This window comes from Micromonospora sp. NPDC049359, assembly GCF_044466585.1.
Classification (GTDB): Bacteria; Actinomycetota; Actinomycetes; order Mycobacteriales; family Micromonosporaceae; genus Micromonospora.
In genome coordinates this window covers 1-114867 of record NZ_JBITMW010000011.1, presented here as the reverse complement: position 1 = coordinate 114867, position 114867 = coordinate 1, and the positions used below count along the sequence as shown (strand labels likewise).

At 71.1% G+C, this 114867-nt stretch carries 101 protein-coding genes, 2 tRNA genes and 2 pseudogenes (1 of these 105 only partly in view); 39 read left to right on the top strand and 66 right to left on the bottom strand.

All coding sequences use genetic code 11. From position 1 onward, the window contains the following. On the bottom strand, window positions 1-150 hold the 5' end (the start) of the coding sequence (locus ACIBTX_RS24190) for an NAD-glutamate dehydrogenase (RefSeq protein ID WP_396833050.1). Its footprint begins 4932 nt before the window's first position; 150 of the gene's 5082 nt are visible here — the first part of the coding sequence; the start codon lies at window positions 148-150; the stop codon falls past the left edge of the window. A gap of 286 nt (window positions 151-436) precedes the next feature. Here ACIBTX_RS24190 and ACIBTX_RS24185 point away from each other — a divergent pair, with 286 nt between their 5' ends. Next, entirely contained in the window at window positions 437-2401 is a 1965-nt protein-coding gene (locus ACIBTX_RS24185; protein WP_357134207.1) for a penicillin-binding transpeptidase domain-containing protein, read from the top strand. A 518-nt stretch (window positions 2402-2919) separates the two neighbouring features. Here ACIBTX_RS24185 and ACIBTX_RS24180 read toward each other — a convergent pair. The 6 genes and pseudogenes from ACIBTX_RS24180 to ACIBTX_RS24155 all read right to left on the bottom strand — a co-directional run. Further along, a pseudogene (locus ACIBTX_RS24180) lies at window positions 2920-4089 on the bottom strand (arginase family protein); the annotation flags it as partial. 83 nt (window positions 4090-4172) lie between these two features. Then, window positions 4173-5093: a tetratricopeptide repeat protein gene (locus ACIBTX_RS24175; protein WP_357134205.1), complete on the bottom strand. Its 921-nt coding sequence runs from the start codon at window positions 5091-5093 to the stop codon at window positions 4173-4175. A 202-nt stretch (window positions 5094-5295) separates the two neighbouring features. Next, window positions 5296-6984: a methylmalonyl-CoA mutase family protein gene (locus ACIBTX_RS24170; protein ID WP_357134203.1), complete on the bottom strand. Its 1689-nt coding sequence runs from the start codon at window positions 6982-6984 to the stop codon at window positions 5296-5298. Between the two features lie 106 nt (window positions 6985-7090). Beyond that, window positions 7091-7504, bottom strand: a complete 414-nt coding sequence (locus ACIBTX_RS24165; protein ID WP_357134201.1) for an Asp23/Gls24 family envelope stress response protein — start codon at window positions 7502-7504, stop codon at window positions 7091-7093. A gap of 146 nt (window positions 7505-7650) precedes the next feature. Beyond that, on the bottom strand, window positions 7651-8655 hold the full coding sequence (meaB, locus tag ACIBTX_RS24160) for a methylmalonyl Co-A mutase-associated GTPase MeaB (RefSeq protein WP_357134200.1): 1005 nt from the start codon (window positions 8653-8655) through the stop codon (window positions 7651-7653). Further along, on the bottom strand, window positions 8652-9836 hold the full coding sequence (locus ACIBTX_RS24155) for an acetyl-CoA C-acetyltransferase (protein ID WP_357134198.1): 1185 nt from the start codon (window positions 9834-9836) through the stop codon (window positions 8652-8654). The genes meaB and ACIBTX_RS24155 overlap by 4 nt, the downstream gene beginning before the upstream one ends. A 63-nt stretch (window positions 9837-9899) precedes the next feature. Between ACIBTX_RS24155 and mce the strand changes: the two genes are divergently transcribed. The 5 genes from mce (at window position 9900) to ACIBTX_RS24130 (ending at window position 17544) form a co-directional block, all read left to right on the top strand. Continuing rightward, on the top strand, window positions 9900-10373 hold the full coding sequence (gene mce / locus ACIBTX_RS24150) for a methylmalonyl-CoA epimerase (RefSeq protein WP_357134195.1): 474 nt from the start codon (window positions 9900-9902) through the stop codon (window positions 10371-10373). Window positions 10374-10681: 308 nt separating this feature from the next. Then, entirely contained in the window at window positions 10682-12037 is a 1356-nt protein-coding gene (gene ccrA / locus ACIBTX_RS24145; protein WP_357134257.1) for a crotonyl-CoA carboxylase/reductase, read from the top strand. 310 nt (window positions 12038-12347) lie between these two features. Then, on the top strand, window positions 12348-13613 hold the full coding sequence (locus ACIBTX_RS24140) for a cell division protein DivIVA (RefSeq protein WP_357134193.1): 1266 nt from the start codon (window positions 12348-12350) through the stop codon (window positions 13611-13613). A 177-nt stretch (window positions 13614-13790) separates the two neighbouring features. Continuing rightward, window positions 13791-15971, top strand: a complete 2181-nt coding sequence (locus tag ACIBTX_RS24135; protein ID WP_396833049.1) for a hypothetical protein — start codon at window positions 13791-13793, stop codon at window positions 15969-15971. 325 nt (window positions 15972-16296) lie between these two features. Then, window positions 16297-17544 (top strand): AI-2E family transporter, encoded by a 1248-nt coding sequence (locus ACIBTX_RS24130; protein WP_396833074.1) that lies wholly within the window; start codon window positions 16297-16299, stop codon window positions 17542-17544. A gap of 95 nt (window positions 17545-17639) precedes the next feature. On the opposite strand, the gene ACIBTX_RS24125 is transcribed toward ACIBTX_RS24130, so the two are convergent. The 7 genes from ACIBTX_RS24125 to ACIBTX_RS24095 all read right to left on the bottom strand — a co-directional run bounded on the left by ACIBTX_RS24125 (window position 17640) and on the right by ACIBTX_RS24095 (window position 24073). Continuing rightward, entirely contained in the window at window positions 17640-18437 is a 798-nt protein-coding gene (locus ACIBTX_RS24125) for an alpha/beta hydrolase (protein ID WP_357134187.1), read from the bottom strand. A gap of 66 nt (window positions 18438-18503) precedes the next feature. Continuing rightward, window positions 18504-18827, bottom strand: coding sequence for a hypothetical protein (locus ACIBTX_RS24120; protein ID WP_237747203.1), 324 nt, complete (start codon window positions 18825-18827; stop codon window positions 18504-18506). 16 nt (window positions 18828-18843) lie between these two features. Next, window positions 18844-19995 carry a hypothetical protein gene (locus tag ACIBTX_RS24115; protein ID WP_396833048.1) on the bottom strand — a complete coding sequence of 384 codons (1152 nt, stop codon included), beginning with the start codon at window positions 19993-19995 and terminating at the stop codon, window positions 18844-18846. Further along, window positions 19992-20486 (bottom strand): SigE family RNA polymerase sigma factor, encoded by a 495-nt coding sequence (locus tag ACIBTX_RS24110; RefSeq protein WP_357134182.1) that lies wholly within the window; start codon window positions 20484-20486, stop codon window positions 19992-19994. The genes ACIBTX_RS24115 and ACIBTX_RS24110 overlap by 4 nt, the downstream gene beginning before the upstream one ends. Before the next feature lie 40 nt (window positions 20487-20526). Beyond that, entirely contained in the window at window positions 20527-22317 is a 1791-nt protein-coding gene (locus ACIBTX_RS24105) for a 3-hydroxybutyryl-CoA dehydrogenase (RefSeq protein ID WP_357134179.1), read from the bottom strand. Between the two features lie 119 nt (window positions 22318-22436). Beyond that, complete coding sequence (locus ACIBTX_RS24100; protein ID WP_396833047.1) at window positions 22437-23612, bottom strand: alpha/beta fold hydrolase; 1176 nt, start codon at window positions 23610-23612, stop codon at window positions 22437-22439. 95 nt (window positions 23613-23707) lie between these two features. Beyond that, entirely contained in the window at window positions 23708-24073 is a 366-nt protein-coding gene (locus ACIBTX_RS24095; RefSeq protein ID WP_357134175.1) for an FHA domain-containing protein, read from the bottom strand. A gap of 307 nt (window positions 24074-24380) precedes the next feature. Between ACIBTX_RS24095 and ACIBTX_RS24090 the strand changes: the two genes are divergently transcribed. Both ACIBTX_RS24090 and ACIBTX_RS24085 read left to right on the top strand, forming a co-directional pair. Further along, window positions 24381-25877, top strand: a complete 1497-nt coding sequence (locus ACIBTX_RS24090) for an aldehyde dehydrogenase family protein (RefSeq protein ID WP_357394049.1) — start codon at window positions 24381-24383, stop codon at window positions 25875-25877. Between the two features lie 79 nt (window positions 25878-25956). Further along, window positions 25957-26616 carry a class I SAM-dependent methyltransferase gene (locus ACIBTX_RS24085; protein ID WP_357134171.1) on the top strand — a complete coding sequence of 220 codons (660 nt, stop codon included), beginning with the start codon at window positions 25957-25959 and terminating at the stop codon, window positions 26614-26616. 6 nt (window positions 26617-26622) lie between these two features. On the opposite strand, the gene nucS is transcribed toward ACIBTX_RS24085, so the two are convergent. Then, a complete protein-coding gene (gene nucS, locus ACIBTX_RS24080; protein WP_357134169.1) occupies window positions 26623-27282 on the bottom strand; it encodes an endonuclease NucS in 660 nt (219 codons plus the stop codon). A gap of 71 nt (window positions 27283-27353) precedes the next feature. Here nucS and ACIBTX_RS24075 point away from each other — a divergent pair, with 71 nt between their 5' ends. Beyond that, a complete protein-coding gene (locus tag ACIBTX_RS24075) occupies window positions 27354-27971 on the top strand; it encodes a DUF4126 domain-containing protein (RefSeq protein ID WP_357134167.1) in 618 nt (205 codons plus the stop codon). 64 nt (window positions 27972-28035) lie between these two features. Here the strand turns inward: ACIBTX_RS24075 and ACIBTX_RS24070 are convergent, their stop codons facing one another. Continuing rightward, a complete protein-coding gene (locus tag ACIBTX_RS24070; RefSeq protein ID WP_357174605.1) occupies window positions 28036-28596 on the bottom strand; it encodes a hypothetical protein in 561 nt (186 codons plus the stop codon). 937 nt (window positions 28597-29533) lie between these two features. On the opposite strand from ACIBTX_RS24070, the gene ACIBTX_RS24065 reads away from it, so the two are divergent. Next, window positions 29534-29830: a DUF1540 domain-containing protein gene (locus ACIBTX_RS24065; protein WP_355052875.1), complete on the top strand. Its 297-nt coding sequence runs from the start codon at window positions 29534-29536 to the stop codon at window positions 29828-29830. A gap of 16 nt (window positions 29831-29846) precedes the next feature. Here ACIBTX_RS24065 and ACIBTX_RS24060 read toward each other — a convergent pair whose 3' ends face one another. Further along, window positions 29847-31847 carry a protein meaA gene (locus ACIBTX_RS24060; protein ID WP_357174602.1) on the bottom strand — a complete coding sequence of 667 codons (2001 nt, stop codon included), beginning with the start codon at window positions 31845-31847 and terminating at the stop codon, window positions 29847-29849. A gap of 150 nt (window positions 31848-31997) precedes the next feature. Between ACIBTX_RS24060 and ACIBTX_RS24055 the strand changes: the two genes are divergently transcribed. Both ACIBTX_RS24055 and ACIBTX_RS24050 read left to right on the top strand, forming a co-directional pair. Then, window positions 31998-32849, top strand: coding sequence for an ABC transporter ATP-binding protein (locus tag ACIBTX_RS24055; protein ID WP_357174599.1), 852 nt, complete (start codon window positions 31998-32000; stop codon window positions 32847-32849). Then, window positions 32846-33691: an ABC transporter permease gene (locus ACIBTX_RS24050; RefSeq protein WP_357134019.1), complete on the top strand. Its 846-nt coding sequence runs from the start codon at window positions 32846-32848 to the stop codon at window positions 33689-33691. The genes ACIBTX_RS24055 and ACIBTX_RS24050 overlap by 4 nt, the downstream gene beginning before the upstream one ends. A gap of 44 nt (window positions 33692-33735) precedes the next feature. Here the strand turns inward: ACIBTX_RS24050 and ACIBTX_RS24045 are convergent, their stop codons facing one another. After that, window positions 33736-34584, bottom strand: coding sequence for a 3-hydroxyacyl-CoA dehydrogenase family protein (locus tag ACIBTX_RS24045; RefSeq protein WP_357134017.1), 849 nt, complete (start codon window positions 34582-34584; stop codon window positions 33736-33738). A gap of 165 nt (window positions 34585-34749) precedes the next feature. On the opposite strand from ACIBTX_RS24045, the gene ACIBTX_RS24040 reads away from it, so the two are divergent. Continuing rightward, window positions 34750-35394: a hypothetical protein gene (locus ACIBTX_RS24040; protein WP_357174595.1), complete on the top strand. Its 645-nt coding sequence runs from the start codon at window positions 34750-34752 to the stop codon at window positions 35392-35394. On the opposite strand, the gene ACIBTX_RS24035 is transcribed toward ACIBTX_RS24040, so the two are convergent. Next, window positions 35385-36830: a serine/threonine-protein kinase gene (locus ACIBTX_RS24035; protein ID WP_396833046.1), complete on the bottom strand. Its 1446-nt coding sequence runs from the start codon at window positions 36828-36830 to the stop codon at window positions 35385-35387. The two genes, ACIBTX_RS24040 and ACIBTX_RS24035, sit on opposite strands and share 10 nt — an antisense overlap. A gap of 44 nt (window positions 36831-36874) precedes the next feature. Here ACIBTX_RS24035 and ACIBTX_RS24030 point away from each other — a divergent pair, with 44 nt between their 5' ends. Continuing rightward, window positions 36875-37423 (top strand): RNA polymerase sigma factor, encoded by a 549-nt coding sequence (locus ACIBTX_RS24030; protein ID WP_357174589.1) that lies wholly within the window; start codon window positions 36875-36877, stop codon window positions 37421-37423. Between the two features lie 24 nt (window positions 37424-37447). Here the strand turns inward: ACIBTX_RS24030 and murA are convergent, their stop codons facing one another. Next, window positions 37448-38890 carry a UDP-N-acetylglucosamine 1-carboxyvinyltransferase gene (gene murA, locus ACIBTX_RS24025; protein ID WP_357134005.1) on the bottom strand — a complete coding sequence of 481 codons (1443 nt, stop codon included), beginning with the start codon at window positions 38888-38890 and terminating at the stop codon, window positions 37448-37450. Here murA and ACIBTX_RS24020 point away from each other — a divergent pair. Both ACIBTX_RS24020 and ACIBTX_RS24015 read left to right on the top strand, forming a co-directional pair. After that, on the top strand, window positions 38889-39461 hold the full coding sequence (locus ACIBTX_RS24020; protein WP_357133999.1) for a cob(I)yrinic acid a,c-diamide adenosyltransferase: 573 nt from the start codon (window positions 38889-38891) through the stop codon (window positions 39459-39461). The genes murA and ACIBTX_RS24020 overlap by 2 nt on opposite strands. Before the next feature lie 341 nt (window positions 39462-39802). Then, window positions 39803-40147 (top strand): peptidase inhibitor family I36 protein, encoded by a 345-nt coding sequence (locus tag ACIBTX_RS24015; protein ID WP_357133996.1) that lies wholly within the window; start codon window positions 39803-39805, stop codon window positions 40145-40147. A gap of 89 nt (window positions 40148-40236) precedes the next feature. Here ACIBTX_RS24015 and ACIBTX_RS24010 read toward each other — a convergent pair whose 3' ends face one another. From ACIBTX_RS24010 to glyA, 13 genes are all read right to left on the bottom strand, one after another. Next, window positions 40237-40692 carry a DUF2550 domain-containing protein gene (locus tag ACIBTX_RS24010; protein ID WP_357133993.1) on the bottom strand — a complete coding sequence of 152 codons (456 nt, stop codon included), beginning with the start codon at window positions 40690-40692 and terminating at the stop codon, window positions 40237-40239. A gap of 12 nt (window positions 40693-40704) precedes the next feature. After that, window positions 40705-40986 (bottom strand): F0F1 ATP synthase subunit epsilon, encoded by a 282-nt coding sequence (locus tag ACIBTX_RS24005; protein ID WP_355052864.1) that lies wholly within the window; start codon window positions 40984-40986, stop codon window positions 40705-40707. An 89-nt stretch (window positions 40987-41075) separates the two neighbouring features. Continuing rightward, window positions 41076-42218 (bottom strand): LCP family protein, encoded by a 1143-nt coding sequence (locus ACIBTX_RS24000; protein WP_357133989.1) that lies wholly within the window; start codon window positions 42216-42218, stop codon window positions 41076-41078. A gap of 223 nt (window positions 42219-42441) precedes the next feature. Continuing rightward, the gene (gene atpD, locus ACIBTX_RS23995) at window positions 42442-43878 is read right to left on the bottom strand and encodes a F0F1 ATP synthase subunit beta (RefSeq protein ID WP_357133986.1); all 1437 of its coding nucleotides are present in this window, start codon (window positions 43876-43878) and stop codon (window positions 42442-42444) included. Beyond that, the gene (locus ACIBTX_RS23990) at window positions 43878-44807 is read right to left on the bottom strand and encodes a F0F1 ATP synthase subunit gamma (RefSeq protein WP_357133983.1); all 930 of its coding nucleotides are present in this window, start codon (window positions 44805-44807) and stop codon (window positions 43878-43880) included. The genes atpD and ACIBTX_RS23990 overlap by 1 nt, the downstream gene beginning before the upstream one ends. 4 nt (window positions 44808-44811) lie before the next feature. Further along, entirely contained in the window at window positions 44812-46464 is a 1653-nt protein-coding gene (gene atpA, locus ACIBTX_RS23985) for a F0F1 ATP synthase subunit alpha (RefSeq protein ID WP_357133980.1), read from the bottom strand. Window positions 46465-46605: 141 nt separating this feature from the next. Next, window positions 46606-47427: a F0F1 ATP synthase subunit delta gene (locus tag ACIBTX_RS23980; protein WP_357133977.1), complete on the bottom strand. Its 822-nt coding sequence runs from the start codon at window positions 47425-47427 to the stop codon at window positions 46606-46608. Next, complete coding sequence (locus tag ACIBTX_RS23975; RefSeq protein WP_112584053.1) at window positions 47427-47966, bottom strand: F0F1 ATP synthase subunit B; 540 nt, start codon at window positions 47964-47966, stop codon at window positions 47427-47429. Before ACIBTX_RS23975 ends, ACIBTX_RS23980 begins: the two co-directional genes overlap by 1 nt. Before the next feature lie 33 nt (window positions 47967-47999). After that, window positions 48000-48233 (bottom strand): ATP synthase F0 subunit C, encoded by a 234-nt coding sequence (locus tag ACIBTX_RS23970; protein ID WP_357133974.1) that lies wholly within the window; start codon window positions 48231-48233, stop codon window positions 48000-48002. A gap of 65 nt (window positions 48234-48298) precedes the next feature. Continuing rightward, a complete protein-coding gene (atpB, locus tag ACIBTX_RS23965) occupies window positions 48299-49096 on the bottom strand; it encodes a F0F1 ATP synthase subunit A (protein ID WP_357133971.1) in 798 nt (265 codons plus the stop codon). A gap of 11 nt (window positions 49097-49107) precedes the next feature. Continuing rightward, window positions 49108-49344, bottom strand: coding sequence for a hypothetical protein (locus ACIBTX_RS23960; RefSeq protein WP_355052858.1), 237 nt, complete (start codon window positions 49342-49344; stop codon window positions 49108-49110). A gap of 190 nt (window positions 49345-49534) precedes the next feature. Then, window positions 49535-49957: a hypothetical protein gene (locus tag ACIBTX_RS23955; RefSeq protein WP_357133967.1), complete on the bottom strand. Its 423-nt coding sequence runs from the start codon at window positions 49955-49957 to the stop codon at window positions 49535-49537. Then, complete coding sequence (gene glyA / locus ACIBTX_RS23950) at window positions 49950-51239, bottom strand: serine hydroxymethyltransferase (protein WP_357133964.1); 1290 nt, start codon at window positions 51237-51239, stop codon at window positions 49950-49952. The genes ACIBTX_RS23955 and glyA overlap by 8 nt, the downstream gene beginning before the upstream one ends. 84 nt (window positions 51240-51323) lie before the next feature. Between glyA and ACIBTX_RS23945 the strand changes: the two genes are divergently transcribed. Beyond that, window positions 51324-52787 (top strand): SDR family oxidoreductase, encoded by a 1464-nt coding sequence (locus tag ACIBTX_RS23945; protein ID WP_357174580.1) that lies wholly within the window; start codon window positions 51324-51326, stop codon window positions 52785-52787. Window positions 52788-52936: 149 nt separating this feature from the next. Here the strand turns inward: ACIBTX_RS23945 and ACIBTX_RS23940 are convergent, their stop codons facing one another. The 4 genes from ACIBTX_RS23940 to prmC form a co-directional block, all read right to left on the bottom strand. After that, window positions 52937-55051, bottom strand: coding sequence for a transglycosylase domain-containing protein (locus ACIBTX_RS23940; RefSeq protein ID WP_357398105.1), 2115 nt, complete (start codon window positions 55049-55051; stop codon window positions 52937-52939). A 145-nt stretch (window positions 55052-55196) separates the two neighbouring features. Next, window positions 55197-55808 (bottom strand): phosphotyrosine protein phosphatase, encoded by a 612-nt coding sequence (locus tag ACIBTX_RS23935; RefSeq protein WP_357133954.1) that lies wholly within the window; start codon window positions 55806-55808, stop codon window positions 55197-55199. After that, window positions 55809-56459 (bottom strand): L-threonylcarbamoyladenylate synthase, encoded by a 651-nt coding sequence (locus ACIBTX_RS23930; protein WP_355052883.1) that lies wholly within the window; start codon window positions 56457-56459, stop codon window positions 55809-55811. Continuing rightward, window positions 56459-57406, bottom strand: a complete 948-nt coding sequence (gene prmC, locus ACIBTX_RS23925; RefSeq protein ID WP_357174577.1) for a peptide chain release factor N(5)-glutamine methyltransferase — start codon at window positions 57404-57406, stop codon at window positions 56459-56461. The genes ACIBTX_RS23930 and prmC overlap by 1 nt, the downstream gene beginning before the upstream one ends. A 73-nt stretch (window positions 57407-57479) precedes the next feature. Between prmC and ACIBTX_RS23920 the strand changes: the two genes are divergently transcribed. Then, entirely contained in the window at window positions 57480-59027 is a 1548-nt protein-coding gene (locus ACIBTX_RS23920; RefSeq protein WP_357133948.1) for a GGDEF domain-containing protein, read from the top strand. Between the two features lie 140 nt (window positions 59028-59167). On the opposite strand, the gene prfA is transcribed toward ACIBTX_RS23920, so the two are convergent. The 11 genes from prfA to argS all read right to left on the bottom strand — a co-directional run bounded on the left by prfA (window position 59168) and on the right by argS (window position 75596). Further along, complete coding sequence (gene prfA / locus ACIBTX_RS23915) at window positions 59168-60256, bottom strand: peptide chain release factor 1 (protein WP_357133945.1); 1089 nt, start codon at window positions 60254-60256, stop codon at window positions 59168-59170. A 114-nt stretch (window positions 60257-60370) separates the two neighbouring features. Next, window positions 60371-60595 carry a 50S ribosomal protein L31 gene (gene rpmE / locus ACIBTX_RS23910; RefSeq protein WP_088987870.1) on the bottom strand — a complete coding sequence of 75 codons (225 nt, stop codon included), beginning with the start codon at window positions 60593-60595 and terminating at the stop codon, window positions 60371-60373. Between the two features lie 322 nt (window positions 60596-60917). Then, complete coding sequence (gene rho / locus ACIBTX_RS23905) at window positions 60918-63053, bottom strand: transcription termination factor Rho (protein WP_363661531.1); 2136 nt, start codon at window positions 63051-63053, stop codon at window positions 60918-60920. 295 nt (window positions 63054-63348) lie between these two features. Continuing rightward, window positions 63349-64293 (bottom strand): homoserine kinase, encoded by a 945-nt coding sequence (gene thrB / locus ACIBTX_RS23900; RefSeq protein WP_396833045.1) that lies wholly within the window; start codon window positions 64291-64293, stop codon window positions 63349-63351. Window positions 64294-64359: 66 nt separating this feature from the next. Beyond that, window positions 64360-65604, bottom strand: a complete 1245-nt coding sequence (locus tag ACIBTX_RS23895; protein WP_357133934.1) for an MFS transporter — start codon at window positions 65602-65604, stop codon at window positions 64360-64362. An 11-nt stretch (window positions 65605-65615) separates the two neighbouring features. Next, a complete protein-coding gene (locus tag ACIBTX_RS23890; protein ID WP_357133931.1) occupies window positions 65616-66431 on the bottom strand; it encodes a polysaccharide deacetylase family protein in 816 nt (271 codons plus the stop codon). Window positions 66432-66582: 151 nt separating this feature from the next. After that, complete coding sequence (locus ACIBTX_RS23885) at window positions 66583-69861, bottom strand: efflux RND transporter permease subunit (protein ID WP_363661535.1); 3279 nt, start codon at window positions 69859-69861, stop codon at window positions 66583-66585. A gap of 118 nt (window positions 69862-69979) precedes the next feature. Beyond that, window positions 69980-71029, bottom strand: coding sequence for a threonine synthase (gene thrC, locus ACIBTX_RS23880; RefSeq protein ID WP_357398825.1), 1050 nt, complete (start codon window positions 71027-71029; stop codon window positions 69980-69982). A gap of 134 nt (window positions 71030-71163) precedes the next feature. After that, window positions 71164-72474: a homoserine dehydrogenase gene (locus ACIBTX_RS23875; protein ID WP_396833073.1), complete on the bottom strand. Its 1311-nt coding sequence runs from the start codon at window positions 72472-72474 to the stop codon at window positions 71164-71166. Between the two features lie 8 nt (window positions 72475-72482). Further along, window positions 72483-73868, bottom strand: coding sequence for a diaminopimelate decarboxylase (gene lysA, locus ACIBTX_RS23870; RefSeq protein ID WP_357174565.1), 1386 nt, complete (start codon window positions 73866-73868; stop codon window positions 72483-72485). Window positions 73869-73928: 60 nt separating this feature from the next. Beyond that, on the bottom strand, window positions 73929-75596 hold the full coding sequence (gene argS / locus ACIBTX_RS23865) for an arginine--tRNA ligase (protein WP_396833044.1): 1668 nt from the start codon (window positions 75594-75596) through the stop codon (window positions 73929-73931). 98 nt (window positions 75597-75694) lie between these two features. On the opposite strand from argS, the gene ACIBTX_RS23860 reads away from it, so the two are divergent. The 5 genes and pseudogenes from ACIBTX_RS23860 to ACIBTX_RS23840 form a co-directional block, all read left to right on the top strand. After that, complete coding sequence (locus ACIBTX_RS23860) at window positions 75695-76495, top strand: DUF3105 domain-containing protein (protein WP_357174562.1); 801 nt, start codon at window positions 75695-75697, stop codon at window positions 76493-76495. A gap of 8 nt (window positions 76496-76503) precedes the next feature. Beyond that, window positions 76504-77172: a DUF305 domain-containing protein gene (locus tag ACIBTX_RS23855; RefSeq protein ID WP_357174559.1), complete on the top strand. Its 669-nt coding sequence runs from the start codon at window positions 76504-76506 to the stop codon at window positions 77170-77172. Window positions 77173-77696: 524 nt separating this feature from the next. Then, window positions 77697-78389 carry a winged helix-turn-helix domain-containing protein gene (locus ACIBTX_RS23850; RefSeq protein ID WP_355052838.1) on the top strand — a complete coding sequence of 231 codons (693 nt, stop codon included), beginning with the start codon at window positions 77697-77699 and terminating at the stop codon, window positions 78387-78389. A gap of 92 nt (window positions 78390-78481) precedes the next feature. Beyond that, window positions 78482-78553: transfer RNA gene (locus ACIBTX_RS23845), tRNA-Arg, on the top strand. Between the two features lie 218 nt (window positions 78554-78771). Further along, window positions 78772-79227 (top strand): annotated as a pseudogene (locus ACIBTX_RS23840) (HAD family hydrolase); the annotation flags it as partial. Between the two features lie 58 nt (window positions 79228-79285). Here ACIBTX_RS23840 and ACIBTX_RS23835 read toward each other — a convergent pair. Then, entirely contained in the window at window positions 79286-79804 is a 519-nt protein-coding gene (locus tag ACIBTX_RS23835) for a HEPN domain-containing protein (protein WP_396833043.1), read from the bottom strand. Then, on the bottom strand, window positions 79801-80943 hold the full coding sequence (locus ACIBTX_RS23830; protein WP_396833042.1) for a DUF262 domain-containing protein: 1143 nt from the start codon (window positions 80941-80943) through the stop codon (window positions 79801-79803). The genes ACIBTX_RS23835 and ACIBTX_RS23830 overlap by 4 nt, the downstream gene beginning before the upstream one ends. Before the next feature lie 234 nt (window positions 80944-81177). On the opposite strand from ACIBTX_RS23830, the gene ACIBTX_RS23825 reads away from it, so the two are divergent. Further along, a tRNA-Gln gene (locus ACIBTX_RS23825) sits at window positions 81178-81233 on the top strand. Between the two features lie 237 nt (window positions 81234-81470). On the opposite strand, the gene ACIBTX_RS23820 is transcribed toward ACIBTX_RS23825, so the two are convergent. The 4 genes from ACIBTX_RS23820 to ACIBTX_RS23805 all read right to left on the bottom strand — a co-directional run bounded on the left by ACIBTX_RS23820 (window position 81471) and on the right by ACIBTX_RS23805 (window position 86924). After that, on the bottom strand, window positions 81471-83852 hold the full coding sequence (locus ACIBTX_RS23820; protein WP_396833041.1) for an ATP-binding cassette domain-containing protein: 2382 nt from the start codon (window positions 83850-83852) through the stop codon (window positions 81471-81473). A gap of 34 nt (window positions 83853-83886) precedes the next feature. Next, window positions 83887-84336 (bottom strand): helix-turn-helix transcriptional regulator, encoded by a 450-nt coding sequence (locus tag ACIBTX_RS23815; RefSeq protein WP_357133907.1) that lies wholly within the window; start codon window positions 84334-84336, stop codon window positions 83887-83889. A gap of 103 nt (window positions 84337-84439) precedes the next feature. Then, complete coding sequence (locus ACIBTX_RS23810) at window positions 84440-85399, bottom strand: ATP-dependent DNA ligase (protein WP_357398312.1); 960 nt, start codon at window positions 85397-85399, stop codon at window positions 84440-84442. Between the two features lie 31 nt (window positions 85400-85430). Continuing rightward, window positions 85431-86924, bottom strand: coding sequence for an MFS transporter (locus ACIBTX_RS23805; protein WP_363661443.1), 1494 nt, complete (start codon window positions 86922-86924; stop codon window positions 85431-85433). Between the two features lie 122 nt (window positions 86925-87046). Here ACIBTX_RS23805 and ACIBTX_RS23800 point away from each other — a divergent pair, with 122 nt between their 5' ends. The 3 genes from ACIBTX_RS23800 (at window position 87047) to ACIBTX_RS23790 (ending at window position 90325) form a co-directional block, all read left to right on the top strand. After that, window positions 87047-87433, top strand: coding sequence for a helix-turn-helix domain-containing protein (locus ACIBTX_RS23800; protein WP_355052881.1), 387 nt, complete (start codon window positions 87047-87049; stop codon window positions 87431-87433). Window positions 87434-87533: 100 nt separating this feature from the next. Next, complete coding sequence (locus ACIBTX_RS23795; protein WP_357174547.1) at window positions 87534-88121, top strand: helix-turn-helix domain-containing protein; 588 nt, start codon at window positions 87534-87536, stop codon at window positions 88119-88121. Continuing rightward, the gene (locus tag ACIBTX_RS23790; protein WP_357174544.1) at window positions 88121-90325 is read left to right on the top strand and encodes an MMPL family transporter; all 2205 of its coding nucleotides are present in this window, start codon (window positions 88121-88123) and stop codon (window positions 90323-90325) included. The genes ACIBTX_RS23795 and ACIBTX_RS23790 overlap by 1 nt, the downstream gene beginning before the upstream one ends. Window positions 90326-90421: 96 nt before the next feature. Here the strand turns inward: ACIBTX_RS23790 and ACIBTX_RS23785 are convergent, their stop codons facing one another. Next, complete coding sequence (locus ACIBTX_RS23785) at window positions 90422-91678, bottom strand: erythromycin esterase family protein (protein ID WP_357133892.1); 1257 nt, start codon at window positions 91676-91678, stop codon at window positions 90422-90424. A 100-nt stretch (window positions 91679-91778) separates the two neighbouring features. Here ACIBTX_RS23785 and ACIBTX_RS23780 point away from each other — a divergent pair, with 100 nt between their 5' ends. Next, on the top strand, window positions 91779-91970 hold the full coding sequence (locus ACIBTX_RS23780; protein WP_357133889.1) for a DUF2795 domain-containing protein: 192 nt from the start codon (window positions 91779-91781) through the stop codon (window positions 91968-91970). A 50-nt stretch (window positions 91971-92020) separates the two neighbouring features. On the opposite strand, the gene ACIBTX_RS23775 is transcribed toward ACIBTX_RS23780, so the two are convergent. Continuing rightward, a complete protein-coding gene (locus ACIBTX_RS23775) occupies window positions 92021-92923 on the bottom strand; it encodes a Gfo/Idh/MocA family oxidoreductase (RefSeq protein ID WP_363661444.1) in 903 nt (300 codons plus the stop codon). 487 nt (window positions 92924-93410) lie between these two features. Between ACIBTX_RS23775 and ACIBTX_RS23770 the strand changes: the two genes are divergently transcribed. Together ACIBTX_RS23770 and ACIBTX_RS23765 are read left to right on the top strand one after the other, a co-directional pair. Continuing rightward, window positions 93411-93803, top strand: a complete 393-nt coding sequence (locus ACIBTX_RS23770) for a hypothetical protein (RefSeq protein WP_396833040.1) — start codon at window positions 93411-93413, stop codon at window positions 93801-93803. After that, entirely contained in the window at window positions 93796-94212 is a 417-nt protein-coding gene (locus ACIBTX_RS23765) for a hypothetical protein (protein WP_363661445.1), read from the top strand. Before ACIBTX_RS23770 ends, ACIBTX_RS23765 begins: the two co-directional genes overlap by 8 nt. 32 nt (window positions 94213-94244) lie before the next feature. Here ACIBTX_RS23765 and fabG read toward each other — a convergent pair whose 3' ends face one another. After that, window positions 94245-95003, bottom strand: coding sequence for a 3-oxoacyl-ACP reductase FabG (fabG, locus tag ACIBTX_RS23760; RefSeq protein ID WP_357133882.1), 759 nt, complete (start codon window positions 95001-95003; stop codon window positions 94245-94247). Window positions 95004-95046: 43 nt separating this feature from the next. Then, window positions 95047-96699, bottom strand: coding sequence for an alpha-amylase family protein (locus tag ACIBTX_RS23755; RefSeq protein WP_357133879.1), 1653 nt, complete (start codon window positions 96697-96699; stop codon window positions 95047-95049). Window positions 96700-96770: 71 nt separating this feature from the next. Here ACIBTX_RS23755 and ACIBTX_RS23750 point away from each other — a divergent pair, with 71 nt between their 5' ends. Together ACIBTX_RS23750 and ACIBTX_RS23745 are read left to right on the top strand one after the other, a co-directional pair. Continuing rightward, window positions 96771-97385: a DUF1349 domain-containing protein gene (locus ACIBTX_RS23750; protein ID WP_363661446.1), complete on the top strand. Its 615-nt coding sequence runs from the start codon at window positions 96771-96773 to the stop codon at window positions 97383-97385. Between the two features lie 93 nt (window positions 97386-97478). After that, window positions 97479-98150 carry a DedA family protein gene (locus ACIBTX_RS23745; protein WP_357133873.1) on the top strand — a complete coding sequence of 224 codons (672 nt, stop codon included), beginning with the start codon at window positions 97479-97481 and terminating at the stop codon, window positions 98148-98150. Between the two features lie 18 nt (window positions 98151-98168). Here ACIBTX_RS23745 and ACIBTX_RS23740 read toward each other — a convergent pair whose 3' ends face one another. Together ACIBTX_RS23740 and ACIBTX_RS23735 are read right to left on the bottom strand one after the other, a co-directional pair. After that, window positions 98169-98927 carry a YidC/Oxa1 family membrane protein insertase gene (locus tag ACIBTX_RS23740; RefSeq protein ID WP_396833039.1) on the bottom strand — a complete coding sequence of 253 codons (759 nt, stop codon included), beginning with the start codon at window positions 98925-98927 and terminating at the stop codon, window positions 98169-98171. Between the two features lie 96 nt (window positions 98928-99023). Beyond that, entirely contained in the window at window positions 99024-99317 is a 294-nt protein-coding gene (locus ACIBTX_RS23735) for a DUF6412 domain-containing protein (RefSeq protein ID WP_396833038.1), read from the bottom strand. A gap of 171 nt (window positions 99318-99488) precedes the next feature. Between ACIBTX_RS23735 and ACIBTX_RS23730 the strand changes: the two genes are divergently transcribed. The 3 genes from ACIBTX_RS23730 to ACIBTX_RS23720 all read left to right on the top strand — a co-directional run bounded on the left by ACIBTX_RS23730 (window position 99489) and on the right by ACIBTX_RS23720 (window position 103067). Continuing rightward, window positions 99489-100622: a glutamate--cysteine ligase gene (locus tag ACIBTX_RS23730; protein ID WP_357133864.1), complete on the top strand. Its 1134-nt coding sequence runs from the start codon at window positions 99489-99491 to the stop codon at window positions 100620-100622. A gap of 24 nt (window positions 100623-100646) precedes the next feature. Continuing rightward, the gene (locus ACIBTX_RS23725; RefSeq protein WP_396833037.1) at window positions 100647-102026 is read left to right on the top strand and encodes an FAD-dependent oxidoreductase; all 1380 of its coding nucleotides are present in this window, start codon (window positions 100647-100649) and stop codon (window positions 102024-102026) included. 72 nt (window positions 102027-102098) lie between these two features. Then, complete coding sequence (locus ACIBTX_RS23720; RefSeq protein WP_357134028.1) at window positions 102099-103067, top strand: LacI family DNA-binding transcriptional regulator; 969 nt, start codon at window positions 102099-102101, stop codon at window positions 103065-103067. Window positions 103068-103332: 265 nt separating this feature from the next. On the opposite strand, the gene ACIBTX_RS23715 is transcribed toward ACIBTX_RS23720, so the two are convergent. The 5 genes from ACIBTX_RS23715 to ACIBTX_RS23695 form a co-directional block, all read right to left on the bottom strand. Then, the gene (locus tag ACIBTX_RS23715; RefSeq protein ID WP_396833036.1) at window positions 103333-104874 is read right to left on the bottom strand and encodes a hypothetical protein; all 1542 of its coding nucleotides are present in this window, start codon (window positions 104872-104874) and stop codon (window positions 103333-103335) included. A 672-nt stretch (window positions 104875-105546) separates the two neighbouring features. Next, window positions 105547-106500 (bottom strand): carbohydrate kinase, encoded by a 954-nt coding sequence (locus tag ACIBTX_RS23710; RefSeq protein ID WP_357399354.1) that lies wholly within the window; start codon window positions 106498-106500, stop codon window positions 105547-105549. Further along, the gene (locus ACIBTX_RS23705) at window positions 106497-107762 is read right to left on the bottom strand and encodes an AGE family epimerase/isomerase (protein ID WP_357399356.1); all 1266 of its coding nucleotides are present in this window, start codon (window positions 107760-107762) and stop codon (window positions 106497-106499) included. The genes ACIBTX_RS23710 and ACIBTX_RS23705 overlap by 4 nt, the downstream gene beginning before the upstream one ends. Before the next feature lie 389 nt (window positions 107763-108151). Next, window positions 108152-108577 carry a nucleoside deaminase gene (locus ACIBTX_RS23700; protein WP_357174529.1) on the bottom strand — a complete coding sequence of 142 codons (426 nt, stop codon included), beginning with the start codon at window positions 108575-108577 and terminating at the stop codon, window positions 108152-108154. A 12-nt stretch (window positions 108578-108589) separates the two neighbouring features. After that, window positions 108590-109426 carry a fructosamine kinase family protein gene (locus ACIBTX_RS23695; protein ID WP_396833035.1) on the bottom strand — a complete coding sequence of 279 codons (837 nt, stop codon included), beginning with the start codon at window positions 109424-109426 and terminating at the stop codon, window positions 108590-108592. Between the two features lie 120 nt (window positions 109427-109546). Between ACIBTX_RS23695 and ACIBTX_RS23690 the strand changes: the two genes are divergently transcribed. Next, window positions 109547-110413, top strand: coding sequence for an aminoglycoside phosphotransferase family protein (locus ACIBTX_RS23690; RefSeq protein WP_357399324.1), 867 nt, complete (start codon window positions 109547-109549; stop codon window positions 110411-110413). A 9-nt stretch (window positions 110414-110422) separates the two neighbouring features. Here ACIBTX_RS23690 and ACIBTX_RS23685 read toward each other — a convergent pair whose 3' ends face one another. After that, window positions 110423-111232: an Fpg/Nei family DNA glycosylase gene (locus ACIBTX_RS23685; protein WP_396833034.1), complete on the bottom strand. Its 810-nt coding sequence runs from the start codon at window positions 111230-111232 to the stop codon at window positions 110423-110425. A gap of 200 nt (window positions 111233-111432) precedes the next feature. On the opposite strand from ACIBTX_RS23685, the gene ACIBTX_RS23680 reads away from it, so the two are divergent. The 3 genes from ACIBTX_RS23680 (at window position 111433) to rocD (ending at window position 114718) form a co-directional block, all read left to right on the top strand. Next, complete coding sequence (locus ACIBTX_RS23680) at window positions 111433-112257, top strand: thrombospondin (RefSeq protein WP_396833033.1); 825 nt, start codon at window positions 111433-111435, stop codon at window positions 112255-112257. A gap of 431 nt (window positions 112258-112688) precedes the next feature. Further along, window positions 112689-113504, top strand: coding sequence for a dimethylargininase (gene ddaH / locus ACIBTX_RS23675; RefSeq protein ID WP_357134883.1), 816 nt, complete (start codon window positions 112689-112691; stop codon window positions 113502-113504). Further along, window positions 113504-114718, top strand: coding sequence for an ornithine--oxo-acid transaminase (rocD, locus tag ACIBTX_RS23670; protein WP_396833072.1), 1215 nt, complete (start codon window positions 113504-113506; stop codon window positions 114716-114718). The genes ddaH and rocD overlap by 1 nt, the downstream gene beginning before the upstream one ends. The last annotated feature ends 149 nt before the right edge of the window (window positions 114719-114867 follow it).

The following is a 114867-nucleotide window of genomic DNA, read 5'->3' as shown; positions in this document are numbered from 1 at the left end:
GTCGATGCTCGACCCGGTCAGCCCTGTGACGCCGGTGTCGAGCCGGCCGTAGCCGTCCCCGTCGGTCGCCGAATCGAAGCTGTCCTCGTCCCGCCCGGAGTTATCCGGTCGGAGGTCGGGTTCCGGTTTGATCGCCGGACGCCGGTCCATCGGTGCCACTCCCCTCGACCCACCGCGTTGTGGGTCACTCTGCCGCCCAGCCTAGGCCTGCCGTTTGCCGCCTTCGTCGGCGGACCACTGGCAGGGCGTCCGGATCGGGACTTCGTCCTTTCACCCGTTGCGGGTCCGAGGTTGGCCGGTTGCGGGATACCCCGCCGCGCGATGTTCATCACACCGGCTCGGTCCGTCTTTCCGCACGTCGAGGACTTCCCGGGGCGTTGGGGACAGCGTTCGCGTACTACCGTGCAGAGCAGCACGAGATCGGAAGGACCGCTTCATGACCTTGTCCTACCCCCGCCCAAACCGGTCGAACCGCGCGCGCCGAGTGGCCGCGCTCACCGCGTCCCTGCTCACCGCCGGTGTGCTGGCGGCGTGCTCCGGAGACGACGGGCCGGAGCGCAGCGCCGACGCCTTCCTCGCCGGTTGGCGCAGCGGCGACCTGCAGGCAGTCGCCATGGTCGACTCGACCGGCGCGAAGACGCCGGCGGCCGAGGTGAGCAAGGAGATCAAGGAGCTGTCCGGCGAGCTGGCCAGCACCCCGCCCACGCTGACCCGGCAGGGCGATCCGAAGATCACGAAGAACATCGCGACTACCACCATCCGGGTGGACTGGACGCTGCCGGGCCAGACCCACTGGACGTACGACCGGGAGCTGCGGCTCATCCAGGGCGACGACGACCAGTGGCGGGTGATGTGGGAGCCGCGGGTCCTCCACGAGCAGCTCACCAGGGGCGACCGGCTGGCGCTGCGCCGCGACGCCGGCCCGCGTGCCGGCGTGCTGGACGCGGCGGGCACGCCGATCGTGTCACCGCGCCCGATCGTGCGGGTGGGCGTGCAGCCCAACCAGGTCACCGACATCAAGAAGCTGGTCAAGGATCTCGACGCCGCCTTCAAGGCGATCCGTCCGGCTCTGGTCCCCGGCGTCGACCTGGCCGACCTTCCCAAGCGGGTCGCCGAGGCCGATCCGGGTGCGTTCGTCGAGGTGGTGACCCTGCGCGAGGACGCGTACAAGCAGATCAAACCTCGCATCTACGACCTGCCCGGCACCAAGTTCATCTCCGACAAGCTCGACCTCGCACCCACCCGCGAGTTCGCCCGCGCGCTACTCGGCAGTGTCGACCAGGCGCAGGCCGACGACCTCACTGCCCACCCCGACAGGTACGTCGCCGGCGACCTCGTCGGACACGGTGGCCTGCAGGGCCGCTACGACGAGCGGTTGCGCGGCGCCCCCGGGCTGACCGTCCTGGTCGAACGGCCCACCGAGGACGGCAAGCTCGCGCCCACCGGCACCGAGCTGTTCCGCCGCGATCCCCAGCCGGGCCAGGCGCTGAAGACCACCCTGGACGTGGCCACCCAGAACGCGGCCGACGGGGCACTGCGCGCGGAGCCGCTCCGCTCCGCCCTGGTCGCGGTACGGGTCAGCGACGGCGCGGTACTCGCCGCCGCCAACGGTCCCGGCCCGGCCGGCGAGAACCTGGCGTTCAGCGCACAGGTACCGCCGGGCTCCACCTTCAAGATGGTGAGCGCGCTGGGCCTGCTGGACCGGGGCGCGGTCACTCTGGACGGCCCGGTGGAGTGCAAGAAGACCTTCACCGTCGACGGCCGGTCCTTCAAGAACTCGGACAACTTCGAGTTGGGCTCGGTGCCGTTCCGCACCGACTTCGCGAAGTCCTGCAACACGGCCTTCGCTTCGCTGGCGCCGAAGCTCGGCGGCGACGGGCTGGCCGCCGCCGGCCGGTCCCTGGGGCTGGAGGGGCAGTGGGACCTCGGCGTGGATGTCTTCACCGGCAAGGTCTCCACCGGCGGCAGCCCCGCCGAGCAGGCCGCCGCGTCGTTCGGCCAGGGCACCACGCTGGTCAGCCCCCTGGCCATGGCCGGTGCCACGGCGGCCGTCGCCCGGGGCCGCTTCGAGCAGCCGAAACTGCTGGTCGACCCGGCGCCGGCCAAGCCGGCCCCGCCCGGTGGGCAGCTCAAGCCGGAGTCCGTCACGGCGCTGCGCACGATGATGCGCGAGGTGGTCACCGCCGGCACCGCCAGCGCGCTCAAGGACGTCCCGGGCGGCGAGGTGTACGGCAAGACCGGCACCGCCGAGTTCGACGACAACCCGGCCCACACGCACGCCTGGTTCGTGGGCTGGCGGGGTGACGTCGCATTCGCCGTGTTCGTGGAGAAGGGCGGCGCCAGCACCGCCTCGGCCGTCCCGATCGCCGAACGCTTCCTCCGCGCCCTGCCTACCCCCTGACCCACCCGACCCTTGATCCACTCGGTTTCACTGAAACCGGGGCGTCCAAGCCGTCCGGACACCCCGGTTTCGCTGATACCGAGTGGATCACGAGTCGGGTGGCCGCGAGCGGGTCAGGCGGTGTCGGTCTGGGGCCGTTCGGGTGCGTTCTGGGCCGGCGGGGAGGGCCGCCGCAGCAGACCCGGGCCGGCCGACGCGGGCGGACCGACCGGTTCGCGCTCGACCGTGGCCGCGATCTGCGCCGCGAGCCCCGACGGCTCGACCGTCGCCGCGAGCCCCGACGGCTCGACCGTCGCCGCGAGGCCCGACGGCTCGACCGTCGCCGCGAGGCCCGACGGCTCGACCGTGGCCGCGATCTGCGCCGCGAGCCCCGACGGCTCGACCGTGGCCGCGATCTGCGCCGCGAGGCCGGAAGGCTCGGACGGGGACCGGTCGCGGATCACGGATGGCTCGGCCTCCGCCGCGACCTCGTCGGCCGCCTCACTCCTCGACACCGGGAGGCGGGAGGAGCCGAGGCCGGGAGAGGCTGCGCCGGACGTGTCGTCCTCGTCGAGGCCCTCGCCGTCGAACTCATCGAACCGGGCAGCGTCGGCGACGGTGCCCGCACCGCGATCAGGGCTGGCAGAGCCCGGCACCCCCGCGGCACGAGCAAGCCCGGCGGGCCCGCCGTGGCGCTCGGCGCGGTCGGACCGGCCGGCGGCCGTCGTCCGTTCGGTGGCACGTCTCGCGGCGGTCGTGGGCCGGGGCGACAGCAGCCGCGGCGGCATCGCCTCCGGGGCACTGACGGGAGCCAGACCGGCGACCACGGTGTTGACGATCTCGGCGGCGTACGAGCCGTCCGGGTCGTAGTCGGGGTCGAAGACGGTCAGTTCAACGCCGAGGCAGTGTGGCGTGTCGACCAGGCCGGCGAGCAGGATCTCCAGCTCGGCGAAGGCGATGCCGCCCGGGTCGGGGGCGTCGACGGCCGGCATCACCGCCGGGTCGAGGACGTCGACGTCGATGTGCACCCAGTAGCCCGCGCAGTCGGCGAGCTGCTCGTGTGCCCACTGGGCGGTCCGGGCGGCGCCCTCGGCGCGCAGCGCGGGGACCGGGCGGGTGGTGATGCCGGCGGCCTGGAGGTCGAGGCGGTACTCGTCCTGCGCACGGATGCCGAGCACCACCACGTCGATGTCGCGGAAGTAGGGCCGGCGACCCTCCAGGGCGGCCAGGTCGGCCTGCCCGCGCCCGGTGACCAGGGCCAGGTCCTCCCCGGCGGCCGCGCCGACGTAGGAGGCGTTGCCGGGGTGCCGGAAGTCGGAGTGCCCGTCGACGAAGACCAGTCCGATCCGCCCGCCGACCGCCTCACCGAGGCGGTGCATGGCGAGCGCGGAACCGAGCAGCACGGAACAGTCGCCACCCAGCACCACCGGGAACTCACCCCGGTCGATGATCGAGCCGATCCGCTCGGCGAGCGCGAGCGAGTAGTCGGCGATCTCCCGGGCGTGGCACACGCCGTCCCCGGGCCGCCAGTCACCGGGGTCGTACCGGGGTGGGGTGAGGCACCCGGCGTCGCGGGCCCGCAGCCGGGCCAGCAGGTCGTGGTCGCGCAGCGCGCCGGGCGCCTTGGCGCAGCCCGGCACGGAGGTGGACGTCGGCGGTCGCAGGCCGAGGTTTGTCGGCGCGTCGAGGACGGCGATCCGGCGCATCATGAGCTCCCGTCCCCGGTGGTCGGGCGGGCCGGCGAACGCCGGCCCGCGCTGGCGTACTACGCACTCACAGTCGTGCTGCGGACTCAGAACAGGGCGCTGGCCAGTGCCCTACGGGCCGAGGCGACCGCCGGATCGTCCGGGCCGGCGATGGAGAAGAGCGACACCAGGTGCTGGCGGACCGTCTCGCGGTCCTCACCGGCGGTGCGCCGGACCAGGCCGACGAGGCGGGCGTACGCCTGCTCGGCCAGCCCGCTGAGCACCTCGATGTCGGCGGCCAGCAGTTGGGCCGCGACGTCGTCGGGGGCGCTCTCGGCGGCGGCCAGCGCGGTGGCCGGGTCGGCGCCCGCCACCCGGCGTGCCACGCCGACCTGGGCGAGGCCCGCCGTGGCCGCGGCGTCCGCGGGGGCGTCGGCGAGAATCTTGCGGTACGCCTGCTCGGCGGCGTCCAGGTCGCCGCTCATGAGCGCGTCGTCCGCCTCGTCGAGGCGCGGGTCCTCCGGCTCGGCGACGGTCACGCCGCCGGCCTTGAGAACGGCCTGGATCCACTGGCGGAGCTGGGCCTCGGGCACCACACCGGAGAAGGCGTCGATCGGCTGGCCGCCGACGACCGCGTAGACCGTCGGGACGCCCTGGACCCGGAACATCTGGGCGATCCGCGGGTTTTCCTGCACGTCGACCCGGGCCAGCAACCAGGCGCCGCCGCCCTCGGCCGCCAGCCGCTCGAGCACCGGGGCGAACTCGTCGCTCTCGGGGAAGCCAGCCGCGCCGAAGAAGACGATGACGGGCATGGCCATCGACTGCTCGAGCACCGCGGACTGGATGGTCGCTTCGGTGACGTCGACGATGGGGGCGTTGTCGGCGGTCGGTGCGCCCGGTGTGCCGGCGGACGGGCCGCCCTGCGGGGGTGCGCCGGGGCGGGTACCGGCTGGTGCGGGGCCACGCAGCGTGCTGAGGTCGACCGCGCCGCGGGTAAAGATCGACGAGGTGATCCGTGGGTCGCTCATGGTTACCTAGTCTCGCACGTGGGCCCGCATTCCCGGCTCACCCACAACTCCAACGTCGCAACTCTCACGCCTATCGGACAACGCGAAACGGCCCCCCGTTCCCAGCCCCGTCGATCTTGCGCTTTCGGTTGCCGCTACGTCACTTTTGCGGCTTATGCCGCCACAGAAACCGCAAGATCGACGGGGCTGAGGGGCCGGGGGGTCAGAAGCGGGCGGGTTCGCGGTAGGTGCCCCACTCGGCTCGCAGGGCGTCGCAGATCTCGCCGAGCGTGGCCTCGGCGCGGACGGCGTCGAGCATGGCGGGGATCATGTTCCCGTCGGTGCGGCTGACCTCGACCATCCGGGTCACCGCCGCGCGCACCGCGGCCTCGTCCCGCGCGCTCTTGCGCTCGGCGAGCACCCGGCGCTGCTCCAGCTCCACCTCGTGCGAGATGCGCAGAATCTCCAGTTCCTTGGCGACCGTGCCGGTGTGGCGGTTGACGCCGACGATCTTCTTGTCGCCCTTCTCCAGGGCCTGCTGGTAGACGAACGCCGACTCGGCGATGTGCCCGGTGAACCAGCCGTCCTCGATGCCACGCAGGATGCCCGAGGTCATCGGACCGATCTGGTGCGGCCCCTCCCCGCCGAGCTGGCGGATGCGGGCGAAGATCTCCTCCGCCTCGGCCTCGATCTTGTCGGTCAGCGCCTCGACGTACCAGGAGCCGCCGAGCGGGTCGGCCACGTTGACCACGCCGGTCTCCTCCATCAGCACCTGCTGCGTCCGCAGGGCGATCTCGGCGGACTCGTCGGTGGGCAGCGCGAGGGTCTCGTCGAGCGCGTTGGTGTGCAGCGAGTTGGTGCCGCCGAGCACCGCGGCGAGCGCCTCGACGGCCGTCCGCACGACGTTGTTGACCGGTTGCTGCGCGGTCAGCGACACGCCGGCGGTCTGGGTGTGAAAGCGCAGCCAGAGCGCCTTCTCGCTGGTCGCGCCGTAGACGTCGCGCAGCCAGCGGGCCCAGATCCGGCGGGCGGCGCGGAACTTGGCGATCTCTTCGAAGAAGTCGAGGTGCGAGTCGAAGAAGAAGCTCAGTCCGGGCGCGAACACGTTCACGTCGAGTCCGCGCGAGAGACCCAGCTCGACGTAGCCGAAGCCGTCGGCGAGGGTGTACGCCAGCTCCTGCGCGGCGGTCGAGCCGGCCTCGCGGATGTGGTAGCCGGAGACCGACAGCGGCTTGTAGCGCGGGATCTCGGCCGCGCAGTACTCCATCAGGTCGCCGATCAGGCGCAGGTGCGGCTCGGGGTCGAACAGCCACTCCTTCTGCGCGATGTACTCCTTGAAGATGTCGGTCTGCAACGTGCCGTCCAGCGTGGACAGGTCGGCGCCCTGCCGCTCGGCGGCGACCAGGTACATGCAGAACACCGGCACGGCCGGGCCGGAGATCGTCATGGAGGTGGTGACGCCGGCCAGGTCGATGCCGTCGAAGAGCGCCTCCATGTCGGTGGCGGTGTCGATGGCGACGCCGCAGTGCCCGACCTCGCCGAGCGACTGCGGGTCGTCCGAGTCGCGGCCCATCAGCGTCGGCATGTCGAACGCGACCGAGAGGCCGCCGCCGCCGGCGCCGAGGATCATCTTGTAACGCTCGTTGGTCTGCCGCGCGTTGCCGAAGCCGGCGAACTGCCGGATCGTCCAGGTCCGACCGCGATAGCCGGTGGGATACAGACCCCGGGTGTACGGGTACTCGCCCGGCCAGCCGATGCGCTCGAAGCCCGGGTAGGAGGTGCCCTCGGGCGGCCCGTAGACCGGGTCGACGGTCATCCCGGAGAGCGTGGTGAAGTCGGCGTCCCGCTTGCGCGCGGAGTCGTACCGGGCCTGCCAGCGTGCCCGTCCGGCGGCGATCTCGTCGGCGTCCATGCGCGGGGCTCCTCCTCGGTTGCTCGACCAGCACACCGAGTGTAGAGCCCTTGCCTGAACGATCGCTAAGTCAGGCCATACCGGCGGGTAACCAGACGAGCCACGATCAACCGGCGGCGCCCGGCTGGTTCAGCTCGATGTCGTCCACCGTGACGTTGACCTGCGTGACCGACAGGCCGTACTTCTCCACCGCCTCGATGACCGCGGCCCGCACCGCCTCGGTCACGTCGGCCACGACGGAACCGGCGTCGATCACCAGAACCACGTTGACGACGGCCGAGGTGCCCTTCACGTCGGCCGAGACGCCCCGGCGGGCGTCGCCCACCTCGTCCAGGCCGACCTTGTCGAGCACGCTGTTGAAGAACCGGGCCACGTCACCGCCGAGGTCGGCGACACCGGGAACCGCGCGAGCGGCCGCACCGGCGATCTTCTCCACCACCTCGTCGGACACCGACGTCACACCCCGGGCCGCGCCCGTCGTCGGCTGCGTCGTGCCGGCGTTCTCCACCGCGTCCGTCATGCTCACGTCTCCCCTGGTCCCGGTGCACTGTGGACCGACCTGATCGTCGGTCCGCCGCGTGGCAGGTCGCTGCCGGCCGCGAGCCTACTAAAACCGGAGGGCGCTTCGCGTCCAGGCGCGCGCATCGCGCGGCCGTTGACGCCGGGTCAGTTCGCGAGTTGGGCGAGCAGCTCGTCCGCAGCCGCGTACGGGTCGAGGTCACCGGCAGCGACGGAGGCGGCGAGCGTGCTCAACTCCGTACCGTCGCGCAGTGAGCCGATCCTGGCGCGGAGGGCGCCGAGCGCGATGGCCTCGATCTCGGCGGCGGCCCGCGCCTCCTGCCGGCGACGCAGCTCGCCGTGCTCGACCAGCCAACCGCGGTGCTTGTCGAGGGCGGCGGCGATGTCGTCGATGCCCTCGCCCCGGGCCGCGACCGAGCGGACCACCTGCGGCCGCCACTGCCCCGGCCCGCGCTCGCCGAGCGCGATCATGCCCTGGATGTCGCGGACCGTGGCGTCGACGCCGTCCCGGTCGGCCTTGTTGACCACGAACACGTCGGCGATCTCCAGGATGCCGGCCTTGACGGCCTGGATCGCGTCGCCCATGCCCGGGGCGAGCAGCACCAGCGTGGTGTCGGCCAGCGAGGCCACCTCCACCTCGGCCTGCCCGACGCCGACGGTCTCCACCAGCACCACGTCGCAGCCGGCGCCCTCCAGCACCCGGACCGCCTGCGGCGTCGCCGCCGCCAGCCCGCCGAGATGCCCCCGACTGGACATCGACCGGATGTAGACACCCGGGTCGGTGGCGTGGTCCTGCATCCGCACCCGGTCGCCGAGGATCGCCCCGCCGGTGAACGGGCTGGACGGATCGACCGCCAACACGCCGACCCGATGGCCCCGCGCCCGCAGCGCGCGGACCAGCTCGTTGGTGGTGGTCGACTTGCCCACCCCGGGCGAGCCGGTCAGCCCGACCACCTGGGCTTGACCGGCGTACGGCGCCAGCGCGGCGGCGATCGCCGGCAGCAGCGCGTCGCCGTTCTCCACGAGGGTGATCAGGCGGGCCACCGCCCGGGGGTCACCGGCGCGGGCCCGCTCGACCAGCAGCGGTACGTCCCGGCTACGGCGCACCGACGTGGCTCCCGCCGCCGGAGCGTGCCCGGTCGTCTCGCTCACTGTGCCGGAACGTGGATGATCAGCGCGTCACCCTGGCCACCGCCGCCACACAGCGCCGCCGCGCCGGTGCCACCGCCGCGACGCTTCAGCTCCAGGGCGAGAGTGAGTACGAGACGCGCGCCGGACATGCCGATCGGGTGGCCCAGGGCGATCGCGCCGCCGTTGACGTTGACCTTGTCGGGGCTGATGCCGAGGTCACGCGTGGACTGGATGCCGACCTGAGCGAAGGCCTCGTTGATCTCGATGAGGTCCAGGTCCTCGACGCTCAGGCCGCCCTTCTTGAGGGCGTGGTTGATCGCGTTGGACGGCTGCGAGTGCAGGGAGTTGTCCGGGCCGGCCACGTTGCCGTGCGCGCCGACCTCCGCCAGCCAGGTCAGGCCCAGCTCGGTGGCCTTGGCCTTGCTCATCACGACCACCGCGGCGGCGCCGTCGGAGATCGGCGAGGAACTGCCGGCGGTGATGGTGCCGTCCTTGGCGAAGGCGGGCCGCAGCTTGGCCAGCGACTCCGCGGTGGTGTCCGGCCGGATGCCCTCGTCGTCGCTGATCACCAACGGGTCACCCTTGCGCTGCGGGATCAGCACCGGGGTGATCTCCTCGGCGAAGTGGCCGTTCTTCTGCGCGGCGGCGGCCCGCTGGTGGCTGGTCGCGGCGAACGCGTCCTGCTCCTCGCGGGTGATGCCGTGCCGCGCGCCGAGCCGCTCGGTCGACTCGCCCATCGAACAGCAGTCCCAGGCGTCGCTGAGCCCGTCGTGCGCCATGTGGTCCTTGACCACCACGTCGCCGTACTTGTAGCCGGTGCGCTGACCCATCAGCAGGTGCGGCGCGTTGGTCATCGACTCCATCCCGCCGGCCACCACGATGTCGAACTCGCCGGCCCGGATGAGCTGGTCGGCGAGGGCGATCGCGTCCAGGCCGGACAGGCAGACCTTGTTGATGGTCAACGCCGGCACCGACATCGGCACGCCGGCCTCGACCGCCGCCTGCCGGGCCGGGATCTGACCGGCACCGGCCTGGAGAACCTGACCCATGATCACGTACTGGACCTGGTCGGGGCTGACACCCGCCCGCTCCAGGGCCGCCTTGATGGCGATCCCGCCGAGCTTGGTGGCCGGGAGATCCTTGAGGTTGCCCAGCAGCCGGCCCATGGGGGTCCGCGCGCCGCTGACGATCACCGAAGCCATGCCTGCCTCCGAGGGGGGGTGCCGAGCTGTACGCCTGAACGATGGTTCGGCCAGACTAGCGCCATGACAGAGAACTCCCCCGTCGAGCCCGGTGCGGACTACGTCACAGACATCGGACTTCGCAAGATCGACCACGTCGGCATCGCCGTCGCCGACCTGGACGCCGCGATCGACTTCTACCAGCGGACCTTCGGGATGCGCTGCGTACACGTCGAGACCAACGCCGAACAGGGCGTACGGGAAGCGATGCTGGCCGTCGGGCCGACCGCCGAGGGCGGCTGCGTGCAGTTGCTCGCCCCGCTCACCGCGGAGTCGACGATCGCGAAGTTCCTGGATCGCAACGGGCCGGGCGTGCAGCAGGTCGCGTACACCGTGGCGGACATCGACGTGGCCTGCGCGGCGCTGCGTGAGCGGGGGATGCGGCTGCTCTACGACGAGCCGCGACGCGGCACCGCGGACAGCCGGATCAACTTCGTCCACCCCAAGGACGCCGGCGGCGTCCTGATCGAACTGGTCCAACCCGCCGCCACGCATTGACGGCTTGAAGGAAGGGCCCTTTGTTAACGCCTCGCGTATAGCAGGGGGCCCTTCCTAACGCCTGGCGAGGGCGCGCTCACACGCACGTCCGTGCGCGGTTCTCGCCCTGGTCGGGCAGCTTCACGCATCGGCGGATGCAGTTTTTCACAGAGGACTTCCGGCTTTAGCTACCGTTCAGTAACGTCCCGCCCCACAGGAGCGCGGCCGGTGCCGGATGTGTCGAATGCCGACATGGCGGTCGCGTCCCACCGGCGCCGACGATGGCAGCACCCGGGCCCGCGCGGGTGTGGGACGAACCGGAGGTCACCGTGCAGGACATCCTCGAAGCGATCATGGCGGCGGAGGAATCGAACGACCCGGACCGGGAACTGGCCGGCGTCGCCGGACTTCCCGTACCGGAGAGTTACCGGGGCGTGGTCGTCCGCGCCGAGGAGTCCCGGATGTTCGACGGCATGTCCACCCGGGACAAGGACCCCCGCAAGGCGCTGCACGTGCAGGAGGTGCCGACGCCGGAACTCGGACCGGGCGAGGCGCTGATCGCCGTGATGGCCAGCGCGATCAACTACAACACGGTGTGGACCAGCATCTTCGAACCCGTATCCACTTTCCGGTTCCTCGAGCGCTACGGCCGGGTCTCCGAGCTGACCCGTCGGCACGACCTGCCGTACCACGTGGTCGGTTCGGACGCGGCCGGCGTGGTGCTGCGTACCGGTCCCGGGGTGACCCGGTGGGTGGCCGGTGACGAGGTCGTCGCGCACTGCCTCTCGGTCGAACTGGAGGACGCCGCCGGGCACGACGACACGATGCTCGACCCGCAGCAGCGGATCTGGGGCTTCGAGACCAACTTCGGCGGGCTGGCCGAGCTCGCCGTGGTCAAGGCCAACCAGCTCATGCCCAAGCCGCGCCACCTCAGCTGGGAGGAGGCCGCCAGCCCGGGGCTGGTCAACTCGACCGCGTACCGGCAGTTGGTCTCCCACCACGGCGCCAACATGAAGCAGGGCGACGTGGTGCTGATCTGGGGCGCGTCCGGTGGCCTCGGCGGGTACGCCACCCAGATGGCCCTCAACGGCGGCGCGATCCCGGTCTGCGTCGTCTCCTCGCCCGAGAAGGCCGAGCTGTGCCGCAGCATGGGCGCGGAGCTGGTCATCGACCGGGCCGCCGAGGACTTCCGGTTCTGGAGGGACGACCAGACCCAGGACCCGGACGAGTGGCGGCGGTTCGGTGAGCGGATCCGCGAACTCACCGGTGGAGAGGACCCGGACATCGTCTTTGAGCACCCCGGCCGGGAGACGTTCGGCGCGAGCGTCTACGTGGCCCGGCGCGGCGGCACCATCGTCACCTGCGCGTCCACGAGCGGCTTCCAGCACCAGTACGACAACCGCTACCTCTGGATGCATCTCAAGCGGATCGTGGGCAGCCACTTCGCCAACTACCACGAGGCGTGGCAGGCCAACCGGCTGGTCGCGCTCGGCAAGGTGCACCCGACGGTGTCCCGCACCTACTCCCTCGAACAGACCGGTCAGGCCGCGTACGAGGTGCACCGCAACGCGCACCAGGGCAAGGTCGGCGTGCGCTGCCTCGCGCCGTCGGACGGGCTGGGTGTCCGGGACGGGGAGCTGCGGGCCCGGCACGAAGCGGCGATCAACCGGTTCCGGGGGCACTGAGCGGGACACTTCCGGGGGCACTGAGCGGGACACCGGCCGGACGGATGAGCACCCGATGGCCAATGCGGTGATCGGCCATTGTTCTTCCACCCCCATTAGCCCGAACCCATGCGGGTCGAACAAAGGGTCACGGGAGACACCCCGTGGCCCTTTTTCGCGTCACGCTGCGTGGCCTCCGCCCGGCCCGGGACCTGCCAAGATCGCCGATTGGTCCGGCCCCGGGGGCCAGGGCAGTTGACCATGTAAAGAGGAGACGAAAGCTGCGTACCGCTCTTGCGAAGCACCCTGGGGCGTCTGCCAGTATGTCCCAATGCCCCAGCAGCAGTCCTCCCCTCTCGCGTTCTTCGATAACGCGAACTCGCAGCCAGATTTCACCGTTGGCCTGCGCGGATACAACACTCACCAGGTCGATGACTTCATCGGCCGGATGACCGCCGCGCTGACCCAGTCCGAGCAGGCCCGTGCCGAGGCCGAGCAGCGGATGAACGACGCCCAGCGTCGCCTCCGCCAGGCCGAGCAGCGCATGAGTGCGCTGGAGCAGAAGCTCACCGACACCAACAAGCAGCTCGAAGAGAACAGCCGGCCCACCCTCTCCGGGCTCGGCACCCGCGTCGAGCAGATCCTCCGGCTCGCCGAGGAGCAGGCCAACGACCACCGCAACGAGGCCAAGCGCGAGTCGGAGGGCATCCTCTCCGCCGCCCGCCTCGAGGCGCGGGAGATCACGGACAAGGCCCGCGCCGAGGCCGCCGCGATGAAGGCCACTGCGGAACGCGAGGCGGGCAACCTGCGTACCGCCGCCGAGCGGGAGGCCGCCGAGGTCCGGGTGCAGGCCCGCCGCGAGGCCGACACGCTGCGCGCCGACGCTGACCGCGAGACCAAGCAGCTCCGGACGGTCACGGCACACGAGGTGGCCGAGCTGAAGTCGACCGTGGAGCGGGAGGTGGCCACCCTGCGCGCCACCGCCGAGCGGGAGATCACCCAGCAGCGGGCCAAGGCCGCCCGCGAGGCCGAGGAGAAGCGCGCCGAGGCCACCAAGCTGCTGACCGACGCGCGGGACAAGCGCGACAAGGACCTCCAGGCCCTGGAGCTGCAACTCGCCGAGCGGCGCGAGAAGGCCGAGCGCGAGGAGTCCGAGCGGCACGCCGCCCAGGTGGCGCAGACCCAGAAGATGGTCAGCGAGGCCGAGCAGCGCGCCCGCGCCGCCCAGGAGCGCGCCAAGGAGATCGAGCAGCGCGCCGAGGCCCGTCGCGTCGAGTCGGAGCGCAACGCCGCCGAGACGGTCGACAAGGCCAAGGCCCAGTCCGACAAGATGCTCAACGAGGCCAAGGCCGAGTCGCAGCGTCTACTCACCGAGGCCCGCACCGAGGCCGAGCTGACCACGCAGGCCGCCCGCCGCGAGGTCGAGGACCTCACCCGGCAGAAGGACGCGGTCACCTCGCAGCTCGGGCAGATGCTCTCCGGGCTCGCCGGCATCGTGCCCGGCGTTCCCTCGTCGCCGCCCGCCGCGGCGGCGAAGCCCGAGACGAAGAAGACCGACGGCGCTCAGGAGCGGGTCACCGCGGAGACCGCCGGCTGACGCGAGGCGTCAGGTTGGGGCATCGACGGCGCGAGGTGACACCGGGTAACCGGTGTGACCTCGCGCCGTGTGCGTTTCCCAACCCTTGGTGTGGTGCCCTCGCCACGGAGTGAAGTAGGTCCCACAAGCGGCGTCCGTATCGCCCCAGCCGCGGGCGATGCGTGTGAGGATGGGGGCATGTCGCACGGCGAGGAACTGTTCGCTCTCGGCGGGGACGTGACCACGGAGCCCAGCTTCGAGTCCGCTCTCCGGGGGTACGAGAAGAAACAGGTTGACCGGTACGTCGCACGTGCCGAGCACGAGATCGCGACCCTCGCCGCCGAACGGGAACAGGCCTATACACAGATCCACAAGCTCGCCGGCCAGGTCGAGGTGCTGCAGCGGGATCTGACCCAGGTCCGCAAGCAGATGAACGTGGTCGACCGGGCTTCCTTCCGGCATCTGGGTCCCCGGGTCGAGTCGATCCTCACCCTCGCCGAGGAGCAGGCCGAGCAGATCCTGTCCGCGGCCAACGAGGAGATCGACGCCCGTCGGGCCGCCGCCGAGCACATCATCGAGGAAGCCCGCGAGCAGGCCGCCCGGGCCTTGAAGGACTTCGAGATCGCTCTCGCCGCCCGACGCCAGGAGGAGGAGCGGCACAGCGCCTCCCGCCGCGCGGAGGCGGACGCGACCCTGCGCTCGGCCAAGGACGAGTCGGCAAAGCTGCGCAAGGCAGCGCAGGACGAGCTGGCCAAGGCCCAGCAGGAGGCCACCCAGCTGCGGGACGCCGCCAAGGAGATTCACACCCGGGCCCAGCAGGAGGCCACCAAGCTGCGCGAGGAGGCCCGCGAGGCGCTGGCCACCGCCCGCCAGGAGGCGGCGGAGCTGCGCGAGGCGGCCAAGGAAGTGCACGTCAAGGCCCAGCAGGAGGCCAAGCGGCTCACCGACACCGCGACCGAGGCGGGCCGGGCGACCCACGCCAAGGCCCAGCAGGAGGCCAAGCAGATCATCGACGACGCGTCGATGGCCGGCCGGGCCACCCGGGCCAAGGCCCAGCAGGAGGCGGAGCGGCTCACCACGCAGGCGTCCGAGGCGTCCAAGCGCAGCCGGGCCGAGACCGAGGCGTACGTGCAGCGCATGCGCGGCGAGACCGAGGCGTACGTGCAGCAGTCCCGGGCGCAGACGCAGCAGGAACTCGGCGCCTGGCGGGCGGGCGTGGAGCAGGAGGTCAACTCGCGGCGCGAGGCGGCCGATCGGGAGCTGGCCCAGCGCCGGTCCACCGCCGAGCAGGAGTTCGCCAAGCGCCGCGACGAGCTGGACAAGCAGCACGAGTCCCGCCAGCAGGAGTTGGAGTCGGGCTGGACCGCGCGCCGCGACGAGCTGGAGACCGAGTACACCAGCCGCAAGAACGAGATCGAGCAGGGCGCGGACGCCATCCGGCAGGCGGCCGAGGCGGACGCGGCGACCCTGCGCCAGCGCGCCGAAACCGAGGCCGCCGAGATGCTGAGCCGCGCCGAGACCGAGGCAGGCGACAAGCGGCGCAAGGCCGACGAGCACGTCGCGGCCTCACGCCGCCAGTTCGAGGAGTACGCGGCCACCACCCAGCAGCATCTCGCGACCACGCAGCAGCACCTGGCGGCGACGCAGCAGGAGGCGGCGGCGGGTCGGCAGCAGCTCGCTCAGGTGATGTTGGAGATCGCGCAGGCCCAGCAGCAGCTCGCCGACCTGCGGCAGGAGACCTGGAAGGCCCGGCAGGAGTCCGACGAGATCGAGCGCCAGATGGCCGAGCTGCGGCTGCGCACCATCACCGGCCCGGTCGACGGTCCGACGTCGCCGGCGACCGGCGACCGCCCCGACGCGCCGGCCAGTGCCGCGACCGTGGCGGCCAACGGCAGTGCCGCGACCGTGACGGCGGGCAGCGGGACCGGTCCGGGCGACGGCGACGCTTCCGCCGTGCCGGCCGAGGCCGCGACCGTGTCGGCCAGCGGGGGCAGCGGCCCGGGCGACAGTGACGACGCCACTGCCGGTGACGGTACGGCCGGTAGCGGAGCGGCGGGTGACGGTGCTGGCGGTAGCGATGCGGCGGGTGGCCTCAAGGCCGCGCCCGCCGACGTCCGGCAGCCGGCGAACGCCAGCGCCGATGAGGCCGGGCAGGCCGGCACTCGACCGGTGGCCGAGCCGATGACGACTGTCGACGGCGGCACGGCCAGCGCCGGGGTGGACGGCGAGCCGACGGTGGCCGCCGTTCCGGGCGAGGGTGGCCGGGGCGCCAAACCAACCAAGATCACCAGTACGGGTGAGAACGGCAAGCGGCCCACCAAGCCGACCACCGACGAGCGCAGCGCCAAGCCCAGCAAGGTCACCATCGAGAAGGACTGACGGGACGCCTCCGACAGATTCGTGATCGACTCGACATCGCTGATGTCGGGCTGTCCCGCTGCCCAAGACACCCCGACATCAGGGATCTGGAGTGGACCATTGCCGTTCACCGGAAAGAGGGTGGGTCGCTGAGCGGCCGACGACACGAGTGGAGCACCATTGACGGTGTTGTGGTCGACAGTGACCACCGCACCGCCACTGCCGTCGCCCGTTCCCACCGCCCGACCGGGAGGTCCTGGTGCCGCAGCACGATCCGTCGGCCGAGGATCCGGACCTGAGCGCATACCGCCCGCCGGCCGAGAGCCCGTCCGGCGACGACCCGGCCATGCCCCCTGGTCCCCCGTCCGCGAAACCGCCACCGCCGGCGGAGACGCCACCGGCGGAGACGCCACCGGCGGAGACGCCACCGGCGGAGACGCCACCGGCGGAGACGCCACCGGCGGAGACGCCACCGGCGGAGACGCCACCACCGGTCCCGGTGCCAGCCCCGGGATTCGACCCGGACGAGCCTCCAGCGGTCCCGTCGGGGAAGTTCGGCACGCCGGGGCGTCCGCTACGGCGCAGCAGTTTCCTGATCGGCTTCACCGGCGCGCTGGGCGTGCTGCTGGCGTACACCCTCTATCTGGGGATCCGGAATGCCGGCGGCATTCTGGTGCTGGTGGTGATCGCGCTCTTCCTGGCGGTGGGCCTCAACCCGGCGGTGGTGCGCCTGCGCACCTGGGGTGTGCCCCACGGCCTGGCGGTGGCGGTGGTGGCGCTGACCGTGGTGCTGCTGCTCTGCGGCGGCATCGTGGCGCTGGTCCCGCCGATCGTGACGCAGTCCGGGCAGTTCATCGACCAGATTCCGAGCCTGCTCGACGAGTTGCGTCGCAATCCCACGGTCAACGACCTGGTGGAGCGGTACGACGTGGTGGAGCGGGTGCAGGGCGCGGCCAACGCCGACACCATCGGCCGGGCCCTCGGCGGGGTCCTCGGTGGCGCCCAACTGATCTTCGGCACGGTGTTCCGGACGCTGACCGTGCTCGTGCTGACCATCTACTTCCTGGCCTACTTCAACCGGCTGCGTTCCCTGGGCTACGCGCTGGTGCCCCGGTCCCGCCGCGAACGGGCGGAGTTGATCGGTGACGAGATCCTGGCCAAGGTGGGCGCGTACATGGTCGGCGCGTTGAGCATCGCGGTCCTGGCCGGCGCGACCACGTTCGTCTTCGCGCTGATCGTCGGCCTGCCGTACCCGTTCGCGCTGGCCGTGGTCGTCGCCGTCACCGATCTGATCCCGCAGATCGGCGCGACCCTGGGCGCGGTGATCGTGAGCCTGGTCGGCTTCGCCGCCGACCTACCCACCGGCATCGCCTGCGCGGTGTTCTTCCTCATCTACCAGCAGATCGAGAACTACCTGATCTACCCGAAGGTGATGCGGCGCTCGGTCGAGGTCAACGAGGTCGCCGCCCTGCTGGCGGCACTGCTCGGCGTGGCGCTGCTGGGCGTGGTGGGCGCGCTGATCGCCATCCCCACGGTGGCCGCGCTGCAACTGATCCTGCGTGAGGTGGTGCTCCCCCGCCAGGAGCGCAACTGACGCCGCCGGAACGCAACTGTCGCCGCCCGACGCGGAACGCAACTGACGCCGCCCGAAGCGGGACCGACGCCGCCCGAAAGCGGAACTGCGCGGAATCAGTCGGCCGGGCGGGGTACGGGCGTGTCGGCGAAGGCGGCCACCGTCCGGTCGGCGTACGCGCTGACGTCGCCGGTCTCCATCGGCCCGTCCCAGGTCGTCGGCAGGGGCACGTCGACCCCGGGGTTGACCCGCTTGACGATCTCGTCGAGCACCGTCTCCGCGTCGCCCACCCAGAGGTGCTTCGCACCGGGCACCCCGACCACCTCGGCCTGCGGCACCGCCGCGAACCGCTCCCGCGCCTCGACCGGACGCAGGTAGTCGTCGAACTCGGGCACCAGCGCCACCAGCGGCCGACCGGACGTGCTCCAGGTCGCCAGGTCGTCCGGCGTCGAGAAGCGCAGCGGCGGGGAGAGCAGGATCGCTCCGGCCACGGCCGGGTCGCAGCCGTACTTGAGGGCCAGGTCGGTGCCGAACGACCACCCGACCAGCCAGATGTTGGGCAGTTCGGCGAACTCCGCGTACTCGATAGCGGCGGCCACGTCGTACCGCTCGCCCACCGCGCCGTCGAAGGCGCCCTCGCTGGTGCCGCGCACGCTGCTGGTGCCCCGGGTGTTGAACCGCAGCACGGCCAGGTCGGCCAGCGCCGGCAGCCGCCAGGCCGCCTTGCGGAACACGTGGCTGTCCATCATCCCGCCGTGCGTGGGCAGCGGATGCAGGCAGACCAGGGTGCCCACCGGGGGCCGGTCGGCCGGCAGAGCCAGCTCGCCGACCAGCCGCAGCCCGTCGGCGGTGTGTAGCTCGATGTCCTCCCGGCGGCCGGGCAGGATCGACGACGCGCGGATCGCTGTGCTCACCGCCCAAGTCTGTCGCGAAGTCGCCGCCGCCGCCCACCGAGGCACGAACAGGGTGATCCAGATCGCTCAGTAGCGCGGCGTGCCCCGGCCGCGCTGCACCGCCGGCCCGCGCCGTTCCCGGGCACGCCAGCAGCCGCTGTGCCAGTGCCGACGGTCGGTCAGGTCACCCAGGCCGTCGGCCGGCCAGGCCACCAGGTGCGCCACCCCGGGGCGGATCTCCTGGTCACAACCGGGGCAGCGGTACGTCTTGACCGACGCGCCCGCCCCGATCCCGCGTACCTGCCAGGCGCCGTCGGTCCACTGCTGCACCGAGGCGACACCCTGGCGAGCCCGGTCGGCGTCCAGGTTGGCGTTCTCGTCCCGGCGAGGGCGATTGCGACGGGGGCTCACGCACCCAAGGTTACGGTCACTCCCAGCTGGCCGGCTCGCCAAGGTCGTCGGCCACCCGGAGCCCACCGATCACCGTGCTGACCTCCGCGTCCGTGGGGGACCGCTCCCAGCGGTTCTCGTACCCCATCGACAGCAGCGTGTTGGGGATGCCGAGGACGTGCCAGAAGTCGCCCATGTCGAACACCGGCCTGCCGGCGATCTCGCGGTTGGCTTTCCCTCGGTCGCCGGAGGGCGGACGGGGTGAGTAGTACAGCCGTACGGGCAGGGTGGCCTTGCCGTCGAGCTTGACGATCAACGCCACCTCGGTCTGGTCCGAAACGCCTCCCGGCATCTGCGTAGGAGTTGTGGTTCCGGTCACGTTCGCAGTGCGTGGCCAGGCCAGCCGCCGTACCGACACGTCGCACTCGCTGATCCGGGCGCCCTGCGGCAGAGCGGTCAACCGGATGGGCGCGACACAGCGACGGGCCTCGTCGAACCGAAGCGCCGCCGCCGTCCGGCGGATCTCGGCGTCGGTGTCCCCGAGTGCCGAGACCCGGGCGTACAGGCCCGGGGCGGGCTGCCAGCGCAGGACCCAACCCCGCGCGGGCTGGTCCAGCCGACGTATCACCCCGTTGTACCTTGAACCGGGGTCGGACCGGCCGGTCCGGTCAGGATCCGTGTCACTGGTGGAGTCGCCCGTCCGGTCGGGGCCGATGTCATGAAGCTGGCTCGGGTCGCCGATCTCGGCCGACTGCGGGTCGGCGGCCACGATCGCCATGGCCTGCACGCCACCCCCCAGGTCCAGTCGCATGCTCTCGGCCTGGCCCGCCGAGCGCCAGGCAACCGGCTTCGCGACCGTCGGGTCGATGCCGAAGTGCAGCAGCCCCGGGTCCGTGCCAACCAGGTCAGGACGCGTCGCTGCCCCGGGGACCCCCGGCGCCAGCGGTGGCGTGACCACGACGGGACTGGGCGTGACGGTCGGCTGTGGCGGTGCGGCCGAGGGCATGCGCAGTGCCACGCCGGTCCCGAGTACCACCGCGACGCCAAGCGCGGCCCCGATGACGGCACGTCGCCGCCGTCGACGGGCCCGTCCCCCGTTCACCGCCGCCGTCATCAGGCGATCGGTGTCCACGTGCCCGTCGGCGTGCTCCCGCAGTGCCCGTGCGATCCACTCGTCGAGGTCGGTCACGGCCGGCTCCCGTTCGTCGTGGAAACGCCGTGGCGCTCCCGCAGCTGACTGAGCGCCCGCATCGCATGAGTGCGGACGGTGACCGGTGAACAGCCGAGGATCTGGGCGATGGTGAGGTCGTCGAGGTCCTCGTAGTACCGCAGCACGAGCACCGCACGCTGCCGGTCCGGCAGACCGAGGATCAGTCTCCACATCTCGTCCCGGTCGGCCGAGTCGCTGCTGAAGTCGCCGCGCCCCGGCCGGTCGGCGAACTCCGCCGTGGCCATCTCGTGGCTGGATCGGCGACGCCACCAGGAGGTGTTGGCGTTGACCATCATCCGGCGCACGTAGACGTCCGGGCGGTCAGCACGGGAGATCCTCCGCCAGTGCACGTACGCCCGGGACAGCACCTCCTGGGTAAGGTCGTCGGCCCGGTGCTCGTCACCGGTCAGCAGTCGAGCCAGCCGGACGAGCGCTGGCCCGCGACTGCTGACGTACTCCTCGAAGGTCACATCACTCAGACGCCGTCGCCGGTGCCCGGCGTTGACGCGGTCAGCGGTGCGAGTGGTCGCGGAAGCCGCGACGGGTCTTGCGACCCAGGTAGCCGGCGGTGACCAGGTGCTCCAGCAACGGCGCGGGCGCGAAGCCCGGCTCGCGCAGCTCCAGGTACAGCTCCCGCTGGATCGCCAGCGAGACGTCCAACCCCACCACGTCGAGCAGCTCGAACGGGCCCATCGGGTAGCCGCAGCCCAGCTTCATGGCGTGGTCGATGTCGTCGGCCGTGGAGTAGCTGGCCTCCAGCATCTTGACCGCGTCGTTCAGGTACGGGAAGAGCAGCGCGTTGACGATGAAGCCGGACCGGTCGCCGCAGACCACGCCGGTCTTGCCGAGCGCCGCGCAGACGGCCCGCGCGGTCGCGGTGGTCTCCGGTGAGGTACGGATGGTCCGGACCACCTCGACCAGCGGCATGACCGGCGCCGGGTTGAAGAAGTGCAGGCCCACCACGTCGGCCGGGCGCTGGGTGGCCATCGCCACGTCGATCACGGGCAGGGACGAGGTGGTGGTGGCCAGCACCACGCCCGGCTTGCAGATCTCGTCGAGGCTGGCGAAGAGCGCCTTCTTGACGCTCAACTCCTCGACGACCGCCTCGACGACCAGGTCGACGTCGGCAAGATGGTCGAGGGTCGCCGTCCAGGTGATGCGGCCCAGCGCCGCGTCCCGGTCGGCCTCGGCGAGCTTGCCCCGGACCACGCCCTTGTTCAGCGACGTCTTCACGGCCTCGCAGACCGACGCGGACTTCTCCGCGCCCCGGGTCACCGAGACGACCTCGTACCCGGCCCTGGCGAACACCTCGACGATCCCGGTGGCCATCGTCCCGGAACCCACGACGCCCACCTTGGTGATGGCGCGCGCGCCGTCGGCGAGCGCGGCGTCCGCCGCCGGCGGCGTCGTTTCATCGGGTACGACCTTCGGCGAACCGGGCCGCTCGTAGGTGTAGAAACCCCGTCCGGACTTGCGGCCCAGCAGCCCCGCCGTGACCATCTGCTTGAGCAGCGGCACCGGGGCGTGTCGGCGGTCCCGGCCGCCCCGCCGGTACATGGTGTCCAGGATTTCGTACGCGGTGTCCAGGCCGATCAGGTCCATCAGCGCCAGTGGGCCCATCGGCAGCCCGCAGCCGAGCTTCATCGCGGCGTCGATGTCCTCCCGGGTCGCGTAGTGCGACTCGAACATCCCGACCGCGTGGTTGAGGTAGCCGAAGAGCAGCGCGTTGGCGATAAAGCCGGCCCGGTCGTTGATGGTGACGTCGACCTTGCCGAGCCGGGCGCACAGCGCCTCGACGTCGGCCACGACCTCGGGGGCGGTGACGACCGTGCGGACCACCTCGACCAGCTTCATCACCGGGGCGGGGTTGAAGAAGTGGATGCCGATCACCTGGTTGGGCCGGCTGGTGGCCACCGAGATCTCGGTGACGCTCAGCGACGAGGTGTTGGTGGCGAGGATGGCCTCCGGCTTGCAGACCCGGTCCAACTCAGCGAAGATCCGCTGCTTGAGGTCCAGGTGCTCGGGCACCGCCTCGATGACCAGGTCCACCGAGTGCAGCGCGTCCAGTCCGACCGCGAAGCGCACCCGCTCGTGTAGGGCGTCGCGGTCCGCCTCGGCGAGCTTGCCCTTGGCGACCGCCCGGTCGGTGGAGCCCTTCAGGGTGGCCCGACCGCGCTCCAGCGCCGGCTCGGCGATCTCGACCGCGAGGACGTCGATGCCGTTGCGGGCGAAGACCTCGACGATGCCGGCACCCATGGTGCCCAGCCCCACGACACCGACGGTGCTGAACTCCCGCGCCACGACCGGCCTCCCCAGACACTCCGCACGGCCACTGAACGGCCGCTAAGGTATGCGCGCGAGTCTGCCACGTGCCGCAGGGTTGTCGAGACGCCGTGGGATATTTCACCCACGACGCGGCCCTACCCGGCCTGCCCGTCGGTCAGCGCCAGCAGCTCCGCCACGAACTCCCCCGGGCGCTCCAGGTGCGGGCTGTGCCCGCAGCCGGGCAACACCACCTCGCGGTACGCGCCGCCGGCCGCCGCGTACCGCTCCAGCACCGCCCGGGTCTGGCCGACCATCGGTTGCGGCGGGCAGGCCTCCGCCCCCGGCCATCCGGCCACGACACCCAGCGAACCGAGGTACGCCAGGTCCAACAGCGACGTGTCCGAGACGATCACGTCGGCGTCGCCGCGTACCCAGGTGACCGGAGGCTTCTCGGCGACGGCCACCAGCTCGTCGGCGACCCGGAACCAGGTCGGCGCGAGCGCGTTCAGCACGCCCCGCTTCCCGGGCACGGTGCCGGGCCAGTTCTCCGACTCCGCCGACGTGCCCGGGTAGTTGTCCTCGCCGATCGCCGTGGACAGCACGCTGTCGAGCAGCAGCTCCTCGTCGACGCCGAGCGAGGCCGAATCGGCCACGTAGGTCGCCCGCAGCACCTCACGCGGACTGGCCGGGCCCTCGGTGCCCCGATCGCCCGCGGCGAGCCGGGCCACGAAGTCCCGGTTGGCGGTGCCAGCACCGGTACCGGCGAAGTCGGGCGTGGTCGGCGTACCGCTCAGGTCGCGCGTGCCACCGAAGCCGTACGGCGACACCGGCGCGGCCAGCAGTAGCGCCCCCACCCGGTGCGGATGGTCGACCAGCAGCCGCATGGCAACTCCCCCACCGAGGGAGTGCCCGACCACGACCGGCCGGACCCCACCGCCGGTGTCAGCGCCGCTGCCGTCGACGCCGCTGCCGTCGACGCCGCTGCCGTCGACGCCGCTGCCGTCAGCGCCGCGGCTGTCAGCGCCGCTGCCGTCGACGTCGGGGAAGAGCGTCGGGTCGTCCAGCAGGGCGGCGACGTCGTCGGCGAAGTCCCGCAGGCCGCGGGTGGCGTCCACCGGGGCGGTCGCCGAGTCGCCGAACCCGCGCAGGTCGGGAGCGACGACCCGCAGCGTCGGTGGCAGCCGTCGGATCAACGGCTCCCAGAACAGCGATGAGGAGCAGTTGCCGTGGACCAGCAGCAACGGAGTTCCGTCCGGCGGACCGGCCACCCGTACCGCCTGGCGTATACCGTTCGCCGTCACGACCCGCTGCTCGGTCTCCATCCGCGGCATGCTGCCACGTCGGTCCACGGGGGTCCAGGTGTCGGACAGCCACCCGGTGGCACCGCCGGAGTGTGGCCGACGGCCAGTGGCCGCCTCGGCGGGGGTCAGCGGCGGGCGCCCGGTGGCGAAGCCAGCGGCAGTGGCAGCGTCGGTCGGATATCGCGTCGGGACACCCCGAAGCTGAGCCCAACCGGATCCGTGTGGGCGACCCCCGGATCGAACAGGCGCAGCTCGGTGCGGCCGAGCCGGATCACGTCGCCGTCGCTGAGGCGCTCCACCTCGGTGATCCGGCGGTCGTTGAGCCAGGTGCCGTTGGTCGAGCCCAGGTCGCGCAGCGACGCGCCCTCGGGAGCCAGCCACACCTCGGCGTGCCGGCGACTCAGATGCGGGTCGCTGATGACCACGTCGCCGGTCGGCGCCCGACCGATCACCTGCGGCTCACCCCGCAGGCGAAAGCTTGCTCCGCGCATCGGCCCACCTGCGACCGTCAACAACGGCATCAGTTCCGGATGTTCCTCCATGGACAGTCAGCCCTCCACCCCACACCGTTACTCCGCGCGTCAGCCTGCCATCAGACGGTAATCGTCAATACCGACCGGCCGGTCAGCTCCTCGTCACCTCCCGGTCACCCGCTGTTCGACGATTCGGATGGCCACCCTTCGGCAACCGGGTCCTGACCTGCACTGATCAACGAGCGGGTGGGTGGACGCGACTCCCGCCCCAGCACCCCGAGATCGCGGCCTACCGGTGAGTAATCTTCGGGTCTAGACTTCCGCCATGACGGCTGTGCATGTCCCCGGCACCCCCCTCATCGAGGCGCACCAGCTGGTCTCCACCAGTCCGGCCACCGGCGTCGAGGCCGGCCGCCTCCCCGTCGCCAGCGACGCGGACGTACGGCAGGCCGTCGAGCGCGCGCGTTCCGCCGCCGAGTGGTGGGCCGGTCTGGGCTTCGCCGGCCGTCGCCAGCGGATGCTGCGCTGGCGGGCGCTGCTCGCCAAGCGGGTCGAGCAGCTCGCCGAGTTGATGCACGTCGAGGGCGGCAAACCGGCCGCCGACGCCATCGTCGAGATCGCCAGCGCGATCGAACACGTCGACTGGGCCGCCCGCAACGCGCGCCGGGTGCTCGGCCCACGCCGGGTACGGTCCCGGCTCGTCCTCGCCGAGTTCTCCGCGCACCTGGAATACCAACCGCACGGCGTGGTGGGTGTGATCGGGCCGTGGAACTATCCGGTCCTCACCCCGCTCGGCTCCGCCGCGTACGCCCTGGCCGCCGGCAACGCCGTCGTGCTCAAGCCCAGCGAGTACACGCCCGTCGTCGGCCAGTGGCTGGTGGACACGTTCGCGGAGGTGGTCCCCGAGCAGCCGGTGTTCACCGCCGTACACGGGCTCGGCGACGTCGGCGCCGCGCTGTGCCGTTCCGGGGTCGACAAGGTGGCCTTCACCGGCTCGACCGCGACCGCCCGCAAGGTGATGTCCGCCTGCGCCGAGACGCTGACGCCGGTGCTGATCGAGGGCGGCGGCAAGGACGCCATGATCGTCGACAGCGACGCCGACCTGGACGCCGCCGCCGAGGCGTGCGTCTGGGGCGCCATGACCAACGCCGGCCAGACCTGCATCGGCATCGAGCGCGTCTACGCCGTCGACACGGTCTTCGACGCCTTCGTCGACAAGGTCGTCGCCCGCGCCGGCCGGCTGACCGTCGGCCCCGACGGCGCGGACATCGGCCCGATCACCATGCCCGGCCAGATCGACGTGATCCGCCGCCACATCGAGGCCGCGGTCAGCTCCGGCGGTCGCGCCCTGGTCGGCGGCCCGGACGCGGTGCAGCCACCGTACGTGCATCCGACCGTGCTGGTGGACGTACCGGAGGAGTCGGCCGCCGTCCGCGAGGAGACCTTCGGTCCGACGGTGACCATCAGCCGGGTCCGCGACGCCGACGAGGCCGTCGCCCGCGCCAACGCCGTGTCGTACGGCCTGGGGGGTTCGGTCTTCGGCCGGCAGCGTGCCGTGAGCATCGCGCGACGCCTGCGCTCGGGGATGACCTCGGTCAACTCCGCGCTGACCTTCGCCGGGATGTCCACGCTGCCGTTCGGCGGCGTCGGCGACTCCGGCTTCGGGCGGATCCACGGCGAGGACGGCCTCCGCGAGTTCGCCCGCGCCAAGGCCATCACCCGGCGTCGAGCGCGCTCACTGCTGCCGTCGATGACGTTCGACCGCACCCCGACCGACGTGGCACGTCTCGTCAAAGCCATCAAGGTGATGTACGGCAGGTGAGTGTCGGATAGCCGATCTGCGCCGTGATCGGCGTATCCACATGTTTATACGTCGTAGGCACGGCGGTACATTGCGTTAAATGGGCCACAATCGATTGCGACACAGCCTTGTCGACAGTGACCAGTCGTGGAGCGCTCGGCAGCGGCGTCGTCGTTCGGAGTGGCTGGCGCGCACCTTCCCCGACATCGGCGACATGCACGTCGTCGACCTCGGCGGCCGGCTCGGCACCTGGCACCGCGCCACCGTCCGGCCGGCCCGCGTCACCGTGGTCAACCTGGAACAGCCGCCCGCAGCCGTACCCGAGTGGGCCCACGTCGAGCAGGCCGACGCCTGCGACCTGCCACCCCGTGTCACCAAGGGCGCCTACGACCTGGTCTTCTCCAACTCCGTGCTGGAACACGTCGGTGGGCACGAGCGCCGACTTCGGTTCGCCGCCGCGGCCCGTTCGCTGGCCGATCGGCACTGGGTGCAGACGCCCTACCGCTACTTTCCCATCGAGCCGCACTGGATCGCGCCCGGCATGCAGTTCCTACCGATCCGGATGCGCACGGCGCTCGCTCGCCGTTGGCCCCTCGGCCACAAACCGACCCGCAGCCACGAAGCCGCCATCCACCAGGTGCTCTGGACCGAACTGCTGGACCGTTCGCAGATGCGCCACTACTTTCCCGACTCGACAATGCTCGTCGAGCGGGTCTTCGGCCTGCCGAAGTCGTTGATCGCCGTACGGACCGGGCGGTGAGCCGGGTCAGAAGAGGGTCAGCTCGTCCTTCTCGATGCCCCGCAGCCGGTCGTAGTTGACGACGACGCACCGGATGCCCCGGTCGGCGGCGAGCACCCGGGCCTGCGGCTTGATCTCCTGCGCGGCGAACACGCCGGTGACCGGGCTGAGCAGCGGGTCACGGTTCATGAGTTCGAGGTAGCGGGTCAACTGCTCCACGCCGTCGATCTCGCCACGCCGCTTGATCTCGACGGCCACGGCGCCGGAGTTCGCGTCCCGGCAGAGCAGGTCCACCGGGCCGATCGCCGTCATGTACTCGCGGCGCACCAACGTGAACCCCTCGCCCAGCACGGTCGGGTTGGCCGCCAGCAACTCCTGCAGGTGTGCCTCCACCCCGTCCTTGCGCAGGCCGGGATCGACACCCAGCTCGTACGAGGTGTCCTGGAAGACCTCCTCCAGGGTGATCCGCAACTCCTCGCCGGCCTTGTTGACCACCCGCCACACGCCGGGGGCCTCCTCCAGCCGGCACGGCGGGCTCATCCAGTTCAGCGGCTTGTACGCACGGTCGTCGGCGTGAATCGACACCGACCCGTCCGCCTTCACCATCAACAGCCGAGTCGCCGGCGGCAGGTGAGCCGAGAGCCGTCCGACGTAGTCCACCGAGCACTTCGCAATGACCAACCGCACCCGACGAGGGTAGCCGAGCAGTCCGCCACCGCCACCGAGCGGCACTGGCGCGTCGGTGCGATGCTGAGACCGTGTTCGAAGTTCTCACCGGCACCGGCCTCGCCGCCTCGGCAGGGCTGAACGCCTACATACCCCTGCTCGTCCTCGGCCTGCTCGGCCGCTACACCAACCTGATCGACCTGCCCAGCGGCTGGACGTGGCTCGGCAACGGCTGGGTCATCGTCATCCTTGCCGTCCTGCTCGCCGTCGAGATGGTGGCGGACAAGGTGCCGGTCGTCGACCACGTCAACGACGTGGTGCAGACCGTCGTCCGGCCCACCGCCGGTGGCCTCGCCTTCGGGGCCGGCTCGTCGTCGGAGACCGTGACCGTCAGCGACCCGGGGAGCTTCTTCTCCAGCCACCAGTGGGTGCCGGTCGCCACCGGCGTACTCCTCGCCTTCGGTGTACACCTGCTCAAGTCCGCCGCACGCCCGGTGATCAACGCGACCACCGCCGGGTTTGGCGCCCCGGTGGCCAGCACCGCCGAGGACGCGACGAGCGTGGTCATGTCCCTGGTCGCGGTCATCCTGCCGGTGCTCGTACTCGCCTTCCTGGTGGGGTTGGTCGGCTTCGTCTACTGGTTCCTGCGTCGACGCTCCGAACGCCGCCGAGAACGTCAGGCGGCCCGCGCCGCTGGCTTCCGCGTCTGACCGGCAATCCGAAGGTACGGCGATGGCCGGCACCCGTTGTCGGGGTGCCGGCCATCTGTGTGTCTTAGCTGTTCCAGTTGTGGGCGACCAGGTCGGTGGCCTGCTGCTCCCACTGCGCGTACGCGTCCGGGTACGCCGAGACCTGGACGGTCTGGGCGGCGTCGGTCAGGGGCATGTCCTGCCAGCCATCGACCTGCTTGAGGCCCTTGAGGAACGCGGTGGTGGAGTACTCGGGGTTGGTGATCTGCTCCGGGGTGCCCCAACCGGAGGAGGGGCGCTGCTGGAACAGACCCAGCGAGTCGTGGTCGTTCATGTCGCCGAGGTGACCCAGGTTCTCCAGCTTCGACTCCTGCAGGCTCGTCGCGATCGAGATGACCGCGGCCCGTTCGGGCAGGCCGGCCTTCTTGGTGGCGGCGATGATGGCCTTGGCGTTGGCGGTCTGCTCGCCGTTGAGGTCGATGTGCGACTGGTCGCCCTGCGGCTTGGGTGCGGTGGTCTGCACCGCTGCGGCGGCGGGCTTGGCGTCGACCGGGTTGGCGTGGGCGGCGATGGGGCCGGCGAAGACGCCACCGGCGAACGCGAGACCGGCGATGGACAGCATGCTCTTGCGGAAGATCGTGTTCATGTGGGTTGCTCCTTCGGGGGTAGGAAACATCCACCTGTCACCAGTGCGGGGGATCGGTGACGGGGGTGTCAGCACCTCGTCCGGGCGCTCAAAGTCTGGGGGCGGCCTGCGAGCGGGGGGGGGCTCGTGGCGGCCGGTCCGTGTGTAACGACCCGGGGGGCGGGGCCATTCCCGGGGGCTGACGATCCGCGGTGAGCGGGGCTCGTCGTGCCGGGACCGGGTGTAACGACCTGCGGTCCGGGGTCATTCCCGGGGGCTGACGATCCGCGGGGAGCGGGGCTCGCCGTGCCGGGACCGGGTGTAACGACCTGCGGCCCGGGGCCATTCCCGCAGACCGGCAGGCCCGCGAACGGGCGGGGCCCGTCGCGCCGAGTCCGGGTCCAACGACCTGCGGCCCGGGGTCATTCCCGGGGGGCGATGATCCGGGTCTTGCGCACGAGGCCACCTCGCGCAGAGTCCAAAACGGGAGATAACCCCGGCCGGCAGCGCGGCCGGCGGGGGCGCAGGGGCCAGCGCGATCGGCGCGGCCAGCGATCGCCGCGGCCAGCGGGGGCGGCGGGGCCGGCGGGGACCGGCGGGGGCGCATCCGAGCGATGATCGACTCGACATCGCCGAAGTCGGGGTATCCGGGGCCGGTTGACACCGCGGTATCGGTGATCTCGTGTCGATCATGCCAGCATCGCCGATCACACCGACCTCGCCGATCACGCCCGCATCGCCGATCACACCGACCTCGCCGATCACGCCCGCATCGCCGATCACACTACCTCGCCGATCACGCCCGCATCGCCGATCACACCGACCTCGCCGATCACGCCCGCATCGCCGATCACGCCGGGCATCGCCGATCACGCGCCGGGGTGGCCAGACGGGCATATCGGGTGAGCGCAGGCTGGCAAATGCCTAATATCGGGGCAGGAGCCTAGAGGAGGTTGGCATGACCACTGCAATGGAGATGCCCCGAGTCCAGGAATGCGTCGTCGCGGCATGCGCGTACAACCAGGGCGGTGACTGCCACGCCTTCGCCATCACCATCGGCAGCATGGACCACGCGCACTGCCACACCTTCGTCGAGTCGCCCGTGCGGGGCGGGGTGGACGGCCTCACCGCGCAGGTGGGCGCCTGCCAGCGTTCCGACTGCCGACACAACGAGCAGTTGGAGTGCCACGCCTCGTCGATCAAGGTGGGGCCGGACAACGACCTGGCCGACTGCATGACGTACGCCGGTCGCTGACTCCGACGGGACCGGGTCAGGGCAGGTCGTTGGCCCGCCGGATGACCGTCACCAGGTCGTCGATGATCCCGGTGAGGGCGAAGTCCTTCGGGGTGAAGACCCGGGCCACCCCGGCGGCGAGCAGGGTGTCGGCGTCACCGACGGGGATGATGCCGCCCACCACCACGGGCAGGTCCGCCCGGCCGGCGGCCCGCAGCCCGTCGAGCACCGCGGGCACGGCCGCCAGGTGTGAGCCGGACAGCACGGACAGCCCGACCAGGTCGACGTCCTCCTCGACGGCGGCGGCGACGATCTGGCCGGCGGTCAGCCGGATGCCCTGGTAGACGACCTCGAAGCCGGCGTCGCGGGCGCGTACCGCGATTTGCTCGGCGCCGTTCGAGTGCCCATCCAGGCCGGGCTTGCCGACCAGCAACCGCAGCCGTCCGCTGCCCAGCTCGCGGGCGGTGGCGGCCACCCGCTCGCGGACCGCCGCGAGACCCGCGTCGCCGCCGCTGCCGGTGGCGCCGGACAGGCCGGTCGGCGCCCGGTACTCACCGAAGACGTCGCGCAGCGCGCCGGCCCACTCCCCGGTGGTCACCCCGACCCGTACACACTCCAGGGTCGCCGGCATCAGGTTGGCGGTGGTCGCGGCGTCCGCGCGGAGCCGGGCCAGTGCCGCGTCGACCGCCGCGCCGTCCCGCCCGGCACGCCACTCGCGTACGGAGGCGACGGCGACCGCCTCGACCATGGGATCGACCTGTTCGACGGCCTCGGCGCCCGCCGCCGTCAACGGGGATGGTTCGGTCTCGGCGAAGCGGTTGACGCCGACCACCACGTCGAGTCCGGACTCCATCCGGCGACGGCGTTCGGCCAGCGAGGCGACCAGCGCGCTCTTGAGATAGCCCGTCTCCACGGCGGCCACCACACCGCCCATCTCCAACACGGCGTCCAGCTCCACGCGCGCCCCGCTGACGATCTCGTCGACGAGTGCGGTCATCACGTGCGAACCGGCGAAGAGGTCGGGGTATTCGAGCAGGTCCGACTCGTACGCCAGAACCTGCTGCATCCGGAGCGACCACTGCTGGTCCCAGGGCCGGGGCAGGCCGAGCGCCTCGTTCCAGGCCGGCAGTTGCACGGCACGGGCTCGGGCGTCGCGGGACATCGTCACGCCGAGCATCTCCAGCACGATGCGCTGGATGTTGTTCTCCGGCTGTGCCTCGGTGAGGCCGAGCGAGTTGACCTGTACGCCGTAGCGGAACCGCCGCTGCCGGGCCTCGGTGACGCCGTACCGCTCCCGGGTGATCCCGTCCCACAGCACGCCGAACGCGCGCATCTTGGCGATCTCCTCGACGAAACGCACCCCGGCGTTGACGAAGAACGAGACCCGCTGCACCACGTCACCCATCCGCTCGGCGGGCACCTGACCGGAGTCGCGGACCGCGTCGAGGACGGCGACGGCGGTGGCCAGCGCGAAGCCGACCTCCTGCACGGGTGTCGCGCCAGCTTCCTGAAGGTGGTACGAGCAGATGTTGACCGGGTTCCACCTCGGCATCGTCGTCAGGGTGTGCGCGATGACGTCCGCCGTCAGCCGCAGCGAGGCCGCCGGCGGGAAGATGTACGTCCCCCGGGACAGGTACTCCTTGATGATGTCGTTCTGGGTGGTGCCGGCGAGCAGGTCGGCGCTCGACCCCTGCTCGGCGGCCACGGCCGCGTAGAGGGCGAGCAGCCACATCGCCGGCGCGTTGATGGTCATCGAGGTGTTCGTCCCGGCGAGCGGGATGCCGTCGAAGAGCGCCCGCATGTCGCCGAGGTGGGCCACCGGCACGCCGACCCGGCCCACCTCACCGGCGGCCAGCTCGTGGTCGGGGTCGTAGCCGGTCTGGGTGGGCAGGTCGAAGGCGACCGACAGGCCGGTCTGCCCCTTGGCGAGGTTGCGGCGGAAGAGCGCGTTGGTCGCGGCGGCCGACGAGTGGCCGGCGTACGTGCGCATGACCCACGGGCGGTCCCGCTCGGGCAGCCGGGTCGGCGTCTCATCCATGGCCGGAGTCTAAGTTACCGTTCAGTAGAAGACGTTGTGGAAAACCACACAGGTCCATGTCGAGGACGGCCGGGTGCGAAGCGCCCGCCGTGGCCGGCACCGCCACACCCCGGGCGTCGACCGGTGGCCACCAGGACGCACACTGGACGCATGGATGACGAGCTGGCCATCTCCGTCCGAGGGCTGCGCAAGGCGTACGGCGACAACGTGGCGGTGGCGGGCGTGGACCTCGACGTCCACCGGGGCGAGGTGTTCGCGTTGCTCGGCCCGAACGGCGCGGGCAAGACCACGACCGTGGAGATCCTGGAGGGCTACCGGCACCGGGACGCCGGTGAGGTGTCCGTGCTCGGCGCGGACCCGGCCCGACCGGACGCCGGATGGCGCTCCCGGGTCGGCATCGTGCTCCAGGGCACCGGCGAGTTCGACGAGCTGACCGTGGCCGAGGTGGTCCGGCACTTCTCCGGGTTCTATCCGGACGCGGACGACCCCGCCAAGGTGATCGAACGGGTCGGGCTGGCGGCGAAGGCGAAGGCTCGTACGCACACCCTCTCCGGCGGGCAGAAGCGCCGGCTCGACGTGGCGCTGGGCATCATCGGCCGCCCCGAGCTGCTCTTCCTCGACGAGCCGACCACCGGCTTCGACCCGGAGGCCCGCCGCGAGTTCTGGGAGCTGATCCGCGACCTCGCCGCAGCCGGCACCACGATCGTGCTCACCACCCACTACCTGGACGAGGCGGAGGCGCTCGCCGACCGGGTCGGCGTGATTGCCGGCGGCCGGCTGGTCGAGGTGGCCGCGCCCAACCGGCTGGGCAACCGCCAGGATGCGCTCGCGACGGTCTCCTGGCGTACCCCGGAAGGGACGTGGGAGAGAGCGCAGAGCGCGACGCCGACGGCCCTCGTGGCTGACCTGGCCGCGCGCTACGGCGGCGAGGTCCCCGGGCTCACGGTGACCCGGCCGACCCTGGAGGACGTCTACCTCACGATGATCGGACATTCGCGATGACGACCACGACGAAGCCGGCGACGCCGGTCGCCGCGACCCCGGGCCGACGGCCGGGCGTCGGCACGCTGGCCCTGCGCCAGGGCCGACTGGAGATCACCCAGTTCCTGCGCAGCCGGGAGTCCGTGGTCTTCACGATGGGCTTCCCCATCATCATGATCCTGATCTTCGCGTCGATCTTCCACGGGACGATCGGCGGCGGGGTCCGGTTCACCCAGTACTTCATCACCGGCATGATCGCCACCGGCCTGATGACGGTGAGCTTCCAGAACCTGGGCATCTGGATCCCGATCGAGCGGGACCGGGGGGTGCTCAAGCGCTACCGGGGCACGCCGATGCCGAAGTGGGTCTGGTTCGCCGGCAAGGTGATCATGGTGGTGGCGATCGGGATCGCCGAGACCGCGCTGCTGCTGGCCGTCGCGGTGGCGCTGTTCGACCTGAACCTGCCCGGCACCGCCGGGAAGTGGTTCACCTTCGGCTGGGTCTCCGTGCTCGGGGTGACCGCCTGCACCCTGTGCGGCATCGCCATCTCGTCGCTGGCCCGCACCGCCCGCAGCGGTTCGGCGGTGGTGACTCCGGTCGCGCTGGTGCTCCAGTTCATCTCCGGGGTGTTCTTCGTCTTCACCGACCTGCCCACCTGGATGCAGCAGGTCGCCGCGTTCTTCCCGCTCAAGTGGATGTGCCAGGGCCTGCGGTCGGTGTTCCTGCCGGAGAGCTTCGGGGCGCAGGAGCCGGGCGGCTCGTTCGAGCTGGGGCGGGTCGCGCTGGTCCTGGCCCTGTGGTGTGTGATCGGGCTCGTGCTCTGCCTGACCACCTTCCGCTGGACCACCAAGCGCGACGGCTGAGCGGGCCGACCGGGGCGGGCAGCCCCGCCCCGGTCGTCACCCGCTCAGTACGTGTAGAAGCCCTTGCCGGTCTTGCGGCCCAGGTCACCGGCGGTGACCATGCGCTGGAGCAGCTCCGGCGGGAAGAACTTCTCGTCGGCCGTGTCGGTGTAGATGTTCTTCGAGGCGTGCAGCAGCACGTCCACGCCGGTCAGGTCGGTGGTGGCCAGCGGACCCATGGCGTGCCCGAAGCCGAGCCGGCAGGCGGTGTCCAGGTCCTCGGCGGACACCACGCCCGACTCGACCAGCTTGACCGCCTCCATGACCAGGGCGGAGATCAGCCGCGTGGTGACGAAGCCGGCGATGTCGCGGTTGACCACGACGACGGTCTTGCCGATCTCCTCGGCGAAGGCTCGCGCCGTGTCGAGCGTGGCGTCGCTGGTCTTGTAGCCGCGCACCAGCTCGCAGAGCTGCATCATCGGCACCGGGGAGAAGAAGTGGGTGCCGACGACGGCCTCCGGCCGCTCGGTGACCGCCGCGATCTGGGTGACCGGAATGGCCGACGTGTTGGTGGCGAGCACCGCGTCGGACTTGCAGATCTTGTCCAGCGCCCGGAACACCTCGTGCTTGATCTCCAGCCGCTCGAAGACCGCCTCGACCACGATGTCCGCGTCCGCCGCCGCCTCCAGGTCGGTGGTCGGGGTGATCCGCGCGAGGGTCGCCTCGACGTCGGACGCCTCGATCTTGCCCTTCTCGGCGAACTTCTCCAGCGACTTCCGGATGCCGCCGAGCCCCCGGGTGGTGGCCGCGTCGTCCAGGTCGCGCAGCGTCACCTGCCAGCCCGCCTGCGCCGCCACCTGGGCGATGCCGGAGCCCATCAGCCCGGCCCCGACGACCGCGAGTCGACCCGCCATCTGCTTCTCCCTCACTGCGATTGAGTGCCTGCCTGCACCCTAGTCGGCGAGCCTGAACGATGACTAAGGGCAGGTGACGAATTCGCGACTCGCCGGAGCGAACAAACTCCCGAGTGGGTGCATCGAACCCTACGACAACCAACAAGTGGCAACAGCCTGGAGCTCATGATGCGCGCAACGTCCATGGTCGGAACCCTCACCTGCCTCCTGCTCGTCGCGGCGTGCTCGTCGCCCGCACACCAGGACGGCAACGCCGCGCCGGCCGGCTCGCCCGAACCGACGACCAGCGCGGTCACCACCGGCAGCCCCATCCCGCCGCCTATCTCTCCCTCCTCGACCTCTCCCTCCTCGACGCCGTCCGCCCGGCCGTCCAGCACCGCGACCCGCCCCACGTCGCTCGTCCTGGGTCCGAACGGCATCGGTTCACTCAAGCTCGGCATGACCCGCCAGCAGGCCACCGGGACGGGACTGCTGCGGGCGTTCGCCAGCAACACGGGCGGCTGCACGCCGTCGTACCTGCGCGCCGCCCGCAGCGAGGAGGGGGCCGTCCTTCTCTCGTCGACGCTGGGTATCGCGACCATCGACGCGTACGAGGGGATCAAGACGCCCGAGGGAGCACGCATCGGCATGTCGAGCGCCGAGATGCTGCGGATCTACCCGGCCTGGACGGCGGCCGACGGAGACGCGACGAACGGTCGTGGCTTCGCGAAGACCCCCGGCAACAGCAAGGCCGTCTACCGCATCGAGACGGTCAAGGGCAAGGTCGTCCAGTTGACCCTCCAGTACGCGAACCAGGACTGCTACGAGTAGACCGACTCGAAACGGCCGGCCTGTGGCGCCAGCGCGCTGGACAACCGCAGGCCGGCCAGGATCTCGTCGGTCAGGTCCGCGTCGTCGACCTGCTTGATCTGCAGGTAGACGCCATAGCGGCGCTGCGGCACCGGGATCACGATTTCGCTGAACGACACCGAGGCGCCGCACGAGGTCCACCGCCGTACCAGCGCCCGGTCCCCGCCCACATCCACGGTCCGGTCGGGCTGCTGGACACAGGAGGCGTGGCTGGGTAACGCCGGCGCCGGGTCGCCGCCGAGCAGTGCCCGGCTCACCCCGACGAACACACCGGGCATCCCACTCGCCGGGTCCGACCAGGCGGCGAGATCCGGGGCGACCACGAGACCCGGCGCCTGGCCGGCCGCGAGGCGCAGCACCGAAGGATCCCAGCCGGCGTCCTTCAGCTGGCCGGCCCAGCTCGCCGGCACCGCGACCGAGAGAGCGCCGGAGGCATCGCGTACCCGAACCCACCCTGGCCGTTCCGACAGTGTGGAGCTGGAACCGGTCGTCGCCAGCAGGGCGCTCAGGGCGACCGCGACGCCGACGACCCTCCCCAACTGCCGCACGAGGCGACCACGGCCCGCCTCCCGCTCCGTCGACGCGATGACCCGCTGGAGTTCCCCGAGCATCACCGCGGCGGACGCCCAGCGTTGCCGCGGGTCGGGATGCAGCGCACGCCGCACCAGGTCGTCCACTTCGGAGGGGACTCCGGGCCGAAGCTGGGACGGACGGGGGAGAGCGCGCCCGGCCCGGCCCGATCGGCTGCCGGCGGACCGTGCCGGGTCGGGCGGCTGGCCGGTCAACATGTGGTAGGTCGTCGCGCCGATCGCGTACACGTCCGCGCGGATGTCCAGACCGCCACCGGCGGTGGCCTGCTCGGGCGGCATGTAGCCGGGTGTGCCGGCCGCGATCGTGAAGCCGGACGCGTTGGCGAGCGCCTTGGCCAGGCCAAGATCGGCGACGAGCACCCGATCCCGGCCCGCCGCCGGCTGAAACAACACATTGGACGGCTTGAGATCCCGGTGCAGCACGCCGGCCTCGTGCAGCACCATGACGGCGCGGGTGATGTCGGCCGCGACGAGCAGCGCCTCCCGGACCGGCATCGGTCCCGAGGCGAGTCGATCCGCGAGAGTGCCACCGGCCGCGTACGGCATCACCAGGTACGGGCGTCCGTCCGGCAGCTCGCCGACGTCGAGCACACGCACGAGCAGGCTCGAATCCGTCCGTCGCATGATCCGCGCCTCCTGCTCGAACCGCTCCCGCAGATCGGAGTGGTACGACCAGTTGTCGGCCAACACCTTGATCGCGACGGAGGCGTCCAGAGCGTCGTCGGCGCCGAGCCACACGGTGGCGAAAGCTCCGGATCCGATACGCCCCACAACGCGGTATCGGCCGATCTTGCCGGGTACTGACACGCCCGTATTATGGCCGACTAAACGCTGAGGAACGGGGCCTGATCATGCCAGACGATCTTGATGTCGAAGAGCTGGCTGATCGTGCCGCCAAGGGGGACGCCGCCGCCCTCGACGCGTTGCTGATCAGGATCGGTCCGCAGGTCATGCGGCAGTGTCTACGCCTCCTGCCCTGCCGGCAGGACGCCGAGGAGGCGTGCCAGGATGCGCTTCTGCAGGTCGCCCGCAAGATTGACAGCTTCGCCGGCCGGTCGAAGTTCTCCACCTGGCTGCACATCGTCACCGCCAACTGCGCCCGGCAGACGTATCGGAGCCTCAAGCGTCGGGCCGAGGAGCAGTCCACGCCCCAGCTCCCGCTCGACACCGCTGACCCCCGCACCACGAGCGTGATCGCCGGTTCCCGGCTCGACCTGCTCGACGCGCTGGAACGGCTGGAGGCGCACCGACCCGAACTGGTCGCCCCGCTCGTACTGCGCGACCTGTGCCAGTTGACCTACGACCAGATCGCCGACCACCTCTCCATCCCGGTCGGCACCCTGAAGTCACGCATCCACGACGCCCGACGGCACGTGCGCGCCTCGCTGCAGGCCACCTGAGACCGCGAGAGGCGCAGCGGGGTCTCAGATCTCCAGCGACGGCTCCTCGGGCGCGGTGCCCCGCTCCACCGCCACGCCGAGCGCGCGCAGGTCGGCCACGAAGTCCGGGTAACCCCGGTCGACGTGGTGCACGTGCGAGACCTCGGTGGGTCCGTCCGCGCAGAGTCCGGCGATGATCAGCCCGGCGCCGGCGCGGATGTCGGTGGCGCGTACCGGCGCCCCGGACAGCCGCTCGCGACCGCGGACCACGGCGTGGTGCCCGTCGGTCTTGATGTCCGCGCCGAGCCGCATCATCTCGTTGGCGAACATGAACCGGCCGTCGAAGATGTTCTCCGTGATCAGGGATGCGCCGTCGCTGACCGAGGCCAGCCCGATCGCCATCGGCAGCAGATCGGTGGCGAAGCCGGGGTACGGCAGGGTCACCACGTCCACCGCGCGGGGCCGGTCGTCCATGCGTACCCGGAAGCCGTCGCCCCGCGTCTCGACCAGGCCGCCGGCCGCGACGACCTTGTCCAGCGCGACCTCCAGGTAGGCCGGGTCCAGGCCGGTGACCGTCACGTCGCCACGCGTCATCGCGGCGCCGAACGCCCAGGTGCCGGCGACGATCCGGTCCCCCACGGTGGCGTGCCGCACCGGCTGCAGGCCGGGCACGCCGGTGATCCGCAGGGTGGACGTGCCGGCGCCGGAGATCCGCGCGCCCATCTGGTTGAGCATCGTGCAGATGTCGACGATCTCCGGCTCCCGGGCCGCGTTGTCGATCGTCGTGGCGCCCTGGGCCAGCACCGCTGCCATGACCAGGTTCTCGGTCGCCCCCACGCTCGGGAAGTCCAGCACGATGTCGGCGCCGCGCAGCCCGTGCGGGGCCTCGGCGATGACGAACCCGTGCTCACCGGAGATCTCCGCGCCCATCCGGGTCAGCCCGGAGATGTGCATGTCCAGGCCACGTGAGCCGATCGCGTCGCCGCCCGGGTGGGCCACCCGCACGTAGCCACGACGGGCCAGCAGGGGGCCGAGCACGCAGATCGACGCGCGCAGCCGCCGGACCAGGTCGTAGTCGGCCTCCGCGCCCGGCTGCTCGGGTACGTCGATGGTGACCGAGCGGGACCGGGCGACGCCGCCCCGCGCCACCATCGGATCGACGGGGTGGTCCGTGTCGAACCGGACGTCACAGCCCAGCCGCCGCAGGACCTCCCCCATGATCGCGATATCGGTGATCCGCGGAACGTTGGTGATCACGCTGCGGCCGGGAGCGAGCAGCGCGGCGGCCATCAACTTCAGTGCCGAGTTCTTGGCGCCGACGACGTGCACGGTGCCCGCCAGCCGGGCCGCACCGCAGACCCGGATGACGTCGACGTCGTTGACCGCCGTGTCACCGGCGTCGCCCGGACCCACCACCGCTGGCCAGCCGGCTGTCGTGTCCGGCCGAGCGGGGATCGTCAGTTCCGGTATCCGTAGGCTGTGCGTCATGGCCGTCCACCTCACGCGCATCTACACCAAGGCCGGCGACGCCGGCATGACCAGGCTGAGCAACAACGAGCAGGTCCCGAAGACCGATCCACGGATCGCCGCGTACGCGGATGTCGACGAGTGCAACGCGGCGATCGGGGTCGCACTCGCCCTGGGCCAGCTCGACGAGGAGCTGCGGGCCGTCCTGGCGTCGGTACAGAACGACCTGTTCGATGTCGGCGCCGACCTGTCCACGCCCGTCGAGCCGGAGCCGAAGTACCCGCCGCTGCGGGTAACCGAGGAGTACGTCGAGCGCCTGGAGGGCTGGTGCGACGAGTACAACGCGCGCCTGAGCAAGCTCGACTCCTTCATCCTCCCCGGCGGCACCGCCGGCGCGGCGCTGCTGCACGTGGCGCGGACCATCGCCCGGCGCGCCGAGCGGGCAGCGTGGGCGCTGGTCAGCCACGATCCGGACCGGACCAGCCCGCTCCCGGCAAAGTATCTCAACCGGCTCTCCGATCTGCTCTTTATCCTGTCAAGAACGGCAAATCCGGCGGGCGATGTGCTATGGGTGCCGGGCGGCAACCGCTGACCGTCTGCGTCGTACGGGTGTGGGGTTCCCGATCTCGCGGCTACCACGCGTGGTCCCGGCGAATTCCCAACCAGCCCCCTCCCACCCGGCCCGCCACCGTCGTCGGCACGCCGACCGCACGCCGGCCGACTTGCCGACGTCGGGGCGGTTCTCTCACTCCCACCTCGACCGGCCAGGCGTGGAATCACGCCCGGTTCGCTTCGCCGTCACTCGATATTTATCGACGTCCAACTGTCCTATGTATAGGGTCTGGGGGGCGGCATCGATCGGCTGCCGCGAACTGCCGATGAACGGGGAGATTTGTGAGGATCGCACGCAGGCTCGTCGCCACGCTCGGAATGATGTCGCTACTCGTCTTCGGAATGGCCCTGCCGGCACAGGCAGCCGCCACGTGCCCGGTCGGGGACTTCTGCGTCTGGAGCGGCAGCAACGCCACCGGCTCGATGTGTAGCTGGAGCAACGCAGACAATGACTGGTTCAACGCGCCCGTCGTGTGTTCCTGGGCGGACAACCAGGTGGTCCGCTCGGCCGAGAACCGGGGCCGGAGCACGAGCTACCGGTCCGTGTACTTCTACTCCGGCGCGAACTACACCGGCACGTACGGATGCCTCGGACAGAACGACCAGTTCATGAACGACATCTACGAGAACCTGCGATCGCACCGCTGGCGGACCTCGAGCTGCTAGTCACGCAGCAAAAAATTGGGCCACGGCTTGCCGTGGCCCAATTTTCGTTCCGGGATCCATTCGAGCGGGACACCGACAGCCGGCACGGCTCAGGCAGCCGGCCAGTCCTGGGAGGCCAGACGCGGCGAGACCGCCCCCGGAGGGGCGGCCTCGAGCCAGGAGAGGAAACCGGTCACGGTCGATCGCGCCATGGCGATCTCCACCGGTGCGTGGTGACTCGTACAGCGGAGGATCACCCAGTCGGCCGGCATGGAGAGCCGTTCCTGCCCTTCGGGCAACCGTCGGCGCTCGACCGCGAGATCCTTGCGGGAGAGAACCCGCTTGGGGCGGATCGCGAAGCTGAACATTCGATACCAGCGCAGCTCGTCAGCGGCGAACCGGCCGAAGCCGGGCGACCAGCCACGCCCGTCGAGCACGGTGGTGACCCGGACGCTGAGCCGGATGATGCCACCGCTGCGGGTCACGAGGGCCCGCCGGACGAAGAGCACGAGAAGCGCGACGAGGATGACGGCGACGCCGACCCCGATCCCTTCGACGATCTCCATCCCCGGTGTGACTCAGCGGCTCTGCGCGGAAACCGGGGTCGCGCTCTCGGCCAGCACGGTGACGCCCTCGGCGCTCACCGAGAGGAAGCCGCCGGCCACCTCGTACGAGACCTGCTCGCCGCCGGCCAGCTTGATGCGGACCTGACCGGGCTCGGCGAGCTGGCCGAGCAGCGGCGCGTGACCCGGCAGGACACCGAGCTCGCCCTCGGTGGTCCGGGCGACGACCATCTCGGCCTCACCGGACCAGACCTTCTCCTCGACGGCGACGAGCTCGACGTGAAGCTGCTTTGCCACGCTGTCTCCTTGCTGCGGCGGCGGATTGCCGAAAGTCTAGTCGTGCCGCCGCGCCGCCCCCAACGCGGGTGGCGAGAGCTGCGCCACGGCTACTTGGTCTTGTTCTGGAATTCCGGGTGCTCGAGCAGGAACGGGTCCAGTTGTTCATTGTGCAGGGCGGTGAAGAAGTCCGGGACGCCTGCCTGGAACTGCTCACCCTTGTAGGTCTTGCCCTCGAAGAGCCCGCCACCGGGAAGCTTGATCATCTGGATGGTGTTCGGGCGGATGTTCTTGAGGGCGAGCCCGAAGTCGACAACGCTGTTGCCCCGACCGTTGAAGATCAGTGACTGGCCGGCGGCGCGCAGCACCTTGTCCAGCTTGATCGGGTTGGCGACCACGTCGGCGCTGAACGCCTGCCCGACCATCGCCTTGACGAACTGCTGCTGGTGCCGCTGCCGGCCGTAGTCGGCGTCCGGGACACCGTTGCGCTCGTAGCGCTGCCGGACGTAGTCCAGAGCCTGCCACCCGCTGAGGTGGTGGTTGCCCTTCTTGTAGACCGCCTGCGGGCCGATGTAGCCGTAGCCGTGCGGGTTGCCCGGCCGGGGCTTGCCGTCCGGCTGCTTGTGCTCCGACTTCACGTCCCGCTCGACGTACATGTCGACGCCGCCCATCGCGTCGACGATCTTTTGGAAGCCGGTGAAGTTGATGATGGCACCCGCGTCGAACCGCTTGATGCCGGTCACGTTCTGCACCGTCGTGGCCAGCAGCTCGAACCCCCGCGCCGCGTCGGGGTTCTTGCCGGGCACCTGACTGCCGAACGACATGGCTGCGTTGATCTTCGTCGACTCGCCGTTGAAATTGGCCTTCTTGAAGGCCGGAATGTCGACGTAGAGGTCCCGCGGCAGCGAGAAGAGGTAGGCCCGGTCCATCGACGCCGGGACGTGCAGCACCATGATCGAGTCGGCCAGCGGCGCCGCCGTCGGCGTACGCGGGTCGATGCCGACCAGCAGGAGGTTGAGCGGGCCCTTGATGTCGCTCTTCTTCTCCTTGGCGCCCGCCGCCTGGTCACCGAAGAGGTCGGCCTTGCCGACGGCGCCCTCGTAGCGGGCCATCAGCACCTCGGTGCCGACCAGCACACCGCCGCTGAGCATGGTCAGCACCAGGCCGAACACGGTGCACACCTTGGCCCAGCGCGGCACGCCCCGCCACATGGACGACTTGCGGCCCTTCTTGCCGGCCTTACCCACACTCATCTCCGTTCGCTACGCCCACGCAGAGGAGACGGGCTCACGTCGTCGAAAGGTTGCACTCGTCCGCGCTCGTGATGGCGAACGCGCGGACCGACCGTATCTCGGCTGCCACGTGAGTGACGACCACGAGTAACGGACCGCGACGATGGTAAGACGTGAAGATGAACAAAAGACTGCCCCGACATTGCCGGGGCAGTCTTTTGCGGTACGGGTACGACGAGGGCTGTCAGGCCTTCATCAGCTCCTCAGCCTTGGCTTCCAGGTCCTCGAGACCGCCGCACATGAAGAACGCCTGCTCGGGGAAGTGATCGTACTCACCCTCGCTGATCTTGCGGAACGCCTCGATGGTCTCCTTGATCGGGACCGTCGAGCCCGGCACGCCGGTGAACTGCTCCGCCGCGTAGGTGTTCTGCGAGAGGAAGCGCTCGATCCGCCGGGCCCGGGCCACGGTGATCTTGTCTTCCTCGGAGAGCTCCTCGATACCGAGGATGGCGATGATGTCCTGCAGGTCCTTGTAGCGCTGCAGGATCCGCTTCACCTCGGTGGCGACCTGGAAGTGCTCCTGGCCGACGAACTCCGGGGCGAGGATCCGGGACGAGGACGCCAGCGGGTCCACGGCCGGGTAGATGCCCTTGTCGGAGATCGACCGCTCCAGGTTGGTGGTCGCGTCGAGGTGGGCGAACGTGGTGGCCGGGGCGGGGTCGGTGTAGTCGTCCGCCGGCACGTAGATCGCCTGCATCGAGGTGATGGCCTGGCCCCGGACGGAGGTGATCCGCTCCTGGAGCTCGCCCATCTCGTCGGCCAGGGTCGGCTGGTAACCCACGGCACTCGGCATCCGGCCGAGCAGGGTGGAGACCTCCGAACCCGCCTGCGTGAAGCGGAAGATGTTGTCGATGAAGAGCAGCACCTCCTGCTTCTTCACGTCGCGGAAGTACTCCGCCATGGTGAGCGCGGAGAGCGCGACCCGCAGACGCGTGCCCGGCGGCTCGTCCATCTGGCCGTAGACCAGCGCGGTCTTGTCGATGACGCCGGACTCGGTCATCTCGGCGATCAGGTCGTTGCCCTCACGGGTGCGCTCACCCACGCCGGCGAAGACCGAGGTACCACCGAAGTTACGGGCAACCCGGGTGATCATCTCCTGGATGAGCACCGTCTTGCCCACGCCCGCGCCGCCGAACAGACCGATCTTGCCGCCCTTGACGTACGGGGCGAGCAGGTCGATGACCTTGATGCCGGTCTCCAGCATCTCGGTCTTCGGCTCCAGGTCCGCGAAGGCCGGGGCCTTGCGGTGGATACCCCAGTGGTCGTCCGGGTTGAGGGTCTCGCCCTCCTTGAGGTTGAGCACCTCGCCGATCGCGTTGAACACGTGGCCCTTGACCGCGTCGCCCACCGGAACGGTGATCGGCTTACCGGAGTCACGAACCTCGGCGCCGCGAACCAGACCGTCCGTCGGCTGCATCGAGATCGCGCGGACCAGGTTGTCACCCAGGTGCTGGGCGACCTCCAGGGTCAGCGTCTTCTCACCGCCGGACAGGCTCACGGTGACGTTCAGGGCGTTGAACAGGGCCGGCATGCCGTCGCGCGGGAACTCGGCGTCGACGACCGGGCCGATGACCCGGACCACGCGACCCGTGGCCGTCTTGGTCTCTACTGGTGCAGTCATCACACTTCACTTCCCGACGCGGCAAGCGCGTTGGCGCCGCCGACGATCTCGCTGATCTCCTGGGTGATCCCGGCCTGACGGGCCGAGTTCATCTCACGCGTGTACTTCTCGATCATCTCTTCGGCGTTGTCGGTGGCGCTCTTCATCGCCCGCCGCCGTGCCGCCGACTCACTCGCCGCCGACTCCAGCAACGCCGCGTAGATCCGCGTGTTGATGTACCTCGGCAGGAGCGCGTCGAGCAGCGCCTCCGCCTCCGGCTCGAACTCGTACGCCGGCAGCAGCCCCTCGGAGCGCGGCCGGTCCTCGACCTGCATCGGACCGATGACCTTGGTAACCGGGTTCTGCGTCATCAGTGAGTGGAACTCGGTGTAGACGATGTGCAACTCGTCCACGCCCCGCACCCCGTCCGCGCCAGCGCCACCGTCGACGTCGTCCGCGCCGGCCGTGAACGCCTTGATCAGCGTCTCACCCACGGCGCGGGCGTCCTCGAACGACGGCTGCTCGCTGAACCCGGTCCAGTTCGCCTCGATCGGCCGGTCGCGGAACCGGTAGAACCCGACACCCTTACGTCCGATGACGTAGAGCACCGGCTCCTTGCCGTCCGCCCTGAGGCGGGCGATCAGCGACTCGGCCATCCTGATCGCGTTGGAGCTGTAACCGCCGGCCAGGCCACGGTCGCTGGTGACCAACAGGACGCCCGCCCGCCGCACCCGCTCGCGCGGGGTGAGCAGCGGGTGGTCGATCCGCGCGTTGGACGCCAGCGCCGTGAGCACACCGGTGATGGCCTCGGCGTACGGCAGGGACGCCTGCACCCGCGCCTGGGCCTTGGCGATCCGGCTCGTCGCCACGAGCTCCATCGCCTTGGTGATCTTCTTCATCGACTTCGCCGAGCGGATTCGTTGACGAAGAACGCGTACCTGGGCCGCCATCAGATCAGCTCTCGGCCGGGCGGTCGGTCGCGCCGTCGCGGAAGCGGGTCACCGTCTCGCGGTTCTCGTCACCCTCGAGCGGAGCGGCCGGCGCGTCGTTGACCTTGCGCTCGTCCTCCTTGTTGAGGAAGACCTGCTTGAACTCGCCGATCGCGGTGTCCAGGGAGTTGATGATGTCATCGCCCCACTGGTTGTCGGCGATCGACGCGAGGACACCCTCGTGCTTGTGCCGCAGGTACTGGAGGAACTCCGCCTCGAAGCGCCGCACCTCGCCGACCGGGATGTCGTCGAGCTTGCCCTCGACGCCGGACCAGACCGAGACGACCTCTTCCTGCACCGGGTACGGCGAGTAGTTCGGCTGCTTGAGCAGCTCCACCAGACGCGAACCCCGGTTCAGCTGGTTCTGCGAGGCCTTGTCCAGGTCGGAGGCGAAGGCGGCGAACGCCTCCAGCTCGCGGTACTGGGCCAGGTTGAGCCGCAGCGAGCCGGCGACCTTGCGCATCGGCTTCACCTGGGCGGCGCCGCCGACCCGGGAGACCGAGGTGCCGACGTTGATCGCCGGACGAACGCCCTGGTTGAACAGGTCGGTCTCCAGGAAGATCTGGCCGTCGGTGATCGAGATGACGTTGGTCGGGATGAAGGCCGAGATGTCGTTGGCCTTCGTCTCGATGATCGGCAGACCGGTCATCGAGCCGCCGCCCAGCTCGTCGGAGAGCTTCGCGCAGCGCTCCAGCAGGCGGGAGTGCAGGTAGAAGACGTCACCCGGGTACGCCTCACGGCCCGGCGGGCGACGCAGCAGCAGCGACACGGCACGGTACGCCTCGGCCTGCTTGCTCAGGTCGTCGAAGACGATCAGAACGTGCTTGCCGCCGTACATCCAGTGCTGTCCGATGGACGAGCCGGTGTACGGGGCGAGGTACTTGAAGCCGGCCGGGTCGGACGCCGGCGAGGCGACGATGGTGGTGTATTCCAGCGCGCCCGCCTCCTCCAGCTGCCCCTTGATCGAGGCGATGGTGGAGGCCTTCTGGCCGATGGCGACGTAGATGCAGCGGACCTGCTTCTTCGGGTCGCCGGTGCGCCAGTTGTCGCGCTGGTTGAGGATGGCGTCCAGCGCGACGGTGGTCTTGCCGGTCTTGCGGTCACCGATGATCAGCTGCCGCTGGCCCCGACCGATCGGGGTCATCGCGTCGATCGCCTTGATGCCGGTCTGCAGCGGCTCGAACACCGACTGCCGGGACATCACGTTCGGAGCCTGCAGCTCCAGCTCGCGGTAGCCCTCGTCGGCGATGTCGCCGAGGCCGTCGATCGGCTGGCCGAGCGCGTTGACCACGCGGCCGAGGAACGCGTCGCCGACCGGAACCGAGAGCACGCGGTCGGTGCGCTTGACCCGCTGCCCCTCCTCCAGCTTGGCGGAGTCACCGAGGACGACCACGCCGATCTCCCGCACGTCGAGGTTCAACGCCACGCCGAGCGTGCCGTCCTCGAACTCCAGGAGCTCGTTGGTCTTGGTCGAGGGCAGGCCCTCGACGTGGGCGATGCCGTCGCCGGTGTCGGCGACGGTGCCGACCTCCTCGCGGGAGACGTCGGACGAGTAGGAGGAGACGTAGCGCTCCAGGGCGCCGCGGATCTCCTCCGTCGAGATGGTCAGCTCGGCCATCCTCTGCTTCCTTAAAATTCAGGGGCCCGGGATACCTAGTACCAACCGGTCCGAATGGCGTCTGTCAATCCAGGCGCTGCGGCGGCGGAGCCGCCCCAACGGTGAGGCGGCGGAACCACCGCATTGCTGGCGGTGAGCCGTTCAGCGCTTCGCGAGCGCGTTGCGTGTCTCGTTGAGGCGGCGCAGGATGGTGCCGTCGTACAGGTCGGAACCGACCCGGACGCTCACGCCACCGAGAACGGCGGGGTCGACCGTCTGCTTGACGGACACCTCCCGACCGTATATCGCGGCGAGGCTCGCACCCAGTCGACGCTCGTCCTCGTCACTCAACGGGGCCGCGACGGTCACGTACGCCACCTGCCGGTCACGCCGGTCGGCGGCCAGCTCGACCAGCCGGGTGAGCGCTCCGGTGAAGGAACGCCCGCCGAAGCCGGCGAGCGCAGCCTCGACGAGGCTGACGGTGACCGGCCGGGCCTTGCCGGCGAGCAGCTCGCGAGCCAGGGTGGCCCGCTGCTCGACCGGGGCGACCGGGTCGGCGAGAGCGTTGCTCAGCGCCGACTGACCGGACACGACCTGACCGAAGCGGAACAGCTCGTCCTCCACCTCGCCCAGCTCACCGGCGGAGTCGGCGCTGGCCAGCAGCGCCTCCACGCCGAGGCGCTCGGTGCCGTCGAGCAACTCCGACGGTGCCGACCAGCGGCCCGAGACCAGCGTGACGAGCAGGTCGAGCGCGTCCGCGCCGATCCGCCCACCCAGCATGTCGCCGAGCAGCGCGCCGCGGTCCGCGCCGGAACGAGCCGGGTCGGACAGCGCCCGACGCAGCCGCGGCTCACGCCGCAGCAGGGTCGCCACGGAGAGGATGGCGTCGGCGGTGGAGGCCACCGCCGACGGCTCCGCGCCGCGGACGTACGCGTCGAGGCCCTCGGCCGCGACCTTGTACGACTCCCGGCTGGCGGCCTGCATCAGCGGGCCCCCGTGCTCTCGAGGCCGCTCAGGAACCGGTCGACGGTGCCCTTGCGCCGCGCCTCGTCGGCCAGCGACTCGCCGACGATCTTGCTGGCCAGGTCCACCGCGATGGTGCCGACCTCCGCGCGCAGCTCGCGCACGATGGTGGCCCGCTCGGCGGCGAGCGCGTCCTTGCCGGCCTGGATGACCCGGTCGGACTCTTCCCGCGCCTTGGCGAGGATGTCCTGCCGGATGCCCTCGGCGTCGGCCCGCGCGTCGTCACGGATCTTGGCGGCGTCGGTCCGCGCCTCGGCGAGCTGGGCGCGGTACTGCTCAAGCAGCTGGTTCGCCTCGGCCTGGGCGGCCTCGGCGCGCTTGATGCCGCCCTCGATCGCGTCGACCCGAGCCTGGAACGTCTGCTCCATACGCGGGAAGACGAACTTCATCAGCACGAAGCAGAGCACGGCGAAGGCGACCGTGCCGACCACGATCTCCTGCCAGATCGGAATGATCGGGTTGTGGTCTGACTCACCACCCTCGGCGGCGAGGAGGAACAACATGGGTGACCTCCCGGTCGGAAGGGGCGGGTACTACTTGGCCCAGATGAAGCCGAAGGCGATGCCGAACAGGGCGAGCGCCTCGATGACGGCGAAGCCGATCCAGACGTACGGCAGGGTCATGCGCGACGACTCGGGCTGCCGGGCGGTCGACTGGATGTAGGCGGCGAAGACCAGGCCAACGCCGATGCCCGGGCCGATGGCCGCGAGGCCGTAGCCGATGGCGGCGGTGCTGCCGTTGACCGCGGCGAGAACGCTAACGTCCATTGGTGTGGTTCCTCCTGGTTATCACGCGTGACTCTCACGCGGGACGACAACGGGTGGTGCGTGGATCAGTGCTCTTCGGCGAGAGCGCCCTGGATGTAGCTGGCGCTCAGGACCGTGAAGACGTAGGCCTGCAGGACGATGACGAGCGCCTCGAGGAGGGTCAGCGCCACGGTCATCACCCAGGAGACCACCGAGACCGGCGCCAACCAGGCGTTGGCGTTGAGCATCGCGAAGCCGCCGAGCGTGAAGACCAGCAGGAGCATGTGGCCGGCGAACATGTTCGCGAAGAGACGAACGGCCAGCGAGAACGGCCGAATGATGAAGGTCGAGAACGCCTCGATCGGGATCAGCAGCGGCAGGATGTACCAGGGTGCCGGCGGGATCAGGGCGTGCTTGAAGTACTTGCCGAAGCCGTGGTGCCGGATGCCGATGTAGTTGAACAGCACGTAGCTGATCACCGCGAGGATCGCCGGGAAGGCGATGTGCGAGTTCGGCGAGATCTGGAAGAACGGGATGATCGCGAAGGCGTTCGTCACCAGCACGAAGCAGAACAGCGTCGTGAAGTACGGGGCGAACCGCACGCCCTGGTGCCCGATCATGTCGACCGAGATGTTGTTGCGCACGAAGCCGTAGATCGACTCGGCGAACCACTGCTTCTTGGTCGGCACCAGCTTCGGGTTCCGGTAGGTCGCCAGGAAGAAGATGATCAAGGCGCCGACCGCGATCCAGATCATCAAGGTGAACTTGGTGAACCACGGAGCGTTCTCCGCGCCCCAGGGCACGATCGCGGGCAGGTAGAAGTCCTCCACACTGGGTGGGAATGCCGCCTGGCCCGCTGCCAGGACGTTCGCCTGTCCGAACACCGCGTCCCTTCCTAAGTAGGCGTGCCGAGTCGGCGGATGACCAGGATGACGCCCCCAGCCATGCCGAGCACGAAGCCGATCCCGGTGGCGACGCCACCGGTGTCGAGCCACTGGTCGACCAGCCAGCCGATGAAACCCCACACGAGCATGCCTCCGATGAGGTAGCTGAGCGCGGTCCAACCCTGACCGGCGCCGGACGGATAGTCGTCCGGTTGACCGGCGGGACGGGGGGTTTGGTCATCAGCCATGACGGGGCGAACGATATCAGCCGGGAAGACGAGGCTGTGCCTCACCCCCCGCACAACCGTCGTTGTGTGGGCTTCTCGTGGGCGCCGTCGTCTGTGGGCACGCTACTCCCCTTCCGCCCGTCGGAAAATGACCGGAGGCCGACACATTGCCGCGCGTCCGCTAGGTGGGACACCCGTGTCGACGACCAGGTCAGCCGGAGCGGCGGGCGTGCACCGTGGTCAGCCACCAGAGGTGCGCCGCTGTCCACACTGCCACCCCGGCGACGATGCCGAGGCAGAGCGGGACCAACCCCGCCCAACCGGTCGACGCCACCGCCACCAGGACGACACCCAACAGGGTGAACTTCAGCACGTACAGCCCCAGCCCGAGCGGCAGCAGCAACTGCGGGTTGACCTGGTCGGCCCGCGCCAGCACCACCGTCGTGAGGGTGTAGCTGAGCACCGTCACGCCCACCCCGGCCGCCGCGCCGAGCGCGCCCGTCGCGCCACCGGTCACCCCGCCCACCACGGCCGCGACCACGGCCAGCGCCGCCGACGCGGCCAGCAGCACCGGCAGGTGCCGCAGCCGCCACCGCCCGTCGCTCGCGGGCTCGACCACCCCGGGCTCAGCCACGGGGGTACGCCGGGAAAGCCGCGACCAGTTCGGCCACCTCGGCGCCGATCGTGCTCAGCGCGTCGGCGCCACCCGGTTCACCCGGGTTCGTGCGTACCGCGCGGGCGATCAGGGCGGCCACCTGCCGCAGCTCACCCTCGCGCAGGCCCTGCGTGGTGACGCTCGGCGTGCCCACCCGGATACCCGAGGCCACCAACGGCGGCTGCGGATCGTACGGAATGGCGTTCTTGTTCAGGGTGATCGAGGCGGCGTCGCAGCGGGCCTCGGCCTCCGCGCCGGTCACCCCCAGCTCCCGCAGGTCGATCAGCGCGAGGTGGGTGTCGGTGCCACCGGACACCGGGCGCATGCCCTCGTCGGCCAGCCCGGCGGCGAGCGCCTGCGCGTTGCGCACCACCTGGGCGGCGTACGTCTGGAACTCGGGCTGGGCCGCCTCACGCAGCGCGACCGCCTTGGCCGCGACCGCGTGCATCAGCGGGCCGCCCTGGGTGAACGGGAAGACCGCCTTGTCGATCCGCTGGGCCAGCGACTCGCGGCAGAGGATCATGCCGCCCCGGGGGCCGCGCAGCACCTTGTGGGTGGTGGCGCAGACGACGTCGGCGTACGGCACCGGCGACGGGATGGCCCGACCGGCCACCAGGCCGATGAAGTGCGCGGCGTCCACCATCAGGTACGCCCCGACCTCGTCGGCGATCTCCCGGAACCGGGCGAAGTCGATCAGCCGGGGGTACGCGGTGGCCCCACAGATGATCAGCTTGGGCCGGTGCGCGCGGGCCAGATCGCGTACCTCGTCGTAGTCGATCAGCTCGGTGTCCGGCCGGACCGGGTAGCCCACCGGGTGGAACCACTTGCCGGAGAAGTTCACCCGGCTGCCGTGGGTGAGGTGCCCGCCGTGCGGCAGGTCCATCGCCAGCACCGTGTCCCCCGGCTGCACCAGCGCGGCGTACGCGGCCAGGTTGGCGCTCGCCCCGGAGTGCGGCTGGAGGTTGGCGTGCTCGGCCCCGAACAGCTCCTTGGCCCGGGCGATGCCGATCTCCTCGGCCCGGTCCACCTCGGCGCAGCCGCCGTAGTAGCGCCGACCCGGGTACCCCTCGGCGTACTTGTTGGTCAACGTCGAGCCGAGCGCGGCCAGCACCGCCGGCGAGGTCAGGTTCTCGCTCGCGATCAGTTGCAGGCCACCCCGCAACCGGTCCAGCTCACCGAGGACCACCCCGGCGATCTCCGGATCGGTGGCCCTGAGCTGGGCGAAATCCGGCCCCCAGAAGGTGCTCGTCTCGGTCTCCACAGCGAACGAGTCTAGGGCCTGTCGCACAAGGGCGGCCGGCCAGTTCCTGTGCGACGGGCCCTCCGGGGCCGCACACTGGGACCCGTGAGATGCCTCGTCACCGGAGCCACCGGATACATCGGCGGGCGACTGACGCCGCTGCTACTCGCCGACGGGCACACCGTGCGCTGCCTCGCCCGCAAGGCCGTACGCCTGCGCGATGTTCCGTGGGCGGCGGCGGCCGAGATCGTCGAGGGTGACCTGAGCCGGCCGGAGACACTGCCCGCCGCCTTCGCCGACGTGGACGTCGCGTACTTCCTGGTGCACTCGCTCGGCCGGGCGGACTTCGAGGCGGCCGACCGGACGGCGGCGACGAACTTCGCGGCGGCGGCCCGCGCGGCCGGCGTACGCCGGATCGTCTACCTCGGTGGTCCGGAGCCGGCGGCCGACGCGGAGGTCCCGTCGCCGCACCTGCGGTCCCGGGCCGAAGTGGGCCGGATCCTGCTCGCCAGCGGCGTGCCCACGGCGGTGCTCCGCGCCGCAGTGATCATCGGCTCCGGCTCGGCGTCGTTCGAGATGCTGCGATACCTGACCGAGCGGCTGCCCGCCATGGTCACGCCACGGTGGGTCCGCAACCGGATCCAGCCGATCGCGGTCCGCGACGTGCTGCGCTACCTGGCCGGCTGCGCCACCCTGCCGCCCGAGGTCAACCGCGGCTTCGACATCGGCGGACCGGACGTGCTGACCTTCCGCGACATGATGGACCGCTACGCCCGGGTGGCCGGGTTACGACGACGGATCATCGTGCCGGTCCGGCCCCTCACCCCGTCGCTCTCGTCGCACTGGGTCGGCCTCATCACCCCGGTACCGAACAAGATCGCCCGGCCGCTGGTGGAGAGCCTGATCCACGAGGCCGTGGCCCACGAACACGACATCGCCCGGTACGTGCCCGATCCGCCCGGCGGCCTCACCGGCTTCGACGACGCCGTGCGGCTGGCGCTGGCCAAGGTGCGCGACGCCCAGGTGGAGACGCGCTGGTCCACCGCGAGCGGCACCGACGCGCCCGCCGAGCCGCTGCCCAGCGACCCGGACTGGTCCGGCGGAACGGTGTACACGGACGTACGGGAACGGGCGGTGGACGCCTCGCCGGCCGCGCTCTGGCGGGTCATCGAGGGCGTGGGCGGCGAGCACGGCTGGTACTCGTTCCCCCTCGCCTGGTCGGTACGCGGCTGGCTGGACCGGCTCGTCGGTGGTGTGGGGCTGCGCCGGGGCCGGCGCGACCCGCACCGCCTCCAGGTCGGCGAGGCGCTGGACTTCTGGCGGGTCGAGGAGATCATTCCGGGCGAGTTGTTGCGGCTGCGCGCGGAGATGCGGCTGCCCGGCCGCGCCTGGCTGGAGATGCGGGCACTGCCGGCCGAGAACGGCCACAGCCGCTACCAGCAACGCGCCGTCTTCCTCCCTCGCGGCCTCGGCGGTCACGCCTACTGGAGTTCGGTGACCCCGTTCCACGCCGTGATCTTCGGCGGGATGGCCCGCAACATAGCCCGCAACGCCGAACAATCCCCCTAACCCACCCCGCGCCCACACCGCCCACGCCGCCCACGCCGCCCACGCCGATCTTGCACTTTGTGTTGTCGTTTTGCGGCCTTGGCACCCTAAATCCCCGCAGAAACTGCAAGATCGGCGCGACGGAGTCGGCAGGGCGGGGCGGGGCGGGGTCAGTTTGTGGTTCGGGCGGCGGTGACCTGGAAGGCGGCCCGTTCGCTTGGCGGGACGAAGTCGCGTACCGGCTGGTCATGCAGGGCACGGGAGAGGACCTCGCCCACCCCGGTCACCATCCGGGCCTGCACGGCCTGACCGACCGCGTCGCGCGGGTCGTCCGGGTTGGCCGCCATCGAGGCGACCACCAACTGCGGGGTGAAGGCCACCACCGTCTCCGTCTCGTACCGCTCGGAACTGCCGGTCTTGCCGGCCACCGGGCGGCCCAGCCGGGATCGCAGATCGGGAGCCGTGGCGCCGTCGCACCGCCCGTACATCGACTGGTCGCCCACCGGGCAGCGGGCCGCGTCCGCCGCCGCCCGGGCCACGTCGGTGTCGAGTACCTGCCGACAGTCCGGCTTGGCGGCATCCACCGGCCGGCCGGCCGAGTCGTTGATCGAGACCACCGGCAGCGGCGCGCACCACGTCCCCTCCGCGGCCACCGTGGCGTACGCCGTGGCCAGGTCCAGCGGGGTCGTCGCGGCGACACCCAGGGTGAACGGGCCCCAGTCCTTCGCGCCGTAGCGGGCCAGCCGCTCGTCGGAGTCGGCCCGCAGCACGATGCCCAGCCGCTCGGCCATCTCGACCACCCGGTCGGCGCCGACCCGCTCGGTCAGCCAGGCGAAGTAGGTGTTCACCGACCGGCCGAACCCGGTCCACATCGTGCGGGGGCCGTCCATCGCCGACGGACTGGCGTTCGCCGGGCACCAGCGGCCGTCACAGCTACCCGCACCGGTCGCCGGGAAGCGGGTGAGCAGTTGCGTCGGCGCCGTGAACTCGGTCGACAGCGGCATGCCGGATTCCAGCGCGGCCAGCATGGTGAAGAGCTTGAACGTCGAACCGGCCTGATACCCGTCGATGGCCCCACCACCGGCCACGAGCTGGTTGACCGTGTTCGGATAGTTCTTCTGTCCGACCGGGTTGTCCTCGACGCTGTAGTTGCGGTTCACCGACATCGCCAGCACCCGGCCGGTGCCGGGCTGCACCACGGCGGTGGGTACCGCCCGCGCCTCGGTGGGCCGGTAGATGCGCAGGACCTGCTCGGTGGTGGCCTGCTGCACGGCCGGATCCAGCGACGAGACGATGGAGAACCCGCCCCGGCGCAGCGTGCGCTGTCGCTCGTCGGCGCTCGACCCGAACGCCGACTGGCTGCTCCACCAGCGGGTGAACCAGTCGCAGAAGAAACCCCAGTCCGAATGCCCGTCGGGCACCCCCGTGCAGTCGTTCGGCGTCTCGCTGGGCCGCAGCTGCAGCGGCTCGGCCTGTGCCGCCGCCGCCGCGTCGGCGGGGACCTGATCCGTCTCGACCAGGCGCTCCAACACGTACGTCCGGCGGTGCAGGGCGCTGTCGGCATCCCCGTTGATCGGGTCGTCACTGTCCGGCGACCGGACCAGACCAGCCAACAGCGCGGCCTGGGGCAGGGTCAACTCAGCCGGCGAGACCGAGAAGTAGCGCTTGCTGGCCGCACCGATCCCGTACGCCCCGGCACCGAAGTAGGCGATGTTGAGGTAGCGGGTGAGGATGTCCTCCTTGCTGAGCTCCCGCTCCAGCGCCAGCGCGTACCGCATCTCCTGGAGCTTGCGGGCGGTGGTGAGCTCGGTGGCCGCCTGGCGCTGCCGCTCGGTCAGCCGGGGATCGCTGCTGAGCACGTTGCGGACGTACTGCATGGTCAGGGTGGAGGCGCCCTGCCGGGTCTTACCGTCGCGCTTGTTCACCGTGAAGGCGCGCACCACACCGCGCAGGTCCACCCCGCTGTGCTGGTAGAACCGGACGTCCTCGGCGGCCACGATGGCCTGGCGCATCACCGGGGCGACCTCGCGCAGCGGGACCTCCACCCGGTCCTCCTGGTAGAAGGAGGTGATCAGGGTGGTGCCGTCGTTGGCGTAGAGGTTGGAGCGCTGCGCGGTAGGCGGCGTGCGGAGCGTGTTGGGCAGCTCCGAGTACGGCGTGGACAGGGCGCTGAAGCCGATCCCGAAGACCAGGGCGGCGGGCAGGGCGGCCCCGGCCAGCACCAGTCCGGCCAGCACGCCGGCGATCACCACGGTCAGCAGTTTGTCGAGTCGGGCCCGGATCATCAGCTCTCCCCGCAGGAGCCGGTCACGCTAGGACCCGTTCAGAATGACCCGGAACGCCCCTTTCGCCCCTGGTTTTCCCCAAACCCGGAGGAAACTCGCACCGCGCTCAGGGCAGCAGCGCGGCGGCCAGCGGCTCGCACCGCGCTCAGGGCAGCAGCGCGGCGGCCAGCGGGTGGACCGTCTCCTCGATCTCGTCCGCGACCCGGGTGAAACACTGGTCGCCGCGACCCCAGGGATCGTCGAGATCGTCGGTGGGCAGCGCCGAGGCGCCCAGCCGGTTGTCGTGCGCCGCCGCCACCAGGGCCACGCCCCGCGCGTACACCGCCTCCGGGGTCGCCTCGGCCGCCGGCAGCGCGGTGACGTCCACCGCGGCCAGCAGCCGGCCGAACTCACCCAGCACGAAGGTACGGGCCGCCGCGTCCGGACGGAGCGCCACCACGTACTCCTGCTGGTCGGCCGTCGCCGTCAGGACCAGGTCGGCGGCGTCGATGTGGTCCGAGCGCAGCTTGCGCGCCGCGAACCCGTCGACGTCACCGCCACGGTCGATGACCTGCCGCGCCGCCGGCGGGTTCATCTCCTCGCCCGCGTGCCAGCCGCCGGTGCCGGCGCTGTGGCTGTGCAGCAGCTCCTCGACGCCGGCCGGATCCTGCGAACGCCGCACCAACCGCTCCCGTGCCGCGAGGGCCAGCAGTCGCTCGGCCATCGGTGAGCGGCAGATGTTGCCCATGCAGACGTGCAGGACGGTGAACGGGGGCACTCAGGCCCCCTGGTGGACGTCGAGGAGATCCGGTACGACGTCGCGCAGCTTCTCCAGCGGGATCGCCCCGGCCCGCAGCAACTGCGGCACCTCGCCGGTCAGGTCGACGATCGTGCTCGGCACCGGATCCGGGCAGGGCCCGGCCTCCAGGTACGCACGCACCGAGTAGCTGAGCTGGTCGCGCGCCTCCTCGGCGGTCACCGCCGCCGGCTGGCCCGTCTTGTTGGCCGAGGAGACCGCCATCGGGCCGGTCTCGCGCAGCACCTCCAGGGCCACCGGGTGCAGCGGCATCCGCACCGCGACGGTGCCGGTCTTGTCGCCCAGGTCCCACTGCAGGCTCGGCGAGTGCTCGACCACGATCGTCAGCGCACCCGGCCAGAACGCCTCCACCAGGTCCCGCGCCGCCGAGGGCAGCGAGAAGACCAGGCCGTCCAGGGTGTGCCGCGAACCGATCAGCACCGGCGGGGGCATCTGCCGACCCCGGCCCTTCGCGTCCAGCAGCGCCTTGACCGCGTACGGCGTGAACGCGTCCGCGCCGATCCCGTAGACGGTGTCCGTCGGAAGGACGACCAGTTCGCCGTTCTTGACCGCCTCGATGGCCGCAGCGATGCCGCGGTCCCGATCGGCGGGCGATCGGCAGTCGTAGAGCATCACGAGGAGTCAGTCTGCCACGCCCGCCCGGGCACGGTGTGCTGGCCGTCCGCCCGTCGGGACGCGGTGGCGTACCGGGGGCGGCCGGTGAGGTCCGGATGCTCCGTGACGGCGTCGAACCGGCCGTCGTGGGCGAACAACTCCGGCACCGCCACGCCGTGCGTGTCGTCGTGCTCGACCCCGATCACGCCCCCGGGTCGCAGCAGCGCCGCCGCCCGGTCGATCACCGGTCGGATCACCGCCAGACCATCGACGCCCCCGAAGACCGCCTCCGCCGGATCGTGCCCGGCCACCTCCGGCGGCACCACCACGTCGACCGGCACGTACGGCGGATTGCAGAGCAGCACGTCCACCCGACCCACCAGGTCGGCGAGCAGGTCGGGCGCGGTCACGTCGGCCTCGACCACCTCGATCGGCCGGTCCCCCGCCGCGGCCCGCTCGGCCGCGTTGCGGCGTAACCACGCCAGCGCCGCCGAGGACCGCTCCACCGCGACCACCCGCGCCCCGGGCAGCTCCTGCGCCACCGCCAACGCGATCGCGCCGGTGCCGCTGCACAGGTCCACCACCAGCGGCTCGGATCTGCCCCGGCCCTGCTCGACACCCCACCCGGCCAGCAGTTCCGTCTCCGGCCGGGGCACGAAGACACCCGGACCGACCGCCAGTTCCAGGTGCCGGAAACCCGCCCGACCGGTCAGGTGCTGCAAGGGCTCCCGGCCGGCGCGACGCCCGACCAGCTCGTCCAGGCGGGCCAGTTGGGCGTCGTCCAGATCGTCGGCGAGGGCCAGCCGACCCCGGGGCACGTCCAGCACGTACGCCGTCAGCAGTTCGGCCTCCACGCGCGCCGGGCCTACGCCGGCCGCGGCGAGTACGCGGGCCGCCCGCGCCACCGCGGCGGACGGACGGGTGCGGCCTGTCCCTTCGGGGGGGTGTTGCGGCAGAGTGGTCACACGATAATCATGGGGCGTCGCGAGGCGACGCCATGAACGGGTGCGTCGAGGCGCACACGACAGGAGGTTGTGGGTGGGCTGGCTCGACCGGGTCCATGACCAGGTTGACACTCTCTCGCACGCCCGCGCTTTGCAGGAAGCAAGTCGCTCCGCGGAGTCGTACACCCTTCTGGAGCGTGTGATCCGCACCACGTCGGACCCGGCGGCCCGCGCGGACGCCATGGTCCAGCGTCTCTCCGCCTTGATCAATCTCGGTCGGACGGCGGAGTTCACCCGGGCCATCGAGGAGGCGTCGGCGGCCGTCCGCGACCTCGCCGAGCCCTACCTGCACGGGCACCTCAACGCGCTGGCCGCGCTCGCCGCCCACCACCAGGGCGCGCTGGACCGCTGCGTCACCCACCTCGTCAAGGCAGCGCGGGCCCTGAACGCCGTGGACGACCCGGACCGGGACACCGCCTGGGGCTGGCACGACCTGGCGATGGCCTACAGCTACCTCAGCTTCCACGGGTACGCCCTGGGCGCGATCGAACGCGCACGGCAGCTCGGGTTGACCGCCGGGATCCCGGAGGAGACGTTCGCCGCGCCGGGCATCCGGCTGCGCAACGCCGTGGCGCTCGACCACAACGGTGACAGCGACGGTTGCCTGCGCGTGCTGCGGGACGTGGCGACCGACCTGGCCCAGTTCGTCCAGAGCGGGCGGGCCGGGCGGCTCCGTCCCAGCAGCCTCGCCGCGTACGGGTACTCGGCGGCACGGCAGGCCGCGCTCGGCGACACCCTGGAACCGACCGGCGACGCCGGCCCGTCCCGGCTGCTCACCCACGGCGGTGACAGCGCCCGCGCGCGGGACCTGCGGCAACTCGGCATGGTCTGCCTGGCCGTCGCGGACGGTCGGCCCATCGAGGCGGTCGCCCGACTGGACACCATCCGGGTGTCCACCGAGACGCTCGGGGCGGCCGAGCCGGCCCGGCTGCGCAGCATCGCGCTCGCCCGCGCCGGCGACCATTCCGCGGCCCACCGGGCGGACCGGCTGGCGTTCCGGCTCGCCGCCCAGCGCAACGACCGGCTGCGCGACGTCTACATCGACGGCATCGCCGCCCGGATCGACCACGAGGAGATGCGTCGCGAGGCGGCACGGTACGAGGGTGAGGCGTTGACCGACCCGCTCACCGGCCTGCCCAACCGGCGTCGCCTGGAGCGGTACATCACTGCCGTCGTCACCCGGGGCGAGCGGGTCGTCATCGGCGTCTGCGACCTGGACGGCTTCAAGGCGGTCAACACCCGGCACGGCCACCACTCCGGTGACCTGGTGCTGCAACGCATCGCCGGGGTGATCAACCGGGTGATGCGCCGGGGAGACTTCGTGGCCCGCTACGGCGGCGACGAGTTCGTCGTGGTGCTCCCGGACACGGGCATGATCGAGGCCACCGAGGTGGCCCGCCGGATCGAGGCGGCGGTACGCAACGAGGACTGGGAGTCGCTGGTACCCGGCACCCCGGTCGGGGTGAGCATCGGCTTCGCCGAGGTCTCCGGCGGTAGCGGGCTGCGCGACGCGCTCAGCGTCGCCTTCGAGCAGGCCGACCGGGAGATGCTACGCGCGAAATCCCGCCCCCGCGCGAGCTGACCACTCCCCCTCTCTCGGGGTCGATCAAGGACTTGTGGTGCCCCACTAAAGCCCCACCACGGGACAATCTCCCCACCACGACTCCATGATCGACGGGAGCGGGCGGGGGCGGGGCGGGGGCGGGGCGGGGGGGCGGGGGGTTAGCGGCGGGTTAGTTCTGTGTCGCCGGCCAGGCGGGCGGCGCGGTCGGCCTCGGCCAGGGCGTCCAGGACGCCGTCGAGGTCACCGGCGAGAGCCAGGTCCAGGTTGTACGCGGTGTAGCCGATCCGGTGGTCGGTGATCCGGTTCTGCGGGAAGTTGTAGGTGCGGATGCGCTCCGAGCGGTCCACGGTGCGTACCTGCGCCTTGCGGGCGTCCGAAGCGGCGGCGTCGGCCTGCTCCTGGGCGGCGGCGAGCAGCCGGGCCCGCAGGATCCGCATCGCCTGCTCCCGGTTCTGCAACTGGGACTTCTCGTTCTGGCAGGACACGACGATGCCGGTCGGCACATGCGTGATCCGTACCGCCGAGTCGGTCGTGTTCACCGACTGACCGCCCGGGCCGGACGAGCGGAACACGTCGATACGCAGGTCGTTCTGGTCGATGGTGACGTCGACGTCCTCGGCCTCCGGCAGCACCAGCACCCCGGCCGCGCTGGTGTGGATCCGGCCCTGCGACTCGGTCACCGGGACGCGCTGCACCCGGTGCACGCCGCCCTCCCACTTGAGCCGCGACCAGACACCGTTGCCGCCGTCCGGCACACCCTTGGTCTTGATCGACAACGAGACGTCCTTGACCCCGCCGAGGTCGGAATCCTGCGCGTCGATCACCTCGGTGATCCACCCGTGCCGCTCGGCGTACCGGGTGTACATCCGCAGCAGGTCGCCGGCGAACAGCGCCGACTCCTCGCCGCCCTCACCGGCCTTGATCTCGACGATCACGTCCTTGGCGTCGTGCGGGTCGCGCGGGATGAGCAACTCGGCGAGGCGCTCCTCCAGGGCCGGCAGGGACGCCGCGATGGAGTCCGCCTCGGCGGCGAAGGACGGGTCCTCGTCGGCCAGCTCGCGGGCCGCGGCCAGGTCGGCGCGAGCCTGCTCCAGCTCGCCGGCGGCCTTGTGCAGCGGCACCAGCGCGGCGTACCGGCGACCCACCCGGCGCGCGGTGGCCTGGTCGGCGTGGATGGCCGGGTCGGCCAGCCGCTTCTCCAGCTCCGCGTACTCGTCGAGGAGTCCGGCCAGACGCTCGCTGCTCATGCTGCGGATGCTCCTTCGAGGATGCGGCACCGGGAGGGCCAAGGGTGTTGGCGGGCGAAACGCGGACGGCGCCCGTGTCCGGTACAAAACCGGACACGGGCGCCGAACGGGGAGTTACTTGGCCTTCTTGGCCTGAACCTTGGCGTACTTCTGCTGGAACTTCGCGACCCGGCCGGCGGTGTCGAGAACGCGCTGCTTACCGGTGTAGAACGGGTGGCAGGCGCTGCAGGTCTCGACGTGGATCGCGCCGCCCTTGGCGGTGCTGCGGGTCGTGAACGTGTTACCGCAGGAGCAGCTGACCTCGGTGGTCGTGTACTCCGGGTGGATGTTTGCCTTCATCTCGCCTCGGTCCTCTCGTTGGTGGTCGCCGGGTCGCCGTCATCACTCGTCGCGCCGTACGCGACGGGCTCGGGCGTGAACCGGAACCGGTGTGGCCGATTGACCAGTGTGCCATGGGCCTGGGCCGACCCGGTAAGCGGGCCGCACACCTCGTCCGGCATCGTCAACACGGGCCTACCTGTCCGCATTCCCGCCGTCCGGGCAGGCATTCGTCCGGGGCCGTCGTGCCCCACCCGGGGTACGCGACGGCGGACGGGCCGGTCATGCCGAAGGGGGTACGGCCGCGGCCGTACCCCCTTCGTCGTCGGTCACCGGTGCGGGATCACTCCCCCGGCGTCGACTTCGCGATCTGCATCAGGAACTCGATGTTGGTGCGGGACTGCTTGAGGCGGTCCAGCAGCAGGTCCATCGCCGCCTGCGAGTCCAGCGAGTGCAGCACCTTGCGGAGCTTGTGGATGATGGCCAGCTCCTCGGGCGCGAGCAGGACCTCTTCCTTACGGGTGCCGGACGGGTTGATGTCGATGGCCGGGAAGGTCCGCTTGTCGGCGATCTTCCGGTCCAGCTTCAGCTCCGCGTTACCGGTGCCCTTGAACTCCTCGAAGATGACCGTGTCCGCCATCGAACCGGTCTCCACCAGCGCCGTGGCGATGATGGTCAGGGAGCCGCCGTTCTCGATGTTGCGGGCCGCGCCGAGGAAACGCTTCGGCGGGTAGAGCGCGGTGGAGTCGATACCACCCGACATGATCCGGCCGCTGGCCGGCGCCGCCAGGTTGTACGACCGACCGAGCCGGGTCACCGAGTCGAGCAGCACGACGACGTCGTGCCCCAGCTCGACCAGACGCTTGGCCCGCTCGATGGCCAGCTCCGCCACCGTGGTGTGGTCCTGCGGCGGGCGGTCGAACGTGGCCGCGATGACCTCGCCCTTGATCGACCGCTGCATGTCGGTGACCTCTTCGGGCCGCTCGTCGACCAGCACCACCATGAGGTGGCACTCCGGGTTGTTGCGGGTGATCGCGTTGGCGATCGCCTGCAGCACCATCGTCTTACCCGCCTTGGGCGGAGACTGGATGAGCGCCCGCTGGCCCTTGCCGATCGGCATGACCAGGTCGATGACCCGGGTGGTCAGGATGTGCGGCTCGGTCTCCAGCCGCAGGCGCTCCTGCGGGTAGAGCGGCGTGAGCTTGTAGAACTCGGGCCGACGCCGCGCCTCCTCCGGCTCCATCCCGTTGATCGTGTCCAGCCGCATCAGCGGGTTGTACTTGTCCCGCCGCTGGTCGCCGCTGTTGCCGCCCTCGCGGGCCGCCCGCACGGCGCCGGTGATCGCGTCACCGCGACGCAGGCCGTACTTCTTGATCTGGGACATCGAGACGTACACGTCGTTCGGGCCGGCCAGGTAGCCGGTCGTCCGTACGAAGGCGTAGTTGTCGAGCACGTCGATGATGCCGGCCACGGGGACGAGCACCTCGTCCTCGCCGACCTGCGGCTCACGGCCGCCGCCGGTGTCCCCGCCGGTCTCCCCGCGCTCGCCACGACCACGCCGACGGTCCCGGAAGCGGCTGCGCCGGCCACGCCGACCGCCGCCCTCGCCGTCCTCGTCGTCGCTGTCGCGCTCGACGCGCTGACCACGGTCGTTGCGGTCGGCGCGCTCCGAACGGTCGTTGCGGTCGCCCCGATCGTTGCGGTCGTTGCGCTCGCCCCGCTCGGCACGGTCGCTGCGGTCGTTGCGCTCGGCACGCTCACCCCGCTCGGAGCGCTCGCCCCGATCGTTGCGCTCGGCCCGCTCAGCACGCTCGCCCCGCTCAGCACGGTCGCCCCGCTCAGCACGCTCGCCCCGATCGTTACGGTCGCTCCGCTCGGCACGCTCGCCCCGGTCGTTGCGCTCGGTACGGTCGGCACGGTCGTTGCGCTCGGCACGCTCGCCCCGGTCGGAGCGGTCGTTGCGCTCGACCCGGTCACGGCGGTTCTCGCCACGCTCGGAACGCTCGCCGCTCTCGACCTCGTCGGTGCGCGCCTCGGCGCCACGCGGCTCGGAGGTGCCGACCTCGGAGGTACGGGCCTCCGCGGCAGCGGTCCGGCTGCGCCGCGAACGACTGCGGCTCTCGGTCTCGGTGGCCGGCTCGGCCGGCGCCTGGTCGGTGCTGCGACCCTCGGCCGTCGGGCGGTCCACGGTCTCCCGCACCTCCTCACGCGCCGGAGCGGCCGCCGCGGCGACCTCGGCCCGCGGTCGAGGGGTTCCGGCGGCGTTGCCGCCCTGCCGCTCGGAGATCGCGGCGATCAGCTCACCCTTGCGCATGCGAGCAGTGCCGGAGATGCCGAGCGACGCGGCCAGGCTCTGCAGCTCTGGCAGCAGCATCGCCGACAGACCGGTACCGCTGCGCCGACGACGGGCGGGAGCGGCAGCGGTGGCATCGCCAGCGACGTTGGAAACATCCGACGTCACGTCGGTGGTGTCGCTCAATGGATTCCTTCCCTCGATAAGGCCGGGACTGCCCGGAGTCGGAGCTCAGGTGGCCGGGCGGCCTCGGTTCACCCGCCTCGCAAGGACGCGTCGCGGGAGTCTGTGACACAGCAGCCGGTGGTTTCCCGACCCACCAAACGTCGGTGGGTAGGTCTCGCCGTCTGCGGCGACCTGTGGAAACTGCGGTGCGGCGTGGGCCTTGGCAGGGGTGACGGGCTGACCGCCGAGAGCTTCGGGGGTGCGCCGCCCCGCAGGAGATCGCGTGCTTCGCGGCTGTGCTAGGTCTAGAGCGTAATCAACTCTTCCGACCTGCGGCAACAGGGTCCCGCTCGGCGTGTCCAAGTCTACCCCGGGCGACCCGGGCGCCGCTGACGTCTATCGGTAACTTCCAAATCTGCCAGTCTGTTCCCGCGTCGAAGCCCGCTGGCGGCTCGCCGAGCGCCAGCACGCTCGGCCCGGCCCCGGAGACCACAGCCGCCACACCCGCCTCTCGCAGCGCGCTGACCAGCGACAACGTGCCCGGCATCCCGGCCGCGCGGTAATCCTGGTGCAGCCGGTCGACGGTGGCCGGCATCAGCAGCGCCGGATCCGTGGTGAGCGCGTGCACCAGCAACGCCGCCCGTCCCGCGGTCAACGCGGCGTCGGCGTGGGGCACGGTGGCCGGCAGGGCCGCCCGCGCGGTCGCGGTAAGGCCGCGCTCGGAGGGCACGAAGACAGTGGGTCGTACGGCGTCGGCGACCGGCAGGGACACCGCACGAGCGCCGGCCGTCTCGGTCCAGGCCAGCGTGAAGCCGCCGAGCAGGCACGGCGCGACATTGTCCGGATGGCCCTCGATCTCGGCGGCCAGCCGGAGGAGAGCCGGCTCGTCCAGCCGCTCCACGCCGTCGGCGACCAGGGCACGGGCCAGCAGAACCCCGGCCACGATGGCAGCCGACGACGAGCCGAGGCCGCGCGCCTGCGGTATCCGGTTGACGCACTCCACGCTCAGGCCCGTGGGCTGCGCGCCGAGGACGTCGAAGGTGGCACGCATGGCCCGCACCACCAGGTGCTGATCGTCGGCCGGCAGCTCACCGGCACCCTGACCGGTCACCGTCACCTGGACCCCGCCGGACGACACCTCGGCGGCCAGGTCGTCGTAGAGCCCGAGGGCGAGCCCCAGCGCGTCGAAGCCCGGACCGAGGTTGGCACTCGTCGCGGGAACCCGGACCCGGACCGGCCCGGCGGTGAAGTTCGTCGGCACGCGCTCATGCTAGGGCCCGACACCGACGATCCGGCCGCTCGCCCGCACCGTGGGACCGGCCGGGTGTCAGCCGGCGGCGTCGGAGACGGGCTCGGCGGCCGGGTCGGTCAACGAGAGACGCCGGGTGGCGATCCGCCAGCCGACCGCGTACACGACGGTGACCAGCCCGCAGCCGGCCAGCACCACCCGCTCGTCCACCACGTCCACGACCAGGGCCACCGCCAGTTGACTCACCGAGATGGCCAGTGTCGCGAGCATCATGTCGGTGGCGAACACGCGTCCGCGCAGCCGGTCCGGCACCTCACCCTGGAGGGCGAAGTTCGACATCACCCAGTTGCTGCCGCCGGCGAAGTGCGCCACGAACACCAACAGCAGCACCAGCGGGAACCAGCGGACGACGGAAGCGCCCACATAGGACAGCCCGTAGAGCGACATGGACAGCGCGAGGCCGGGCAGCAGCCAGGACCGGTTGGTCAACACCCGACGCATCAGGATGGGCCCGACCAACGCCCCCGCGCCGCGTACCGCGAAGAGCAGACCCGCGCCCAGCGAACCAACCCCGTACACGCTGGCGAGCAGCGGAAACACGGTCAGCACCCCGTTGCCCAGGCCGACCGCCGACTTGACCGTCACCAGCGCCAGCACCCGAGGTCGGTGCCCGATGTAGCCGAGCGCCTCGCGGACCGCCGACCAGGTCCGCTGCGCCGGCAACAACGGGTCGCGGGCCACCTGCAACGGCCGGCGGATCCGCGTGGCGAGGCCCGCGGCCAGCGCCAGGCCCGCCGCCGCCACCCAGAAGCAGGCGTACGGGCCGGCGGCCGAGCTGAGCACTCCACCCAGTGAGGCGCCCACCACCGTCATGGTGCCCCAGGCCGAACCGGCCACGGCGTTGCCGGCGGCCAGCTCGTGCGGCTCCAGAACGTTGGGCAGCGCCGCCTGCGCGGCGGGCGAGTAGAACGCCTTGGCGACCGCGACGGCCCCGATCGCCACCAGCGCCAACCAGGCCGTGCCACGGTCACGGACACCGAGCAGCAGCAACACACCGGCCAGCGCGGCCACGTTCGCGACAATCATGATCTTGCGCCGGTCGAACCGGTCGGCGATGGTGCCGGTGTACGGCAGCAGCAGCGCCACGATGCCGGTGTCCACCGCCAGCACCAGGGCGCCCCAGACGCCGCTTCCCGTCAGGTGGGGCAGCAGCACCAGCAGCGGCACCATGACGAACCAGTCGGCCCCGAAGACCACCAGCTCGGCGAGGAAGAGATTGCGGAAGCTCCGATTGCCGGTAAGGACCGAAAGGGTGGACGCCACGGACCGGCACCCTACCCGGTGGGCGTCGGGGCTACACCCGCTCCCAGCAGCGACGAGACGGTGACGAAGGTGTATCCGCGCTCCCGGAGTCCGCGAATCATGTCGGGGAGGCCGCGCAGCGCGACCAGCCGCCGCCGCTGACCGACGTCGTGCCCGAGCAGGATCGTCCCGGGCCGGACGCCGTCCACGATCCGGCGGGCATGACCGGCCGGATCGTCGGGAAACTCCCGCTCCACCATCTGCAACGACCAGAGCACCAGCCGGTAGTTCAACCGGGCGGCCGCGTGCAGCACCGCACCGCCCAGGTGACCGTACGGCGGACGGACCAGGCGGGGGGCCCGGCCCGTCACGTCGGTGATCACGTCGTGGGTGCGACTCAGGTCGTCGTACGCCTCGGCGGCGTCCAACTGGGCGAGGTCCCGGTGCGCCCAGCTGTGATTGCCCACCTCGTGCTCGCCGAGCCGGTCGCGTACGAGGTCGGGGTGCTTACGGACCTGGCTGCCGACCAGGAAGAACGTGGCGGGCACCCGGTGCTGGGCGAGGGTGTCCAGCACCATGGGCGTCCACTGTGGCGCCGGGCCGTCGTCGAAGGTGAGCGCGACCAGCCGCTGGGTGGTCGACCCCGACCAGACGACCGGCAGGACGCCGGCGCCGACGTCCTGCGCCCCGTTGCCGACGGTGGCGCTGGCCGGGCCGCCGGCAAGAGGCAGCCGCCGGTGGGTCAACCAGACGTCCGTGACGCCCGCCCCGGCGGCCGCTCCGGTCACCACCAGGGCGCTTCGGCGCAGCAGGTCGCGCCGGGACCACCCGCGCGCGCCCTCGGTCATCCGCCTGCCCCACTGGTCACCGCCGACATCTACCAGGAGTATGCAAGAAGTGACGCGAAGCTGCGGTCAGGTCGTTCGATCGATGTGGGCACAAAGAGCAGCGCCCCCGACAGGAGATCCTGCCGGGGGCGCTGCCCGCGATGTCGGTCGGCTACTCGGTCGGCTCCGACGGGGGCAGCGGCGACCTGCGGCTGCGGGGCAACCGCAGCACCTCGAACTGGTCCGTGCCGTCCACCAGCGCACCGGACGGCGCGGGGCGCGTCGCCGACGGCTGCGCGCTCTCGGCCGACGCGGCCGGTGCGCCCGTCGGCACCGCCACCTGGTTCGGACCGTCCGGCTCGACGTTCTCCGACCCGCTCGGCACGGCGTCGCCGGAGCGCCGCCGATGACGCCGCTCCCGCAGCGACTCCTTGGTGTGCTCCACCATCGAGTAGAGCGTCGGCACCAGGACCAGCGTCAGCAGCGTCGAGCTGAGCAGGCCACCGATCACCACGACCGCCAGCGGCTGCGAGATGAACCCACCCTCGCCGGTCAGCCCGAAGGCCATCGGCAGCAGCGCGAAGATCGTCGCGACCGCGGTCATCAGGATCGGTCGCAGCCGACGCCGGCCACCCTCGACCACCGCCTCCTGGACTCCCATGCCCCGCGCCCGGTACTGGTTGATCAGGTCGAGCAGCACGATCGCGTTGGTCACCACGATGCCGACCAGCATCAGCACACCGATCAACGCCGGCACGCCGAGCGGCGTACCGGTGATCAGCAGCAGACCGATCGCGCCGGTGGACGCGAACGGGATGGAGATCAGCAGGATCAACGCCTGGGTGAGGCTGCGGAACGTGGCCACCATGATCAGGAACACGATCGCGATGGCGACGAGCACCGCCAGGCCCAGGTCGCCGAACGCGTCCGACTGGTCGGCGCTGACTCCACCGATGGTGAGGGTCGCTCCCGGGACGTCGATGCCGTCGAGCCGCTTCTGCAGCTCCTTCGTGGTCGCGCCCAGGTTGGACCCGGTCGCCGCGCCGGTCACCGAGACACTGCGCTCACCGTCGATCCGGGTCACCTGCTGCGGCCCCTCGGCCTGCGTGACGTCCGCGATGTCGTCGAGCTTCACCGGCCCGACCGGAAGGGCGCGCAGCTCCTCCACCGAGACCGGAGCGGTCGCGCTCAACCGCAGCACCACGTCCTGCTGACGCCCGTCGAGCGCCACCTGACCCAGCGGAGCGCCACGGAACGCCTGCGACACGAGCTGACCCACGGCGGCCTCGGTGAGGCCGACCCGACCGGCAGCGACCCGGTCGACGGTCACGTCCACCCGCGGCACCCGCGCGGCGAGGCTCGTGGTGACGTCCTCGACGTCCGGGACGTCGTCCATCGCCGTACGGGCCGCCTCGGCGGCGCGGGTCAGCACCTCCGGGTCGCTGGCCTGGACGATCACCTCGAGCTGACTGGTCGACGCGTCCTGGCCACCGCCGAAGCTGACCTCGCCCACGCTGGTGCCGAGCTTGTCGAACTCCCGGCGCAGCTCCTCGCGTACCTGCTTGGCGTCCTTGTCGCCGCCGAGCGCCAATGACCAGCTCGCGACGTTGTTACCGCCGCCACCCGCCCACGGCGTGTCGCCGCCGCCGGCCGTCACCTGGTACGTCTCGACTCCGTCGATCCGGCCGAGGACCGCCTCGACCTGCTTGGCCGCCGCGTCGGTGGCGGCCAGACCGCTGCCCGCCGGCAGCTCCTGCCGGAAGCTGAGCGTGTCCTGGCCGGAGTCGTCCAGGAAGTTCGTCTCCAGCTTCTGCGCCAGCCCGAAGGTGGCGAAGAGCACCAGCAGGCCGAGCCCGACGGTGATCCAGCGGGTCGACCGCTTACGGGTGGCGAAGCCGATCACCGGCAGGTACGCCCGCTGCAACGGGTTGTGCAGCTCCTTCTCCTCCGCGTCACGACGCACCGCCTCGTCGTCGACGGTGCCGCCACGCGGCTTGAGGAACCAGTACGCCAGCACCGGGATCACCGTCAGCGAGACCAGCAGCGAGGCGAGCAGGGCCACCGTCACGGTGATCGCGAACGGCGCGAAGAGCTGCCCCACGAACCCGCCGACCAGCGCGATCGGGGCGAACACCGCGACCGTGGTGAGGGTGGACGCGGTCACCGCGCCGGCCACCTCACGGACGCCGGTGATGATCGCGTGCTGCTTCTCCTCGCCGTACTCCAGATGCCGTTTGATGTTTTCCAGCACGACAATCGAGTCATCCACCACCCGGCCCACCGCGATGGTCAGCGCGCCGAGGGTGAGCAGGTTGAGCGAGTAGTCGCCGATCCAGAGGGCGATCAGCGCCACCAGCACGGAGAGCGGGATGGAGACCGCGGTGACCACGGTCGAGCGCACCGACAGCAGGAAGACCAGGATGACGATGACCGCCATCAGCAGGCCCAGCAAGCCCTCGGTGGTCAACGACTCGATCGACTTCTCCACGAACGGCGCCTGGTCGAACACCACCGTCAGGTCCGCGCCGGAGGCGTCCTTCAGGTCGGCCAGCCGGTCGCGGATCTCGTGGGAGATCGCCACCGCGTTGCCGTCCGGCGAAGCGGTGACGGCGATACCGAGGCTGTCCTTGCCGTTGGTCCGGGTGATCGCGGTGGCCGGGGCGAGCTGCTGCTCGACCGTCGCCACGTCACCGAGGCGCACCGGCGCTGCGCCGGGCGCGACGACGATGCCGCGCAGGTCGTCCACGGTGGCGACCGGCGTTCCGACCTGCACGGGCAGGGCCAGACCCCCCGAGGTCACCGCGCCGGCCGGGATGGAGACGCCGTTGGTCTTCAGGGCGGTGCCGATCGCGGTCGGCGCGAGCTTCGCCGCGGTCAGCTTGGCCGGGTCCGGGGTGACCACCACGACGTCGTCGCGGGTGCCGGTCACCTCGACCGTACGAACGCCCTCGATGCCCTCCAGCTCCGGCACCACCGTCGCGCGCAGCTTCTCGGCGAGCGCCCGCTCGTCCGCGCCGCCGGCCGCGGCCAGCACCACCGCCGGCAGGTCGTCGGTGCTGCCCGCGATGACCTGCGGGTCGACGCTGTCCGGCAACTGGGCGTCGATCCGGCTCAGCGCGGTCTGCATCTTGTTGACCACGTCGTCCAGGTCGGTGCCGAACTCGTACTCGACCTGGACGGTGGCCGAACCCTCGCGGGACGTGGAGGTGACCTTGTCCAGCCCCGGAATGCCCTGCAGGGCGTTCTCGATCGGCTCGGTCACCTGCGACTCGACGATCTCGGGTCCGGCGCCGGGGTAGGCGGCCACGATGAACGCGGCCGGGAACTCGAGCGACGGCAGCAGTTGCTGCTTCAGCGACGGCACGGCGAACGCTCCGAACGCCGTGGTCACCACCGCGATGAGGGCGACCAGCCCTCGGTTGGCGAGGCTGAATCTGGCGAGCAGCGACATCGGCCTGGCTCACTCCTGAAAGAGAATGCGGGCGGGGATACCTGAAAGTGTGCCGGACTCGATCACCGGAACCCCCGCCGCCCCCGGCGGCGGCCCACCGCCAGCCGCGCCAGCGCTCTCAGGCGAGGTCGAGGGCCCGGGCCGCGGCCAACGGATCGTTGCCGATGGTCAGCGGGGCGGGCGCGGTGGAGATCGCCCACTCCGGGTCCTTCAGGCCGTGACCGGTCACCGTGCAGACCACCGTCGAACCGGCCGGCACCGCACCCGCCGCGGCCTGCTGGAGCAGGCCGGCCACGCTGGCCGCGCTGCCCAACTCGACGAACACGCCCACCTCACGGGCGAGCAGCCGGTACGCCGACAGGATCTCCCGGTCGGTCACCGCCGCGATGAGGCCGCCCGAGGCTTCCCGGGCGTCGAGCGCCTTCGTCCAGCTCGCCGGGTTGCCGATCCGGATCGCGGTGGCGATGGTGGACGGCTCCGGCACCACCTGGCCGGTCACGATCGGCGCCGCTCCGGACGCCTGGAAGCCGTACATCTTGGGCGCGCGGGTGGTGACGCCGGCGGCCTGCTCCTCCGAGTACCCCATCCAGTACGCGGAGATGTTTCCGGCGTTGCCGACCGGCAGGCAGTGGATGTCCGGAGCGTCGCCGAGCGCCTCGACGATCTCGAACGCGGCCGTCTTCTGCCCGTGCAGGCGGTCGATGTTGACCGAGTTGACCAGGGCGACCGGGTGGTCCTGGGCGAGCTTGGCGGCGAGCGCCAGGCAGTCGTCGAAGTTGCCGCTGACCTGGAGCAGCTTCGCCCCGTGCACCAGCGCCTGGGCCAGCTTGCCCAGCGCGATCTTGCCCTGCGGCACCAGCACCGCGCAGGTCAGCCCGGCCCGGGCCGCGTACGCCGCGGCGGAGGCGCTGGTGTTGCCGGTGGAGGCGCAGATGATCGCCTTGTTGCCGGCCTCGACCGCCTTCGACACCGCGAGGGTCATCCCCCGGTCCTTGAAGGAGCCGGTCGGGTTGGCCCCCTCCACCTTCAGGTAGACGTCACAGCCCAGCCGGGCCGAGAGCACGGGCGCCGGCAGCAGCGGGGTGTTCCCCTCGTGCAACGTGACGACCGGCGTGGCCGCGGTGACGGGCAGCCGATCCCGGTACGCCTCGATCAGACCCCGCCACATGTCAATCTCCTCGCTTTACCGCAGCTCCGACCCGAGCACCAGGTCACCCTGGACCACCCTGCCGGAGCCATCGATGGCACACCCCGGGTTACCCACCTGGCGGGACGCCCGAGCCGCCCTGATGGTCCAACGACTCAGGCGCCGCCCTCGACCCGCAGCACGCTCGTCACCGACCGGACGATGTCCAGACCGCGCAGCTCGTCGACGGTCGCGGCGAGCGCGGCGTCCGGTGCCACGTGGGTGACGATGACCAGCTCGGCGTCGCCGTCGCGGCCGGGAGCGCCACCGGCCGAGCCCTGGCGCACGGTCGCGATCGACACGTCGTGCCGGGCGAACACGCTCGCCACGGCGGCCAGCACACCTGAGCGGTCGGCCACGTCGAGGCTGACGTGGTAGCGGGTCAGCGCCTCGCCCATCGGCCGCACCGACAGGTCGGCGTACGCGCTCTCGCTGGCCGCGCGGACCCCGGCGAGCCGGTTGCGGGACACCGCCACCACGTCGCCGAGCACGGCGCTGGCGGTCGGCGCGCCGCCCGCGCCCCGGCCGTAGAACATGAGCTGACCGGCCGCGTCCGCCTCGACGAAGACCGCGTTGAACGCGTCGCCGACGCTGGCCAGCGGGTGGCTACGCGGGATCATCGCCGGGTGCACCCGGACGCTGACCGTCTCCTGACCGGCCGCGTCGACGCCCCGGGCCGCGATGCAGAGCAGCTTGATCGTGCAGCCCATCGCCTGGGCGCTGGCCATGTCCGCGGCGGTCACCTCGGTGATGCCCTCGCGGTGCACGTCGGCCGCGCCGACCCGGGTGTGGAACGCCAGCGAGGCGAGGATCGCGGCCTTGGCCGCGGCGTCGAAGCCCTCCACGTCGGCGGTGGGGTCGGCCTCGGCGTACCCCATCTCGGTGGCCTCTTCCAGGGCCTCGGCGAAGCCGGCGCCGGTGGCGTCCATCGCGGACAGGATGAAGTTGGTGGTGCCGTTGACGATGCCGGTGACCCGGTTGATCCGGTCGCCGTGCAGCGACTCGCGCAGCGGGCGCAGCAGCGGGATGGCGCCGGCGACGGACGCCTCGTAGTAGAGGTCCCCGCCACCCTCGGCGGCTGCCTCGTGCAGGGCCACGCCGTCCTCGGCGAGCAGCGCCTTGTTGGCGGTGACCACGCTCTTGCCGGCGCGCAGTGCCTCGACCAGCCAGCTCCGGGCCGGCTCGATCCCGCCGACCACCTCGATGACCACGTCCACGTCGTCGCGTTTGATCAGGCCAAGCGCGTCGGTGGTGAACAGGCTCTCGTCGATCGGCAGGTCACCACGGTCGCGGCCGAGCCGACGGACGGCGACGCCGGCGATCTCCAGTGGAGCGCCGATGCGGGCGGCCAGGTCGGCCGACTGCTCGTGCAGCAGCCGGACCACCTCCTGGCCGACCGTGCCGCAGCCGAGCAGAGCCAAGCGCACAGGTGACGTCATCCCACATCCAATGCCAGCAGGTCCTCTTCGGTCTCCCGCCGGACGATCAGGCGCGCCTGGCCGTCACGTACCGCGACGACCGGCGGCCGGGGCACATGGTTGTAGTTGCTGGCCATGCTCCGGCAGTACGCGCCGGTGCCCGGTACCGCGACAAGATCTCCGGGCTGCACGTCGGCGGGCAGGAATTCATCCTTCACCACGATGTCCCCGGACTCACAGTGCTTTCCCACCACGCGGGCGAGCAACGGCGCCGCGTCCGAGGCGCGCGAGGCCAGCGTCGCGGAGTAGGACGCGTCGTAGAGGGCGGTACGGATGTTGTCGCTCATCCCGCCGTCCACGCTGACGTACGTCCGGATGCCGTCGAGGTCCTTGACCGTGCCGACCTCGTAGAGCGTGAACACGGCCGGCCCGACGATGGCCCGGCCCGGCTCGATCGACAGGTGGGGAACGGCCAGGTTCTCCGCCGCGCACTCCGAGTCGACGATCTTGCGCAGCCGCTTGGCCAGGTCCTGCGGGGTCGCCGGGTCGTCCTGGGTGGTGTACGCGATGCCGAAGCCGCCGCCCAGGTCCAACTCGGGAAGCTCCACCCCCCGGGCGTCGCGGATCTGCGCCTGCAGGGCGAGCACCCGACGGGCCGACACCTCGAAGCCGCTGGCGTCGAAGATCTGCGACCCGATGTGCGAGTGCAGCCCACGCAGCTCCAGTACGTCCTCGTCGAGGATCTTGAACGCGGCGTTGGCCGCCGCTCCCCCGGCCAGGGAGAAGCCGAACTTCTGGTCCTCGTGGGCGGTCGCGATGAACTCGTGGGTGTGCGCCTCGACGCCCACGGTGACCCGGACCAGCACCCGGGGGCGGACGCCGCGCTCGCGGGCCAGCGCGGTCAGCCGGTCGATCTCGGTGAACGAGTCGACGATGATGCGGCCCACCCCGGCGTCCAGCGCCCGACCCAGCTCGGCGACCGACTTGTTGTTGCCGTGGAAGCCGATCCGCTCCGGCGGCATCCCGGCCGAGAGCGCGGTGGCCAGCTCGCCGCCGGTGCAGACGTCCAGGTGCAGGCCCTCCTCGGCGATCATCCGGACCACCGCCCGGCAGAGGAACGCCTTGCCCGCGTAGTAGACGTCCTCGGTCGGGAAGGCCGCCCGGAAGTCGCGGCAGCGTGAGCGCAGGTCGGCCTCGTCGAGGACGTACACCGGGGTGCCGAACTCGGTCGCGATGTCGCGGACGCTCAGGCCCGCGACGGCGACCGCGCCGTCCGCGCCGCGCGTCACGCTGCGCGGCCACAGCGCCGGCACGAGGGCGTTGACGTCGGCCGGGGTACGCAGCCAGGCCGGCCCCTGGTTGCTGATGTCCGCGTGCAGCGCACCAGCCTCGTGAGCCCGCATTACTTGTCTCCGCTTCGCGACTGCGGGGCTCGCAAGCTCACTCCTCGCGCTCGCACGCGATCACATCCTCTCGGGGGCGGAGACGCCGAGCAGGCGCAGACCGTTGGCGATCACCGTGCGGGTGGCGTTGTTGAGCCAGAGCCGGGCGCGGTGCAGGTCGGTGACCTCCTCGTCGCCCAACGGCAGCACCCGGCAGTTGTCGTAGAACCGGTGGTAGGAGGCGGCGACGCTCTCCTCCAGGTAGCGGGCCACCCGGTGCGGCTCGCGCAGCTCGGCGGCCGTGGCCACCACCGCCGGGAACTCGGCGAGCGCCTTGAGCAGCTCGTTCTCCTTCTCGTGCTCGAGCAGCTCGGGGCGGAACGCGTCGGCGTCGCCCGGAACCAGGCCCACCTCGGCGGCGTTGCGGGCCACGCCCGCCGTCCGCGCGGCCACGTACTGCACGTAGTAGACCGGGTTGTCGCGGGTCGCCCGCGTCCACAGCTCGATGTCGATGTCGATCGGTGAGTCGCTGGAGTAACGGGCCAACGCGTACCGGGAGGCGTCCACGCCGATCGCCTCGACCAGGTCCTCCAGGGTGATCACCGTGCCGGCCCGCTTGCTCATCCGCATCGGGGCGCCGTCGCGCAGCAGGTTGACCAGCTGCCCGATGAGGATCTCCAGGTTGCGCTCCGGGTCGTCGCCGAAGCAGGCGGACATCGCCTTCATCCGGCCGATGTAGCCGTGGTGGTCGGCGCCCAGCATGATCACGACCCGCTCGAAGCCGCGCTCCCGCTTGTCCAGGTAGTAGGCGCAGTCCGCGGCGAAGTACGTCCACTCGCCGTTGGACTTGCGCAGCACCCGGTCCTTGTCGTCACCGAAGTCGGTGGTCCGCAGCCAGGTCGCGCCCTCGGACTCGTACAGGTGGCCCTGCTCGCGCAGCCGCGCCAGCGCGAGGTCCAGCTCGCCCCGATCGTGCAGGTCCTTCTCGTTGAAGTAGGTGTCGAACTCCACGCCGAAGTCCCGCAGCGACGAGCGGATCTCGTCGAACATCAACGCGACGCCCTCGACGCGGAACACCTCCTGGGCGGCGGCGTCGTCCAGGCCGAGCACGTCGGGCCGGCGGGCCTGCACCTCGGTGGCGATTTCCGCGATGTACGCGCCGCCGTAGCCGTCCTCCGGCACGGCCTCGCCCTTCGCGGTGGCCAGCAGCGACCGGGCGAAGCGGTCGATCTGCGAACCGGCGTCGTTGAAGTAGTACTCCGTGCCGACCTCGGCGCCGGTGGCCCGCAGCAGCCGGCTCAGCGCGTCGCCGACGGCCGCCCAGCGGACGCCCCCGATGTGCACGGGACCGGTGGGGTTGGCCGACACGAACTCCAGGTTGATCTTCTCGCCCGCGAGGCGGTCGCTGCGGCCGTACTCCGCGCCGGCCTCGACGATCACCCGGGCGAGCTGGCCGGCGGCGGCGGCGTCCAGCCGGATGTTGAGAAAGCCCGGCCCGGCGATCTCCACCGACTTGACCCCGGGCGCCCGACCCAGCTCGTCGGCGAGGGCGCTGGCCAGCTCACGCGGCGAGACGCCCACCTTCTTGCTCAACTGCAGAGCGAGCGTGGAGGCGTAGTCGCCGTGCTCGGGGTTGCGCGGTCGCTCCACCACCGTGCGCTCCGGCAGCGCGGCGTGATCCAGGCCACGGTCGGTGAAGACGGCGTGGGCGGCGGTGAGGACGACCGAGGCGAGTTCTGCAGGAGTCACCCAACCATGTTATCGGGGGTAGACTCGGGCACTCGGCGGCTACCCTGCGCGTCAACCGGCCCGCCATCTCCCCTGACCGACCGACTTGACGAGGCACGATGAGCATCAGCACCCCGGGTGGCCCAGAGCGCCGCCCGACCGTGGTCAGCACCGGCAAGAAGCCGGCCGCAGGCCGGCCGGCGCCTGGCGCCAAGGCCGGTACCGGCAAGCCGACGGGCTCCCCCCGGGCCGGTGGCAAGGGCCCGCGCAAGCCGGTCGCACCGGTCAAGGTGAGCCAGGGCCGGGCGTGGGGTCCGATCGCGCTCTTCGTCGCCGTGGGCGTTCTCGCGGCCGGCATCATCGGCTACGGCGCCTGGGCCGCGGTCCAGGGCTCCAAGCCGTGGGACAAGCGGGCCAACGCCATCGACGGCATCACCAACATCCGTAAGTCCGACCCGGAGAGCCTCAAGTACGAGGCGCACAAGGCCGGCCCGCTGACCTACAAGTACTCGCCGCCCGTGGGTGGCGTGCACAACGCGGCCTGGCAGAACTGCATGGGCGACGTGTACGACGCCCCGATCGCCAGCGAGCACGCCGTGCACAGCCTCGAGCACGGCGCGGTGTGGATCACGTACCGCCCGGACCTGCCCAAGGACCAGGTCGACAAGCTCGCCGGCAAGGTGCGTGGCGTCGAGAAGATGCTGATGAGCCCGTACGAGGGCCTGGACAAGCCGATCTCGCTCCAGGCGTGGGGCTACCAGCTCAAGGTCGACAACGCCGACGACAAGCGGATCGACGACTTCATCAAGGACCTGCGGGTGAACGCCTCGGTCGAGGGCCCCACGGCGCTCTGCAACCAGGGCGTCACCGCCACCGGCACCACCCCGCGTGAGCTCCAGCAGCAGCCGCCCACCCAGTAAGGACCTCGATGACAGCCCCCACCACCACCGACAGCGAGTACGACGAGACCCAGGCCGGCCCAGACGAGGGCGGCCGGGCGCCGGCACGGCGCTACGGGCTGCTCGCGCTTACCGCCCTGCTGGTGGTGGGGCTGTTGCTCGGGTACGCCGGCGGTCTGCTCACCCCCCGGCTCACCCGCCCCGGTGACGCCTCGGTCGAGGCGGGTTTCGCCCGGGACATGACGACCCACCACACCCAGGCCGTGGAGATGAGCCTGATCGCGTACCGGTCGGCGACGCTGCCCGAGGTCCGGCAGATCGCCGTCGACATCGCCACCGGTCAGCAGGGTGAGATCGGCGCCATGCAGACCTGGCTGCGCGAGTGGGGGCTGAGCCCGACCGGCTCGCAGCCGCCGATGTCGTGGATGTCCGACGGCGCGGCCGTCAAGGACGGGCTGATGCCGGGCATGGCCACGCCGCAGCAGATGGCCGCCCTGCGCGACGCCAAGGGCATCGAGGTCGACCGGCAGTTCCTGACCCTCATGTACAACCACCACCTGGGCGGGATCCACATGATCGACGCGGCGCTCGCCGAGACCGACAACGCCGAGGTGGTACGGGTGGCCGAGACCATGAAGTCCACCCAGCAGTCCGAGCTGAACAACCTCCGGCAGCTCCAGGCGCAGGCCAAGGGCTGACCCCTCCGCACGGGCACACCGGGCCCGCGTCCCGCCGCACCTCGGCGGGACGCGGGCCCGGCCCGTATCCGGCCGCTGCCCCGCGGCGGGACACGCCGCTGCCCGCCGCGCCGCTGCGCGGGCGCGGCGGGCAGCGGCGGGGGGCGGGGCACGGTCTCGGTGATCGACTCGGATTCCTGCAAATCGGGCTGTCGGCGCGGCCGGGACGCCCCGACTTCCACGAACCCGAGTCGACCATGACGTCCACGACGCGGGGGCGCGCATGATCCACCCGAGATCGGCGATGTGGCGGTGTCCAGGCGCGCGGATGCCGCCACATCGGCGACCTGGCGGCGGACCACGCCGGATCGCCACCCGAGCCACGCCGCCCGCCGGACCCGCCGGGCCACCCGGCGACCGTGGCGTCCCATAGATACCTATTCGTCACTTGTGGCCGTTTTGCCCTAGACAGGCGATTACATCGCTTAGAGAGTTTTCTCCACACATATCGTGACCAGTAGTGATTCGTGCTCGTTGCCCAAGACGTGGGGGTTGCACTCAGAGACGCACGGCGCTCGGTCACCAGTTGGTGCCGACGCCACACCATCGGCGGTGACGGGGCGGTGGCAGCCGTCCGTCGCGGACAGCGGCAGGGCGAGCCGGGAATGCTCAGCCGCGAGCAGGAACTCGAACTGATCGACACACTCCGGGGCGTCCACCCCGACGAGTTCGGCCTGGACGAGGAGCTGTGGACGCGGCAGAGCCTCACCACGCTCATCCAGCGCCGGTTCGACCTTCCGCTGGACGTGGGCGCGGTCGGGGCGTACCTGCGGGCCTGGGGGTTGGGTCCGCGCGAGCCGCGCGAGCGTGCCTGCGGGCTCTGCGTCAGCGCGGTCGAACGGTGGGTACGCAGCGAGTACCCGGCGATCACCCGGACGGCCCAGGAGCACCTCGCCGAGGTCTACTGGATCGGGCGGGTACGGCTGCGCGGCACGATGCCGGCCGCCGACGTGATCTCCGCCGTGTCGTCCCGGGGCCGGGTGCGCTTCATGATCACGACGCCGACGGTCGACCCGCCGCTCCCCCGCGACTTCGTACTGCGACTCAGTGGCGAGGAACAGCGCACCGTGCACCTGATCGTGGACGGGTCCTGGCCCCGCAACGAGTGGCCGCGCCGGCTGCCCCGGCGGATCGTCCTGCACCCGCTGCCCAGTTGCGGACGGGCGGTCGCGGCCTGAGTACCGGGTGGGCCGGTCGCCGACACGACCGGCCCACCCGATACCGATTCGGCGTACGCGGAGGAGGTTTGCTAGTCTTCTCCAGTCGCTGAGCCCCCGTAGCTCAGGGGATAGAGCACCGCCCTCCGGAGGCGGGGGCGCAGGTTCGAATCCTGCCGGGGGCACACTTGCTAAGAAACCTTTGACCAGCACAGTAAGACCCCTGACCAGGGAAAACCCGGTCAGGGGTCTTACTCGTGTGTCGGGCCGTCAGCGGCCCGTGGCGGGCGTCTGTGCCATATCCGTGCCAAAGTTCGGGCGCGTCAGTCGTGGCCAAACGCCCGTTCGACGCGCTGCCGGAGAGCAGCCTCACCGCCGTCTAGGCACTTGGCGTAGATCCTGAGATGCCGTCTGCGCAGCCGAGCGCCGGGCTGTCGAGACTGCCGAGCCGACGCCGTACGGCCGCGAGGTCATCGTGGTGCCCATCAAGCCGGGCTGCCGGTGACGGCGGTCAGCAATAACTCGGCCGGTGAGGTGAGCGCCTACCTGGCAGCGCCACCGGCTCGCCGGGTACGTTTCGCCCGTGGTCGGGCGAGCGTACGCCGACCCGGCTCGTATGAAACCCAATCCTGAACCGATCCTGCAAGCCGTGCGCGCCGTCAATGAGCCGGCGAGTCTGTGCGTTTTGGTCGGTGACTCGCTCTCCGATATCGAAGGAGCACGGGCGGCCGGAGTAAGGGCAATTGGCTACGCAAATCGGCCGACCAAAGTCGAGACATTCCTAGCCGCTGCGGCAGGCGCAGTAGTCACGAGCATGGGCGAGATAGCTAGTGTGCTGGTCGAGGGCATCAGCGGTTGAAATCGCGCCGCAAACTGGCGCGTATATGATGAGCAAACCGGTGGACGGCTACCGCTAGCTATTGGGCGGGAGAAGCGTCCTCCGCCTTGGCAAACCGATCCAACAGCCACTCAATGATCGCTTCGGCCACTTCAAAATACTCCCAAGCCTGCTTACGGGATAGTCCTTGCTGCTTTCCATGAGCTACGCCATTGCGGATTCCCACTAGGGAGTTGAGACTGTTCCTTCGTTCCTCCACCGCCAGGAAGGCTTCGAGCTCGTCAGCCCAGGAGCCGTCGAATCTTCGGACCATCTTCAACAGCGCGTCAGAGCTTAGATTCGGCATCCGGTCAAGCCAGGAGTTGGCAAATTGCTGAACGAATCCCCAGGAGTTTTTCGAGCAGAAATCTCTAAGGATCACTGCCGTTGCTTGCTCGAGATAGCCAGAGACCCGCAGGCAAAGATACTGGCCTAAGTCTGCGGCGAGTTCGGGATCATCGATCGCACGGGGGTCTGCTCGTATGTATAGCTCCTCTAGTTCCTTTTTGAGTCGGCCGACTTCATACCGGGCCTTCAACGAGTGATTCGGACGCCTCATGCGAGCTCTTCAAAGGCTTCCCTAGCCATGCGAAGACGCCGCTCGACACGGTCCTCGTCGGCGGTCGCGCGAGCGACAGCGCTCACGAAATCCGGCTTCCGAAGAAGCTGCTCTCTGGTCGCTGCCACGTGCGACTCATCCTGAAGTGGGCCACGGCTAAGCCTTGAACTCATACCCATGAGAATGGCGTCAGCGAAGGCAGCATTAATCTGGCTCTCTGGACGTAGAGCCTTTCGACCCAGCGTGCGAGCCAGAACGTCGCAGGTTTCGGCGAAGACTTGGCGCAGGTTTGCGACGTCCAGTCCCTCGAGGTTGCGATGGTCGGCCAGAAAGGTGTTCAAGAAAACCTTCAATGGTCTGCGATAGCTACCCTCTTCCTGATGAAAGGCCAAGAACCGCAAAATAAGCTCTTGATCTTTCAAGCGCTCCGAGATCGGACCGTAGATCGCTCGCCAAGAGGGATGGCCGTTGAATTCTCGAAGGAGTTCCACCAGAGATCCATGAAACAGGGCTACTCGAATTTCTTGAGGGTAGAGGTTCGTGCCGCCTGTATTTAGGCGCTCGAACAGTGAGTAAACGCTCTCATCTCCGCCTAGCTGAGAGTTGTACTTGACCACGGTGGCATGAATAAACGTGTTATCAAGCAGTCGCCGTTGTTCATCATCCAGCGTGGAATACGTCAATTCCTTCAACTTGTCCGTGACGTGTTCGAGCTTGAACTCTACCTTGGGATTAATCTTGCCTGCGTAGAAGCGCTGTAAGGTGCGTAGCCGTTGCTGCCCATCAAGTACAAGCAGTTGTTTGTTTGCCTGCTGGACGAGAAAGATGCCTGGAACGGGGAAGCCGAGCAGCAGTGACTCTACAAAACGGTCCATCTGCGGCTTCTTCCATACAAACTTACGCTGGAAGCCCGACAGATCCGACTCTGACTCCACGGCTGGGTCAAAGTTCGGAACGACAATGTCACGATTGTTGAGGCGTCGCACGAGGCCGTGAACGTCGAAATCCGTTCCGAAGTACGAGATTGGCTCGAGGTCTGGGATCGGCGTGTCTTGGTCGTCTCCACCACTGACACCCTCAGGCTCGAACTGCTCGTTCTCGAGGCCACCTTCCCCGTCACCCTGGTATGTGTCCGACATAAGCATCCTCAATCGTTGAAGGGCACGTGTGACGAGACTAGTAGGCCGTGCCCGAACCGACAGCTCCCGGCCTCGGTGAGCCGGCGTGCCGAGGAACTCCTGGGATTGCTTGTGGATCACGGGCGCGTGGGGCAGCGACCGGGCATTGGACAGCACTCCATGCCACATGTGTGCCAAAGCTGCCCGCGCTGCAGCCCAACTACCAGCGTTCGCCCAGGTCAGGCATGTGGTTCGAGCGTGGCTAGCGCCGCCCTCTGGAGGCGGGGGCGCAGGTTCGAATCCTGCCGGGGGCACAAGCTTTCGCGCTCCATGTCGCTGAGAAGCGCGGACCTGGGGCGCTTGTCATTTCTGTCCCGGGGCCGAACCCCGGACCCCACGTACCCGGTGCCGGCTCGCGTCGAACGGCCCCGAACCCCTCCACTCCGCGATCTTGCAGTTTCGGTTTTCGTCTTGGGAAGTAATGCAACGTTTGTCGCCACCGAAAGTGCAAGATCGCGGGAGACCTGGGGACGCGGGGTGGGGTGGCGTTAGGCGTTTACGTACTCGGCCAGGTGTTGTCCGGTTAGGGTGCTGCGGGCCGTTACCAGGTCGGCCGGGGTGCCTTCGAAGACGATTCGGCCGCCGTCGTGGCCGGCGCCCGGGCCGAGGTCGATGATCCAGTCGGCGTGCGCCATGACGGCCTGGTGGTGCTCGACGACGATCACCGACGTGCCGGAGTCGACCAGCCGGTCCAGCAGGCCGAGCAGTTGCTCCACGTCGGCGAGGTGCAGGCCGGTGGTCGGCTCGTCGAGGACGTAGATGCCGCCCTTCTCGGCCATCCGGGTGGCCAGCTTGAGCCGCTGCCGCTCGCCGCCGGACAGGGTGGTCAACGGCTGGCCGAGGCTGAGGTAGCCGAGCCCGACGTCGACGAGTCGGTCGAGGATGGCGTGCGCCGCCGGGGTACGCGCCTCGCCCGTGCCGAAGAACGCCGCCGCCTCGGTCACCGACATGGCGAGCACCTCGCTGATGTCCCGGCCGCCGAACCGGTATTCCAGTACGGACGCCTGGAACCGCCGCCCCTCGCACTCCTCGCAGGTGGCGGCGACGCCGGCCATCATCCCCAGGTCGGTGTAGATGACGCCGGCGCCGTTGCAGCCGGGGCAGGCACCCTCGGAGTTGGCGCTGAACAGCGCGGGCTTCACACCGTTGGCCTTGGCGAACGCCTTGCGGATCGGGTCGAGCAGACCCGTGTACGTCGCGGGGTTGCTCCGTCGGGAGCCGCGGATCGCGCTCTGGTCGACCGACACCACGCCGTCGGTGCCGGACACCGAACCGTGAATGAGCGAGCTCTTGCCCGAACCGGCCACGCCGGTCACCACCACGAGCACGCCGAGCGGGATGTCGACGTCGACGTCCCGCAGGTTGTGGGTGTTCGCGCCCCGCACGGCGAGCGTGCCGGACGGTGTACGCACCGACGACTTCAGCGCGGCCCGGTCGTCCAGGTGCCGCCCGGTCAGGGTGTCGCTGGCGCGCAGCCCGTCGACGGTGCCCTCGAACACCACCTCACCCCCGCCGGTGCCGGCGCCCGGACCGAGGTCGACGACGTGGTCGGCGATGGCGATGGCCTCCGGCTTGTGCTCCACGACCAGGACGGTGTTGCCCTTGTCGCGCAGTCTCAGCAGCAGGCCGTTCATCCGGGCGATGTCGTGCGGGTGCAGCCCGATCGTCGGTTCGTCGAAGACGTACGTGACGTCGGTGAGCGACGACCCGAGGTGGCGGATCATCTTGGTGCGCTGCGCCTCGCCGCCGGAGAGCGTGCCGGACGGTCGGTCGAGTGACAGGTAGCCCAGCCCGATCTCCTCGAACGAGTCGAGGAGGTGTTGCAACCCGCTGAGCAGCGGCGCGACCGACGGCTCCTGGATGCCCCGGACCCAGGCCGCGAGGTCGCTGATCTGCATGGCGCAGACGTCGGCGATGTTCTTGCCCGCGATCTTCGACGAGCGGGCCTCGGCGCTGAGCCGGGTGCCGTCGCAGTCGGGGCAGGTCGTGAACGTGACCGCCCGGTCCACGAAGGCACGGATGTGCGGCTGCAACGTGTCGATGTCCTTGGACAGGAACGACTTCTGGATCTGCGGGATCAGGCCCGAGTACGTCAGGTTGATGCCCTCAACCTTGATCTTGGTCGGTTCCCGGTGGAGCAGGTCCTGCAGCTCCCGCTTCGTGTACTTGCTGATGGGCTTGTCCGGGTCGAAGTAGCCGCAGCCCCGGAAGATCCGCCCGTACCAGCCCTCCATGCTGTAGCCGGGGATCGTGATCGCGCCCTCGTTGAGCGACTTGCTGTCGTCGTACAGCGCGGAGAGGTCGAAGTCGGTGACCGCGCCCATCCCCTCGCAGCGCGGGCACATGCCGCCCAGGCGGTTGAAGGTCGCCTTCTCAGTCTTCGTCTTGCCCGCGCCACGTTCCACGGTGATCGCGCCGCTGGCCCGGACCGACGGGACGTTGAAGGAGAAGGCGTTCGGCGAGCCGATGTGCGGCTGCCCGAGCCGGCTGAACAGGATGCGCAGCATCGCGTTGGCGTCGGTGGCGGTGCCGACGGTGGAGCGGGCGTTGGCCCCCATCCGCTCCTGGTCGACGATGATCGCGGTGGTGAGCCCGGCCAGCACGTCGACCTCGGGCCGGGTCAGCGTCGGCATGAAGCCCTGGAGGAAGGCGCTGTAGGTCTCGTTGATCATCCGTTGCGACTCGGCGGCGATGGTGCCGAACACCAGCGAGCTCTTGCCCGAGCCGGAGACACCGGTGAACACCGTGAGGCGACGCTTCGGCAGCTCGACCGTGACGTCCTTGAGGTTGTTGACGCGAGCGCCCTGTACCCGGATCAGGTCGTGGCGGTCCGCGACGTGCGCCGCGGGCGAGTCCGTGGCCTTGCTCATCGTCTCTCCATCTGCTGGGGTGGCGGGGCCCCGGTCACGCTAGGGGTGGCCGCGTGACCTGCGCTTCTCGATTCCTGATGGGTCTGGTGACCTGCTTCGCCGTACAGGATGGCAGCCCGGCGGTCGACAGCGCCGCCTCCCGGCGGTACGTGCTGGGGGGCATACCGACCAGTTCGGTGAAGCGGGTGCTGAAGGTGCCGAGCGACGAGCAGCCGACCGCGAAACAGACATCGGTGACGCTCAGGTCGCCACGACGCAGCAGGGCCATGGCGCGCTCCACGCGCCGGGTCATGAGATAGCTGTACGGCGATTCGCCGTAGGCGAGCCGGAACTCCCGGCTGAGGTGCCCCGCCGACATGTGGACGCCCCGGGCGAGCGCCTCGACGTCCAACGGCTGCGCGTACTCCCGGTCGATGCGGTCGCGGACGCGACGCAGCCGCGCGAGGTCGGCGAGGCGCTGGCTCTCCGTGGATCGGCTGGTCACCCGGCAAATCGTGCCACAGACCACCGACAAGACAGGACCGCCGGACGGCCGAGCCGGAGCCGAGCCGCGTGGCGGCGCGTGGGGCAGTCGTCGGGGCGTACCGTCAGGTGGTTTCGCGGCGGGCGCGGGCCCGGCGCTTGCCCTCGTGCATGGCCTGGACGCGGGCCACCGGGATGGCGCGACCCTCGGTGACCAGGTCTGCGGGGATCTGCTGGGGTTCCGGCAGCAGCGCGACCCACGGGTCGGTCCCGGCGAGCAGCGACGGCGCCGTCCGGATGGTGAAGTCCGCCGGGGTCACCTCGGTCAGGTCGGCCCAGTCGACCGGGAAGGACACCGGCATCCCGGGCCGTAGTCGCGGGCTGTACGCGGCGACGACCGTCGCCCCGCCGGAGCGGGTGGCGTCCACGAACACCTTCCCGCCCCGGTCCTCGCGGATGTACGCCGTGGTGGCGAGCGCCGGGTCGAGCCGTTCGGCGCGGACGGCGAGCGCCCGGGTGGCGGCCGCCAACTCCTCGGCGGTGGCGTCGCCCGTGACCGGGACGAAGACGTGCACGCCCTTGGCGCCGCTGGTCTTGACCGCTCCGACCAGGCCGGCGTCGGCGAGCGCCTGGCGGACCAGCAGGGCCGCGTCGACCGCCGCCCGGAACCCGTCGCCCTCCGGCGGGTCCAGGTCGAGCACCAGGTGGCTCGGTCGGTGCAGGTCGGCAACCGTGGCCAGGGTCGGGTGGTACTCGACCGCGCGCTGGTTGGCGAGCCAGAGCAGGGTCCGCCGGTCGTCGCAGAGGGCGTACGAGATCTCCCGGTGCGACGCCTCGGCCCAGACCGGCGTCCGGCGTACCCAGTCCGGGGTGTAGCGGGGCAGGTTCTTCTGCATGAACGGCGGCTGGCCGGGGCGGACCCGGATCACCGACAGCGGCCGGTCCCGGAGTTGCCCGATGATCGGCCCCCGGACCGCGTCGAGGTAGTCGACAAGGTCGCGCTTGGTGGCGTCGTCACGGTCGGACAGCGGCTGGTCCAGGTTGGTCAGGGCCACGCCGTCGCGGGTCTCGTCAGCCTCACTCACCCGATCACCCTCGCGGCCTCGGCGTCGTCGGTCAACCGGACGCGGCGCTCGGAGGCCTGCCGATTTCGAGGACCACGGTCGGCGGCCGGCCCGTCGACCGGTCCGTCGACGTCGGGTCGCGCCCCGCCCGGCCGGCGCGGCACCGTGCAAGCGCCAGCAGCAGGGCGGCGAGCACCAGGGCGGCGGCCACCGCGAACGCCACCCGGTAACCGCCGGCCAGCGCGGCCGCCTCGGCCTGACCGGAGGCCCGCAGAGCGTCGCTGCGGGCCGCCGCGAGGGTCGCCAGCGTCGCCAGGCCGACCGCCCCGCCGACCTGCTGGGTCGTGTTGGCCAGACCGGAGGCGAGCCCGGCGTCGGCGTCGGTCGCGCCGGCCATCGCCAGCGTGGTGACCGCCGGCAGGGTCAGGCCGCCGGCCACCCCGAAGATCAACATCGCCGGGAGTACGTCGGTGAGGTAGCCACCGTCGGCGGACAGCCGGGCGAGCAGCAGGAAACCGACGGCGGCCAGGCCGAGCCCGGTCACCAGCACGGTTCGGGCGCCCCAGCGGGCGATCAGCCTGCCCGACAGGCCGAGCGACACCGCCGCGATCACTACGGGGGTGGGCAGGAACGCCCAGCCGGTCGCCGCCGCGTTCAGCCCGAGCACCAGTTGCAGCTCCACGGCGAGCAGGAACTGGAAGCCGAGGAACGCGGCCACCATGAGGAACTGCACGGTGTTCGCCGCGAGCAGCCCCGGGACGCGCAGCAGTCGGGGAGGCAGCAGCGGGGTGGACGCCACGCGCTGGCGTAGCGCGAAGCCGCCGAGCAGCAGCGCGGCGAGCGCCACCGCGCCGAGGGTGCGCCGGCTGGTCCAGCCGTGCTCACCCGTACCCACGATGCCCAGCACGGCCGCCATCAGGCCGGCGGTGGCGAGCACGGCGCCCGGCACGTCGAGGCCGGCCCGCAGGCCGATGCCCCGCTCGGCGGGGAGCCGGCGGACGGCGGCGAGCAGGATCGCCGCCCCGATCGGGAGGTTCACCAGGAAAATCGAACGCCAGCCAGCCAGCTCGGTCAGCACTCCCCCGGCCACCGTGCCGATCGACGCGCCGGCCGCCCCGGTGAAGCTGTAGACGGCGATCGCGCGGGCCCGCTCGGCCGGCTCGGGATAGAGCCGGACGATCATGCCGAGGCTGACCGCCATGGCCAGCGCGCCACCGACACCCTGGCCGAACCGCGCGCCGACGAGCAGGGCCGGATTGCCGGCCACCGCGCAGGCCGCCGAGGCCACGGTGAACAGCACGACGCCGGCCAGGAAGACCCGGCGTCGGCCGAGCAGGTCACCGAGACGGCCGGCGAGCAGCAACAGCCCGCCGAACGCCACCAGGTAGGCGTTGACCACCCAGGCCAGCCCGGCGGCGGTGAAGCCCAGGTCGCGTTGGACGGCGGGCAGGGCCACCGACACGACGCTGCCATCGAGAATGACCATGAGGCTGCCGGCGCAGAGCACCAGCAGCGCCGGCCAGCGGGACGGGGTCGCTCGGTCCACGGAATCCTCCTTGGTGCACGGTTTGTTACCGACGCCATCGTCTGTGACCATGAGCGGGAGCGGAAGGAGGCACTGTTGTGTCCCAGAGGAACAGCGATGTGTCCGCGCTGGTGGAGGCCGAGCTGACCTGCTCACCCGGGAACGTGCCCTTCACCCCCGGGCAGGCGCGGGCGTGCACCGTCCGTGAGGTGCTCGACCGGGTCGGCGGCAAGTGGAGCATCGGCATCCTGGTGGCGGCCTCGCACGGCCCGGTGCGCTTCACCGAGTTGGAGCGGCACATCGAGGGCATCAGCCGGCGGATGCTCACGCTGACCCTGCGCAACCTGGAACGCGACGGCCTGCTGCACCGCACCGTCTACCCGACCGTGCCGCCCAAGGTCGAATACGTGGCCACCCCGATGGCCCTGGAGCTGTACGAGTCGCTGGTGGCCCTGACGAGCTGGGCCGAGCGGCACCGCCGCGCCATCGCCGAGGCGCGGACCCGGTACGACGCGGAGCACGCGGACTAGACAGGAATCGGGTGTGGGGAACGCCACCCGGTTCGTCTGACCGATCGGTCAGGGTCTGACCGATCGGTCAGGCATGCTGGTTCACGGAGGTGGACCGGTGATGGCCAGAGCGGTGTCCGAAACGCACGGCGAGATCCTCGCCGCGGCGGCGCGACGGTTCGCGGTGACCGGCTACCGGGGCACCTCGTTGCAGGACATCGCCCGCGAGGTCGGCTGCTCCAAGGCCACCGTGCTCTACCACTTCGCCAACAAGGAAGCCCTGCTCGCCGAGCTGATGGCACCGGCCATCATGGTGCTGACCGACCTCGACGACCAGCTCAGCGGCCTGACCGGCGCGGCCGCCCAGGACGTCGCCGCGGTCGGCTTCGTCGACCTCGCGGTCCGGTTCCGGCGGGAGATCGCCGTCCTGCGCGGCGAGTTCCCGGAGCTGCTGTGCCAGCCGGCCTTCGCCCACATCCAGCAGATCTCCGAACGGCTGCGCGACGCGCTGGCCGGCCACTCCGACCGTCCCGGCGCCCGGATCGCCGCGCTGGTGCTGCTGGCCGGCATCTCCGAGGCATGCGCCGAGTTCGTCGACATCCCCGACGACGAGCTGCGTCCCGCCCTGCTCACCCTCGCCCGGCGGGCCGTCGAACCCGTCGGGACACCCCAGCCCCAACCACCCACGACCGAGGACAAGGACTCCTGATGGCCACCCTGCTCTACCGGCTCGGCCGGGGCGCGTTGCGCCGGCGACGGCTCGTCGTCGCGCTCTGGCTCGTCGTACTCGTCGGCGCCGGCCTGGCCGCGGCGACCCTGCGCGGCCCGACGGCGAGCAACTTCACCATGCCCGGAACCGAGAGCCAGCGCGCCCTCGACCTGCTCAGCGAGCAGTTCCCCGCAGCCAGCGGCGCCACCGGCACGATCACGCTCAAGGCGCCCGGCGACGGCCAACTGGCCTCCCCGGAGGGCCAGGCCGTGGTGCAGGAGCTGGTCCAGCAGGCCGGGACGCTGCCCGGCGTCGTCGGCGCGGTCAACCCGCTCCAAGTCGGCGCCGTCTCGCCCAACGGCCGGTACGCGCTGGTGCAGGTTCAGTTCGCCACCGGGGCGGACGAGGTGACCGACGCGCAGAAGACCGCGTACGAGGAGGTCGGCGCGGCGGCCAAGGCGAAGGGCTGGCAGGTCGCCCCGGGCGGTGAGGTGCTGGGCGGGGAGCCGGAGATCGGCTCGACCGAGGCGCTCGGCGTCCTGGTCGCCGCGATCGTCCTGATCATCACGTTCGGCTCGCTGGTGGCCGCCGGCATGACCATGCTCAACGCGCTGATCGGCGTGGGCGTCGGCATGGCCGGCCTGTTCGCGCTGAGCGGCGTCATCGAGTTGACCAGCACGGCGCCGATCCTCGCGCTGATGCTCGGCCTCGCCGTCGGCATCGACTACTCGCTGTTCATCACCTCCCGGCACCGGCAGAACCTGCTCGACGGCCTGCCCCCGGACGAGGCGGTCGGCCGGGCCGTCGGCACCGCCGGCTCCGCCGTGGTCTTCGCGGGCGCCACCGTCGTCATCGCGCTCGCCGGCCTGGCCGTGGTGGACATCCCGTTCCTCACCGTGATGGGTCTCGCCGCCGCCGGCACCGTCACCGTGGCCGTCCTCGTCGCCATCACCCTGCAGCCGGCGCTGCTCGGCTTCGCCGGTCGCCGGGTGCTCCCCCGCCGGCTGCGGGCACTCGCCAACGAGGGCACGCCGGGCACCGACGCGGACCTCGACCGGCCGGCCCCGGCCGAGGACCGCACCCGGTTCGGCTTCCGCTGGGCCCGGTTCGTCACCCGTTTCCGCGTACCCGTGATCCTGGTCGGGCTGCTCGGTCTGGGGCTGCTCGCGCTGCCCACGCCCGACATGCGGCTGGCGTTGCCGGGCGCGGCGACGGCCGCCGTCGGCTCTCCGGCCCGGGTGGCGAACGACCTGACCGTCGAGGGCTTCGGCCCGGGCTTCACGGGCCGGCTCGCGGTGGTCGTCGCGGGCGACGACGCACCGGCGACCGCGGCCGCCGTACCGCAGGTCACCGCGCTGCTGCAACGTACCGAGAACGTCCTCGCGGTGGCGCCGCCGCAGCTCAGCCCGGACGGCCGGACGGCGCTGCTCGGCGTGGTGCCCAAGACCGGCCCGACCGACGAGGCCACCGAGACGCTGGTGCACGACATCCGCGACTCGGTCAGCGGCATTCGCGGCGCGGACGTCCTGCTCACCGGCGTCACCGCGATCGGCATCGACGTCTCCGAGAAGCTCTCCGACGCGCTGCCGGTCTACCTGCTGCTGGTGGTCGGGCTGTCGGTCCTGCTGCTGATGCTGGTGTTCCGCTCGCTGCTGGTGCCGGTCAAGGCCGCGCTGGGCTTCCTGCTCACCGTCGCCGCCACGTTCGGCATCACGGTGGCGGTGTTCCAGCAGGGGCACCTCGCCGACCTGGTCGGCCTGGACACGCCCGGCCCGCTGATCAGCTTCCTGCCGATCCTGCTCATCGGCATCCTGTTCGGGCTCGCCATGGACTACGAGGTGTTCCTGGTCTCCCGGATGCGGGAGGACTTCGTGCACGGTGAGAGCGCCCGGGCGGCCACGATCAGCGGCATGGGGCACGGCGCCCGGGTGGTCACCGCCGCCGCGCTGATCATGATGTCGGTGTTCGGGGGCTTCGTCTTCCTCGATGACCCGGTGATCAAGTCGATGGGCTTCGCGCTCGCCATCGGCGTGGCCATCGACGCCTTCGTGGTCCGCATGACCATCGTCCCGGCCGTGATGTCCCTGCTCGGTGACCGCGCCTGGTGGCTGCCCCGCTGGCTGAACCGCGCCCTGCCCAACGTCGACATCGAGGGCGAAGGCCTCCGCGACCACCTGACGACCCAGGAACCCACGAGGGTCTAGGTCCCAGCCTGGTCGATCATGGAGTTGTGGTGCCCGTCGTGCCCTGACTCGGGCACTTCGTCCGGCACCACAACTCCATGATCGGCGCGGGCCCGGTCACACACCGGCCGGGTACGTCTCCATCTCGCCGGGGGCGGCGGGGACCGCCAGCGGGTGCAGGGCCGTCGTTTCGTCGCACCAGATGAGCGCGTCATAGCGCGCGGCCAGGCGCGTCGGCACATAGTTGCCCCAAGACTCGAACGACGGGTCGTAGACCACCCCGATCGCCCGGTGGTCCGCCGGCTCGGTGACCCAGCCCGGCTGGTCGTCACCGCCGAAGACGAGCACCGCCCGCTCGGGCATCAGCTCGTGCAACCGCCGCTCCACCGAGCCCTCCCGTGCCGGCGGCACCACCATCGCCTCCGAGGGGGAGCCCCACCGGGGAGCGGCGATCACCGTGCCCCGGTAGGTGCCGAACCCGATCAGCGCCACCGCGTCGTCGCCGTGCCGTTCGCGGGCCAACTGACCAATGTTGACCATCCCGTCCGCGGCCATGTCGGTGGCCCGCGCGTCCCCCACGTGCGTGTTGTGCGCCCAGACGATCCCTCGGGCGTCCGGGCCGTAGCGGTGCAGCAGCCGGTCCAAAGTGTCCTGCATGTGGGTGTCTCGGATGTTCCACGAGTCCGGACCGCCGGCCACCATCGCCCGGTAGTAGCGCTCCGCGCCGGCCACCACCTCCGCGTTCTGCCAGGCCGAGAAGCGGTCCGGGCCGTCCGACATGGCCTGCTCCCGGGTACGCGCCAACAGCCGGACCACCTCCTCCTCGCACCGGGCGGAGACGAACCGGCTGGCCGCGCCGTACTCCTCGACCCGCTTGCCGTACGGCTCGAAGCACCGGTACGCGTCCTGCGCCGCCTCCAGCGAGGTCGGGTCCTCCTCCCCCAGGTAGTCGAAGATCGCCTGCATCGACTCCCAGAGGCTGTAGACGTCGAGCCCGTGGAACCCGGTCCGCTCACCCTCCGGCCGTTGCAGGTTCCACGCCCGCAGCCACCGGCAGAAGCGCGCCACCTCGGCGTTGGCCCACATCCAGGTCGGCCACCGCTCGAAGCGCTCCAGCGCGCTCTGCGGATCCAGGGCCCCGCCGGGCGCGGCGGTGACCGAGCGGTGCACCCGGTCGCAGTCCGGCCAGTCGCCCTCCACGGCCACGAACGAGAAGCCGCACTCCGCGATCAGTCGACGGGTCAACTGCTCACGGAGCCGGTAGTAGTCGTAACTGCCGTGCGTGGACTCGCCGATCATCACCACCCGGGCGTCCCGAACGCGCTCCAGCAACGGGTCGAAGTCGCTCGGCGCGCCGAGCCGCTGAACCAGCATGGCAGCGGCTACCCGGCGCTCACGCCGACAAACCGTCGGCGCGTCGCGAGCCGACACGCCGTCAGCGTGTACGCCTGACACGAGCGGGTAGCCAACCGACATGACCGTGTCAGGCGTGCAGTTGCAGGAGTACCTGGCCGGGCTCGACTACCCGGTCTCCCGCGAGGACCTCGTCCGCTGGGCGCAGGAGAACGGCGCCGACACGAGCATGCTGCACATGCTCCAGGCCCTACCACCCGAACAGTTCGACAACCCCGAAGAACTAACCGAGGCCCTAACAACCCCCACCTAAACCCCAGACCCCGTTGTACGGGGTGGGAGGGGTTTGGGGGATAGGGAGGGTCAGGGAAGGCGGATCGTGCGGGATTGTTGGCGGGCCTCCTCGGCGGCGGCGATGATCGTGACCACCTCGCGGCCAAAGCGGACGTCGCAGCGGTGGTCGTGGGCACCGGTCCGGACCTGCTCGACGAGCTGGTCGATCGCCACACCGAACGCCGTCGCGGCGTCGTTCTCGCCGTGCGGCACGGTCTCGATGCCGTTCTCGCCGTAGAACACGAACTCGCGGGCCATCGCCTCGGTCGGCGCGTCCAGGGAGAGCGAGGCGCTGCTGGTCGCACCACCCTCGTGGGTGAGCAGCAGGTGCACCATCCCGCTCGGGCCGTCCATCGCGGCCACCTGGGTGACCCGCCCCAGCACCGGCAGAAGGATCGAGAGCGCGTGCGGGGCGATGTCCCAGAGCGCGCCGTGCTCGCGACGCCACAGCGAGCCGCCGTACGGGCTGCCGTCCTGGAAGATCGACGCGAAGGCCGTGGTGCGGCCGTGCTGCCAGCCACCGGCGGCGGCGGTCGACGCGAGGAACGCGGTGACGTTCGGCTGGAACCGCTGGGTGAAGAACACCACCGAGGCCACTCCCGACGCCTGGGCGGCGGTGACCACCCGGTCGGCGTCGTCCACGCTGAGCGCCAACGGCTTGTCCAGCAGCAGGTGCCGGCCGGCGTTCGCGGCACGGACCGCGATGTCGGCCTGGACGTCCGGCGGCAGCGCGACGGCGATGGCCTCGCACTGCTCAATGAGGGCGTCGACGTCGGCGTACGCGGGCACGCCGTACCGCTCGGCCAGCGCGGAGGCCCGCTCCGGGTTACGCCCCCACACCCCGACCAGTTCCGCGTCCGGGTGTGCGTGCAGCGCCTTCCCGTGCGTCTCGATCGCCCAGTGACCGGTGCCGAACAAGCCGAACCGCAGCACGTGTACCTCCGCCGTTTCCCCCGACCGTGGCGACGCCACGGACGTGATCCACGCTAGTCGCCCCAGCAGGTCCGTCGGCGGCGGGTCGCCAACCGGAGCAGCACGCGTACTGCCGACCGGGGGTGACCGTGGTCCGACGAGTGCCTGTCGAGCTGCCCCAGATCCGGGGCGCCCCACACCGTCCTGCAGAGCCCCATCCGACTTCCGACGCTCGCCCCACTGCTGGCGCAGAGATCCGAGATGGCCTTGCCCCAAATCTGGGGCAGCTCGACAGCGCCTGCATACCCTCTTGGGCTGCCGCGCGGCCGAACGCACCGGCCGCCCGCCCCGACACACCCGCCGCGCGGCCGGACGCACCGGCCGCCCGCCCCGACACACCCGCCGCGTTCGCGGACGCGGCGGGGCGCGATGGCCAGGCAGCGCGCGGCGGGTACTACGACGGTTAGTAGGCTGTGCCGGTGACCGAGGCGACGACCGGGTGGGGCCGATGACCAGCGCGGCGGCCGGCTCGCCGGTAGACGGGCCCCTCGCGACGGTGTCGATCGTGCTGTCGCTGCTCGTCGCCGTGTGGGCGCTGGTCGCGGCGGTACGCCACCGGCCGCCGGACCGGGTGCAGTTCGCCGGTCTGGCCGTACTCGAGTTGGTGTTGCTCGCGTTGGGTGTGCTGGCCCTGGTGGCGGTCGGCGGCGGCGACCGGCCGGGCGAGCCCGGCGCGTTCTTCGGCTACCTGGTCACGCTGGTCTGCCTGCCACCGCTGGCCTGGGTGCTGGCCCGGATGGAACCGACCCGGTGGGGGTCGGCGATCGTCTGCGCGGTCTGCCTGGTGACGCCGGTCGTGGTGGTGCGGTTGCAGCAGACCTGGGAGGTCCTCGGTGGTTGAGACTCGTCCGGCCCGACAGCGCACGAACTCCGGGCCCGGCCGTCTGTTGATCGCGATCTACCTGCTGTTCGCCATCGCGGCGACGAGTCGGGCGGGCCTACAGATCGCCACGAAGTTCGACGAGGCGCCGGTGGCGTACCTGCTCTCCGCCCTGGCCGCGCTCATCTACATCGTGGCCGCGGTGGGTCTGGCCCGGGCCGGACACACCGGTCGACGGGTGGCGCTGGTGTGCTGTTCGGTGGAGTTGGTCGGTGTCGTCGCGGTCGGCATCCTGAGCCTGGCCGACAAGGCCCTCTTCCCCGACGAGACGGTGTGGTCGCAGTTCGGTAGCGGGTACGGCTACATCCCGCTCGTCCTGCCGGTGCTGGGCCTTTTCTGGCTCTGGCGCACCCGCCGCGACCCGGCCTGACCGACCGGGCCGCGGAACGGAAGCGGCGCGGGTCAGGCCCGTGGTCCGCCCGCCACGTAGATGACCTGACCGGAGACGAAGCCGGCGCCCTCGCTGGCCAGGAACGAGATGGTGTGGGCGACGTCCTCCGGGCGACCCGGGCGACGGACCGGGATCTCGGCGGCGGCGTGCTTCTGGAGGTCCTCGAAGTCGACCTTCATGCGGGCGGCGGTGGCCGCCGTCATGTCGGTGACGATGAAGCCGGGCGCGACGGCGTTGACGGTCACCCCGAACGGCCCCAGCTCGATGGCGAGCGTCTTGGTGAAGCCCTGGAGGCCCGCCTTGGCGGCGGCGTAGTTCGCCTGCCCCCGGTTGCCCAGCGCGGAGGTGCTGGACAGGTTGACGATCCGCCCCCACTTGCGGTCCACCATGTGCTTCTGAGCGGCCTGGCTGAACAGGAACGCCCCGCGCAGGTGTACGCCCATGACCGTGTCCCAGTCGGTGTTGGTCATCTTGAACAGCAGGTTGTCGCGCAGCACGCCGGCGTTGTTGACCAGGACGGTGGGGGCGCCCAGTTCGGCGGCGACCCGCTCCACGGCGGCCCCGACCTGGTCGCGGTCGGACACGTCGGCACCCACGCCGAGCGCACGGCCACCCGCGCCGGAGATGGCGTCCACCGTCTCCTTGGTGGCCGCCTCGTCGATGTCGACGACCGCCACTGCCATCCCGTCGGCGGCCAGCCGCCGGGCGGTGGCGGCACCGATACCGCGTGCGGCTCCGGTGACGATGGCGACGCGGTGCTCCTCCGACATGATTACCTCCGGGTAACTTTGGGGTGATCGAAGGAGCTTAGCCTCAGAACCCCCGACCCCGGCATAGGCGAATCCACCGGTATCCGTACCCGGAGACCTTCACCGCGCCGAGCTTGCCCAGCTCGCCGTAACCACGGTCAGTGAGCACGTCGATCGGCAGGTCGGCCTCCGCCTCGAGGCTGCTCAGGTCCACCTCGACGTCGTCGGTACCCAGGTTGTGCAGGAAGACCATCGTGCCGGTCGGCCCGTCCGCGCGGTGCGCCAGCACCCCGGGCGGCATCGCCACGTCGATGTGTGTGGTGGAGCCGGAGCCGATCTCGGGGGCCTCCCGAAGGGTACGGATCATGCGCTCGAACCAGGCGAGCAGCGACTTCGGGTCGCCACGCTGGGCGGTGACGTTGACGTTCTGGTAACCGAACTCACCCTTGTCGATCACCGGGCGGACCAGCTTCTCCGTATCCGCGGTGGAGAAGCCGGCATTCGGCTTGTACGACCACTGCATCGGCGTACGGATCGCCTCCCGACCGGGCAGCGACAGGTCCTCGCCCATCCCGATCTCCTCGCCGTAGCGCAGCACCGGAGTGCCGCGCAGGGAGAACTGCAGGGCGTACGCCAGCTCGATGCGCCGCCGGTCGTTGCCGAGCATCGGGGCGAGCCGACGGCGGATGCCCCGGTCGTAGATGCGCATGTTCTCGTCCGGGCCGAACTCGGCGTACACCTGGTTGCGCTGTTCGGTCGTCAACCGGGACAGGTCGATCTCGTCGTGGTTGCGCAGGAAGGTGGCCCACTGCCCACCGACCGGGAGCTTCGGCGTGTCACGCAACGCCTCGATCAGCGACTCCGGGTCCTGCCGCGCGAGGGCGAGCATGAGCCGGCCGTTGAGCATGAAGTCGAAGAGCATGTGGATGCGGTTGCCGGATCCGCCGGCGTCGCCGAAGAACGTCGGAAGCTGGTCCGGTTCGACGTTCGCCTCGGCGAGCAGGACGGCGTCCCCGCGCCGCCACTGCACGTGCTGGCGCATCTCGGTGAGGAACTCGAAGTCCTTTGGGGAGTCCGGGTTGCCCGGCTCGGTCAGCTCGATGATGAACGGCACCGCGTCCATCCGGAAGCCGGAGACTCCGAGCTGGAGCCAGAACGACATGATCTTCTTAACCTCGGCCCGGACCTCCGGGTTGGCGAAGTTCAGGTCCGGCTGGAACTTGTAGAAGCGGTGGTAGAACCACGCCTTCGCGGTGCGGTCGTAGCTCCACGTCTCCTTCTGCTCCCCGGGGAAGACCATGCCCTGGTGGCGGTCGTCCGGCTCGGTGTCGGACCAGACGAACCAGTCCCGGTACGGCGAGTCGGGCGAGGAACGGGCGGACTGGAACCAGGGGTGCTCGTCCGAGGTGTGGTTGACCACCAGGTCGATGATCACGCGGATGCCCCGGTTCTGCGCCTGGTGCAGCAGTTCGGCGAAGTCACCGAGGGTGCCGAAGCGGGGGTCGACGTTGTAGAAGTCGGTGACGTCGTACCCGTCGTCGCGGTTCGGCGACGGGTGGATCGGGTGCAGCCACAGGCACGTCACGCCCAGCCGGGCCAGGTAGTCCAACCGGCCGATCAGACCACGGATGTCGCCCACACCGTCGCCGTCGGAGTCGGCGTACGTGTCGATGTCGAGGCAGTAGACGACGGCTTCGGAGTACCAACGGTCACCCATGCCGCGAAAATCTCTCCAGTTGATCTCCACGGCAAACCTGCCGGGCGGCGGCGGTCGGTACCCTGCCCGGCATGGAGACCGACCTCGTACCGCCGAGCGATGAGTTGGACTGGTCCCGGGGCCGGTGGCTGCACCCGCCGGTGCGCGCCGAACACGGTCCAACCGGTGAGCTGGTCGTCGAAGCCGGGGCGGAGACCGACTTCTGGCGGCGGACCAGCTACGGCTTCGTCCACGACAACGGGCCGGCGCTGCTCGCGCCGCTACCCGTCGGCGCGGCCATGGAGGTGAGCTTCCGGCTCGACTTCTCCGCGCAGTTCGACCAGGCCGGCGTGCTGGTCCGGGTGGACGAGCGGACGTGGGTCAAGGCGGGTGTCGAGGTGAGCGACGGCGAGTCGCAGCTCGGTGCCGTGGTGACCCGGGAGTTCTCCGACTGGTCGGTGGCCCCGGTGCCGGGCTGGGCGGGTCAGGAGGTGACGGTCCGGGTCAGTCGGGCCGGTGACGCGCTGACCGTACGGGCGCGGGTGACCGACGCGCCGTGGCGGCTGGTCCGACTCGCCCCGCTGGACCCGGAGGCCGAGGCGATGGCCGGCCCGTTCTGCTGCGCGCCGACGCGCGGCGGCCTCACGGTGGCGTTCACCGCCTGGCGGCAGGGCCCGGCCGACACCGCGCTGCACCCGGAGGGCTGAGCCCGTCCGTGGCGCGGATCACCCGCAGGTGTGCCGCGCCGATCATTGGGTATGACAACCCGATCCCCCGTAGGCCCGTCGGAAGGATGACCAATGGCGTACGCCCAGACTGGTGACCCCTCCGAGTTCACCGGCCTGACCGGGTGGGTGGCGTCCGTCATCGAGGCGATGGGTCCGGTCGGCGTGGCCCTGCTGGTTGCGTTGGAGAGCATCGTCCCGCCGATCCCCAGCGAGATCGTGCTGGCGATGGCGGGTTTCCTCGCCCACGAGGGTCGGTTCAACGTCGTCCTCGTCATTGTCGCCGCGACGGTCGGCTCACTGGTCGGCGCGCTGGTGCTCTACTGGCTCGGCGCGGCGCTCGGCGAGGAACGGCTCAAGCGCTGGCTGGACCGCATCCCGTTGGTGGACCGCGACGACCTGGAGAGGGCCGACCGCTGGTTCGAGCGGCACGGCCGGTGGGCGGTGCTGATCGGCCGGGTGGTGCCGGTGGTCCGCAGCCTGGTCTCCGTCCCGGCCGGGGCCAACCGGATGCCGCTGGGCGAGTTCGTCCTGCTCACCACCATCGGCAGCGGCGTGTGGAACGCCCTCATCGTCGGGTCCGGTTACGCGCTGGGCAGCCGGTGGCAGAACGTCGAGCGGTACAGCGACTGGTTCAACTACGCAATCGGCGCGGTCTTCGTCGTCATGGTGGTCAGCTGGGTGGCCCGCAAGATCCGCCGCCGCCGGCAACGCGACGACCGGCGGTCGGTGACCGCCGGTCGCTGATCCGCGTCCGCGCCGCGATCAGGGCACCTGATGCCCTGCGGCGGGTGCCGGCGCTGCCTGCGGCCGGCGCAGCACCACCTGCTCCAGCGCCGACCAGGCTGTCGTCGTCACCAGGTAGATCACGGCGGCGAGCGGCAGCACCAACGCCACCACCACGGTCGTGAACGGCAGCAGAGGCAGCAGCCGACCGAGGGTGGCCGCCCCCGGCCCCTCGGTGGGCGTACCGGCCACCGTGCCGACCGCGGCCGATGCACGTCGCGCCCGGCGTGACGACCACCAGGCCAGCGCCAGCAGCAGGACCAGCAGGCCGGCGAAGAGCGGTCCGGCCGCGCCGGCCAACCCGTCGCTGAGGTGGTGACCCAGCGGTACGCCGGCCAGCCGCTCGTCGAGCAGTCCCGTGCCGCCCTCGTCGGTGGCGAACAGCCGGTACAGGACCAGCAGGAACGGCGCCTGGATCAGCAGCGGCAGGCAGCCGGCGACCGGGTTCGCGCCGGCCGAGCGGTACAACGCGAACACCTCGCGCTGGAGGGTCGCCGGGTCGTCGGCGTACCGCTGCTGCAGCTCGCGAACCTGCGGGGCGAGCGCGGCGCGGCGTCGCTCCCCGCGGACCTGCGCGACGGTCAACGGTGTGATCAGCAGCCGGACGGCGACGGTGAGCAGCACGACGGCGGCGACGGTCGCCGTGCCGTCGGCCAGCGGTTCGAGCAGGTCGGTGAGCCAGGACAACGCGCTGCCGGCGACGCCGACGACGGTGTGCAGCGGTGCGAAGGAGAGCATGGGAAACCCCTCGGTCCGATTCCGGTGGGTCCTGGAGCCGTCGTGGACGGCACCTAGGACCGATGACGGTGGGATCGGCCGCGCGGCGAGGTGTCGCTACGCGGCGCGGGGGCGTCCGGGTGCGCGGGGGCGGGGTCGTCCGGCGGCGTCCGGATCGATCTGGCGGGGTGTCCGGCGGCTGCGGGCCCGGGCACGCAGCCGGGCCCAGCGTCGCGCGACACCGGGTGCGCGGGACGGGCCGAGCGGGCGCGCGGCGAGCAGCGCGGCGACGAGGACCAGGGCGGTCAGCGCGGCCCCGGCGAGCAGGTCGGCCGGACGGTCGGCGAGCATGCCGAGCTGGGCGAACGCGGACATCCACGTGGCCCAGAGGAATCCCAGCAGCACCGGCACGGGCTCAGCATAGGACCCGGTGTCACGTCCCCCGGCCGGATCGCCGATGGTCCGGCGACACGCCGGAGACGCCGTGCCGTCACCACGTTTCCGGGCGTTACCACCCTGGGTAACCAAACGTCCGACCGGCGCGGACGGACCGCGGGCGGCAGAAACGGACGGTGGTGCGCGATGACCGGGCAGGTGGCGGAGGCGCACGGGACGACCGCGGGGACCGAGGTGCTCACCGTTGGCGTCGAGGAGGAGTTCCTGCTCGTCGACCCACACACCGGCGCCGCGGTGCCCGCCGTGGACCTCGTGCTGGAACAGGTCCCGGCGGAGCTACGCGGTCAGGTCGAGCGCGAGTTCCAGACCAGCCAGATCGAGATCGGCTCGCCGCCCGGGCTGGAGCTGTCCTCGATCCGGCACTCCCTCGGCGTACTCCGTAAGGCCCTTGCCGACGCGGCCGAGCGGGCCGGCGTACGGCTGCTCGCCATCGGCACCGGTCCGGTGGACGGCCCGGTGCCCCCGGTCGTCGACAAGCCCCGTTTCGACCGGATGATCGAACGGTTCCGGCTGCTCGTACCCGGTCCCGGTAACAACGGCATGCACGTGCACGTGGGTGTCCCCGATCCGGAGACCGGCGTGCAGGTGCTCAACCACGTCCGGCCGTGGCTGCCGACGCTGCATGCCGTCACCACCAACTCGCCGTTCTCCCGTGGCGAGGACACCGGCTACGCGAGCTGGCGGTCGGTGGAGTGGGAGCGCTGGCCGTCGGTCGCGCCGACGCCCTTCCTGGAGTCGCACGAGCACTACCAGCGGCTCATCCGCCAGTTGATCGCCAGCGGGGTGATGCTCGACGAGGGGATGCTCTACTGGTACGCCCGGCTGTCGGCGAAGTACCCGACCGTCGAGCTGCGCATCGGCGACGTCTGCCCGACCGTGGACGACGCGGTGCTGGTCGCCGCGCTGGTCCGGGCCCTGGTGGCCACCGCCATGGACGACGTCGAGGCCGGCCGCCCCGCGTTGCGGACCGACCACCACCTGCTGGTCGGCGCGCACTGGCGGGCCGCCCACGACGGCCTGGAGGGCGAGGGCGTCGACGTCACCACCGGCGAGTTGCGTCCCGCGTGGGAGTTGCTGGACGAGTTCGTGGAACGGCTGCGGCCGGCGCTGGAGCGGCACGGCGACTGGGCCGAGGTGTCCGACCTGCTGGGTGGGCTACGCCGCCACGGCACCGGCGCGGCCCGGCAGCGCGCCGTGTACGCCCGTACCGGACGGCTCGTCGACGTCGTGCAGGACGTGGCGCGACAGACCCGCGGTTGAGCGCCCGCATGACAGGATGATCCTGTGGCGCAACGACTGATCGTCATCGGCGGGGACGCCGCCGGCATGTCGGCGGCGTCCCAGGCACGCCGCCGCCGCGACCGGGACGACCTGGAGATCGTGGTCTTCGAGCGGGGACATTTCACCTCCTACTCGGCCTGCGGCATCCCGTACTGGATCTCGGGGCTGGTGCCCGGCCCGGAGGACCTGATCGCCCGCGCGCCGGAGACGTTCCGCACGAAGTTCGACATCGACGTGCGGTTGCGCCACGAGGTGACGGCCATCGACCTCGAACGGCGCGAGGTGGTCGCCCGGGACCTGGACCACGGCCGCGAGGTCACCGAACGCTTCGACGAGCTGATGTACGCCGCCGGCGCGACACCGACCAAGCCCCCGTGGGCGCAGTCGGACGTGGCCGGCGTGTTCGGGGTGCAGACCCTCGACGACGGCGCGGCGCTGCGCGACTGGCTGGACGCCGAGCCGCAGCCGCGCCGGGCGGTGGTGGTGGGCGGCGGCTACATCGGCGTCGAGATGGCCGAGGCGATGATCCAGCGCGGCCTGTCGGTGACGCTCGTCGAGCAGGCCGAGCAACCCATGTCGACGGTCGACGCCGACATGGCCGAACTCGTCGCCGATGCCATGCGTGGCCTCGGCATCACCATCCGCGCCGGCCTGCCGGTGACCGGCCTCGAACAGCGGGACGGCCGGGTGTCCGCCGTGGTCACCGCCGAGGGGCCGATTCCGACCGACGTCGTGGTCCTGGGTCTCGGGGTACGCCCCAACGTCGGGCTCGCGGAGGCCGCCGGGCTGCCGCTCGGGCCGACCGGCGCGATCCGGGTGGACCGGCGGATGCGGGTCCCCGGCTTCCCGGGGGTCTGGGCGGCCGGCGACTGCGTGGAGACCCTGCACCGGGTCAGCGGGATGCCGGTGTACATCCCGTTGGGTACCCACGCCAACAAGCAGGGCCGGGTGGCCGGCATCAACATCGGCGGCGGGTACGCCACCTTCACCGGCGTGATCGGCACGGCCGTGACCAAGGTCTGCGAACTGGAGGTCGGTCGCACGGGCCTGCGGGAGCGGGACGCCTCGGCGGCCGGCTTCGACTTCGTCTCGGTGATCGCAGAATCGACCAGCCGGGCCGGCTACTACCCGGGTGCCCGGCCGATGACCGTCAAGCTGATCGCGGAACGACCCAGCGGCCGTCTGCTCGGCGCGCAGATCGTCGGCTGGTCCGAGGCGGCCAAGCGGATCGACACTCTGGCCGTCGCGTTGTGGAATGGCATGACCGTGGACGACATGACCGCACTGGACCTGGGCTACGCTCCGCCGTACGCGCCGGTCTGGGATCCGGTGCTGATCGCCGCCCGCAAGGCGGTCGACGCGCTCGCCGCTCTCGATCGCTGACCCGCGCCCGCCGTGGAGGTCCACCCCGTGACCCAGACCCCGACCAGGTCCGCCGCGCGCCGACGACCGACCATGGTCGATGTCGCGCGGCACGCCGGAGTAAGCCTGAAGACGGTCTCCCGGGTGGTCAACGACGAGCCGGTGGGTCAGGAACTGCTCGGCCGGGTGCTGGCCGCCATCACCGAGTTGGGTTTCCGGCGCAACGACATCGCGCGCAACCTGCGCTCGCGGCAGCTCAACGCCACCGTCGGGCTGTTGATCGAGGAGATCGCCAACCCGTTCTACGCCACGATCGCGAGCGTGGCCGCCGAGATCGCCGCCGCGCACGGCACGATGCTGATCACCGCCTCCTCCGAGGAGGACCCGGAGCGCGAACGCGCCGTCCTGCAGGACTTCACCCAGCGCCGCGTCGACGGGCTGCTGGTCGTGCCGGCCGGCCCGGACCACTCGTTCCTGCGCCGCGAGGTCGAGCTGGGCATGCCGGTGGTCTTCGTGGACCGGCCACCGCAGGGTCTGCTCGCCGACACCGTGCTGTTGGACAACTCCGGCGGCGGCCGGTCCGGGGTCGAGTCCCTGCTCGACGAGGGGCACCGGAGGGTGGCTCTCCTGCTCGGCGCGCCGAGCGTGCCCACCATGCGCGAGCGGCTGGTCGGCGCGCGGACGGCGCTGGCGGCCGCCGGGGTCGAGCCGGACGACTCCCTGGTACGCGACCACCTGATCGCCCCCGAGGACGCCGGGCGGGCGGTCGCCGCGCTGCTCGACTCCCCGAACCCGCCCACCGCCTTCTTCTGCGGCAACAACCGGCTGACGGTCGGCGCGTTGCAGGAGTTGCACCGCCGGGGCAGCGACGCGTCGCTCGTCGGGTTCGACGACTTCGAGCTGGCCCACCTCATGCCCAGGCCGTTCACGGTCGTCGCCTACGACACCCGGGAACTGGCCCGGGTAGCCACCGAGCGCCTGTTCCACCGCATCGCCGGCGACGACTCCCCACCAACAACGACAGTCCTCCCCACCCGCCTCCTGCCCCGAGGCCTCCTCTAGTTCTCGGGCCGCCCCCCCTGCCCCCCTGCCCCCTGCCCCCTGCCCGCCGATCTTGCAGTTTCTGTTGTCGTTTTGCGCGGGTCCGACCGTTTCGTCGTGACAGGAAGTGCAAGATCGCGGAGGTCTCGGGGTGGCGGCCACGGCGATCATGGACTTTAGGGTGTGGGCCGGCACGGTTGGTGAGGGCACGAAGTTCCGCATGAGTGTCTGTGGCGACCCGGTCCCTGACCCACCGGAGCACGCAGAACCCGATGAAGACAGGCCGTCAAGCGCGTCGGCGCTGTTTCCTGGGGCGCGGCTCAGGAGTCGGTGATCTGCTTTCGATGACGCTGTTGTCGGCCTGGTAGTACGTCGGGGCTCCTGACGATGGGATGCGTGCCGCGTCGGGTTGCCAACTGGTGGTGATACTCATGGAGTTCATCTGTGCCGTTGTGTAGCTGATGGCTTGCTGGTCGACGTTGCTGTTGCCGTACTGGATGGTCGGTGTGGCGGCGGTGGGGGCGTAGCTCGGGCCGGCGGGGTTGTAGGCGGGACCTGCGCTGTCGGCGTATTGGGTGTAGGTGGACCCGTAAGAGGGCGCATAGGTGGGCGCGTAATTGGGCGCGTAAAGGGTCGGCTGGTTGACGCCGTAGGACGCGGTCGTGTCGTATTGAGCCGGGTACTGACTGACCTCGGGCAAGGGGTAGGGGTCCTGGGGTGTGAATGATGGCTGAGCCGCGACCGAATAAAGGTTGGTGTTCTGGAATATCAGGTCTGATCCGGTGGCGGGTGGACCTGCGTAGTACGGGGGTGCTGCGTCGTGGGCGTACTGCGCGGAGGGCGTCGAGTAGGAACGGGCGGGGCTGCCTGGGTCGGGCAGCCGCTGTGGCGGGTGGATGACCTGTTCGTTCTGGTGCGCCTCGACGGGTACCCTCGGTCGCCATCCCTGGGGCAGTGGGATCCTGCCGGGTGCCGCGATCTCCGGGTCGCCCCTCGGGGGCAAGCGGTCGGGGTTCGGCTGCAGGACGGAGCTGTTGCCGTATACGTTCAGGATGAACGAACGTCTGGGCAGTCCGTGGGCATCGGTGAAATCGTTCACCACCGCCAGGCTCAGAACGCTGGCGTTGGGATTGGCGAGTCGGCCGGTGGCGCCAGCCCAGGCCGCGATGAGTGAGTGATCGACGATGGCGGGGTTGTCGATGACCTCCTGGTAGGCCACCGGTACGAACAGTCGCGGGGGCCAGCCGGCGGGCGGGTCGATTCGCTGAGCTGCCGCGGCCCTCGGGTCGGCACCGCCGGGGGCAAGATCAGCATGGTTCGCCAGGAAACAGCTCCTGCCAAGCTGCTCAGACGTGTAATAGCCGGCGGGAAGCCCGTGCGACCGGGCAAAGTCATCCAACACTCCCGGGCTCATGCCAGCGAGGCTGGTGGCGGTACGCCCCAACCGGCCTGTCGCATGGGTCCAGGCCACCACGATGCGGGCGTCGGCGATGCCCGGGTTGTCGATGACCGCCTGATAAGCCGCCGGGGTGAACACTCGCGTCCAGCGGGCGGGCGGGTCAATTCGCTGAGCTGCCGCGGCCCTCGGGTCGGCACCGCCGGGGGCAAGATCAGGATGCTTCCCCAGGAAATACTTCGCGCCATCTGACTCGAGTGTGTAGTAGCCGGCGGGGAGCCCGTGCGACTGGGCAAATTCCCCCAACACTCCCCGGCTCAACTGACCGGGGCTACTGGTACCACGCGCAAGTCGGCCCGACCTGTGTGCCCAGCTCAGCGCGAGGCTGGTATCGGCGAGGCCCGGGTTGTCGATGATCTGCTGGTAGGCCATCGGCGTATAGGCGGGGGCGGGTCCGGGTCGTCGGGGCATGCTTCTGGTCCTCTCGTGCGGGCGGTCGCTGTCTAGCTCCCCAACGGCGCGTCCACAACGAAGGTTCAACACGAAACGGGCCCACCCGAATCAGTGCCCGCCGCAGCTCCGCACACGGCGCCACTGCGCCTGCTCACCCGCGGTCACCAGGTCCTGCTCACCCGCGGTCACCAGGTTTGGTAGGAGCGGCGCCGCTTGAACGGAGTACGCGGGCTGCCGCGCGCTGGCCCGCCTGGCCACCGAGCGCCTCTTCGAACGCAGCGCCGGCGACGACTCCCCACCGTCAACGACAGTCCCGCCCACCCGCTCCAACACCGAGGCCTCCCCAACCCCGCGCCGCGCCCGCCCCCGCGCCCGCGCCCGCGTCCGCGCCCGCGCCCGCGCCCGCGCCCGCCGATCTTGCACTCTCTGTCGCCGCCTTGCGCGGATTCGACCGTTTCGCCGGGACAGCAAGTGCAAGATCGCGCAGGTTCAGGGGTGGTGTCCACGGCGATCATGGACTTGTGGTGCCTCGCGTATGCCGCAAACAACCACGGAACGCCCACCACAAGTCCATGATCGACCCGGGCGGGGGCGGGGCGGCGCGGGGCGGGGCGGGGCGGGGCGGGGCGGGGGGCGGGGGGCAGGGGTGGGTCAGGTTGTTGTGGTTAGGCGGGCTTTTAGTTCGGCTTGGGTTGGGGGGTTGGCGCCTCGGCGGGCGCAGGTCAGGGCCGCGACGGTCGCCGCTTGGCGCAGCACTGTCGTCCACTGCTGCTCGGTCACCGCGGCGAGCCGTTCGGTCGGCCGGTCGCCGAGCGCGTCGATGTCGGCCAGTGCGGCGAGCAGGCCACCGGTGAACGAGTCGCCCGCACCGACGGTGTCCACCACCGTGGTGCGTACGGCCGGCTGCTCGTGCAGCACCCCGTTCGGGGCGAGCAGCCACACGCCCTCACCACCGCGGGTCACCACCGCGCAGGACACTCCGGCCTCGCGCCACTCGGCCATCACGTCGGCGATCGACCGGTCCGGGTAGAGCCAGGCCAGGTCCTCGTCGCTGGCCTTGACCAGGTGCGCGAGGGGCACCTGCCGGCGTACCCGCTCCTGCTCGGCGGTCCGGTCGGTGACGATGCTCGGTCGCAGGTTGAGATCGATCGAGAGGGTCAGCCCGCCACGGTCACGTTCGCGGGCGAGCAGCCCCTCCAGCGCCTGCGCGCCGGGGGCGAGCGCGAGGGCGAGCGACCCGGCGTGCAGGGCCGTCGCCGAGGAGCCGGCGAGGTCGGGCAGTTCCTGCGGCGTCCACTGCCAGTCCGCGGCACCGTCGAGCCGGAACTCGTAACTGGCCTGGCCGGTGGCGTCCAGGGTGGCGACCGCCACCGAAGTGGGCTCGGACGCGTGGACGGCCCAGCGCAGGTCCACCTGGTTGGCCGCCAGGTAGTCGCCGATCTGCCGGCCGTACTCGTCGGGGCCGAGGCGGGCCAGCAGCCGTACCGGCTGGTCGAGCCGGGCCAGGGTGACCGCCACGTTCGCCGGCGACCCGCCCGGGACCGCCCGTTGCCCGTCGGCGGTCACCACCAGGTCGATGAGGGCCTCCCCCGCCACGACGATCATGCGGTCACCGTGCCCGGGGCGAGCGGGCCGGGGCCACCGAGGCCGTCGGCCGAGCGGGACAGCAGCACCGCCTGGTACGCGTGGTACACGTCGGGTCGACCGTGCCAGACCGTGTCGGCGGGCAGGTTCCGCGGGTCCAGCTCGTGCCGCCAGCCGGTGCCGTCGATCAGGTAGCGGCGCGCGTACGCCCAGAAGACCCGGCACCAGTCGGCGTAGACGGCGTCCCCGGTGCGGCGGTGCAGGGTGACCGCCGCGCCGATGGCCTCGGCCAGCACCCAGTGCATCCGGGAGCGGACCACGGGCCGGTCGTCCCAGTCGATCGTGTAGACGAAGCCGTCCGCGCCGTCGACCGCCCAGCCACGTCGCAGGGCGGCGGCGAAGAGGGTACGGGCGTCGGCGAGCAGCCAGCCCGGCGGCTGCGGCAGGACGGCTTCCAGTTCGAGCAGCAGACGGGCCCATTCCAGCCAGTGGCCCATCGTCGAGCCGTACGGCCGGAACGGGTCGGCGGGCTGGTCGCGGTTGTAGTCGAGCAGCGGCGTCCAGTCGGTCGTGAAGTGCTCGGGCAGCCGCCAGTCGTGCCGGGCGGCCTCGGTGTGCACCAGGTGGGTGGCGATCCGCAGCGCCCGGTCGGTCCAGCTCGTGTCCCCGGTGGCGGCGGCAGCGGCGAGGAACGCCTCGACCATGTGCATGCTGCTGTTCGCGCCCCGGTAGTCCTCGGTGACCGTCCAGTCGCGGTTCCACGACTCGCGGACCGCGCCCGCCTCGTCGTCCCAGAACCGGTTCAGGACCACGCTGAGCGCGTCGGCGAGCAGGCGGTCCGCGCCGGGGCGCCCAGCCCGCGCGGCGCTCGACGCGGCGAGCAGCACGAACGCGTGGTCGTACCCGGCCTTGCGCTCGTCGATCGGGGTGCCCTGCTGGTCCACCGCGTTGAACCAGCCGCCGTCCCGGTCGTCGCGCAGCAGCGTGTCGAGCGCGGCGATGCCGTGGTCGACGATGGCGGCGGCATCCGGGTCGCCGTTGCGGTGGGCGAGCGCGGCCACGTGGGTCATCCGGCAGGTGATCCAGGTGTAGACGGCTTCGCCCCGGTCCGGGGTGCGGTCGTCGGTCAGCCACCAGAAGCCGCCCTCGGGTCGGACCGAGCGGCGGGCCGTGTCGAGCAGCGTGCGGGTCTGGTCGGCGAGGAACCCGTCCAGGTCAGGCAGGTCGGGCACCCCTGCCGGGGCAGGGGTCGGTTCGGCGTCGGAGCGGGGCGCGTCGGTCATCTCAGCTGGTCACCGTCGAGGAGCGAAGGGGCATACGGCAAGGATCGGCGGACGGACCGGGTCCGCGCCGGCAAACCCGCTAACGGTACGCCCGGAGCTGGTCGACCGAAGGGGTACGGCGCAAGAAGGATCATGAGGAACATCATCCCGTTTGCCCGTTGACATCGTTGTCACCCCCTCAACCCTGCTCCGACCGCCGGCTCACTGTCAATTCCGTCCCGTGCCCAGGGCCTGTTTCAAAAGGGCGGTCGAGCCGAGGCGGAGTCCGGGCGGCGATCCGGCAAGGTGCGGTTTCGTCCGGATACAACACCGGTATCCGGACGAAACCGCAACGCCGCCGGTCGTCGTCCGGGCCCGCCGCAGGCCGGCCAGTTCTTATGAAACAGGCCCTAGTAGTGCTCGTCGATCGGCCGACGCGCCTCCTCGAACAGCGCCGGCCCCTCGTAGCGCACCGGAGGCAGCGCCGGGGTGGCCGGCTTGACCTCCTCGAACTGCTCGCTGGAGAGCGCGTACACCACCCGGCCGAGGCCGGAGCGGTCGATCGCCGTCGCGCACATCGGGCAGGGTTGGCAACTCGTGAACATGGTGGTGCCGGCGGCCACCTCGGCGGACAGCTCCCGGGCGGCCCAGCGGGCCAACTTCAACTCCGGATGGGCGGTGATGTCCGAATCCGAGACCACGGTGTTGTGGTCCTCGACGAGGACGACACCGTCCGCGTCGACCAGCAACGAGCCGAACGGCCGTTCGCCGGACGCCCCGGCCTGGCTGGCGATCTCCACGGCGCGGCGGAGGAACTTCTCGTCGTCGGGTGTCACACGGCCTCCTGGTCACGTCCTGCTGCGGAACGGGGCGAGCGTGGCCCGGATCTGGTCGCCCGCGCCCCAATCGTCGTCGAACTGGGCCAGCACCGCGAGGTGCTGTCGCAATTGGACGATCGGCATCCGGGCCCGCCAATCATCGTCGAGCGACGTCAGCTCGGCGTAGACGTCGAAGAACCGCCGCGCCTCAGGCGGGGGCGACGTCGTCCAGACGTGGGCGAGGTCGACCTCGGCCCACAGGTAGGACACCGCCGGGTCGATCAGCGCCGGCTCCCCGTCCGGTGTGGCCAGGATGTTCTGCGCCCACAGGTCGCCGTGCGTGAGGCACGCGGGCCGTTCCGGCAGCAACTCGGGCAGCCGCGAACAGAGCCGTTCCAGTGCCGCCCGGTCCTGCCGGTCGAGCGCGGCGTCGACACGGGGCTCGCCGAGCCAGCGGAGCAGCCGGTGCTGCGCGAAGAACGCGAACCCGTCGTCGTTCCAGGTGTTGACCTGTCGGCGACGCCCCAGCCAGTTGTCCCGGTGCCAACCGAAGCGCGGATGGGTCGTGCTCAGGTGCAGGTGGGCCAACTGTTGCGCGAACCGCTCCCAGAACGCCTCGCTGCTCGGCCTCGGCCGCAGCAGCGACAGCACCAGCACGTCCCGGTCCGCGAGGATCACCTCGGGCGTCGGCACGCCGCCCAGGTCGCGCAGCGCGGCCAACCCGTCTGCCTCGGCGGGGAAGACGTCGTCGGCCGGCGTCTCGGCGAACGCCTTGACGAACACCGACGGCGCGTCCCGGCGGGTGGCGATACCCGCGAGCGCCGCGAGCCCGCCCGCCGCCGGTTCGACGGCGACGACATCACGCATCCCGGCGCGCAGCAGGCTTTCCCGTAAGAACGGCCCCGGTCGCATCACGACAGGCTCCCGGATGTCCGATCCGCTGTCCACCCGGTATGCCACCCGCCCCGGCGCGGGCAGGATGGCGGGATGGAACTGCCCGAGGGGCTTGGTTGGGTACGAGCGTCAGCGGTGGGCCAGGCCTGGCTGACCGCGCTGCCGACGCTGGTGTCGGAGTGTGCCGAACGGTGGTCGCTGCGGCTCGGTCCGCCGTTCCGGTACGCGTACGCCTCGCTGGCGCTCCCCGCTGATCTGCCCGACGGTACGGCGGCGGTGCTCAAGGTCCAGTTCCCGGATGAGGACAGCCGGTACGAGGCCCACGCGCTCGGCCACTGGGCCGGCGACGGCGCGATCCGGCTGCTCGCTCACGACCCCGAACGGCGCGCGCTGCTGGTAGAGCGCTGCCGACCCGGTACGTCCCTGCACGAACTACCGATGGACCGGGCGCTGGACGCGGCGGTCGACCTGCTGCCCCGGCTCTGGCGACCGGCCGGCGCGCCGTTCACCCCGCTCGCCGAGGAGGCCGCCGGCTGGCTCGACCGGATGCCGCGCAGTTGGGAACGGGCCGGCCGGCCGTACGAGCGGCGGCTCCTCGACGCGGCGCGCGCCCTGCTGGTCGACCTGTCGGCGAGCCAGGGCGAGCAGGTGCTCGTCAACCAGGACCTGCACGCCGGCAACGTGCTCGCCGCCGAGCGCGCCCCCTGGCTGGCGATCGACCCCAAGCCGCTGATCGGCGAGCGGGAGTTCTCGGTGGTGCCACTCGTACGCGGTCCGGAGCTGGGTCACTCGCCGGCGGCCGTCCGGCACCGACTCGACCGGCTCAGCACCGACCTCGGGCTGGACGTCGAGCGGGTGCGGGGCTGGGCGATCGGCCACTGCCTGGCCTGGAGCATCGCCGACCAGGTCGTCTTCACGCACCAGGTCGAGGTGGTCCGCTGGCTGCTCGGCACCGACTGACGCCGAGGGTCAGCGGGCCTGGCAGGTACGGCACCAGTAGAGGTTGCGGCCGACCAGCTCGCCGCGACTGACCTCGGTGCCGCAGATGTGGCAGGGGGCGCCGGCGCGGCGGTAGACGTACACCTCGCCGCCGTGCCGGTCGACGCGCGCCGGTCGACCCATCGCCTCGGGCAGGTGGGCGTCGCGGACGGTGTCGATCCGACCGTGTTCCAGGGCGAGCCGCATCAACGCGACCAGGTCGAGCCAGAGGGCGTCCCACCCGGCCCGGGTCAGCGCCCGACCGGGCATCGTGGGCGGCAGCCCGGCCCGGAACAGCGCCTCGGTCACGAAGATCAGGCCGGTGCCGGCCACCACCGACTGGTCCAGCAGCAGGGCCGCGAGGGGCGTCGGGCTGCGGGAGATCCGGGCGTACGCCCGCTCGGGGTCGGCGTCGGCGCGCAGCGGATCCGGGCCGAGGCGGGCCCGCAGGGCGTCGACCTCGGGCGGGGTGAGCAGTTCGCAGGCGGTCGGACCGCGCAGATCCAACCAGTGCCGGTCACTGGTCAGCCGCAGCCGCACCTGGCCGACGGGCTCGGGGGGCGTCCCTGATCCGTCGGTGAATTTGCCGTACAGCCCGAGGTGCACGTGCAGGGTCACCTCGTCGGCGAAGTGGTGCAGCAGGTGCTTTCCGTACGCCTCGGTGCCGTCCAGGACGGTCCCGGAGAGCCGCGCGGCCCCATCGGCGAAGCGGCCCTGCGGGCTGTCGGCGTGCAGCTTGTCACCGGCGAACAGCTCGGCGTGCCGGGCCGCCAGGCGGTGGATCGTGTGTCCCTCTGGCACGGGTGCCAAGGATAGCCAGTCGCACCGGGGCCACCGGGTGACGCTGCTCCTTCACGCCGAACGCCGGGTGGATACGCCCCTGATCCGCGGGCCGTACCCGGAATCGGTGTCAGGAAACGCCGAGGTGGGTATTTCGGGGTCGTAGCGCGTGGGTGCCACCCCTGAACGTCGGCCACCACGCATTCAACAGGAGGTGTGTAGTGGTCAGGATTCCTTCGCTGTCCCGGCGGTCCGAGCAGACGCCGACGCGGGACGAGAACCTTGACGGTCCCGATACCCCGGTCACCGAGACGGGCCGGACCGACGACGGCCGACCGGTTGTCACCGACCGGGACGCCGACCAGACGACGTACCGCAGCACCACGGCGACCGGCGACGCCACCGCGACCGCCGGGCGCACCGGCGAGGCCGAGCGACGGGCCGCGGAGCGCGCGGCCGTGGCCCGCGCCGCCACCGCCCGGCCGGTGGAGACCGACACCGCCCGCCCGACGGAGGGCGAGGCCCGGCCGCTCGCCGCCAAGACGGGCACCGCCGCCGTCCCGACCATCGAGCGCGACAACGACCTCAACGGTACGACCCGACGGCCGGAGCGCGACCCGGACCTCGACCGGACGACGACCCGCCGGCCCGACGTGACCGACCGTCCGGTCGACACGACCCCCGCTCGCGACACCGAGCCGGAGCCGGTGACGCGCGGCCCGAAGCCGCGGGCCAGCCTGCTCGCCACCCTCGGCCTGATCGTCTCCGTCGTCGGCGCGCTGTTCGTGCTCAGCGGCACCCTGGCCGGGTACGGCATCGGGCTCGGCGCGGTCGGCGCGGTGCTGTCGGTGCTCGGCCTGATGGCGACCCGCCGCCGGCACGTCGCCGGCAAGACCGACGCGCTGTTCGGCATCCTCATCGGCCTGGCGGCGGTGGTGGTCGGCGTGCTCGCGATGACCGGTCAGTTCGTCTGGCCGACCACGGACGGCGACTGGGTGCAGCGTCTCCGGGAGTGGCTTGACTCACAGTTTGTGGATCGTTTCTAGCGGGCACTGTTCCGCTCGCCGGTGGTGCACCGGCGAAGAGCCGGCGGTTCGCCGGCAGCCCGACGGTGGTTCACCAGCAGGGCGACACCCTTTCAGGGGCGGCGATTCGCCGCCCCTGAAGTGCATCCAGACCCCCCACCCCCACCCCCACCCCCACCCCCACCCCCACCCCCCAGAACAGTTGATCAAGAGGTTTGCGTCACCAGAAGCCGGTCTGGTGACGCAAACCTCTTGATCACTGTTGGAGGGGTGAGCTGGCCTTCCTGCGCAACGGATCGTTGGTTGCTGTGCGTTACACGCAACGGATCTACGGTCTGCGCAAGTCTCGGTGGTGGATCCTTCCGCTGACGCCGCATAACGTTGAGCAACGGCGCCAGCCCGTGGGCCACGGTGGCCGGGCGCGCCCGAACCCTGGGAGCAGGACAATGACGATGGACGCCACCAGCCAGCGCCTCTTGATGTGCCGGCCGACGTACTTCGCCGTCGACTACGCCATCAACCCCTGGATGGACCCGAGCGCGCCGGTCGACCCCGCGCTGGCCGTCCGGCAGTGGGAGCAGCTTCGCCAGACGTACCTTGACCTGGGCCACACCGTCGAGGAGATCACTCCGGTGCCCGGCCTGCCCGACATGGTCTTCGCCGCCAACGGCGGCACCGTGATCGACGACAAGGCGATGGCCGTGCAGTTCCGCGACCCGCAGCGCGCCGACGAGGCGCCGGCCTACCGGGCCTGGTTCGAGGCCGCCGGGTTCGAGATGTACGACCCGAAGCACGTCAACGAGGGTGAGGGCGACGTCCTGCTGGCCGGCGACCACCTGCTGGCCGGCACCGGCTTCCGGACCGCCCACGCCGCGCACGCCCAGTTGCAGGAGGTCTTCGGCTACCCGGTGATCACCATGCAGCTCGTCGACCCGCGCTTCTACCACCTGGACACCGCGCTGACCGTCCTCGACGAGCGGACCGTGGCGTACCTGCCGGAGGCCTTCTCCCCCGGCAGCCAGGCCGTGCTGCGCCGGCTCTTCCCCGACGCCGTGCACGCCACCATGGCCGACGCCGAGGTGCTGGGCCTGAACGCGGTCAGCGACGGACGGCACGTCGTGCTGCCCGCGCAGGCCACCGACCTGGCCGCCAAGCTGCGCGACCGGGGTTACGAGACCATCGGTGTCGACCTGTCCGAGCTGCGTAAGGCCGGCGGCGGACCGAAGTGCTGCACGCTGCGACTCCGTCAGGGAAAGGCAACCAAGTGATCGTGGACGACAAGCTGCGTACGCCGGGAGCGGTCCGGGACGCCGAGCGCTGGACGGCGCACAACTACCACCCGCTGCCGGTGGTCATCTCGTCGGCCGAGGGCGCGTGGCTCACCGACGTGGACGGCAAGCGCTACCTGGACTGCCTGGCCGGCTACTCGGCGCTGAACTTCGGCCACCGGCACCCGCAGCTCATCGCCGCCGCGCACGCCCAACTCGACCGGCTGACGCTGACCAGCCGAGCGTTCATCCACGACCAGTTCGCCGACTTCTGCCGGGAGCTGGCCGAGCTGTGCGACAAGGACCTGGTGCTGCCGATGAACACCGGCGCCGAGGCCGTGGAGACCGGGATCAAGGTGGCCCGCAAGTGGGGCTACCAGGTCAAGGGCGTACCGGCCGGTCAGGCGAACATCGTGGTGGCCGAGGGCAACTTCCACGGCCGGACAACCACCATCGTCAGCTTCTCCACCGACGAGGACGCCCGCGCCGACTTCGGGCCGTACACCCCGGGGTTCACGGTCGTGCCGTACGGCGACCTGGACGCCCTCACCGCCGCGATCGACGAGAACACCGTCGCCGTGCTGCTGGAGCCGATCCAGGGCGAGCAGGGCGTGGTGGTGCCGCCGGAGGGTTACCTGCCGGGCGTACGCCGGGTCTGCACCGAGCGGAACGTGCTGTTCATCGCCGACGAGATCCAGTCGGGTCTGGGGCGTACCGGCCGGACCTTCGCCTGTGACCACGAGGGCGTGGTGCCGGGCATGTACCTGCTGGGCAAGGCGCTCGGCGGCGGCATCGTGCCGGTCTCCGCGGTGGCCGCGAACACCGACGTGCTGGGCGTGCTCAAGCCCGGTCAGCACGGCTCCACCTTCGGCGGCAACCCGCTGGCCTGCGCGGTGGCCACCGAGGTCGTACGGCTGCTGGCGACGGGCGAGTTCCAGCGCCGCTCGGCCGAGCTGGGCGAGCGGCTGCGGGCCGGCCTGGACGGGCTGGTCGGCAAGGGCCTCGTCGGCGTACGCGTCCGGGGCCTCTGGGCTGGGCTGGACATCGACCCGGCGCTGATGAGCGGACGCGAGGCGTGCGAGCGCCTGATGGAGCGCGGCATCCTCGCCAAGGACACGCACGGCTCCACGATCCGGCTAGCCCCGCCCCTGGTGATCACCGAAGAGGAGATCGACCAGGCCATCACGACGCTGGCCGAGGTGCTGGCTGCCTGACCCGGAACGTGTGAGTGGCGGGGGGGGGCGGGGGGGCCCCCCCCCCCCCCCCCCCCCCGGGGGGGGGGGGCGCCCCGGGGGGGGGCGCGGGGCCGGACGCCGGGGGGGGGGGGGGGGGCCGGGGGGGCCGACCACCGCGCCGCCCCGCA

Bases quoted from the DNA above. Each gene is read 5' to 3' on its own strand.
- ACIBTX_RS23745 (WP_357133873.1), top strand. From the start codon at position 97,479: ATGGCGTACGCCCAGACTGGTGACCCCTCCGAGTTCACCGGCCTGACC.
- ACIBTX_RS24065 (WP_355052875.1), top strand. From the start codon at position 29,534: ATGACCACTGCAATGGAGATGCCCCGAGTCCAGGAATGCGTCGTCGCG.
- ACIBTX_RS23750 (WP_363661446.1), top strand. From the start codon at position 96,771: ATGGAGACCGACCTCGTACCGCCGAGCGATGAGTTGGACTGGTCCCGG.
- ACIBTX_RS23705 (WP_357399356.1), bottom strand. From the start codon at position 107,762: ATGACCGACGCGCCCCGCTCCGACGCCGAACCGACCCCTGCCCCGGCA.
- ACIBTX_RS23970 (WP_357133974.1), bottom strand. From the start codon at position 48,233: ATGGACGTTAGCGTTCTCGCCGCGGTCAACGGCAGCACCGCCGCCATC.
- ACIBTX_RS24015 (WP_357133996.1), top strand. From the start codon at position 39,803: ATGTCGCTACTCGTCTTCGGAATGGCCCTGCCGGCACAGGCAGCCGCC.
- ACIBTX_RS24050 (WP_357134019.1), top strand. From the start codon at position 32,846: ATGACGACCACGACGAAGCCGGCGACGCCGGTCGCCGCGACCCCGGGC.
- ACIBTX_RS23960 (WP_355052858.1), bottom strand. From the start codon at position 49,344: ATGGCTGATGACCAAACCCCCCGTCCCGCCGGTCAACCGGACGACTAT.
- ACIBTX_RS23885 (WP_363661535.1), bottom strand. From the start codon at position 69,861: ATGTCGCTGCTCGCCAGATTCAGCCTCGCCAACCGAGGGCTGGTCGCC.
- ACIBTX_RS24130 (WP_396833074.1), top strand. From the start codon at position 16,297: ATGCCCCCTGGTCCCCCGTCCGCGAAACCGCCACCGCCGGCGGAGACG.
- ACIBTX_RS23820 (WP_396833041.1), bottom strand. From the start codon at position 83,852: ATGAGCAAGGCCACGGACTCGCCCGCGGCGCACGTCGCGGACCGCCAC.
- ACIBTX_RS23715 (WP_396833036.1), bottom strand. From the start codon at position 104,874: ATGGCCTACCAGCAGATCATCGACAACCCGGGCCTCGCCGATACCAGC.
- ACIBTX_RS23770 (WP_396833040.1), top strand. From the start codon at position 93,411: ATGACCAGCGCGGCGGCCGGCTCGCCGGTAGACGGGCCCCTCGCGACG.
- ACIBTX_RS24135 (WP_396833049.1), top strand. From the start codon at position 13,791: ATGTCGCACGGCGAGGAACTGTTCGCTCTCGGCGGGGACGTGACCACG.
- ACIBTX_RS23980 (WP_357133977.1), bottom strand. From the start codon at position 47,427: ATGCAGGCCGCCAGCCGGGAGTCGTACAAGGTCGCGGCCGAGGGCCTC.
- ACIBTX_RS24060 (WP_357174602.1), bottom strand. From the start codon at position 31,847: ATGGATGAGACGCCGACCCGGCTGCCCGAGCGGGACCGCCCGTGGGTC.
- ACIBTX_RS23690 (WP_357399324.1), top strand. From the start codon at position 109,547: ATGGAACTGCCCGAGGGGCTTGGTTGGGTACGAGCGTCAGCGGTGGGC.
- ACIBTX_RS23740 (WP_396833039.1), bottom strand. From the start codon at position 98,927: ATGCTCTCCTTCGCACCGCTGCACACCGTCGTCGGCGTCGCCGGCAGC.
- ACIBTX_RS24185 (WP_357134207.1), top strand. From the start codon at position 437: ATGACCTTGTCCTACCCCCGCCCAAACCGGTCGAACCGCGCGCGCCGA.
- ACIBTX_RS23755 (WP_357133879.1), bottom strand. From the start codon at position 96,699: ATGGGTGACCGTTGGTACTCCGAAGCCGTCGTCTACTGCCTCGACATC.
- ACIBTX_RS23720 (WP_357134028.1), top strand. From the start codon at position 102,099: ATGGTCGATGTCGCGCGGCACGCCGGAGTAAGCCTGAAGACGGTCTCC.
- lysA (WP_357174565.1), bottom strand. From the start codon at position 73,868: ATGCGGGCTCACGAGGCTGGTGCGCTGCACGCGGACATCAGCAACCAG.
- ACIBTX_RS23835 (WP_396833043.1), bottom strand. From the start codon at position 79,804: ATGAGGCGTCCGAATCACTCGTTGAAGGCCCGGTATGAAGTCGGCCGA.
- ACIBTX_RS24165 (WP_357134201.1), bottom strand. From the start codon at position 7,504: ATGACGGACGCGGTGGAGAACGCCGGCACGACGCAGCCGACGACGGGC.
- fabG (WP_357133882.1), bottom strand. From the start codon at position 95,003: ATGTCGGAGGAGCACCGCGTCGCCATCGTCACCGGAGCCGCACGCGGT.
- ACIBTX_RS24100 (WP_396833047.1), bottom strand. From the start codon at position 23,612: ATGCCGCGGATGGAGACCGAGCAGCGGGTCGTGACGGCGAACGGTATA.
- ddaH (WP_357134883.1), top strand. From the start codon at position 112,689: ATGGACGCCACCAGCCAGCGCCTCTTGATGTGCCGGCCGACGTACTTC.
- ACIBTX_RS23795 (WP_357174547.1), top strand. From the start codon at position 87,534: ATGGCCAGAGCGGTGTCCGAAACGCACGGCGAGATCCTCGCCGCGGCG.
- ACIBTX_RS24070 (WP_357174605.1), bottom strand. From the start codon at position 28,596: ATGAACACGATCTTCCGCAAGAGCATGCTGTCCATCGCCGGTCTCGCG.
- ACIBTX_RS23855 (WP_357174559.1), top strand. From the start codon at position 76,504: ATGACAGCCCCCACCACCACCGACAGCGAGTACGACGAGACCCAGGCC.
- ACIBTX_RS24020 (WP_357133999.1), top strand. From the start codon at position 38,889: ATGGCCGTCCACCTCACGCGCATCTACACCAAGGCCGGCGACGCCGGC.
- thrC (WP_357398825.1), bottom strand. From the start codon at position 71,029: ATGTGGCGGGGTCTGATCGAGGCGTACCGGGATCGGCTGCCCGTCACC.
- ACIBTX_RS24055 (WP_357174599.1), top strand. From the start codon at position 31,998: ATGGATGACGAGCTGGCCATCTCCGTCCGAGGGCTGCGCAAGGCGTAC.
- ACIBTX_RS24000 (WP_357133989.1), bottom strand. From the start codon at position 42,218: ATGAGTGTGGGTAAGGCCGGCAAGAAGGGCCGCAAGTCGTCCATGTGG.
- ACIBTX_RS24090 (WP_357394049.1), top strand. From the start codon at position 24,381: ATGACGGCTGTGCATGTCCCCGGCACCCCCCTCATCGAGGCGCACCAG.
- ACIBTX_RS24045 (WP_357134017.1), bottom strand. From the start codon at position 34,584: ATGGCGGGTCGACTCGCGGTCGTCGGGGCCGGGCTGATGGGCTCCGGC.
- ACIBTX_RS24175 (WP_357134205.1), bottom strand. From the start codon at position 5,093: ATGAGCGACCCACGGATCACCTCGTCGATCTTTACCCGCGGCGCGGTC.
- ACIBTX_RS23830 (WP_396833042.1), bottom strand. From the start codon at position 80,943: ATGTCGGACACATACCAGGGTGACGGGGAAGGTGGCCTCGAGAACGAG.
- prfA (WP_357133945.1), bottom strand. From the start codon at position 60,256: ATGAGCAGCGAGCGTCTGGCCGGACTCCTCGACGAGTACGCGGAGCTG.
- ACIBTX_RS23710 (WP_357399354.1), bottom strand. From the start codon at position 106,500: ATGATCGTCGTGGCGGGGGAGGCCCTCATCGACCTGGTGGTGACCGCC.
- ACIBTX_RS24095 (WP_357134175.1), bottom strand. From the start codon at position 24,073: ATGCGCGGAGCAAGCTTTCGCCTGCGGGGTGAGCCGCAGGTGATCGGT.
- ACIBTX_RS23990 (WP_357133983.1), bottom strand. From the start codon at position 44,807: ATGGCGGCCCAGGTACGCGTTCTTCGTCAACGAATCCGCTCGGCGAAG.
- ACIBTX_RS23890 (WP_357133931.1), bottom strand. From the start codon at position 66,431: ATGACCGAGGGCGCGCGCGGGTGGTCCCGGCGCGACCTGCTGCGCCGA.
- ACIBTX_RS24140 (WP_357134193.1), top strand. From the start codon at position 12,348: ATGCCCCAGCAGCAGTCCTCCCCTCTCGCGTTCTTCGATAACGCGAAC.
- ACIBTX_RS24085 (WP_357134171.1), top strand. From the start codon at position 25,957: ATGGGCCACAATCGATTGCGACACAGCCTTGTCGACAGTGACCAGTCG.
- ACIBTX_RS24170 (WP_357134203.1), bottom strand. From the start codon at position 6,984: ATGGACGCCGACGAGATCGCCGCCGGACGGGCACGCTGGCAGGCCCGG.
- murA (WP_357134005.1), bottom strand. From the start codon at position 38,890: ATGACGCACAGCCTACGGATACCGGAACTGACGATCCCCGCTCGGCCG.
- ACIBTX_RS23940 (WP_357398105.1), bottom strand. From the start codon at position 55,051: ATGATCCGGGCCCGACTCGACAAACTGCTGACCGTGGTGATCGCCGGC.
- mce (WP_357134195.1), top strand. From the start codon at position 9,900: ATGACAGAGAACTCCCCCGTCGAGCCCGGTGCGGACTACGTCACAGAC.
- ACIBTX_RS23930 (WP_355052883.1), bottom strand. From the start codon at position 56,459: ATGCTCTACGACTGCCGATCGCCCGCCGATCGGGACCGCGGCATCGCT.
- atpA (WP_357133980.1), bottom strand. From the start codon at position 46,464: ATGGCCGAGCTGACCATCTCGACGGAGGAGATCCGCGGCGCCCTGGAG.
- ACIBTX_RS24040 (WP_357174595.1), top strand. From the start codon at position 34,750: ATGATGCGCGCAACGTCCATGGTCGGAACCCTCACCTGCCTCCTGCTC.
- rpmE (WP_088987870.1), bottom strand. From the start codon at position 60,595: ATGAAGGCAAACATCCACCCGGAGTACACGACCACCGAGGTCAGCTGC.
- ACIBTX_RS24010 (WP_357133993.1), bottom strand. From the start codon at position 40,692: ATGGAGATCGTCGAAGGGATCGGGGTCGGCGTCGCCGTCATCCTCGTC.
- ACIBTX_RS23695 (WP_396833035.1), bottom strand. From the start codon at position 109,426: ATGCGTGATGTCGTCGCCGTCGAACCGGCGGCGGGCGGGCTCGCGGCG.
- atpD (WP_357133986.1), bottom strand. From the start codon at position 43,878: ATGACTGCACCAGTAGAGACCAAGACGGCCACGGGTCGCGTGGTCCGG.
- ACIBTX_RS23730 (WP_357133864.1), top strand. From the start codon at position 99,489: ATGACCGGGCAGGTGGCGGAGGCGCACGGGACGACCGCGGGGACCGAG.
- ACIBTX_RS23785 (WP_357133892.1), bottom strand. From the start codon at position 91,678: ATGCTGGTTCAGCGGCTCGGCGCGCCGAGCGACTTCGACCCGTTGCTG.
- ACIBTX_RS23860 (WP_357174562.1), top strand. From the start codon at position 75,695: ATGAGCATCAGCACCCCGGGTGGCCCAGAGCGCCGCCCGACCGTGGTC.
- ACIBTX_RS24030 (WP_357174589.1), top strand. From the start codon at position 36,875: ATGCCAGACGATCTTGATGTCGAAGAGCTGGCTGATCGTGCCGCCAAG.
- ACIBTX_RS23780 (WP_357133889.1), top strand. From the start codon at position 91,779: ATGACCGTGTCAGGCGTGCAGTTGCAGGAGTACCTGGCCGGGCTCGAC.
- ACIBTX_RS24155 (WP_357134198.1), bottom strand. From the start codon at position 9,836: ATGGCTTCGGTGATCGTCAGCGGCGCGCGGACCCCCATGGGCCGGCTG.
- ACIBTX_RS23790 (WP_357174544.1), top strand. From the start codon at position 88,121: ATGGCCACCCTGCTCTACCGGCTCGGCCGGGGCGCGTTGCGCCGGCGA.